Origin of the sequence: Franconibacter daqui (assembly GCF_014644275.1) — a bacterium.
Taxonomy (GTDB): Bacteria; Pseudomonadota; Gammaproteobacteria; order Enterobacterales; family Enterobacteriaceae; genus Franconibacter; species Franconibacter pulveris.
The window spans coordinates 228,029-343,371 of sequence record NZ_BMKJ01000002.1; the positions used below are offsets into that span (position 1 = coordinate 228,029).

The window sequence follows — 115,343 nt, forward strand, 5'->3', positions numbered from 1 at the left end:
ATTTTCCAGTAGTTAACCAACGAACAATAAAAACGAAATCAGCTGTAGCAGAGGCTCGCAGCCCATCAATCACCCGCTCCCTTGCTTCAGGCGTATGGGGATTATTTTTGCGTACTGGCAGTCGATCACTTTTATTATAAGTTGGTTTTTTCATATCACTATCTCAAATTAGCCCATGCTAGATGTTTCCGCCTACCCCTTTGAATTTATCTATAAAGGCACCAATTTTTTGGAATACTGTCTGCTTTTTCGTTTTGTACTGAGGATTCAGCGGACTGAGCTTTGGTAGCGTCTCATTTAGCTCAGTGCCATTTTCGGTAGCATACTCCCGTTTGAGTGATGTGCGGATGTAACGCCTTGCAGCCTCTTCATTGAGGTTTTCTTCCTTAATCAACGCTTCCGCTTCCCGCTGCTGTTCACGCTGAGCATAGGTAAAGAATGCATCAATGATACTGGCCTTGTCCGGCATGTCATCAAGGTTAGTTTGCTGAATAAAGTCAACAATCAGACCTTCTTTGGCACGGTTGCCCAGACTTGACCGGATTAAGCGTCTGACCTCTTCAGTCAGGGCTTCTTTACCTTTTTTCTGACGATTGTGGTCGAAAATCAGACCAAGGATGTAATCCAGGTTAATCTCCTGCGACTTAAGCAGGTCAATTTCAAACACCACGTCATCCCAGTCTGTGGTTGATTTATCCCTGTCGTTTGCTGCTTTTTCGCGTCGCTGCCAGTCCCGGATATCATTGTATGCTGAGCGATAGTCCTGAACTTTACGTTCTGCCGGGAGACGAATGGTTTGTAATTCAGCAAATTTTTCATCATCCACATAGTGCTCTGCTTTAAAGGTTTCTACCGCTTCCGGGTCACCAATATCAACCTTCTGCAGGGCTTTCAGCGTGGCAAATTCATCATAGTTTTGCAGGATGTTTTCTGCCCGCAGATATTCACCAAACAGTTTGACGAAGGCTTTTTTCTCTTTTTCACTGTCGATACTGGCAGGGTCAGGGAAGCGCTGCTCCAGCTCCGAAACAACAGCCATAAAACCTCGTTTAGCCTCGCCGGTTGCCGCATCGGTAAAGCCCTGCATGTACTCTTCGTAGCTTTTTTCCAGTACCACATTCTTGGTGTTTTTGTCGCCAAAAAGTGTGATGGCATCAATGGTCGGACGCTCCAGGTCCCTGAACGTCACGATATTGCCGAAGGTTTTGGTTGCATCATAGATACGGTTGGTGCGGGAAAATGCCTGCATCAGGCCGTGATAACGCAGGTTTTTGTCAACAAACAGAGTGTTCAGCGTCGGGGCATCAAAGCCGGTTAAGAACATTCCCACCACGATGAGAAGGTCAATATCCTGATTTTTCACTCGCTGAGCTAAATCGCGGTAGTAGTTCTGGAAACCGTTACTGTCGGTGCTGAAATTGGTTTTAAAGTGGTTGTTATAGTCATCAATGGCTGAATCCAGGAATTCCTTCGCGCTGCTGTTCATTGCACTGGTATCAAAGCTTTCGTCAGTAATATCACCAATGGCGCTTTGCTCTTCATTTGCAGCAAAGGAGAAGATGGTTGCAACCCGAAGACGTTTATAGCTGCCAGATTTCTTCTCAGCTTCTTCCTGTAGCATTTTAAATGTCGTGTAATAAGCTTTTGCCGCGTCCACGCTGCTCACTGCTAACATGGCATTGAAGCCTTTTGCTCCCGGGAAGGTACGATGCGTTTTCTGGCGGAAGTTATTGAGAATGTATTGCGTTATTTCCTGGATACGCAGTGGGTGCAGAAAGGCCTGCTGGTTTTCAGCCGCGCTGAGTTTTTTCTCGTCTGTTTCCGTTTCAAGGGACTTAAACTGTGGGCGGACATCGTTATAGTCCACCTTAAACTTCAGTACTTTTTCATCACGAATCGCATCAGTAATTACGTAAGAATGTAATTCACGCCCGAAGACGCTGGCGGTGGTTTCTGCCCCCAGTGCATTTTCCGGGAAAATAGGCGTACCGGTAAAACCAAACTGATAAAAGCGTCTGAATTTCTTTTTGAGGTTTTTCTGGGCCTCACCAAACTGGCTGCGGTGACACTCATCAAAGATAAACACCACCTGCTGCTGATAGACGGGCAGTTCAGCTTCGGCTTTCATCAGGTTATTGAGTTTCTGAATGGTTGTGACGATGATTTTGTTATCGTTCTTATCCAGGTTTCTTCTGAGGCCTGCTGTATTATCCGAACCATTGACACTGTCCGGAGAGAAGCGCTGATACTCCTTCATGGTCTGGTAATCGAGGTCTTTCCTGTCGACCACAAAGAAGACTTTATCAATAAAGTCCAGCTCCGTAGCCAGACGTGCGGCCTTAAAACTGGTCAGTGTTTTACCACTACCTGTGGTATGCCAGATAAATCCGCCGCTTTCTGGTTTTGACCAGTTCTTCGCTTTAAATGAGCTGTTAATTTTCCAGAGGATTCGCTCAGTGGCGGCAATCTGATAGGGGCGCATGACGAGCAGAGTCTGGCTGCTGTCAAACACGCTGTAATTAAAAAGAACATTCAGCAGGGTATGCTTCTGGAAGAAGGTGGCGGTAAAGTCCTTCAGGTCCTTAATCAGAGTGTTATCCGACTTCGCCCAGTTCATGGTGAAATCAAAGCTGTTTTTATCCCGCTTAGTGGTACTGGCAAAGTACCGGGTATCAGTCCCGTTGGAAATCACGAAGAGTTGCAGGTATTTAAACAGGGAGTTATCGCTGTTAAAGCTTTCCTTGCTGTAACGGTGTATCTGGTTAAAGGCTTCACGAATAGCCACGCCGCGCTTTTTGAGTTCGATTTGCACCAGCGGCAGGCCGTTGACCAGAATTGTGACGTCATAACGGTTAGCGTGTGAGCCGGTCTGTTCAAACTGCTGAATGACCTGCACCTTATTGCGCAGCAGGTTCTTTTTATCTACCAGATAGATGTTTTCCAGACGACCGTCATCAAACGTGAAATCACAGATATAGTCGATATGGATTTTACGGGTTTTGTCCAGGCTACTGTCACTGGGGCTGTCGAGATACTGCTCTGCGAAACGCCGCCATTCACTTTCGTTAAACTCCACACCATTAAGACGCTGAAGCTGGTCCCGCACATTCGCCAGCATCGCAGTCGGTGATTTAACGGATATAAACTCATAGCCCTGATTAAGAAGGTCCTGAATCAGTTCCCGCTCAAGATCCGATTCGCTCTGGTAACTCTCACCAGTTTCCTGCGCTTTAGTGTACTTATCAAGGACGATAAAGTTATTGGATTCAGCAATGGTGTGTGTTTGTTGTGTCATGGTGCATCCTGTGCGTCATCTGGCAAAGTCCGGAAGGGTATCAGAAGCATCTTCCGGAATTCGTAAGGCCTGACACTGGCAGGGGAAAACATACCCTACCGGTATCAATGGTCTGTCAGTTGCTGGCGGTTTCTGTTTTCGGGAAGCTGAACAGCAAGTCACGATAATACTCGTACTGTTTCTGGCGCAGCTCGATTTCGCGCGGGAGGCCTTCTGTGATTGAACCCGTCAATGTGTCAAATTTGTCCAGCATTTTAGCAATATATTTCTGACGCTCTATGGAAGGCACTAATAATTTCAATTCCTGCAATTTCCCCACAGCAAGACCCGGCTGTGCAGATTTCGACGCATATTGATTTAGATTCATTGTTGTTAACATATGAAATGCCCAGTCAATATCAATCCCCTGCATGGCTGAGACTACAACTGCATGTTCTGTAGCGTAGAACTGACCTTTCATTCTTTGGACATTGCCACACAGAGCACCTTGTCGCCCTATTAATAGATGTTCCCCATCATGACTTTTTTCTTTAACGTAACCACGAATACCGTTTCCGCCAAAACAAGGATATACAAAATCTCCTTCTTTCCCATCTACTATATTTCTCGCCGAAATATGCTGCCCTGCACGCATCTTCACAATCTCACCCAATGTCTTCCACTCAACCCCACCCTCTTCAAAACTCAGCAATTTATCACGATAGTAGTTGTACTGTTTTTTACGCATGTTAAGCTCAGCGGTAAGCTCAGCGGTAAGTGCAGTAAATTTATCCAGAATCCGGACGATTTCAGACTGGATGGCAAGAGACTTTTCTGGGTTGGAAGAGCTAGGTATGGGAATAAGTAATTTTGACATCAATGCGTTTGAGCTGAGATTCGGCTGTGCTCCGCCCCCAGCAAGGATATAGATGGCCTCAGTATTCAATAACAGAAAATGGTATAAATACTTATTGTTTAAAAGGTTACGTTTAGGTACGAATTTACCAACTCGTTGGTTGAGATAACATCTTGTTTCGTTTTTATAGAAACCTACCTTACCTGTGGTGGCACCTGACATTGCAATTACTATATCCCCCATTGACACCTCAAAGGAGGATATATCTTCCTTGTAATCATTTGGTGAAAAGTATTTCACTTCATCAAGATTCACGTTAAAACCATCTATATTTGTGATTCTAACTATCGGTAATCCAGTTTCTTTAAATAAGTTGCTTTTAAATGCAAATCCATTTTTAAAATCACAAACTTCCCTCAAAGGTTTCCATTCAACCTCAGCCCCATCCAGCAATTTTTCCAGATAACTCATCTCGCTCATTTCTGCACCTCGCAGCCTTCAATTTCAGCCACAATCGCATCAATATCTTTGCGCAACTGGTCGATTTTGCTGACCGTGGTTTTCAGCTCTGCATTCAACTCAGCGATATCGATAATTTCGCGAGTATCTTTCGCTTCCACATAGCTGCTCACCGACAGGTTATAGTCATTCGCGACAACAGTCTCAAACGCAACAGATTTCGCCAGATGAGCAACATCTTCCTTGCTGGCAAATACCTGCATAATTTGTTCGATATGGGCATCGGTCAGGATATTGTTGTTGGTCTCTTTTTTGAATAGTTCACTGGCGTCAATAAACTGAACTTTGGTATCGGTTTTATGTTTAGACAACACCAGAATATTGACGGCAATAGTGGTGCCAAAGAACAGGTTCGGTGCCAGTGAAATCACGGTTTCGACATAGTTATTGTCAACCAGGTACTGTCGGATTTTCTGCTCTGCACCGCCACGGTAAAAAATACCGGGGAAGCAAACTATTGCTGCACGCCCTTTAGCAGACAGATAGTTCAGCGCATGTAGGACAAACGCAAAGTCAGCTTTTGATTTCGGGGCCAGTACGCCAGCAGGAGCAAAACGCTCATCGTTAATCAGGGTCGGGTCATCACTACCAATCCACTTAACCGAGTACGGTGGGTTAGAGACAATAGCATCAAACGGTTTTTCATCGCCAAAGTGAGGCTCAGTCAGGGTATTCCCCAGTCTGATATCAAATTTGTCGTAGTTGATGTTGTGCAGGAACATGTTCATACGCGCCAGGTTATAGGTCGTATGGTTGATTTCCTGACCAAAAAAACCTTCTTCGATGATATGGTCATCAAACTGTTTTTTAGCCTGCAACAACAGCGAACCGGAACCCGCTGCCGGGTCGTAGATTTTGTTAACGTGGGTCTGACCGTGCATTGCCAGTTGTGCAATCAGCTTAGAGACGTGCTGCGGTGTAAAGAACTCGCCGCCTGACTTACCAGCATTCGCCGCATAGTTAGAAATCAGGAACTCATAGGCATCGCCGAATAGGTCAATCTGGTGCTCGTTAAAATTCCCCAGGTTAAGCCCTTCAACGCCTTTCAGAACCGCGGCAAGACGGCTGTTTTTGTCTTTAACTGTGTTACCCAGTCGATTGCTGGTCGTATCGAAATCGGCAAAGAGACCTTTGATGTCGGCCTCAGACGGATAGCCGTAGGCAGAGCTTTCAATAGCGACGAAGATACTGTTTAAATCAGCATTCAGCCTGTCGTTGGTGTTAGCTTTAGCTGCAACGTTGCAGAACAGCTGGCTCGGGTAGATGAAATAGCCTTTAGTCCTGATGGCATCATCTTTGATGTCATCGGTAATGATGCTGTCATCAAGTGCTGCATAATGTATGCTCTCATCCCCTGCTTCCATGTAGCTGGAAAAATTCTCACTGATGAAGCGGTAGAAAAGGGCACCGAGTACATACTGTTTAAAATCCCATCCATCTACTGAGCCCCTGACATCATTGGCAATGGCCCAGATTTGACGGTGTAGCTCTGCACGCTGCTGAAGGCTTGTCATCTTGTATCCTGTTGTATGATTCTTAAGTACTGTTATTGGCCCGATTTTATCGCAATTTCATATGGATGACAGGCTTTGTTGACCACTACAGTTTGTCCGATTGTGTAAGCAGCGCTCTTTCAGTCAGGCCAGTAGAAACGTTGTGCTGACGATAAATACTGAAGCCCCAATACTATCGGGGCTGAACGTTCAGTCGGTGAGAATTTCTTCATCCGTATCCATTGTGGATGGTGATGAATCTATTTTTGATGTAAGAAATACCCGATTCAGCAGTCTTTGCTTCAGGGCGTTTCTTCGCTCATTGTAGAATTCCGGGAAGCGACTGAACTCAATATTGTCATCTGAAACTAACAGCATTGATGGCGAATAGTTGTTTGATGGCTGAGATAGCCATTGTTTCAGGGAAGTATCCTGTTTACTTATATTCTGAGAGTGATTCAGTAAATGAAGATTCGGTATGGTGTCCCAGTATTCCGGATTTTCATAAAAGCTGAGCTTCTCAGGTGAATTCGCAATATAATCTAGTTTTTCAAGATATTTCTTTGAAAAATGATTTCTTGGGTGAAGGTGATCAATATGAAACACCTCGGTTGGATTCATTTCAGGGAACAGAAGATGCAATAGTGCACGGCAACGACCTTCGCCATATCTGATATTGAGAAGGCTTTCGATGTATTCATCGTCAAATCTGAGGTCTTTATTCGAGCCTTTATATCTGTCAATAATCTTCTCAAGAGGAAAATGAATATCTGAAAGACTATTTTTCATTACATCTCTGATGCTCGTGAGTAGCGCATCGGCCTGGCTTCCAAAGATCCCTTTCAGAAGTACCATGTAAAACCACTGGCTAATTACTGAGCGCTCATTGTGGTTTTTATTCAGGAGATTAATCGTTGTATATAATGCATGTCCACTGGTTTGCTTTTTGTAAAGCCAGTAGACCACAGGAATGACTGCATTTTTAGATATCATAGACTGTGGATTGATGCCGAATCGCCTGATAAGAATAAAGGTCTCCTTGATACAGGATTTTATTTCAGACCATTGTTGTTGTATCTTACCGACCTCCTCTGAAGTGAAGTTTTTTACTTTGAACCGGACGTCAGAGTCAATAAGCATCAGGCTGGTTTTTAAGAACCAGTCTCTTTCAATATAAAAACCCATTTCATTATTCTGATAAATATTTTTTGTCAGTTCATCCAGTTCTCTTCTGAAATCACCCTGCCAGTGCGCTACCGCTATTGACATCAGTAAGTCAGAGAACTCAAGTTTTGTCCCCCCGCTGTTCGTGCGGATGAAAACATCCAGCACATGATCAATGTCCTGACTGCTCTCATTGAAGTAGTGGATAAGATTTTCAGTTCTTATTTTTGTATAAAGTCTCAGCAGAGTTTTTCTGGAAAAATCACTGAAAATGAGATCTCTTTTTTCAAGTTCTGGTACGACAACGTTAAATAAAATATCATCAGGGGAATCATACTGCTCGTATTTGAATATTTCGTGCAGGCAGAACCAGTGATGTTTGTTGTCTGTAAGTGAATCAGTGTATTGCTTGTCGGTCAGGAACCTGAAGTTATACTTCATCATGAGCTCATCGTCTGAATTAAGTGGCGCTGTTAAATCGACGTAAAGCTTTCTTGGCGGCAGGATGCGATCATCCTGTGCCGAGGGCCACCACACCCGGGGCTGTTTATACGCATACGTTCCACACAATCCAATATATAATGATGTGAGACGTTGCTGACCATCAATCACAGCCTTGAAATCATGAAATCCAGCATTTGTTGCTACGCAGGGATTTTCTTCATTAAATCGCTGACAGTATTCTTTCAGAAATTCATAGAATTTGTAATCGTTTTTAATACTGGCACTACGGATATCCCACATCATGAAAGAGTTTATCGGATAGTCTCGCATGATGGAATCAAACAGCAAACATATTTGGCTGCTGCTCCAGACGAACTTCCTCTGAATTGCAGGCAGAAGATAGTGGCGTAAATTAATCGAATCTATCGCTTGTTTTATCGTTATTGCTTTTTCATACTGGCCAGCCATCATAAACCTCATATGTTATATTAGCTGGCCTATTTTAATTTAAAGCGTATCGGTAGTACAGTCTTTGCACAAACTAATTTATGCAATGGAAAAGCTGACGGCTCGGTTTGTGTTTTTCATTCGGGTAGACTCGCATTGCGGATGCACAAAGTGATGAAACCTGTCTTGCTATATTTTTACCGAAGTTAACAAGAAGGCCGTGCTTTATTTTTTCACCCTCTGCCCTGATGCTGATGATAAAGCTGAACTGATATACGATTACCTCAATGAGGTCATTGCCAAATGTTATAATGGCGGCGTTGTTTATTTCATGTTCATAATCCCTCAGGTCAGTGTTAAGTCTTGCTGTTGCATCCACAAGTGCGTATTCTTTATCGATAATCATAACTTTCTCACTTACCATGTTAATGTGATTTAATCATCACTAATAATATGTTGTGATTTTAATTACGATTATTCGTCTGTTTACTCCCGTAATCAATTATCTGATGAATAATGTTCATGTGGGGTAACGCTTCCATAAAGCCAGACTGTTCAATCAGCGAAATGAGCGCATTATCGATTTCAAACGTTGTATCCGGTAATACCTCAACCAGCCTGATTCGGGACAGGGATATAACGAACACGCCCGATAAAGCACACCCGGCAAGAAACCACTCCGCATGGCTACAAAGCAGACGGTAGGGATGAACGGTATGGCTGACGTTTTCGTCGGTTCTGATACGCACCTGCGTCTGGTTAAGTATGGCGAGGGTCAGTCTGCTGAAATCACCGAACAGCGTGGGTTTCTGGCGCGGCTCCGGTAGCATAATCCTGTAGGGTGAAGGGTGCTCCCCGTCAAGCAGAAGGCTCAGCAGTTTGGCGTCCATCGCGGGTAACAGACGGTCAAGATGCAGCAACCTCGCCAGTATCTTCATATCCCGTTCCGTGCGGCGACGAAAGTAATGCGAAGCGAGCTGATATACGCCGTTGTTCTGTTCAATATCAAGATAGGTGAGGCGGACGTTAAAATCCCGCCGCAGCGTGCGCGTCGTCACCCCAAATTCTTCTGCCAGCGTCCCGATATGCAGCTTTTCACCCTGAAACAAACGGCTCAGGATGATGGAAAGGCGGGTTGCCAGTCTGTCATGTTCGTTTTCTTGTGTTATCAGTGTCATACATCGTTCCCGAATTTTGCCGGGAAATGATGCCAGCAGTAGCGGACAGGATTTGTCCGCCCTCTGAAGTTTTTTAAAGCCTGAAAATTTGAAATGTAAGTGCTAAACGTCAGTATTCTCAGGTGAATAAAGATGCTTCTGGCGCATGTAGGCAATAAAAATGCAGGATGGTAGCGTCACCCGGTATGCGGGACCGGCTAAATCAATCAGCAGCCAGAGAGAACTGAGCACCCAGCCCACGGGACCGGCAAAAGCGCCCATGGTACGCGTCAGCATGGCATTTCCTGCAACGGTCAGCCCTCTGCCTAACAGGGCTTTCGCCACACCATTTGTGACAACAAGTGCCATCTGATAGGCCGCAAACCCGGATGTTTTAATCCCCGCCTGGATTGCCATGGTCAGCAGCTCCGGCGTGGGATTGCTGTAGCCTGTCTGCAATTCTTCCGCCACGGTCTTTAGCTGAGCGGGTGTCATCTTCTCAAGGCTTTTCTCCAGGATCTTCATCAGCAGATTCATTTCAATGGTTTCAACACTGGATTTGCTGTTGTAGTTCACCTTCATTTTATCGCAGGCATCGGTAAGAATTTCCCGGTACAGCACCCCTTTGCCCCAGCGGAGCAGCGTGGCAAAGCTGTTCGCCCCAAACGTCTGAACCTCGGCGGCAATGGCATCCCAGTAGCGCGGGTGGTTGGGTTTGTGTTTTTTATACTGAGGATCGTAAGTCAGCGTTTCCGTGATGCGTGCCAGTCCGTCTTTCGGATCGCAGATAAGCACAGAAACCAGTAAATCCAGATCGTCACGATGACAGTGGCGCAGAAACTCAAGGTCGGGGTCGTGTCGGTAGGTAGCCATATTTCACCTCATTACAGATATTGGACCTGACAGTTTAAGGAAGCCCCCGGACAGGGTTTGTCCGCCTGAAAAATAAAAAAGTAAAAAAAACCTGCCCGAAAGCAGGTTTCTGTTCACCGGATGGAGGTATAACGCGTCGGGATTACTTTCCGCGCCATTCCTTTTCCACTTTATCCGCAAAGGCATCGCACTGCCGGGCATATTCCGGGTTATAGAGCAGCTCCGACTGCGAAAGCTGCATGGCGGTCATGCTGCCGTTACGTGCATTTGATTCGAGCCAGGTTCTGCCATAGGTTTTGTTCATCACCTGAAGTACCCTGTTGAATACCGGTCCGTTGATGCGGGCATTGAGATTGACGCCTTTTACCTGAAGGCCGCTGTCACTGGTCTGGGTCAGGCGGGTGGAGTACATCGCACAGAAGGTCGAGTTGGTTATCATCTGAGCGTCAGCCTGCTCGTCGGCAAATGCGCTGTGGCTGAAGGCTGAAAGCAGAAGTGTGGCGGTTAACAGTTTAGAAATTTTCATCATGTTCCCTTATGGATTGAAAAGCGGAGACAGCCTGCCATACGGGGTGGTCAGGATATGTCCGGCAGATAAAAAAGTCAGGGTTTCAGCGAGGGAGCCAGTCGCCAGCGGTGAGGGCCAGCGGATTCCAGCACAAAGGCCAGATGGGTGAGATCCCGTCTTGCCGTACGGGGAGAGACGTCAAATCGTCGGGTGATATAGCGAACAGATATTGTCTGACCGTAAAACAGCACCATGGTCAGCCGGATAAGCCGTTCTCCCTGTCCGGTGACACGTTGCCTGCAACTGCTGGCTTTCATCGTTGCCATACGCGCCATCGGTCCCCTTTCTGAAAAGAATCGAGGTGTCTGGCAAGCCAGATATCAGGGCACGAATCGCCGGTAACGCAGCGGGCAGTAAACCGGTGGCAGTTAAAGTCGAGCAGGCTATAAGGATAGCGCTGACCCACTGCCGCCTTTGCCCGTTCAGCGGCCCGCGCACAACCCTGAGGCGTCAAATCCATACAGTCGGTATACACCGAGATAGCGGAGTTCCAGCCATCGAGCCGGTCAAGAAACCATTTAGCCTTACTTTTGATAACGGTTCCATCGCCATCAAGATGAACAATATCGCCGTTACCCACATAGATACCGCTGTGTGCGGCAAGGCCAAAAAGCAGTTCGCACTGCACGATACCACCGTAAGCCGGTTCATCGACGCAGGAGAGAATGCAGTTATCGATAAATGAATCCACGAAGTTCAGCAGCAGAAGCCGGTACATAACAATCAATTCCTTACTACGGGGGAGAGGGGGGATGCGGGGGAAACGTAGTGAACACTCAGCTTTCCCACAACGTACGGACCGTGAAAACCCCCATATCGTGGTAAGCCATAAAGTTACTTTCCCATAGCGACCAGAACTCACGGGCGTCGACATGAGAGATATCGCCACAACGGGAAAGCCACGTGTATTGTTGCGTCCAGCTCACATCGACATCTTTTTCAAGCTCAGGCCACGGATGCCCTGCATAGTGAAAATCGGTGACGTAATCGAGCTGCCAGTCTTCTCCGGCAGGGATGAGGCGTATTTCGACCGGATGCCAGCCGCCCTTTTCCGGTGAGTATTCAGGGTCACGGAAGTTAATGGTTAATCCGGTGATGGGGTGACGATGAGGCGGTTTTTGCGCGAGGATATCCAGAAGCAGTTGGGTAAACGACCGGGAGAGAGGCAGCACATAGCCGCCCTGCAATATTACGGGTGATGACATAGTGAATTTCCTGATTTTTGGTTAACAGAACACAGAAAAAGCGGGGTTAGTCCTGGCTGAGCGCAGCAAGCTGCGTCATACGATGCTGCCAGTCGGCATAGCAGCGGTGCATAAAGAGTCTGCTGCTGTCCGCTTCGATAAGGCAGATATCCGGACTTCTGAGCACAGCAGCAAGAAACCCGGCGTTATTGGTGCTGCCCTGACCAAACAGTGGGCGAAATACACGGGACGGAAAGCTGTCTGGCTGCTGTTCCAGAATGGCGTGAATCGCATCAAGCGCTATCCATTCACGGGAGAACAGGCCCCCTTCGCCATTGGCGGTTAAACGCAGGGCAAGGCTTCCGGTTTCACCCTCTTTACCCAGCTCATACGTCAGCAGACCCTTACTGTGGGGACTGATTTTCTCGGCGTCCCCACTGTAGAACACGTTATAGCTTTCGATGGCGGCGGCTTCGGTAGCGATTTTTTTCTTACTCATGGTTCAGCGCCTCAATCAGGTTCTGGAGTTGAGTGATAACAGTCGAGTCCGGGAACACCAGATAGATACCCTGTCCGTTATCACAGACGATACCGAGAAGCAGATACCAGCCATCATCAAGCGCGGTGACGTATTCCGGGTTAGCCAGTGCCACTGCCAGCAGCGGGTCTTCGGGGAGTGTGTCATCGTGGTTGAGATGCCAGAGCAGGGTTTCCGTTTCGTTCCAGAAGGCGGTAAACAGGTCGATATCATCGACAGGGCCAAGGATTTCATTGCTGAGGGCCACCAGTGCGGAGGCGGGCAGGTTGAGAAGGGGAAGACTGGTGGGGGTCGTGAGTTTAAACATGATTATCTCCATAAATGATTGATTCATATTGATAATATGTTTTCAAATGACTTTTAGTTACATTTTGTTTACGTTGTTTGCTTTTTCTGGATTATGCCCTTAAATTTAGTTCTAGGCTGGCATTAAATCCCGTTTTTTTTTAGATTTTAAGCGTTTTATAAAGAAATTAGCATGTGCTGTTTTAACTGAAAATGAGAGAAGGCTTGCGCACAATTGCTATTGATTTTCTTACTTATTTTCTCAATCACAAAACGCCTTAAATAGTTCAAAAAACAATCAACACCCCATAATCGATATTATTTATGGGGAGAAACGACGTTTAAGCCTGAAAGTGGGGGAGTGGCACTTTCAGGAGATTAAGGAGGCAAACAGGCCTCTTTAACGCGTGTTTTTCTCACCAAAATGTCAGAGTCGGTGATTTGCACTTCAGTATTTCTGCCAATACTATTCGCTTCATGTGCTGGCCAGCATCTAACTCAATACCCTTAATCTGTATTAATTGAGCGAGATGTATGCATTATGAAACCCGATAGTTCTTTAAACCTAATAACGCTGACAATGAAACAGAATGATGTTGATTCTGTGGATGGTCGCTTTTGTAAGTCAGCGCAAAACATGAAAACCAGCGTTGACGTTGAAGATTGCTGCGTTGAAGTGATGGTTCGACATCACAGCCCAAAGAATCAAAGAGAGGCATTCACTAAAGCTTTTTTTGATGAGTGTAAAATCCGTGCAGTACAAACTGGCCGGACTATCGAAGCCAGCGATACAAAATGTACCGGGCTTAAGGCTATATTCCACTCATCCGGACGCATTAAGTTTATTGTCCGCAAAAGTATTCGCGGAAAGAATGTTTACGTTGCAGTAGGAAGTTACCCTGAATTTTCCATTAATAACGCAAGGGAACATGCCTTTAAAATAATTCAGGAGCTTAAGGCTTCCGTTGAGACTTATGGTGAGCGTTTTCTTACGCACAGCAAAATAACGTTTAATGAGCTTGTGGATGAGTATGAGAAAAGCGTACTCAGCACGGGCGTTAAGCGTTCAGCTAACACCGATCTTTCTAAGATCCGTAAATACCTGCGCCCTCTTCTCGGTGCCAAAAAGCTGGCAGGTATGACGGAGGCAGATATTCTGAGCTATCTGCATAATCTCGATCTCAAGCCAGCCACCCGCAATCGCCATCTGGCGCTCATTAAAGCGGTGTTTACCAGGGCAATACGCATGGGATACATCAGCCGCTCTCCGGCGCTTTATATCAAAGCGCTGCCTGAAGTAACGTCAGATCGCCGCGCCATGGATGACTCCCAGCTTCAGCGCTGGATGGAAGTCTGTGAGTGCTGGCGTAATGGTAAACCCGATCATGAAGGCCTTGCTCTGCTCATGTTCCTTGCCCTGACGGGGCTGCGTCTGGGGGAAACCCGTCACCTTCGTCTTGAAGATGTGGACTGGAGCCGCAAAGTTATCACGCTTCGCCACACCAAAAACGGCAAACTCCGCCGCGTACCGGTATGTGATAAGGCTTTCGTTCTTCTGACAGAACAGCGTCAGCATCTGGGTGATGAAGGCTGGGTATTTCCGGGCAAGGGGACCGACAATCCGGTTTCTGAGCCGCGTCGCCTGCAAAAACGGCTTTGTGAGGCTGCGGGTATTCCACCGTTCACCATCCATGAGATGCGCCATACCTTTGCGACAAAACTCATTGAGAGCGGGGCCGACATTCACACCGTCAAAGACTTACTGGGTCACAGCACTATCAAAGTGACGGAGCTTTACTTGCACGCTTCCCCGGCGCGTTACCACGAAGCTGTTAACCGGGCGATGAATGTTTTTCCGGCCTAAACAGAATTCCTCCTCAGGCAAGTGAGTTCTGCGCTTTACTGCCTGTGGTTCACATTCAAAAAGGACCCTGTAAATGAATAATAAATCAACACCATCACCCTTGACTACAACGGCCCCCGCTCGTTTTGTCTGCACGAAATTAAATGCATTTCTGGCTCGTCGTGCTCTTCATCTGAAGGTGGTAAGAAAAAACCTGAACAAGGCTGCTGCAATCGACATCGATCTCGATGACATTTCTAAGCGCGGATGCCGTGATGGTCTGCCTGAAGGTTTTGTCAATACTGCAAAAGGGCTTTTCTATTATGAAGGAAAAAAATGGTACCAGTTAAGCTCGACCCCCATTCTCCCTGTCTACAGGCATTATTCGGATTGTAAAACGCGCAATATGGGCGTCGAGTTGATGACTATCAACCATGCTGGAGAGTTCGCCTGTGCGGATATCTCATTAAGTGATGCGATGGTAAAACCTGATCACGTCATGGCCTCTCTGGCGGGCAAAGGTTTTGGTATCTCCCTGACGATAAAGTCTAAAGAGCTGCTGGTGCAATTCTTACAGGTGTGTATGAAGAAATCGCTGGAATTGCCTACTTATCTTGTCGCAGATTCGATGGGTTTTGTGCCTGGCAACAAAGCATTTCTACACGGCAGTATGCCTATCGCGCAGCAGCTTTTGGGATTTGACTATTTGATTCCAGCTTCCCGTGTTCCACGAGGGATTGTCGAGTCGGGAACGCTGGATGACTGGAAAACTATGGTAGCTGAGCTGGTTCATGGCTGGCCTCAGGTCTTTGCATTATCCACCGCTTTTGCTTCGATGCTGCTGTCGTTGTGCAAAATGGATGTCGCATTGTTTCATTTTTACGGGGGGTCAACGACCGGAAAAACAATTCTTCTCCAGCTTCCCATGTCAGTTCACGGGCATGGTGGAGAACCCGGCAGTGCGCCAGATGTGAACATTTTACGCTGGAATACTACAGCGAATGCGCTTGAGAAAAACCTGAGTCGGTATTCAGGGATATTAGCCTGTATTGATGAGTTGGGTGCTTACAAACAGAAGGACTTTGCTTCCTTGCTGTACAATATTACTGCTTCGAAGGGTAAGGATAGAATGAATCAGCATCTGGAGATAGATGAGGCCTTTACCTGGAAAATGTTTATTCTTTCGTCAGGGGAAATGTCTATCCCTGAGAAGCTTGCCACGCAGAAAGAGCAAATTCAGGGAGGGCAGGAGCATCGTGCCATCAGTCTTAACATCCGCCCCGAAGATGCCCGTAAAGACGGTGAGACCTCTGAAGACGTACGTGATCGTGCTGAGAGACTGAAACATGGGTTGTGTGAGACTTACGGCACTGCGGGTAAGGAATTTATTGCCTGCCTTCTAACGTTGAAGGGGGAAAATGATGAGGCCTTATCTTATCAGGAGATGTGTAAATTCATCCAGGGTGCATCAAAAGATTGCTATGGCATTCTGATCGGTGAATTGCAGAAAGAAGGCTATTCTCTCAGTGATATTCAGAAGCGTGCATTAGAACGTTTTGCTCTGTGCTGGTGCGCTGGGATTCTCGCAACTGAATGGAATATTCTTCCCTTTGATGAGGATGTTATTGCAGATGCGGTAATGAGTGCCGCTCGACGCTGGCTTGATGATAAACCTAACCAGTATAACCCCGTATTACTGGCTCTTATTGATATTCAGCGTGACCTTGTAAAGCGAGAAAGTGCGCATTTTATCGGTCTTAAAGAACCGGACAACCGTAAACCCGCAAATCACTGGGGGTATATTCATCATGCTAGTGAAGATTTTTTAGTCTTCGCACCTGTATTTGAAGAGTGGTGTCAGAAACATTCATTAAGCGCCAGTGACGTCGCTAAGGAGCTGGTACGTCGAAAACTGCTGCGGGTAGAAAGTAAAGGGCATTACAAAAAGCGTCCTCTTACTGGTATGGACAGGTGTTACTACCACATTAAGCGAGGGTTTATCAGTGCTGATTTGAATTGTGCTTAGAGCATTATCTGAATGTAGTTAACTAACTTATATTTAAACTTATTATTCTGAATAAATTAACAGAAGGGGAACCCCATGGCTGAATTCTACGAATTAAATGAAACTCACACTTTCCCTGGTGCTATTACAGGCTGTGAAACTATTCGCCCACCATTTACGCCTCATGGTCTTATCATGACGCAGGCTAAATGCAATTTCTATGATATCTGTAGGGAAGTGACAGACAGTGAGTATCCTGAATTAAAAGCAATGATTAACCGAAATGAAAAGATTCGTTTCTTTACCAGTTATATTTTCAAAGGTAACGTTCGTTATGATTATCTTGGCGAATTTCCAACACTATCAATCGATCAGGCTCGCAATAAAGCCCGATATATTGCCAGAAGTAATGAGGATGAGACCGCTTATGAATATATCCCATTCTGATTGATTGCTGAACAATAAAAAAGCAGGGGCATATGCCTCTGCTTTTCTGTTATAGCAAGGAAGGTAACTGAGCTGTGATTCGCTCAGCCAGAAGCTGACTGGTGTTCTGTAAACGCTGAGGATGAAGATGCGCATACCGCTGCGATGACTGACTGCTGCGGTGTCCCAGTTGGGCCTGAACGTCATACAAGGTACCGCCGTAGGACACGATGAGGGCGGCAACCGAATGGCGGCAGGTATGAATACACACATCTTTGTCGAAAATTCCCGCCCGACGCACAATACGCTGAAAGGCTTTAACCGGGTTACTCAGCGGCATTCCTTGTTTTTTACCTATAAACAACCACGGATTTCCCCGCTGTGTTGGCAGTGTTCTGATTACGTCCATCGCCAGTGAATTAAGATGAACAATCCGTCCATAGCCATTCTTGGTTTCAGGAAGCCATAGGGTGCGTTTAACCGGGTCAACATGCTCCCACTTAGCCAGACGCAGTTCATCACGACGAAGGCCGGTCAGTAACAGCAGTTTGACATAGCGGGCAGCTACGGGGCTGGTATCGTTATCGGCGGAGAGAAAAATACGACGAATTTCGTCCTCGGTGAAATAGCGCTGTCGGGCGTTGTTCTCCCTGAGAAGCTGTACCACTCTTGCCGGATGGACAGAGGTGATGCTTTGCCTTCCGGCCCAGGTAAACACCGCTTTAATCAGTACGATGACACGATTACAGGTTGCTGCTGATAATGAAGTGCTTAACGTCTGCTGGAGGCGGAGAATGCTGGCAGGTGTGATATCGCTAAGCAGCATCTGACCAATGGCGGGACGGATATGATCCCGGTAGCGCTGGAAATCCTTACCCCAGCTACGTTTAGCAGACTTTGCCCAAACCAGATAATGCTGGTTAAAGAGTTCATCAAATGTCATCTCTTGTCTCTTGTTTTCGCGTTCCTGCTTAGGGTCAGTTCCGGTGGCAAGTGAGCGTTTATGCTCCATGGAAATCTTACGGGCTAAGGTGACATCCACCTCAGGCCAGTGACCAATAGCTATGGCGCGTTTTCGTCCATGATAGAGGTAGCGGAGCAAAAATTTTTTACGTCCTTCGCCTTTGCTGACCAGACATTTCAGGCCAGAAATCTCGGTATCGCTGTATTCGGCATCGGTGCTGCGTGAATCTGATGTGTTAGGGGGCAGGGATTTAATTAGCTGATTCGTAAAACGGAAGCGTTTCGGGCTGGACATATTACCTCCTGTGACTGGTGTAAAGAACGTTAGGGTTGACCCATCCCCGGCACGGCGTTGCTAATGGCTGAGTTGATTTTCTGGCGTGGCGAAGGGAATGCTGGTGCCACATGGTATGAATGAAGACGGGAAATGCAGAAAGAGCAGGCTTTACGGTCTGATTCTGGTCTTAAAGGAGAAAGATTGCCGTCGGGGAAGATTTCACAGAAATAATATGTGCTTAAGTCGGGTACCATTACATACCATAAGTACCAATAGCGTGGTCTGTATGTGGCTGGTCTTAGAGTCGGCTACCCGGCCTACGAAATCGCATCTATAGGCCGGGTAAACGTATTACCATCTGTAGATCTGCTAATGTTTTAATAAGCAGACTCATGCTTGAATTAGCAACAGCAACAAGCAGAGCAGTAATCACAAATGTCGCAGAGGTTATAAGATGATTCTTCACACATATTGCAATGACCAACAGCCATTGAGTAGATCTTTTTCTTGATAGAGATAATTTTCATTTCATCTTTCCTGTGTTTGTTTAGTCGAAAGTGTGTTCGCAATCTCTACAGATATATTTATCAAAAACGATACCATCCAGAGCTGACCCCGTCACTGCTCCCGCAGCAGCTCCGGCGGAAGCGGCAGCAAATCTACCAAGCAATCCCCCAACTACTGCTCCAACAGCAGTTCCTATTCCCGGAACTATTGAGCCAACGGCAGCTCCTGCTGATGCACCGCCAAGTGCACCGCCAACACCGCCAATAACGCCGCCAGTTTTTTTCCCAACATTTCGCTCTCTAACGTTGGTCGATTTACAATTTGGGCATGATGCCATCTTGCCTCCCATCACTTTTGAAGATTTATTTGCAGTTGGAATGACACCTATAAATGGCGTATTCCTTGTTTTTGGTACAAAAATTCATAGTAGTTATCGGCATTCAGATGCTTGCCTTTAGAGGGAATTGGACCAAATATGTTTTAAAAACCTGTGGGAGTAATTGTCAACTTTCGCTTATCGCTCACAGCGGACCTTCACCTCAGTTAACTTATCCGCTTTGTGCCAATTGCGGGCATTGCTAATAGTTAGAGGTTTTGACCTGCCCTCCGTTGATTAAGGGCAGCGTTGAATTTGCTTGTTGAACTCACAGTTCAGGTCCGACACTTAGGTTTAGTAGCCCAATATGTTTAATTACTACGGATAAACCATTTTATGATGGCGTGGAGGACGGGGGATTCTAGTAACGGTAAGAAGTGAAAGGGCAAGAAGAGCTTGTTCCAGGTGGACGGACTGGTGAAGATCCCCATGTGGAGAGGGTTGCCGCCAGGTATCCCCGCTTGCTATTGGGGATTTTCCCATCTTATTCCCCGCGACAAAATCACGTTAAGACCAGCGGATTAAGGCGAAATGATAATTCCCCCGTTTCCCCCGTGTTTTCTACTTCACTATGAATGATTTGAGAGAAAGGAACCGTAGAGGACCGTAGAAAGACCGTAGCTGTGTGGTTAGAAAAAGGTATATCAGAGGATGTTGAGGTGTCTAAATGTAACGAACATCTGCAAAAATGGTGAAAAATCCAGCAAGAAAATAACGTGTTGCAACGACCAGAAATCTACCGTAGCTAAGAAAGGAAAAAGCCCCGCTTTTCAGCGAGGCCTTATGAATATTGGTGCCCGGACTCGGAATCGAACCAAGGACACGGGGATTTTCAATCCCCTGCTCTACCGACTGAGCTATCCGGGCAACGGGGCGCATTAAACCTGAATCGTCCATGCGCGTCAAATATTTTCACCTGAATCCGCGCCGTCCGCACATTCCGGCAGCAGTTTGCTGCGTTTATGAACGCTTATGCGAAGAAATGGGTCCAGAGCGCTGAAACCGGCATCGAAAGCAGCAGGGCGGGGAGCATATTCACCACCGCAAACATCTTAATGCCGCAAATGCGCAGCCCCGTAGCGAGCAGCAGCAGGCCGCCAGTGGCGGTAAAATCCGCCATCATCGCGGGCGTGGTGAGCGGCAGGATAAACACCGCGCAGTATGCAAGCGTGAGCTGAATCAGCAACATCGGCGCGGCGATAGACGCCACCGCAATGCCAAGCGACGTCGCAAAAATCGTGGCGGTGAAGAAATCGAGAAACGCCTTGGCGATAAGCACGCTGTTATCGCCCGTCATTCCCTCGCGCATGGCGCCGAAAATCCCGGTGCCGCTGGCGCAAAACAGAATAATAATGGCGACGAAATTCTGCACGTAGCTCTCCTGCGCCGGGTTCGCCTTCTTGCCGGGCCGCAACCGCTGCGCAATATGGCTTGCGTTCTTCACCGCCTTGCTGATGCCGCCTTCCAGGTAACAGAGCTCGCCAATCAGCGCGCCGAGCAGGGTAGAGAGCACCATCACCGGCAGGTTGGCGCACTTCACCACCAGCAAAATGCCAATGCCCATTGATGCCAGCCCAAAGACAGAGGGCATGGAGGTGCGCAGCCGCTCCGGCAGCCGTTGGCTCAGCGCCGCACCGAGCACGCCGCCCAGCAGCACGGCGGCGGCGTTGATAAAAGGCCCTGTTACCATAGCCCTCTCCCACTAACTGTGTAAGCTTTAAGCATAAACCGCATCTGTTTTTCCTTGCGTGTCGCCCGCCCGAAACTCCTTGTTACGCATTTTTATGCGAAAAAATGATGAGTTTATTCGAGCGGCTAAAAATAGTTATTTGAATTTTAAAGGATTACGTTTGCGAGGCAAAATCGCGCTGCGTAAACCTCTTCTTACGGGTTGCCCGTCCCGGCAGAAGGTGCCATTATTGCGCGACTTTTCTTCACAACACGGGGTGCTTTTATGCTGATTATCGCCACAGCTCCTGCTCTGCGAAGCCTTTCGCAGCCGCACGCCCGTTGTTTCTCCCGGTCGTTCTCCACGCTCGCCATGCGGTGAGGTTAACGCACGCTCACTGCAGGACAACAGTAAGACCAGAAACGCTCTGTTTTTACTGATGTCTGGCGGTCGGAGCTGGAACCCAGTCGGACCACGCAAGCCATCTTCGCCGGGATATTCCCGATGCTGTGCCTGAAGGCGCTCACCCCCTTTGTGACGGGTTTTTGTGCTTATGAATTCATTAAAAATTGCTGCCAGCCACACTCTGGCGACGGCACTCTCCACACACCGTGAAGTGGTGACGCTGGATAACACCGATTTCACGGACGTAGCGGCCGTGGTGCTCACCGTTGCCGATACGCGTAGCGGCATTCTGGCCCTGCTCAAACGCACCGGGTTTAACCTGCCGGTTTTCGTGCTGACGGAAGAGGGAACGGCAAGCGCGGAAGTGACGGGCGTTATCACCGGCAACGCGCAGGGTTTTCTGGAGCTGGAAGCGGCGGCGGTCGCTTATGAAGAGAACCTGCTACCGCCGTTTTTCGACACGCTCTACCAGTACGTGGAGATGAAAAACAGCACCTTCGCCTGTCCGGGCCACCAGCACGGCGAATTTTTTAAAAAGCACCCGGCGGGGCGGCAGTTTTATGATTTCTTCGGCGAGAACCTCTTTCGCGCCGACATGTGCAACGCAGACGTGAAGCTTGGCGACCTGCTCATCCACGAAGGCTCGGCGAAGCACGCGCAGAAGTTCGCAGCGAAAGTCTTTAACGCCGATAAAACCTACTTCGTGCTGAACGGCACGTCGGCGGCGAACAAAGTGGTGACGAATGCGCTGCTGACGCGCGGCGACCTGGTGCTGTTCGACCGCAACAACCATAAGTCGAATCACCACGGCGCGCTGATCCAGGCGGGCGCCACGCCGGTTTATCTGGAGGCGGCGCGCAACCCGTTCGGTTTTATCGGCGGTATCGACGCCCACTGTTTTGATGAAGATTACCTGCGAGAGCGGATCCGCGACGTAGCGCCCGATCGCGCCGATCAACCGCGTCCGTTCCGCCTCGCGGTGATCCAGCTCGGCACCTACGACGGCACCGTCTATAACGCCCGTCAGGTGGTGGATAAGCTGGGGCCGCTGTGCGACTACATCCTGTTCGACTCGGCGTGGGTCGGCTACGAGCAGTTCATTCCAATGATGGCCGACTGCTCGCCGCTGCTGCTCACGCTCAATGAGAACGACCCGGGGATCTTCGTCACCCAGTCGGTGCACAAGCAGCAGGCGGGCTTCTCGCAGACGTCGCAAATCCACAAAAAGGATAACCACCTGCGCGGCCAGGCGCGTTTCTGTCCGCACAAGCGGCTGAACAATGCGTTTATGCTGCACGCTTCCACCAGCCCTTTTTATCCGCTGTTCGCCGCACTCGACGTGAACGCCAAAATCCACGAAGGGGAGAGCGGGCGCCGCCTGTGGGCGGAATGCGTGGAGAAAGGCATTGAGGCGCGCAAGGCGATTATCGCCAACTGCAAGATGATCAAACCGTTTGTGCCGGAAGAGGTGGCGGGGCGGCCGTGGCAGGATCACCCAACGGAGGTGATAGCCCGCGAGCGCCGCTTCTTCACCTTCGAGCCGAACGCCTCGTGGCACGGCTTTCACGGCTACGCGCGCGAGCAGTATATGGTCGACCCGTGCAAGCTGCTGCTGACCACGCCGGGCATCGACGCGGCGACGGGCGAGTACAGCGATTTCGGCGTGCCGGCGGCGATACTTGCCAACTATCTGCGTGAAAACGGCATTGTGCCGGAGAAGGCGGATCTTAACTCGATTCTGTTCCTGCTGACGCCTGCCGAAAGCACCGAAAAGATGGCGCAGCTGGTGGCGATGCTTGCGCAGTTCGAGCGCCACATTGAAGACGACACGCCGCTTGCCGACGTGCTGCCGACCATTTACCAGAAATACCCGGTGCGCTACAAAGGCTACACCCTGCGCCAGCTCTGTCAGGAGATGCACGACCTCTACGTGAGCTTTAACGTGAAGGATCTGCAAAAAGCGATGTTCCGCCGAGAAAGCCTGCCGCCAGTGGTGGTGAACCCGCAGGACGCGAACATCGAGTTTATTCGCGGCAACGTAGAGCTGGTGCGCCTGGCTGAGGCCGAAGGGCGAGTGGCGGCGGAAGGCGCGCTGCCGTATCCGCCGGGCGTGCTCTGCGTGGTGCCGGGCGAAGTGTGGGGCGGCGCGGCGCTGCGCTATTTCCTCGCGCTGGAAGAGGGCGTCAACCTGCTGCCGGGTTTCTCGCCGGAGCTGCAAGGGGTGTACAGCGAAACGGACGCCGACGGCATTAAGCGGTTATATGGGTATATGCTGCGCCAGTGAGTGGGCGCCTTCATGCTAACGGCCTGGCGCTAATTTTTCGTATGACGCTGCGTGGGGCGCCAGAGCTGGCTTGTTGCCCCTCACCCTCTCCCCGGCAGGGAGAGGGCCGGGGTGAGGGTGAAAGCGCATCGACGAAACCGCGGATGGCGCTGGCCGAACCGCACTACGCCCTCATCACCCTCTGCCGCGCCGGTAAGATTTCTGCGCGGTATCCACTTTGTAGAGATAACGGCGCGACTCAGCGGACGGATGCCGCGTCGTCAGCATCTGGTAAACCTCGCCCGGGTCCATGTTGTTGATGATCGCCGCCGCCTCAATCTTGTCGCTCGCAAAGGTGCGCAGCACGCTGCCCGCGCCGCCGTTGTAAGCGGTGATAACCGCATAGCGGCGCGATGTCGGGTTGCTGATGTCAGAGAGGTAAACGTTGTTCAGCATCGCCAGATACGCGGTGCCGGTGTCAATATTGCTCTCCGGGTCGAACAAGTAGTTGCGGCTTGGCATGCCCCAGCGGCCCTGGGCGCGGAACACATCTTTACCGGCGCTGTGCTGCACCACCTGCATCAGCCCCAGCGCGTCGGAACGGCTGACAGCGTACGGGTTGAAGGACGATTCGGTCTGCATGATAGCGAGGATAAGCGACTCATCCACGCCATATTTGCGCGCCGCCTTGCGCACCATGCCGATATATTTATGCGCACGCTTATCAAGGTGGTTCGGCACCAGGTTAATCGTCACGCTGTAGATAATATGCAGGCCGTTGCTGCGGCTTTTCAGGCGGTTTTGCAGCAGGTAGTCAGCGAAGCTGTTCGCGCGCCCCTGCCAGCGGATCGGCTGACCGGTCTGGTCCACCACCTGGCCATAGAGGAACGGCTGCTTTGAGATCTGAATGTCGTTAACGTCGGAATAGAGATCGATAGAGCCAGGATCGTCGCCCATCAGCAGGGTGGTGACGATCGCCTTGCGCAGACGATCCGCCGGATCGGTGCCGGCGATGGTTTCAACGGTGATCGTCCCTTCGTCGAAGTTAATGTGGCTGCGGGTCTGATATTGATCCGTGTATTTCACGTAATCTTTCGGCCCCGCAATCAGAACCTCGTTAAATCCCCAGATGTTTTCAATGTTATGGGCGAACTGGCCCATCAGAATGTCAAAACCGTTGGTATCCTTAATCCAGGCCTCGTTATAGGCGTTTTCAGCTTTTTTATTACTGGAACAGGAAACTAATAACGGCGCGACCAGAGCAAGCGCGAGTAATTTTTTATTCATTCCTGAAGTGCGTCCTGGCTTAGGCAAAAGGGCCGAAGCCCTTACTGTTTTTCTGGCGGCGTGTAGCCTTCGATATGTACGTCTTTCCCTTCGAACAGGAAGTTCACCATCTCCTGCTCCAGCAGTTTGCGGTGCTCCGGGTTCATCATGTTGAGCTTTTTCTCGTTGATGAGCATGGTCTGCTTCGCCTGCCACTGCGCCCAGGCCTCTTTCGAGATTTCGTTATAGATGCGCTTGCCGAGCTCGCCCGGGTACAGCTGAAAATCCTGGCCTTCGGCCTCGCGTTGCAGGTAAGTGCAAAAAATCGTTCTGCTCATAATGTCCTCTGTTGCGGCGTGGCGCGGCTTAAGCCAGCGCCCCGGCGCGTAATTGTTGTAACAGGCGCTCTACAGGCGTCGCCAGCCCGACGGCGGGCGGCTGGGCTAAGTTATACCAGAGACCCGTTCCCTCATCCATGCATGCGCCGCTGCCGGACACGGAAAGCCACATCGGCACGATGTCCAGGTGGAAGTGGCTGAATGTATGACGAAAAGCGGTAAGCTGCGTCAGCCCGTGCGCTTCAAGGCCGCGCTCGTGCAGCCAGTCGCGCAGCGCCGCTTCGTCGCCAAACTGCGGAAAGCAGAAAAGACCGCCCCACAGCCCGCTTGGCGGACGCTGATTCAGGTAGACCTCATTCTCGTGCTGCATCAGCAGGAAGTAGCCTACCTTCTCCGGCAGCTGCTGTTTGGGTTTTTTTCCGGGATATTTCGCCCATGTGCCTTGGGCATACGCCACACAGCCGTTATTCAGCGGGCAAATCTCGCATTTCGGCTTTGAGCGGGTGCAGACCAGCGCGCCGAGATCCATCATCGCCTGGTTAAAGCGCTCCACCCCCTGGGCCGGGGTCACCGCGTCGCTTATCTCCCACAGGCGCTTTTCCACCTCTTTCCTGCCCGGCCAGCCCTCTACAGCGTAGCAGCGCGCCAGCACGCGTTTGACGTTGCCGTCAAGAATCGGAAAACGCTGACCAAGTGAGAGCGATAAAATCGCGCCCGCCGTGGAGCGGCCCACGCCCGGCAGCGCTGAAACGTCGTCGAAGTTTTCCGGAAACCTGCCGCCGTGCTGTGAAGCCACCTGCTGCGCCGCTTTATGCAGGTTGCGGGCGCGGGCGTAGTAGCCAAGCCCGGTCCACAGATGCAACACCTCGTCGAGCGGCGCGTTGGCTAAATCGGTCACCGTCGGAAAGCGCGCCATAAAGCGCTCAAAGTAAGGTATTACCGTCGTCACCTGGGTTTGTTGCAGCATCACCTCGGAAAGCCATACTTTGTAAGGCGTTTTTTCCTGCTGCCAGGGAAGGGTTTTGCGCCCGTATTTATCGTACCAGTCGAGCACCTGGCGGGAGAATTGCTGTGGCTGCATCATTAAAGCGTGGGGTCCGGCTTAAAAAAGAAGAGAGGCAGATTGCAGCACAGCGCCTGAGGGCTGTAAACAGGAACTTTCCGGCGCTTGCATCGAACCCCTATCTTTGGATAATGCCCGTTTTCCGAACACTAACTCAAACAGATGAATCGCCATGAATAACGACGTCATTTCACCGGAATTTGATGAAAACGGCCGCCCGCTGCGCCGGATTCGCAGCTTTGTCCGCCGCCAGGGACGCCTGACCAAAGGGCAGCAGCACGCGCTGGACCACTACTGGCCGGTGATGGGCGTTGAGTTCAGCGATGAACCGCTCGACTTCGCCGCGCTGTTCGGCCGCGAAGCGCCGGTAACGCTGGAGATTGGCTTCGGCATGGGCGCCTCGCTTGTGGAGATGGCGAAAAGCAATCCGCAACAAAATTTCCTCGGCATTGAAGTGCATTCGCCGGGCGTTGGCGCCTGCCTGAGCTCCGCCCACGAAGAGGGCGTGGAGAACCTGCGCGTGATGTGTCACGACGCGGTGGAAGTGCTGCACAAAATGATTCCTGACAATTCTCTCGCCATGGTGCAGCTCTTTTTCCCTGACCCATGGCACAAAGCGCGCCATAATAAACGCCGTATCGTTCAGGCGCCGTTTGCGGAGCTGGTGAAAAGCAAGCTCAAGCTCGGCGGCGTCTTCCACATGGCGACCGACTGGGAACCTTATGCGGAACATATGCTCGAAGTGATGTCTTCTCTGGAGGGTTACAAAAACCTTTCCGGGAGCAACGACTACGTACCGCGCCCGGCTTCGCGCCCGGTGACCAAATTTGAACAGCGTGGCCATCGTCTTGGCCACGGCGTATGGGACTTAATGTTCGAGAGGGTGAAATAATGGCAAAGCACCGCAGCCGCCGCTTGCGTAAAAAGATGCACATCGACGAATTCCAGGAGCTGGGATTTTCGGTCGCCTGGCGTTTCCCGCAAGGCACCACGGAAGAGCAGATTGATAAAACCGTTGATGATTTCATCAACGAAGTGATTGCGCCCAACGGCCTTGCCTTCGACGGCAGCGGTTACCTCTCCTGGGAAGGGCTGGTCTGCAAAGAGCAGATTGGCAAATGCACCGAAGAAGATCAGGCTATCGTGCGTAACTGGCTTGAAGAGAAAAAGCTTGAAGAGATCCGCTTAAGCGACCTCTTCGACGTGTGGTGGGATTAATGCCGTGTAACGGGTCGGTTTAACCGGCCCGTTTTGTCTTACAGGAGTCACTATGATGCGTAAAGCCCTGCTGGGGGCGTTGCTGATTACCGCAGCGCAGGCCCACGCGGACTACCAGTGCAGCGTCACGCCGCGCGACGACGTGGTGCTAAAACCCCAGACCGTCCAGGTGGTGGGAGAAAATGGCGACCTGCTTATCGGCCCCGACGGCAGCGTAACCTTCAACGGCAAAACGCAAAGCCTGAATGTCGCCCAGCGCCAGCAGGCGCTCGACTACCAGAAACAGCTGCGCGCCACGCTGCCGTGGATTGATGACGGCGCGCGCTCGCGAGTGGAAAAAGGGCGCGTGGCGCTCGATAAAATCATCACCGAGCAGGTGGGCGAGAGCAGCAACATGCGCAACCGCCTGACGCAGCTTGATAAGCAGCTTAAAACGCAGATGAACCGTATCATTGAGCATCGCGCCGACGGTCTGACCTTCCACTATAAAGCCATCGATCAGGTGCGCGCCGACGGCCAGCAACTGGTGAACCAGGCGATGGGCGGCATTCTGCAGGACAGCATCAACGAGATGGGCGCTAAAGCGGTCATCAAGGGCGGCGGCAACCCGCTGCAAGGGGTGCTGGGAAGCCTGGGCGGTCTGCAAACCGCCATTCAAAACGAATGGAAAAATCAGGAAGCGGATTTCCAGCAGTTCGGCCGCGATGTCTGCAACCGTACTATCCAGCTTGAAGAGCAGCGCCAGGCGCTGGTCGGCAGCCTGAAATAATCTTCAGGGGGCGTTTCGCCCCCGCGTTTCCCCGTTACGAAACAGCCTGTTACACAGCCCCTTACTCTCTCCCACTTTGCCTGACATTTCTTCACCAGCATGAAGGCATAACGTCATTCTCATAAGGGAAGGGATATGAAGGGTTTTCTCACCGCCGGTCGCGCCCTGTGCCTGTTTTTAGCGCTTCTCGTTCTGATTAATGTTGTGGTGCTGTGGGCGCAGACGTTCGGGGAGTAGCGACGTTTACGGGAGCGTAAATCCGCCTCGCCAATCCTCAACGTTATCCCGCGCCGTGTTATTGCCTCACGCCTGTGTAAGCCTTCATCATCGCCCCTTCGCGCTTTTTTGCTACGCCTGTTACATAACGTCAACAATATGATTGCCAGACAATGATTCACAAGCATCATGACGTCATCTTTTTTCACGAGTGACGACGATGATTGGTGTGGTACTGGTCGATGACCATGTGGTGGTGCGCTCGGGATTTGCCCAGCTGTTAAGTCTGGAAACGGATATCCAGGTGCAGGGGCAGTACAGCAGCGCCGCAGAAGCCTGGCCGATGCTGTCGCGCCAGCCGGTGGATGTCGCCGTGCTGGACGTGGCGATGCCGGATGAAAACGGTCTTAGCCTGCTTAAGCGCCTGCGCGCCCGGCGGCCTGGCTTTCGCGCTATTATTCTCAGCATCTACGATACCCCCGCTTTTGTGCAAAGCGCGCTGGACGCGGGCGCAAGCGGCTATCTCACCAAAAGCTGCGGGCCAGAGGAGCTGGTGCAGGCGGTGCGCTCCGTAGGCATGGGCGGGCACTACCTGTGCGCTGACGCCCTGCGCGCCCTGCGGGGCGGGGCGCAGCCAGCTAAGGTCCTTGAGGTGTTAACCCCCCGCGAGCGCGAGATTTTTGACCTGTTGGTGAAGGGCGAAAGCGTGAAAGCCATCGCCGCGCAGCTCGACTTAAGCCATAAAACCGTGCACGTGCACCGCGCCAACGTACTGGGCAAGCTGCAATGCGCCACGACCATTGAGCTGGTGCACTTCGCGCTGGAAAATCAACTGCTGACGGGACACGGATGACAAGCTCGCTGCGCTACGGGGTGCTGTCGCTGTTTATCCTCTTCGCCTGGGGACCGGGCTGGCTGATGCTCTGGACCATCAGCCACTACCTGACCCATAACGGCGAACAGGCGGCGCTGCTGCTGCCGCAGGGAGTGCTGCTGGCGCTGCTGATTTTGCTGGCCCGGCGCTACTGGCTCACGCTGCTTTTGCCGCAATGCGCCATAACGCTCTGGCTGTGGCATGCCGGGCTGCTCTCAGGTTGGCCGGTACTCTTCGCGCCTTTTATCAGCCTGTTGCCTGCGCTGGGCGCGCAGCGTTACTGGCACCGTTTCCCGCTCTACTGGCAGCGCCTTTCGCTGCTGCTCGCCGCCGTGATAGTCAATTCGCTGTTAACGACGCTGGCGTTGACGTGGCTGGTGGAGAGCAGGGCCAGCTATATTCTGCTCGCTTCGTTTACCGGCGGCGTGTTGCTGACCCCTTTCGTTTACCTGATTTATGACTATCTGCGCCAGCAGCACCGCTATCATCTGCTGGGGCTGGATGCCAGCAACCCGCCGCTGCGCACTTCGCTTATTCTCTGGTGCAGCCTCTTTTTTATCATCGGCATCGGCACGCAAATGGTGCTGTCGCCGGAAATCGAAAGGCTGCTGCTGATTGTGGTGTTTTTGCCAAACGTGGTAATGGCGTGGAAATTCGGCTGGCAGGGCGGGGTGCTGGCGGCGCTGCTCGGCAGCATGATGATTGCCGCCGCGCGCCAGTTCGGCAGCGGTTTTAGCAACGTGCTGGAGCTGGAGATTTTTCTCTCTACCCAGGCGCTGCTCGGCATCGGGCTTGGCATCGCCATCAGCCGCCAGCAACATCTCGCCAGCAACCTGCACCGTTACCGCCAGCGCCTCGAAGTGGAGCTGCAGGCGCGCCGCCAGCTCACCGAACAGCTTATCCACGCCGAAGAGGACACGCGTAAAAACCTCGCCCGTGAGCTGCATGACGAAATCGGCCAGAACATTACCGCCATTCAGATCCAGTCGCAGCTGGTAAAGCGGGCAAGCGATCGGCCCGTGGCGCTGCAGGCGGCGGAGGAGATAACCGCGCTTTCGCGCCGTATTCACCACTCTACCCGCCAGCTTTTACGCCAGCTGCGCCCGCCGGTGCTCGATGAGATGGGGCTGGACGAGGCGCTGCGCCATCTGGTTAACGAGTTCGCCTTCGAAGCGCGCGGCATCGCCTGCCGTTTTGATTACCGTCTCAGCGCGCCGCCCGGCAACGAAACGGTGGTTTTCACCCTCTACCGGCTGGTGCAGGAGCTGCTCAACAACGTGTGCAAGCATGCCAACGCCAGCGAAGTCGTGATTACGCTTAGCGAGCAGGGCGGCTGGCTGCGCCTTGAAGTACACGACAACGGCGACGGCATCAGTCTCGCTCACCGGCCAGGCTTCGGCATTCAGGGCATGAGCGAGCGGGTGCAGGCGCTCGGCGGCGAGCTGCTGCTGGAAAACCGACGTGGTACGCGCGTTATTGTTAACCTGCCCACACTTTTGTCACAAAACCGCCCCTGACCAGGAAAAAGTCTTAGTGCTCCTGGAACGAGTCTCATCCCCTTTGCCGTCCCCTTTTTTATAGTCAGCTCAAGCCGGAGGAAATCATGAGCCAGCAAGGTCTGTCCCGCGCCGATATCGACTGTCGCTACCGCGCGCTGCGCCCGCGCCTGCTGTTCTCAATGGTGATGGGTTATGCCGCGTTTTACCTGACGCGCAAAAGCGTCAATTTTGTTCTGCCCGCGTTGCAGCTCGACCTCGGCTTAAGCAAGAGCGATATCGGCCTGCTCGGCTCGCTGTTCTATTTAAGCTACGGCGCCTCGAAGTTCGCCGCCGGGCTCTGGCACGACAGCCATGGCAGCCGCGCCTTTATGGGCGTTGGGCTGCTGATGACCGGCGTGCTGAACATGCTGTTTGCGCTGGGCGACAGCCTGTCGCTGCTGCTGGTTATCTGGACGTTGAATGGCTTTTTCCAGGGCTGGGGCTGGCCGCCCTGCGCCCGGCTGCTGACCCACTGGTATTCGCGCAACGAACGCGGTTTCTGGTGGGGCTGCTGGAACACCTCTATCAATATCGGCGGGGCGATAATCCCGCTGATTTGCGCCCTGGCCGCCCACGCGTGGGGCTGGCAGGCGGCGATGCTGACACCAGGGATAATCAGCGCGCTGCTTGGGCTGTGGCTGTGCGGGCGGTTGCGCGGCACGCCGCAGGAGGAGGGGCTGCCCACGGTGGGCGAATGGCGGCACGACCCGCTGGAGCTGCGACAAGAACAACAAAGCCCACCGATGACGCTCTGGCAGATGCTGCGCAGCACCGTGCTGCAAAACCCGATGATCTGGCTGCTCGGCGGGTCGTATGTGCTGGTTTATCTGATTCGCATCGCCCTGAACGACTGGGGCAACCTGTGGCTTGCGGAGAGCCACGGCGTGAATCTGCTGAACGCCAACGCCACGGTAATGCTGTTTGAAGTGGGCGGGCTGCTCGGCGCGCTGTTCGCCGGTTGGGGTTCAGACCTGCTCTTCAGCGGCCAGCGGGCGCCGATGATTTTGCTCTTCACGCTCGGCCTTATTGTGGCGGTGGCGGCGCTGTGGCTTTCGCCCGTGCACCACTACGCGCTGCTGGCGGTCTCGTTTTTCGCCATCGGCTTTTTTGTCTTCGGTCCGCAGATGCTGATTGGCCTCGCGGCCGTTGAGTGCGGTCACAAAGGCGCGGCGGGGTCGATAACCGGCTTTCTTGGGCTCTTTGCCTACCTGGGCGCCGCGCTCGCCGGCTGGCCGCTCTCAAAACTGATTGAGCATTACGGCTGGCCGGGGATGTTCGCGACGCTGTTTATCGCCGCCATGCTGATGGGTTTATTGCTGATGCCGCTCTTTATGGCGGGCGTCAGCGCACAGGAGCGGGCCGATGCCGGTCCTGCTCCGCCACCTCACCTCTGATAAGGATAACAACATGAAAATGACAGCCCTCTCCGCTCTGGTCGCCGCCGGGGTTGCCCTTGCGTCCTTCAGCGGCGCGGCGCAGGCGAAAGGCCGCCTGGTGGTGTACTGCAGCGCCACAAACGAAATGTGCGAAGCGGAAACCAAAGCGTTCGGCGACAAGTATGATGTGAAAACCTCGTTTATCCGCAACGGCTCCGGCAGCACGCTCGCCAAAGTGGACGCCGAGAAGAAAAACCCGCAGGCGGACGTTTGGTACGGCGGCACGCTCGACCCGCAGTCGCAGGCGGGCGAGATGGGCCTGCTGGCGCCTTATCAGTCCGCCAATCTTAGCCAGATCATGGAGAAATTCCGCGACCCGGCGAAGGTAAAGGGCAACTACTCCTCGGCGGTCTATGTCGGCATTCTTGGCTTTGGCGTTAACACTCAGCGGCTGAAAGAGAAAAACCTGCCGGTGCCGAAATGCTGGAAAGACCTGACGAAGCCGGAATACAAAGGCGAAATCCAGATTGCGGACCCGCAAAGCTCCGGCACCGCCTACACCGCGCTCGCGACCTTCGTACAGCTCTGGGGCGAAGACCAGGCGTTTGAGTACTTAAAGCAGCTTAACGGCAACGTTTCCCAGTACACCAAGTCCGGCATCGCCCCGGCGCGTAACGCGGCGCGCGGCGAAACCGCCATCGGCATCGGCTTTTTGCATGATTACTCGCTGGAAAAAGAGCAGGGCGCGCCGCTGGAGCTTATCTCCCCGTGCGAAGGCACCGGCTATGAAATCGGCGGCGTCAGCGTGCTGAAGGGCGCACGCAACATGGATAACGCGAAGCTGTTTGTGGACTGGGTGCTCTCTAAAGAGGCGCAGGAGCTCGCCTGGAAGAAGGGCAAATCGTACCAGATCCTGACCAACACCACGGCGGAAACCTCGCCGCTGTCGCTCAAGCTCGACGACCTCAAGCTCATTAATTACGACATGGATAAATACGGCTCCACTGACGTGCGCAAAGCGCTCATCAACAAGTGGGTCAACGACGTGAAAATGGGTAAATAACCGCCTGCGGGTGACGCCGTTCACCCGCCGTTTTTCCCCCTTTGCCCCATGAGGCGCTTATGTCTGAAACACTGCTTCTGCGTCCCGCCCACAAGCGGGAGGCGATTTTCGTCTGGGTGGCGATCGGCTGGCTGGCGTTCGCGCTGCTGCCGAGCTGGAGCCTGGATTACGGGCTGTTTGAAGCCACGAGTGAGGAGATCCTCGACGCCTACGGCTGGTCGCAGCTCAATATCAGCCTGCTCTGGTATTTACTGCCGTCGCTGCTGTTGCTGCGCCCCTTTCACGCGCCCGCCCGCGAGCAGCGCCAGCGCCACGCCTTCGACGCCGGATGGGCGCTCTTCTGCATGGCTTTTGTCGTGGTAAGCGCAACGCTTGCCGGGCGCGGCATGGGCTATGCCGCCATCGTGCTGTTTATCGCGCTCGGCGCCATCATGACGCTTGCGCTCTCGCGCCTGGAGTGGCTTGGCGGCGACCGGTTTGTGATTGGCTCGCTTATCGCCATCGTCGCGCTTATCGGCGTCTTTATCGTCTGGCCGAGCGTGGCGATGTTTATCCCTATGTTCACCAACGACGCGGGCGAATTCGCGCCGCTCGCCTTCACGGCGGTGCTGGGGCAGGCGCATATCGTGCAGGTGATTATTAACTCTATTGCGCTTTCCGTGGCGGTGGGCGTGGGCTGCACCTTTTTTGGCCTTGTGCTGGCGATTTACACCACCCGCATCGCTAAGCGCAGCGCCGTTATCGGGCGCATCTTCTCCATTTTGCCAATCGTAACGCCGCCTTTTGTGGTGGGGCTTGGCGTAACGCTGATGATGGGGCGCTCCGGCTACGTTACCGAGTTTATGGTGGAGTGGTTTGGGCTGACCAACACGAACTGGCTCTATGGCTTTACCGGCATCTGGCTGGCGCAGGTGCTCGCCTTCACGCCGATGGCCTTTATGATTCTGGACGGGGCGATCAAAACCATTCATCCGTCGCTGGAAGAGGCCTCTTATACCTTGCGCGCCAGCCGCTGGCAGACCTTCAACGGCGTCTTTGTGCCGCTGCTGAAACCCGCGCTCGCCAACGCCTTCCTGATTGTGGTGGTGCAGTCGCTGGCGGACTTCAGCAACCCATTAGTGCTCGGCGGCAACTTTGATGTGCTGGCGACGCAGATTTACTTCTACATCACCGGTTCACAGCTTGATTACCAGGCGGCGAGCACGCTGGGCGTCTTTTTACTGCTTTTCTCGCTGCTGGTGTTCTGCGTGCAGTACATGTGGATCGGCAAACGCTCCTATGTGACCGTTTCCGGCAAGTCTTATCGCGGCGACGTGCAGCCGCTGCCGGCGACGCTGGTGTGGAGCGTGGTGGCGCTGCTGGCAGTATGGGTCGCCTTCAACGCGCTGCTTTACGGCAGCATTTTCTACGGCAGCTTTACGGTGAACTGGGGCGTGGATTACACCCTGACGCTTGATAACTTCATCAAGCTGTTCGGCCAGGGAATGGACGACGGGGCGTGGCCTTCGCTGCTCGACACGCTGCTTTACGCAGGCATCGCCGCGCCGATCACCGCCGTGTTCGGCCTGCTTATCGCCTGGGTGGTGGTGCGCCAGCAGTTCCGGGGCAAAAAGACCATTGAGTTCACCACCATGCTCTGCTTCGCCGTGCCGGGCACCGTGGCCGGGGTCTCTTATATCCTCGCCTTTAACAGCGCGCCGGTTTATCTCACGGGCACCGCCGCCATCGTCATTATTTCCATGGTGATGCGCAACGTGCCGGTGGGCATTCGCGCGGGCATTGCGGGCCTCGGGCAGATAGACAAATCGCTGGATGAAGCGTCGCTCAGCCTGCGCGCCGGCTCGTACCGCACCATTGTGAATATTCTGCTGCCGCTGCTGCGCCCGGCCATTCTTTCGGCGCTGATCTACAGCTTTGTGCGCGCCATCACCACGGTGAGCGCCATTGTTTTCCTCGTCACGCCGGATACCCGGGTGGCGACCGCCTACATCTTAAACCGCGTGGAGGATGGCGAGTACGGCGTGGCGATTGCCTACGGCTCAATCCTTATCGTGGTGATGCTGGCCATTATCTTCCTTTTTGACTGGCTTATCGGCGAGGCGCGCATCTCGCGTTCGAAAGCCAAAAACCAGGCGTAATCACGGAGCTTAACCATGACACAACAACATTTTGTGGAACTGCGTAACGTCACGAAACGGTTTGGCGCCAATACCGTGATTGAGAACATTAACCTCGCTATCCCGAAAGGGCAGATGGTGACGCTGCTCGGCCCCTCCGGCTGCGGCAAAACCACCGTGCTGCGGCTGGTGGCGGGGCTTGAGAAGCCGAGCGACGGGCAAATATTTATTGATGGCGAAGACGTGACTCACCGCTCTATTCAGCAGCGCGATATCTGCATGGTCTTTCAGTCCTATGCGCTCTTTCCCCATATGTCGCTTGGCGAAAACATTGGCTACGGCCTGAAGATGCTCGGCACGCCGAAGGCGGAGATCAAAGCGCGGGTGAATGAGGCGCTTTCGCTTGTCGATCTCGATGGCTTTGCCGACCGCTATGTCGACCAAATCTCCGGCGGCCAGCAGCAGCGCGTGGCGCTGGCGCGGGCGCTTATCTTAAAGCCCAAAGTGCTGCTGTTCGACGAGCCGCTCAGCAATCTCGACGCCAACCTCAGGCGCAGCATGCGCGATAAAATCCGCGAGCTGCAAAAGCAGTTCAACATCACCTCGCTTTACGTCACTCACGACCAGAGCGAAGCGTTCGCCGTCTCCGACACGGTGCTGGTGATGAACAAGGGCCACATTATGCAGATGGGCTCGCCGCAGGATCTCTACCGTCAGCCCGCCTCGCGCTTTATGGCGAGCTTTATGGGCGACGCGAACCTCTTTCCGGCGCGCTTTACGCCGGAGTTTGTGGAGATTCACGGCTACCGTTTGCCGCGCCCGGCGCATTTCGCCGCCTCCGGTGACGGCACCATTGGCGTGCGGCCGGAGGCGATTACGCTTAGCGAACAAGGCAGCGAGAGCCAGCGCTGCGTGATTCGCCACGTCGCCTATATGGGGCCGCAGTATGAAGTGGTGGTGGAATGGCAGGGCAAGCCGATCCTGCTGCAGGTGAACGCCACGCGCCTGCAGCCGGACGTCGGGGACACGTACTTTCTGGAAATTCACCCCTACGGCATGTTTATGCTGGCGGATGCCGCATAAAGAAAGCCGCCCTCAGGGGCGGCTTTTTTAGCTCAGCGTATCGATCCACTCGCTCTGGCGCGGGTTCTGGCGGCGGTAGCAGTGCACCGACACCGAAAGCTGCACGAGGTCGGTGAAGACCATCGGGTCGAGCTGGATCTGCTTTTTAATCTGCGCCAGGCGATAGGCCAGCGTGTTGCGGTGAATGCCGAGCTGCTGGGAGGTTTTCCCCACTTCGGCGTTGTTATTGATAAAGCAGTCGAGGGTATCAAGCAGCGCCTCGCCGGAGTCGTGCTCCAGCAGCTGGCGCACGTTGTTATTAAAGAAGTTGAACATGTAGCTGTTTTCCAGCACCCGGAACAGGCAGAGCATCGCCATCTCGCGGAAATAATAAACCTGCCGCTGCGGCTGCACCTTGCTGCCCACCTCAATCACCGAACGGGCGAACTGGATAGCCTCGCGGATATCCGGCGCACTGTCGGCCCGCACGCCCACGCCGATGTGGTAGTGGCTTATCTGGTTACTGAGGATAAAGCCGATCCGGTCGAGCAGCGCCTCCTGATCCTCTTTCACCGATCCTAAAATCAGGATCTCGTTGCTGCCGAGCAGGATCACCTCTTTCACGCCCGCAAGCTGCGAAAACTCGCTCAGCAGCGTGCCCAGCACGTCGCTTAAGTGCTGCTGCGCCACTTCCACCATCACCACCACCGGCACCACCGGCGTGGCGAGGGTGAAGCCCAGCTCGGCGAGCCGCCGGAGCGCTTCCTGGCCCTGCGGCGCCTCGCCGTGCTCCAGATATTGCGCAAACAGCGTGTCGCGCAGGCGCTGGCGCCAGTTCACTTCGCGCATCTCCAGCGACTGGCGCACCAGCAGCTCGGCGGTGAGGATAGCCAGCTCCGCATAACGGCTGATGACCGCCGGGTCGCCGCTCACGCCCACCACCATCACCACCTGGTCGTCCACCAGGATCGGGTGATTAATGCCCGGATGCACATTCTCAAAACGCGCCGCTTCCGCGGCGTTGTGGATGCTGATGCGCTTGCCGGTGCGGATCACCTCGCGGGCGATCTCATGCTGTTCACCGAGGCGGTGGCGCTCGCCGGAGGCGATGACCTGCCCGCGGTGGTCAATCACGTTGACGTTATGATGAATAATCGCCATCGCCCGGGAGACAATCTCATTGGCCAGCGCTGTAGTAATAATCATGCTGATGTCCGCCCGTTATCGTCAGGTTCGCCCCGTCAGGCGGACGGGGCGAGGGGTCAGTTCTTCTGCGCCTGTGCAAAGCAGGCGTTATGCTTGTTTAATGGCTGTGGCGCGGCGTTTTATCCACCGTCATCAGTTGCAGCAGCACGCCCAGCAGCGCGCAGCCCGCCATGGTGAAGAAGGTGTAGACGTAGCCGGTCGCGCTCTCCCAGCCGCCGCCAAGCTGAATCAGCCAGCCCATCAGCAGCGGCGAAATCCCGCCGCCGATAAACATGGCGGTAGTGATAATGCCGTTGGCGGTGGAGGTGGCGCTCTCTTCGGCGGAGTCGGACGCCATCGCGTAGTAAATCGGCCACACGGCGTTCGCCACCAGCCCGAAAAAGAGCTGGATGGCGACGAGGCGCGGCATGTTGGTGGCGAAGTAAAAGAGCGCGATGCCGACGCTCATCCACAGGCCGCACAAAATCAGCGTTCGCTTGCGCCCCAGACTGTCCGACAGCCACGGCCAGATAACCTGGCCAAGCGTGCCGGTGAGCGTAAAGATAATGCTAAGCCCGGCGGAAGCGGCCAGGGAAAGTCCGGAAACGTGATACAGGTACGGCGGCAGCACCACATTGATGCCCATATAGACGATTTGGGTAAGCAGCGTGTTGCCGGCGGTCAGCGAGATATTGCGGTTGCGCAGCGTCTTGACGAAGGTCTTCATGCCGTCGCCTTTCTGCACGCGGTTACTCTCCTGCGTCGCTGGCCGGGTAAAGCCCTGCTCATCCATGTGGTTATAAAGTGTGTTGATGCGCGCGGCGGTGGAGTACTTCGCCCAGAAGATCATCAGCGGAATGGCGACAATCAGCGCCACCAGGAAGCAGTAGCGCCAACTGCCTTCGCCAAAGGTGGTGAGCACGATACTCGCCACCACGCCGCTTAGCAGCGCGCCAATCGGGTAGCCGGTGTGGTGCACGCCAAGGGCGAAGCCGCGCTTCTCTTTCGGCCACCATTCGGCGGTGTTGCTCACGCCGACCGGCTCGCCCCAGCCCGCGCCGAGGTTTACCCCCACGCGCAGCAGCACGAAGCTCGTCAGCCCGTGGCTGATGGCTTTAATACCGGAGATAAACGAGAGCGCGGTGTAGCCTAACACCAGCGGCACCTGGAAGCGGGCGCGCTTCCAGCCGGAGCCGTAGCGGTCGCTCCAGACAGAGCCGGGAATATCCAGCACCGCCAGCGCCACCATAATCAGCGCCACAATGTTGCCCCACTGCTCGGGTGAAAGCGAAAACTCGCGAGAGATAACCGGGCCTAAGCGCAGGATCATCTCGCGATCGTAGGCGTTGAGTACCCAAATCAGCCAGCAGACCAGCAGGGATACCCAGGAAAAACGATGTATAGCTTGCCGTTTCCCGCGCTTTGCCGCCGCGGGAGAAGAGTTAATAAAGCTCATGTTGTTATCTCCACGGCCACGCCTTCGCGGGCCGCTGATGGTCAGGGTCAGAGAAACGCCGCGTGTTAGGTTTGTTTTTCGCGGCGAGGGCAATTAACCGGCGAAGCGGCGCTCAGGCACGCCGGTGATGCCTAAGCCGTAAATCGCAAACAGGCTGCCGCGCAGCTGGTTATCTTCCGGGAAGCGCGGCAGGGGCGGCTGCGCCATGGAGGTGACGTAGAGCACGTCGAGGTTTTCGCCGCCGAACATGACGCTGGTCACTTTCTTCACCGGCATGTCGATGATGCGGTCTACCTCGCCGTCCGGCGTATAGCGCACCAGCTTGCCGGCGTAGACCAGCGCGTTCCACAGGCAGCCTTCGCTGTCCACCGTCGCGCCGTCCGCCGCGCCGCCTTCGCTGCGGTCTACCTTGCAGAAAACGCGCTCGCGGGAGAGGTTGCCCGTGGCGGTGTCGTAATCCCAGGCGCGGATCTCGCCCGTCCAGGTGTCGGCGAAGTAAAACGTCTCGCCGGACGGGCTCCAGCACGGCGCGTTGGAGCAGATGATGTTGCGCTCAAGCGTGTACAGGGTAAGGTCGGTGTCCAGCCGGTAGAGCGCGCCGCTCGGCTCCTCTTCGCGCATGTCCATGGAGCCGAACAGAAAGCGCCCCTGGCGGTCCACCTTGCCGTCGTTTAAGCGGTTGTGCGGTTTATCCGCCTCCGGGTTATGCAGCAACTCCAGCTCGCCGCTGGCGAAATCAAGCAGATGCACGCCGTGCGCAAGCGCCACCACCGCCCCTTCGCCGTTCTGGCGTAAGGCCATGGAGCCGATTTTCTGCCGCACGTCCCAGCTTTTTATCGCCGTGCCCTGCGCGTTGCAGGAGAAAACGCGCCCGTCCTGGCTGTCCACCCAGTAGAGCCTTTGCTGTTCCACGTCCCAGAGCGGGCTTTCGCCAAGCCGGGTTTTCAAATCGACTAACACTTCAATACGCATGACGTTCTCCTGCTCAGACTTTTTCGCCGCGCGCCACCGGGCCTGCGGCAAGGGAAGGGGAAACCTGGCTGCGGATAAGCGTGGCGACCAGCGCGCCGACTACCAGCAGCCCCACGGCGAACCACAGGCCGGAGGTGGCGGAGCCGGTGCGGTCTTCAAACGCGCCGAGGATAAACGGCCCGAGGAAGCCGCCGCACAGGCCGAGGCAGTTAAGCAGGCCGAAGCTGCCCGCCAGCAGGCTGCCGCTCATGATGGAAGGCAGCCAGCTAAAGATGATGGATTGCACGGCGAAGAACATAAACGCGGTGATGGAGAAGCCGAGCATCGCAAGCGTCGGGCCGCCCGTCGCGCCAATCACCATGCCTACCGCCATCACCAGGTAGCCCACCATCAGCATGCGCCGCGAGCGGTTCTCCGTGCGGGCGAAGCGCGGCAGCAGCACGCCGCCGCAGGCCGCCGCAATCCACGGAATGGCGGTCAGCAGGCCCACCTGCAGCGGGGAGAGGCTGCCCCAGCTGCCGATAATGCCCGGCAGGAAGTAGCTCAGCCCGTACACCGAGAACTGGTGGGTGAAGTAAATCAGCACCAGCAGCAGGAAAACGCGGGTGGAAAGGGCTTTTTTCAGCGAGAACGCGGAGGGCGCATGGCTCGCCTCGCGCGCTTCGCGGGCAAGGGTGGTTTCAATAAACGCCACGTCCTGCTTATCAAGCCACTTCGCGTCGGCGGGTTTATCGGGCAGCACTCGCCAGACCACGAACGCCAGCGCCACCGCCGGTAAGCCTTCGATAAAGAACATCCACTGCCAGCCCGCCCAGCCCGCGATGCCGTCCATGTTCAGCAGCAGGCCGCCGAGCGGCGCGCCGATAATATTGGCGAAGCAGACGCCGAGCAGAAACAGGCCGGTGGCTTTGGCGCGCTCTTCACGGCCAAACCAGAGCGTTAAATAGTAAATAATGCCGGGATAAAGCCCCGCTTCGGCGGCGCCCAGCAGCAGGCGCATGGCGTAGAACGACCACGGGCCGGTGACGAAGGCCATCGCGCAGGAGATGACCCCCCAGGTAATCATGATGCGGGCTATCCAGCGCCGCGCGCCGATCTTCGCCAGAAAGAGGTTGCTTGGGATCTCCAGCACCGAATAGGTCAGGAAGAACAGCCCGGCGCCCAGGCCAAACGCCGTGGCGGAGAGGCCGAGATCCACCGACATGCTGGCTTTCGCCATGCCGATGTTGGTGCGATCGATAAAGCTGATGATGTAAGCCACGATCAGTAACGGCAGCAGGTGGCGGTAGATCTTTTTATGGGTGATGCGCGCCTGCGCGCTCCCCGTCGCCTTTTCATTTATTGCGGACATGGTTACTATTCTCCCGTTGTAACGGTCAAAGACCTTTGCCGGGATCGGCGAGATCCCGCTGTGTCAGCTCACGTTGTCGCAGGGGCGATGACCCGCACGACGTCCCGGCCCGATGCCCCACATCGGGCCGTTCTTCTTAAGCGCCTTCGCGCTCAAACAGCATTGAAATCCCTTGTCCGCCGCCGATGCACATCGTCACAAGCCCGGTGCGCGCGCCGCGGCGTTCCATCTCATACATCAGTTTTACCGGCAGGATAGCCCCGCTCGCCCCCACCGGGTGGCCGAGCGCGATAGCGCCGCCGTTGACGTTAACACGCGCCGGATCGAGCTTCAGATCGTTCATCACCGCCAGCGCCTGAGCGGCAAAGGCTTCGTTCAGTTCGATCAGATCGACGGACTGAATATCCAGGCCGAGCTTGTCCATTAAACGGCGGGTGGACGGCGCCGGGCCAAAGCCCATGATCTCCGCGCCGCAGCCCGCCACCGCCCAGCCTTTGATGCGCATGCGCGGCGTTAAGCCCCGTTTTTCCGCCTGATCGCGGGTCATTAGCACCAGCGCCGCCGCGCCGTCGTTAATGCCGGAGGAATTCGCCGCCGTCACCACGCCCTCTTTTTTAAAGGCCGGGCGCAGGCTGGCGAGCTTCTCGCGCGGGGTGTTGCGCGGGTGTTCGTCGGTATCGAACAGGCGAGTCGCTTTTTTGCCGTCCGGCACCTCAATGCCCAGAATCTGCTCGCGGAAGTAGCCTTCGGCGATAGCCTTCAGCGCTTTCTGCTGGCTCGACCAGGCGAAGTCGTCCATCGCGTCGCGGCTGATGTTGAAGCGTTCAGCGACGTTTTCCGCCGTCATGCCGTTGTGGTACGGTCCTTCCGGCCAGGTGAGGATGGAGATAAGGCCATCTTCCAGCACGCCGTTGCCCATGCGATAGCCGTCGCGGGCCTGGCGCAGGTAGTAGGGGAGCTGGGTCATGTTCTCGGTGCCGCAGGCAACCACCACGTTCGCCTGGCCGGTCTGGATAGCCATCATGCCGTCGGCGATTGCCTGTAAACCGGAGCCGCACTGACGGTTGACGGAATAGGCGGTGGTCTCTTTTGGCAACCCGGCGCGAAGCTGGCAGACGCGGGCGATAAAGCCGCTTTCCGCCACCTGACCTACGTTGCCCACCACCACTTCGTCCACCTCTTCGGGCGCGATGCCCGCACGCGCGACCGCTTCGCGAATCACCGCCGCGCCCAGGTCGTGCTGGTGGGTGTGGGCGAAGCTGCCGTTAAACGCGCCGATAGCGGTGCGAACGCCGCTGACAATCACAATATCGTTTGGGTTTTTCATCTTTGCTCCTTACAGCACCATGCCGCCGCCGACGTTAATCACTTCGCCGTTGATGTACCGCGCGCCGTCGGAGGCGAGAAACGCCACGCATTCGCCCACGTCTTTCGCTTCGCCCGCAAAGCCCGCCGGAATTTTGTTAATCATCATCTCCCACACCTTTTCCGGCACGCCGCGGGTCATGTCGGTGTCGATAAAGCCCGGGCAGATGGCGTTCACCGTTACCCCTTTTTTCGCCAGCTCCCGGCAGGCGGTTTTGGTCATCCCCACCACGCCCGCTTTCGAGGCGGCGTAGTTGGTCTGGCCGACGTTGCCAAGCCAGCTTGCCGACGCGATGTTGATGATGCGGCCAACGCCGCGCTCGCGCATGCGAATGGCCGCCTGCTGCATGCAGAAGAAGGTGCCCTTGAGGTTAACGTCGATGACCGTGTCCCAGTCCGCTTCCGTCAGCTTGTGCAGCATGGCGTCGCGGTTAATGCCCGCGTTGTTCACCAGGATATCGACCTGGCCGAAGGCCGCTTCGGCCTGTTCGAACAGCGCTTCCACCTGCGTTTTGTCGCTGATATTGCAGGTAATGAACAGCGCCTCGTTGCCCCACTGACGCAGGGCGGCGGCGGACTCTTCGCCGCGCGGGTCCATATCGGCGATAACAACCCGCGCGCCTTCGCGCGCGAGCACCTGAGCGATGCCGAAGCCGATGCCGCGGGCGGCGCCGGTCACAATGGCGGTTTTACCGGTGAGTTTCATTTGTCGTTTCCTTGCTGGTCTGAAGAGGCGTGGCGGGCGAGCGCGGCGGCGAGGCCACAGGGGGCTTCTTCAAACAGCGCGCTGTCCATCACAGTTAAATCCGACGCGATAAGCGGGCGGAACGCCATCTGCGCGAGCACGTCGCGCTCAAGATCGATGCCGGGCGCAATCTCTACCAGCACCGGCCCTTCGGGGCGCAGCTCGAACACCGCGCGCTCGGTAACGTAGTGCATCGTCTGGCCTTTTTGACGGGCCAGCTCGCCGTTATAAGAGATCTGATCGACAGCGTTGACGAACTTGCAGACTTCGCCTTCCTGCACGATGCGTAGCTCGCCGTTTTCACAGGCGATCTCCAGCCCTTTGGCGGTGAAAGAAGAGCAGAAGACCACGTGACGGGCGTTCTGGGTGATATCGATAAACCCGCCTGCGCCGGGGCAGGATGCGCCCAGGCGGGTGGCGTTGACGTGGCCGTTGGGGTCCATTTCGCCTGCGCCCATAAAGGTGATATCCACCCCGGCGCCGTTGTAATAAAGCATCTGGTCCTGGTGGCTTATCATGGCGGTGAGGTTGCGCCCGATGCCGAAATCGGTGCCGCCTGCCTGCAAGCCGCCGTAAATGCCCGATTCCACGGTAATGGTGACAGCATCGCCGACGCCTTCTTCGTGAATAACGGCGCCAATGACGTCGTTGGGAATGCCGGTGCCGAGGTTAATCACGCAGCCCGGCGTCAGGTAGCGGCAGGCGATGCGGCCAATCAGCTTGCGCAGGCTGAGCGGCAGCGGCGCGCTTTCGCTCACCGGCAGGCGGATATCGCCACACAGCGACGGGTCGAAGGCCCAGCCAGAGGTCTGGCGATGGTCGGTTTCCGGCTCGTCGCACACCACGATGGCGTCAATTAATGTGCCGGGCACGGTGACGCTTTTCGGGTGCAGCGAACCGCGCGCCACGCGGTATTTCACCTGCGCCAGCACTGTTGCGCCGTAGCGCTTCGCCGCCAGCACGGCGGGCAGCACCTCGAGCTTCATCGCCTCTTCGTCGGTGGTCAGGTTGCCGTCTTCGTCAGCGTGCGTGCCGCGCACAATCACGACATCCAGCGGGATAGCGGGGTAGAAGAGAAACTCTTCGCCGCGAAAGGTATGGTGCTCAACGCGGTTCGGCTGCTCGCGGGTGCGGCGGTTCATGCGCCCGCCTTCAATGCGTGGGTCAACAAAGGTGCCTAAGCCCACCTGCGAAAGCCGTCCCGGCAGCCCTGCCGCCATCGCGCTGTAAAGGTGCACCATCTGGCCCTGCGGCAGGCACCAGGCTTCCACCTCGTCGTTATTGATCATCGCCATCCAGCGCGGGGCAAGGCCCCAGTGGGATCCGATAATGCGCGTCACCAGCCCCGGATGGGCGAAGTGCTGGTTGCCGCGCTGGCGGTCGCTCTGGCCTGCGGCGTGTACAAGCGTCAGGTCGCGCGGCGTATTCTCCGCCAGAAAGCGCGCTTCGATGGCTTTGAGGATCGATTCCGCCGCGCTGATGAGCGTCATGCCGACGGTGCACACCGTGTCGCCGTTCTTAACCAGGCGCGCGGCGGCGTCGGCGCTGATAAATGTCGCTTTCACTTTCTCTCCTCCGTGGCGAAATAAGGGATGTATTCAGCAAGCCGCGCGCGCAGCTGGCGCTTGCTGATTTTGCCGTTGTGGGTGCGCGGCAGAGTGCGGGTGAAAATAATGCGCGCCGGCAGCTTAAAGCGGGCCACCTTCGCCTTCAGCCAGCCCAGGATCTCCTCGCTGGTCAGGCTCTGCTGGCTATCGGCGACGATAAACGCCACCGGCTCTTCGCCATAAACCGGGCTGGGGGCGGGGATGACGGCCACCTCTTTCACGCCGCGGTAGGTAGAAAGAATGTTTTCCAGCTCAATGGAGTAAATTTTCTCGCCGCCGCGGTTAATCATGTCTTTGCTGCGATCTTTAATGAACAGGTAGCCATCGACATCGAGATAGCCAATATCGCCGGTATTAAACCAGCCCGCGGGATTGCAGGCGGGGCGGCGCTCGCTGCGCTGCCAGTATTCATTCACCACCACTTCGCCCTTAAGCCAGATGTGGCCGATTTGCTCTACGCCGAGCGGCTGCTGGTTATCGTCGCACACCGCGATTTCCAGCCCCGGGATCGCCTGCCCGGAGCTGCCGCTTTTGGCGCTGCCCCAGACATCCTGCCGAAAAATGGTGGCGGGGGAGGTGGTCTCCGTCAGGCCATAGATGGGGTGAATGGTGGTGCGGGGAAAGCGCTCTTTAAGCTCGCGCACCAGCCCTTCGTTAAGGTGTCCTGCGCCGCAGGCGACGGCGCGCAGCGTCGGCCAGGTTTGCGGCACGCCTTCGCTCTGCGCCTTCGCCGCCTGGCAGAGCAGAATAAAGACCGTGGGCGAACCGTGCAGAAAGGTGATGCCCTGGTCGCGCACGGTGTTCATCACCTCTGTCGCATTAAAACGCAGCTGGAGCCAGATGGCGGCGCCCAGATAGACGAACAGCGCCAGCAGGGCGGAAAGGCCGGTGATGTGATAAATGGGCACCGCCAGCACGGTGCTGTCATTTTCGCCAAGCGAAAGCCCGTGAGCGTAAGCGTCTACGGCGCACAACAGATTGCCGTGGGTGATCACCGCGCCTTTCGGCTCGCCGGTGGTGCCGGAAGTAAACATTATCACGGCGGTATCGTTGCGGCTTACGCGCGCTCCTGGCGCCGAAGCCCCGGCGGGCAGCGCGAGCGCATGCCACTGCGAGAGAGAAACGCAGCGCGCCCCTTCGGTGCGGGAAAGCCAGTCCTGGCCGTTAGCGTCATAAAAAACCGCCTGCGGCGCGATATGCGCCACCAGCCCTTCGCCCTCTTCCTGTTTGAGCTTGGTGCTGAAGGGCACCACCTCAATGCCAAGGCCCATCGCGGCGAAGAAAATTTCGCAGAAGGCGGGACGGTTGCCAAAGGCGAGCACGATGCGGTCTCCTTTGTGCAATGACCAGACGTGGGCAAGTTGCGCCATGGTCTGCTGAACACGCTGATAAAAATCGCGGTAGCGGTAACGCTCGTTTTCAAACGCCAGCGCCAGCGCGTCCGGGCGGCGCTCCGCGCTGCGGCGCAGGGCCTCATACAAATTCTGAAAGTCGGCGGAGGTGCTGCTCATGGGTCTCTCCTGACAAAGCTCAATGGCGATGACAGCAGTCTAGAGGAGGGACGCCCGGGCAAGTTGCGGGCTTATTCACAACAAAAAATCAACAAAACAACATCATCGTTGTAACTTCGCACAATGCGGCGCGAGCAGGGTCATGATTTTTAGCAAGGAGCAACGCGCGGCGCCGGCAAATGTTGCAAAAGCCGGTTATTTAATTGCGGCATGACTCGCAGGCCGTGATAATTTATTTTGCGCCGCCAAATTGGTTTACGTAATATTATCGGGAAGCGGTCACTCTCTCATTATTTAAGGAGGTCATATGAAAAAGGCATTTGATGAATTTGATGGTTTCTGACTGGCTTTAACGACTTCAGGGCGGGTTCTTCCCGCCTTTTTTATGGATGAATAGAATGATTATGGAAACCGGTAATTTACACTTAATCAATACTGCTCTCGTATTTATTGGCGTTATCGTTGCCACGATAGCTATTGTCTATAACGTCCGGACGGCAAAGAAAACGCAAACGGCCGCTTTTCTTTTCGAAAGCAGAAAAGATCAGGAATATCTTGAAGCGCTTCATGTTCTGAAAAAGGTTCACTCTTCTGAAAAATCCCTCCGGTCGTATGTCTTTCCGTCGCCTGACTCCCCTGTGACGCCGGAAGAACTGAACGACCGGCGTAAACTGCAATACATTCTGAATTTTTATGAGCGGGTCGCCGTCAGCATTCGGGAAGGTATTTATAACGAAAATATGATTAAGCGAACCTCTTACGCCACCGTCATGGAGACGTGGAATAATGCGGAACCATTAATTAAAGCCGTAAGGGAATATATTCATTCTGAAACCACCTGGCAGGAGTTTGAATGGCTGGTAAGCCGGTGGCGTAAGTCGCCGTTAAAAAGAACCCGTTAAACGCACTGCTAAAAATTCGTCGTTATTCTCTTCTTCCGCGTTGCGCTTTTTATTAACAGAATTAAACGCGGTGCAACGAATATTATTTAAACGCGTAATAAAAAAAGGCGGCCCGCAAGCCGCCGCGATTATATTATTTCGCCGTTAACCTTTCGGCTCCAGCGCCGCGAAGGCTGCGCGAATTTGCTCTTCCGGCAGTTGCAGCCCGATAAAAACAATCGTGCTCTGGCGGGGTTCATCCTGCGCCCATTCGCGGTCCCAGTCGGCGCTGTAGAGGCGCTGCACGCCCTGAAACAGCAGGCGGCGCGGCTCGCCTTCAATAAACAGCATGCCCTTGTATCGCAGCAGGCGGTCGGCGAAATCGAGCAGCAACCCTTCCATGGTGCGCGAGACCGCATCCAGCGCCAGCGGATAGTCCAGATTCACCACAATCGATTCGACCTCGTTCTGCGCCGGGGCGATAAAGCGAAAGCGCGGCGTTTTCTCCACGATGCGCTCTTCCAGCATAAAGCCCTGCACGTTAAAGAGCAGGCTGAGGTCGATGTCGCCATGAATCACGGTATAAATGGGCGCCCGGGCGTTGATGCGCGCAAGCCGGGCGAGCAGGGCGTCGTTTTCCCCCGCCACGTCGGTTTTGGTGAGCAGAATGCGGTCGGCGTAGCCAATCTGCGACTGCGCCAGGGTGAACTGGTCCATCTGCTGCTCTGCGTGCGCCGCGTCAACCAGCGTGAGCACGCCGTCTAACAGATAGCGTTCGCACAGCGTTTCATGGGCGAAAAAAGTCTGAATGATGGGGCCGGGGTCCGCCATGCCGGTGCACTCAATGACCAGCCGGTCGAAGTCGATTTCGCCGCTGTCGCGCTTGTCGAGCAGGTCGAGCAGCGCGTCTTCCAGCTCGTTGGAACGGCTACAGCAGATGCAGCCGTTGCTCAGGGTTGTAATCTGCGTGGCGCGGTCGCCGATGATGGCGTTATCAATCGGCACCTCGCCGAATTCGTTTTCGATAACTGCGATTTTCTGGCCGTGATCGGCCTCAAGAATATGGCGCAGCAGCGTGGTTTTTCCCGCGCCGAGGAAGCCGGTCAACAGCGTTACCGCTACAGGTTGCATCATCTTTCTCCCGTTAATTTCAGCAGCAGCGCATGCCGCCTTTGCCACTCCCGCCGTAACGCGCCTGCTGACGCTCCTGGAAAAACTCATCGTACGTCATGCAAGGCTTATCGGGGTGGTTTTGTTTCATGTGTTGCACATAGGTATCGTAGTCGGGAATGCCGATCAACATGCGGGCCGCCTGGCCCAGATACTTTGCCGCTTCGCCTAATTGACCAAACATAGCGTTATCCTGATAAAGCACGCGCCCCGCAGGAGGCGGGGCGCGTTACGGTCGCGATTAATGACCTGAGGAGATTTTTACCCCTTCGGCAGGCACTGGCACATAGGGCGTTTCATTCGCCACAGGCCTGTCGGCGCGCAGCGCTTGCAGCGCGGTGCGAATGCCATAGAAAAGGATGCTGTAAACCACGATCAGGAAGAGAATGCTCAGCCCGGCGTTGGTGTAGTTGTTAACGATAATATGGTTCATTTTGGCGATCTGCTCCGCGGTCAACTCCGCGCCACCCGCCAGGATTTTCGCTTTGTAATCGCTGGCCATGAAGAAGAAGCCTTCCATCTTCGGATTGGTGCTAAAGAGCTTCTGGCCAAGCGCCCAGGTGGTGCAGATAAGCAGCCAGATAGCCGGCAGCATAGTCACCCAGACGTACTTCGTACGCTTCATCTTCACCAGCACCACGGTGCCGAGCATCAGCGCTACGGAGGCGAGCATCTGGTTGGAGATGCCAAACAGCGGCCACAGGCTCTTCACGCCGCCCAGCGGATCCACCACGCCCTGGTAGAGCAGGTAGCCCCACAAGCCCACGCAGCCCGCCGTGCCCACAATGCCCGCCACCAGCGAGTCAGTCTTCTTCAGGAACGGCACGAAGTTGCCCACCAGATCCTGGAACATAAAGCGCCCGGAGCGGGTGCCTGCGTCCAGCGCGGTGAGGATAAACAGCGCTTCGAACAGAATGCCGAAGTGATACCAGAAGCCCATGTCGGCTGCCGGAATGATTTTGTGGAACACATGCGCGATGCCTACCGCCAGCGTCGGCGCGCCGCCTGCGCGGTTCAGCACGGAAGGCTCGCCGATGTCTTTCGCGGTTTGCAGGATCTGTTCCGGAGAAATCACAAAGCCCCAGGAGCTGACGGTCGCCGCCGCGTGGGCCGTGACGTCCTGCAATTGCGCCATGATCGCCGGACCGTTGGCGCTGCCCAGTTCATGCAGGTTCGGCATGGTGAAGCCGAGGCCCGCAGGCGGGGTGTTCATGGCGAAGTAGAGACCCGGTTCGATGATAGATGCCGCTACCAGCGCCATCACCGCCACGAACGATTCCATCAGCATCGCGCCGTAGCCGATAAAGCGCGCATCGGTTTCGTTGGCGAGCAGCTTCGGCGTGGTGCCGGAGGCGATCAGCGCATGGAAGCCGGAAACCGCGCCGCAGGCGATGGTGATAAACAGGAACGGGAACAGCGCGCCTTTCCACAGCGGGCCAGTGCCGTCAATAAACGGCGTCATCGCCGGCATTTTCAACTGCGGGTTCAGAATGACGATGCCAATCGCGAGGCCGACAATAACGCCGATTTTCAGGAACGTCGCGAGATAGTCGCGAGGCGCGAGGATAAGCCATACCGGCAGCAGCGCGGAGATAAACGCGTAGCCTATCAGCGCATAGGTGATGGTGGTGTCTTTAAAGGTCAGCGCCGGGCCCCAGTACGGGTCATGGGCAATCACGCCGCCAAACCAGATGGAGGCGACCAGCAGCACGATGCCGATAACGGAAACTTCGCCCACGCGACCCGGACGCAGGAAGCGCATGTAGATACCCATAAACAGCGCGATCGGCACCGTTGAGCAGACGGTAAAGACGCCCCACGGGCTTTCCGCCAGCGCTTTCACCACGATCAGCGCCAGCACCGCCAGGATAATAATCATGATGAGGAAGCAGCCGAACAGCGCGATGGTGCCGGGCACCGGACCCATCTCTTCTTTAATCATCTCGCCAAGTGAAGCGCCGTTGCGGCGGGAGGAGATGAACAGCACCATGAAGTCCTGCACCGCGCCCGCCAGCACCACGCCCGCCAGCAGCCAGAGCGTGCCGGGCAGATAGCCCATCTGCGCCGCCAGCACCGGGCCTACCAGCGGGCCCGCGCCTGCGATAGCGGCGAAGTGGTGGCCGAACAGCACGTAACGGTTGGTCGGCACGTAGTTCAGACCGTCGTTATTAATAACCGCAGGGGTGGAGCGCGTCGGGTCGAGCTTCATCACCTTGCTGGCGATATAGAGGCTGTAGTAGCGGTAAGCCACCAGGTAGACGGAGACCGAAGCCACCACAATCCACAGCGCGCTCACGCTCTCGCCGCGTCGCAGGGCGACGATAGCGAGGCAGAACGCACCAATTATTCCCAGGACAAGCCAGGGCAAGTGCTTAAAAAGTGTTTTTGCGTTCATGGAAGAACCTGTTTGTCAGACGTAAGTACATTCACGGCAGAAATCCGTTGCCGCACCGGAGGTAAGAAAAAAAGCGAGGCTTTTGCCATGCTGTCTATGATGACAAAACGACCGGAATGGCGGGGTAAGAAATCCTTAAGCGGCAATATAGCCAGACTGAATGGTCGTATAGCCGGACAAGCGGTTAACCAGCCGCAGAACGGGGGTAAGTAATGTGATTCATATCACGCGAAAAAGCGTCAAAATGCGCCGTTAAGGGCCGGAAGCAGCCGTTACGGCCGCGTTTTAGGAAATTGACGGGGGCGAAGCTTTCATCTGATCGACAGGAAAAGGCGGCGCGTGCGGCGCGAAGGCTTCGCTCACCGCGTTGACGACACTGCGGATTTTCACCGTTTGCCGCCTGCCAGTCGAACCTCTTCATTTTGCCCGCGTTCTGAAACCGCCAGCGGCAGGGCCGGGCCAAAGGCCAGACGCCGTAAGCCAGGCCGGCAGGCGCGCCCGTCGATTCCGCCGCGCGAGCGTTCATCACCTTTTGTTGTTTTTTCTGAAAAAAGATTGGTATACCGGCCCGTTGCTGAGGCAAGATTTTTGCTTCTCATCCTGGCGGCGAAAGTTGTCTTTTTGCGGCTGACGCCCCGCCAATAAGGAAGGCCGATGTTGTCAGCAGTATACCGCCTCTGTTTTTTTCCGTTATCAGGTGCGCGCCAGTGACGCTGCTTGCCTGGTTTATCGCGTTTGCTCTCGATCTGCTGCTTGGCGACCCGCCGCGCTGGCCTCACCCGGTACGCTGGATGGGCACGCTCATCTCCTTTACGCAAAACCGCATTCGCGCCCGTTGCCATTCGCCGCGAGAGCTTCGGGCAGGCGGCGCGCTGCTGTGGCTGGTGGTGGTGGGCGTAACTTTCGCCGCGGCGTTCGGCGCGGTAAAAGCGGCGCAGGCCGTCCACCCGTGGCTCGGCTGGCTGCTGGAGGTCTGGATGATTTACACCTCCCTTGCCGCACGCTGCCTTGCCGATGAAGCGCGCGGCGTGGAACGGGCGCTGCGTTCAGGCTCGCTTGCGCGCAGCCGCCAGCAGCTTTCACGCATCGTCGGGCGCGACACCTCGCAACTCGACGCGCCGCACATCACCCGCGCCGTGGTGGAGACGGTGGCGGAAAACAGCGTCGACGGCGTTATCGCGCCGCTCTTTTTCCTGCTGCTCGGCGGCGCGCCGCTGATGATGGCCTACAAAGCGGTAAACACGCTCGATTCGATGGTGGGTTATAAGAATGAAAAATATCGGCATATCGGCATGGTCTCCGCCCGCATGGACGACGCGGCGAACTTTTTCCCGGCGCGGATAAGCTGGTTATTGCTCACCTGCGCCGCCGCCCTTTGCCGCCTTAACCCGGCCGCCGCGCTGCGCATCGGCTGGCGCGACCGTTACCAGCACAGCAGCCCTAACTGCGCCTGGCCCGAAGCCACGGTCGCGGGGGCGCTCGGCATTCGCCTCGGCGGGCCGAACCGCTACTTTGGCGAATGGGTGGAAAAACCGTGGATAGGTGACGCCCGGCGCGAGGTTGCGGTGGAGGATATTCCCCGCTCGGTGTGGTTAATGCTTATCGCCTCGACGCTGGCGCTGCTGCTGTTCGCCCTGCTGCGCCTGACCTTCAGCGGCGCGTAACGTCATTAAGGAGCGCAAGCATGCGTAATGTTACCCGGGAGGCGCGATGAGCCTCGCCATCATGTTGCAGGGCACCGCCTCAGACGTCGGCAAAAGCGTGCTGGCCGCCGGGCTGTGCCGGATTTTTTACCAGGACGGCCTGAAGGTGGCGCCCTTTAAAGCGCAGAATATGTCGCTCAATTCCGGCATCACGCCGGACGGCAAAGAGATGGGCCGCGCGCAGATTTTCCAGGCGGAAGCGGCGAACATCGCGCCGGACGTGCGTATGAACCCGGTGCTGCTCAAGCCCACCAGCGACCGCCAGGCGCAGGTGGTGCTGATGGGACGAGTGGCGAAAAACATGGACGCCGTGAGCTATCACCATTTTAAAACCGAGCTGCGCGCCCGGGTGCGCGAGGTCTATCAGTCGCTGGCGGCGGACTATGAGGCGATAGTGCTGGAAGGGGCGGGCAGCCCGGCGGAGATCAACCTGCGCGACCGGGATATCGTCAATATGGGCATGGCGGAGATGGCCTGCTGCCCGGTGCTGCTGGTGGCGGATATCGACCGCGGCGGCGTGTTCGCCGCCATCTACGGCACGCTGGCGCTCTTGCAGGAGCATGAGCGCTGGCGAGTGAAAGGCGTCATCATCAATAAGTTTCGCGGCGACGTGGCGTTATTAACGTCCGGAATCGAACAAATCGAAGCATTGACCGGCGTGCCGGTGGTGGGCGTGATGCCCTGGCTGGATATCGACCTTGAAGATGAAGATGGCGTGGCGCTCCAGCGCGGCAAATATGCGCATAGCGACAAGCGCGAGCTGAATATTGTCGTCGTGCAGTTGCCGCACATCGCCAACTTTACCGATTTCAACGCGCTGGCGGCGCAGCCGGATGCGCGGGTGCGCTATGTCTCCCGCGCTCATGACCTGGCGGGCGCGGATTTGCTCATCCTTCCCGGCAGCAAAAATACCCTTGGCGACCTGCAATGGCTGCGCGAAAGCGGTCTTGCCGACGCGCTGATCGCGCAACATGAAAAGCGTGTGCCGGTCATCGGCATCTGCGGTGGCTACCAGATGTTGGGCGGGGAGATTATCGATGAGGTGGAGTCAGGCCTCGGCGCGGCGCAGGGGCTTGGGCTGCTGGATGTCGCCACCCGTTTCGCCCAGGAAAAAACCACCCTGCGGGTGTATGGCGAGAGCCTGACGCTGCCGGGGATGTTGGCTTGCGTCAGCGGCCTCGCGCTGCAGGGCTACGAAATCCATATGGGCGAAACCACCCTCGGTAAAACGACGCAGCCCTTCGCCCGGCTGGGAGAAGACAAACTCGACGGCGCGGTAAGCGCAGACGGCCTGGTGATGGGCAGCTACCTGCACGGCCTTTTCGATAGCGGTGCTTTCACCCGCGCCCTGCTTGACGGCCTGCGGCGGCGTAAAGGGCTTGCGCCTTTTGACGGCGACGCGCCGGACTACGCCGCCTGGAAGTCGCAGCAGTTCGACCGGCTGGCGAGCGCCATGCGCGAGCATATTGATATCACGAAAATTTATCAGATCATGCGCGAGCATCAGGAGCCAGAATGATGAAGCTGATTACCGGCGGCGCGCGAAGCGGCAAAAGCCGCCACGCCGAAACGCTCGCCGCCCAGGCGGGCGAGCGGGTGCTTTACATCGCCACCTCGCAGGTGATGGATGAGGAGATGGCGGCGCGGGTGCGCCATCACCAGCAAAGCCGCCCGGCTCACTGGCGCACGCTGGAGGCCTGGCGCGAGCTGGACCGCGTCATCACGCCGCGCAACGACCCGCAGGAAGTGGTGCTGCTGGAGTGCATTACCACGCTTATCAGCAACGTGTTGTTCGCGTTTGTCGGCGATACGGCAGAAGAAACGTGGGATTACGCAGCCATTGAGGCGGAAATCGAGCGTGAGATAACGGCGCTTATTCACGCCTGCGAGCGGTGTCCCGCGCCGGTCATTCTGGTGACGAATGAGGTGGGGATGGGCATCGTGCCGGAAAACCGGCTGGCGCGCCATTTCCGTGATATTGCAGGCAGGGTAAACCAGCGGCTGGCGCAGGCGGCGCACGAGGTCTGGCTGGTGGTTTCCGGGATTGGAGTCAAAATCAAATGATGCGTCTATTTTTTGCCACTCTCGCCTTTATGAGTCGTTTGCCGGTGCCCGTGCGCTGGTCGCAGGGGCTGGAGGCGGAGCAGTATGTACGCGGCGTCTTTTTCTTTCCGCTGGTGGGATTGCTGCTCGGCGCCATCGGCGGCCTGGTGTTCCTGATGCTGGAGCACCTGTGCGGCACGCCGCTGGCGGCGCTCTTCAGCGTGCTGGCGCTTGCTTTGCTCACAGGCGGGTTCCATCTCGACGGGCTGGCGGATACCTGCGACGGCGTCTTTTCCGCCCGCAACCGCGAACGGATGCTGGAGATCATGCGCGACAGCCGTCTCGGCACGCATGGCGGCTTGGGGCTGATTTTCGTGCTGCTCGGCAAAGTGCTGGTGGTGAATGAACTGGCGCTGCGCGGCGGCGCGATGCTGCCTGCGCTGGCCTGCGCCTGCGCGGCGGGCAGAAGCGCCTGCGTGCTGCTGATGTATCGCCAGCGCTACGCCCGGGAGCAGGGGCTCGGCAATCTGTTTATCGGCAAGATAACGGGCAGGCAGTGCGGGGTTACGCTTGCGCTCGGCGTGCTGCTCTGCGCGCTGCTGTTGCAGGGGCCCGGGCTTATCGCCTTTGCGCTGACGCTTGTCATTGTTTATCTGCTCGGTCTTGCGCTTAACCGCACGCTGGGCGGACAGACGGGCGACACCCTCGGCGCGGCCATTGAGCTGGGCGAACTTTTCTTTTTACTGGCGCTGCTGTGAGCCGGCGCGACGGGCAGACTTATGCAAACTCTCGATTCACTGATTAACGCCATTCCCGCTCCCGACCACGAGGCCGCCCTGCGCGCCCGGCGGCATATCGACGGCCTGCTGAAGCCCACCGGCAGCCTTGGGCGGCTTGAGGATTTGGCGGTGCAGCTGGCGGCGATGCCAGGCTTTGGGGGGCGTCCCGATGTGTCACAAAAAGCGATTGTGGTGATGTGCGCCGACCACGGCGTTTACGAAGAGCAGATAACCGTGTCGCCGCAGGCGATCACCGCCATTCAGGCGCTGAACATGATGCAAAACCACACTGGCGTCTGCGTACTGGCAGCGAATGTCGGCGCGAAAGTGCACGTGGTGGATATTGGCATCGACTGCGAGCCGCTGGCGGGCATCGCCTCGCTTAAGGTGGCGCGCGGCACCGGCAATATTGCCCGCGGCCCGGCGATGCGGCGTGAGGTGGCGGAACAGTTGCTGCTGGCGAGCGCAAACCACGCTCGCGAACTGGCGGCGCAGGGCGTGCGGCTGTTCGGCGTGGGGGAGCTCGGCATGGGCAACACCACGCCCGCCGCCGCTATCATCAGCGTACTGGCGAACCGCGACCCGGAGACCGTAGTGGGCATTGGCGCTAACTACCCGCAGGAGAGGCTGCATCATAAAGTCGAGGTGGTGCGCCGGGCGATTGCAGTCAACCAGCCGGACGCGCGCGACGGCGTGGAGGTGTTGGCGAAAGTGGGTGGGTTTGACCTGCTCGGCATGGCGGGCGTCATGCTCGGCGCGGCCTCGTGCGGGCTGCCGGTGGTGCTGGACGGTTTTCTCTCGTATGCCTCGGCGCTCGCCGCCTGCCGCATTGCGCCCGCGCTGCATGACTACTTAATTCCCTCCCATCTGTCGGCGGAAAAAGGGGCGCAAATCGCGCTTGATGAGCTTAAGCTCACGCCTTATCTCAATATGGATATGCGCCTTGGCGAAGGCAGCGGCGCGGCGCTGGCGATGCACCTGGTGGACGCCGCCTGCGCGGTATACGACAACATGGGCACGCTCGCCGGCAGCAACATTGTGTTGCCGGGTTAGCCTGCCAACACTTGCTTAAGCGCCGCAATCAGCGCCGCGTTGGCCTCACGGGATTTCACGGCGACGCGATAGTAGCGGGCGTCGAGCCCCGGGTAGTTGGCGCAGCTGCGGATTAAAATGCGCTTTGCCAGCAGCGCGGCCTGTAAGTCCAGCCCGGGCGCGTCGCAGCGTAAAAAGAGGTAGTTGGCCGCGCCCGGCCAGACCGTTATTCCTGCAAGCTTCGCCAGTTCTGCATAAAGCCAGGGACGCTCGCGGTTGAGCCATGCAAAAGTGGCGGCGAGGTATTCGCTATCTGCAAACAGCACTTCGCCCGCCAGCGCGGCGAAAGCGTTGATGCTCCAGGGTTCGCGGCGGGCGCGAAGGGCGGCGACCGCCTGCTCGTCGGCGCAGGCCAGATAACCGAGCCGCAGGCCGGGAATGGCGAAGAACTTAGTCAGCGAGCGCAGCACCCAGACGTGAGGACATTCCGCCAGCACGGGGATAAGCCCCGGCGCCTGCGGTACGAAATCCAGAAACGCTTCATCGACAATCAGCGTGATGCCGCGCTCACCGCAACGCTTCACAATCGCCTTGATCAGCGCGTCATCGGGCAACAGGCCGGTGGGGTTATTGGGCGTGCAGAGAAACAGGCAGTCGAGGTCGGGCGTCAGCGCTTCAAAAAACGCTTCGTCAATTTGCCAGCCGTTCGCTTCCGTCAGCGGATAATCGATAATATCGCAGCCCACTTTTTGCAGGGCGCGGCGATATTCAGCAAACCCGGGCGTCACCAGCAGCGCCCGGCGAGGCGCAAGCCATGCCGCGAGCGCGAATATCAGCTCCGTCTCGCCGTTGCCCGCCAGCACCCACGAGAGAGGAATGCGGTGGTGAGCCGCCAGCCGCGCATGCAGCGCCTGGTACTCCACGTCCGGGTAGCGCTCCGCCAGCGCAAGGTTATCGACAATCGCCTGTCGCAGCGAGCCGGGCATGCCGAGCGGGTTGATATTGGCGCTGAAGTCGAGCAGCTCCGCTTCATCAACGCCGTAAAGCGCCGCCGCCTCGCGGGTGTTGCCGCCGTGCTGGCTGGAAAGTAAGCCCATAATGCGTTCCGGTAAGGGGTTTTCGCCAGTGTAGCCTTAAGGAAGCCGCGCGGAAAAGTGGCTTAATTAGCGGGATGAACTACCCTCCATGCAGGGACTGCCTCTGGCGCACTGAACGGGAGAACGTATGCTTGTGCTGTGGAATACGCTTATCGTCATCACGACATTTTGCCTGATGGAGATAGTGGCGACGCTTGCCCATAAATACATCATGCACGGCTGGGGATGGGGCTGGCACCGTTCGCACCACGAGCCGCGCCACGGCTGGTTTGAGGTCAACGATCTCTACGCGGTGGTGTTCGCGCTGCTCGCCATCGTGCTGATCGCGTTGGGAACGGCGGGCTGGTGGCCGCTGCAATGGCTTGGCGCAGGCATGACGCTCTACGGGTTATTCTATTTCCTCGTGCACGACGGGCTGGTGCACCGCCGCTGGCCGTTTAACTACATTCCGCGCCGCGGCTACCTTAAGCGGCTTTACCAGGCGCACCGGCTGCACCATGCGGTGAATGGCAAAGAGGGGTGCGTCTCCTTCGGTTTTCTCTACGCGGCGAAGCCGGAAGCGTTGCAGGCGGAGCTGCGCCGCCGTCACGGACGCAAACCTAAAGCGGGCGCCGCCAGAGCCCGGCGGGACGGGAAACCTGTCGCGCAGAGCGAGAGCCGAGCGCAAGACCTGCCGCCGAAATCAGCAGAGTGAGTTTTCTGGCTTTGCTGGTGCCCTGCCGCCGGTCCCAGGCCCGCGGCCCCGCTTTTACCACGTTCACGCCAATTTCCCGGTACACGCTGCGGGCGGTGGCGATGGCCCACGCCGAGCGCAGCGGCAGCGCGCCCAGGCCCGCTTTCGCCGAGCGGTAATAAGGCTCCGCTTCTTCCACCAGACGGCGGGCAATCAAGGCAAGCCGTTGCCGGTTCTCCGGCGCGGCGAAATTCTGCTGCGTCAGCCCCGCGTCGTGCAGCCAGCGGGCGGGCAGGTAGCAGCGCCCGTTCCGGGCGTCCTCCACAATATCGCGCGCAATGTTGGTAAGCTGGAACGCCAGCCCCAGGTCGCAGGCCTGGTCCAGCGCCGCCTCGTCGCGCACGCCCATCACCCGCGCCATCATCAGCCCCACGACGCCCGCCACGTGGTAGCAGTAGCGCAGCGTGTCTTCAATCGTTTCGTAACGCTCGCCGCGCACGTCCATGGCGAAGCCTTCGATGTGGTCCAGCGCCTGCCGCTCGGGAATGGCGTGGGCAAGCGCCACCTCCTGAAAGGCGGCGAAGGCCGGGTCGCTCATCCGCTCGCCCCGGTAAGCGCGACGGGTCAGGCGCTGGAGTTCCGCCAGGCGCTGTTCAATGCTCGCCTCTGCGACGGCGCCTGAGGCGAACCCCAGCGTCTGGTCATCTATCACGTCATCGCAGTGGCGGCACCAGGTATAGAGCATCAGCACGCTGCGGCGGGTTTCAGCGTCGAACAGTTTCGCCGCCGTGTTAAAGCTTTTTGAGCCCGCCGCCATGGTCTGGGTGGCGTGGTTTAACAGCGGTTGATTCATTTCGCCAGCGCCTCCAGCATGAGCCCCGCCGTGGCTTTCGCCGAGCCGATCACGCCGGGCACGCCAGCGCCTGGATGGGTGCCTGCGCCAACGAGGTAAAGGTTAGCGAAGTGCGCGTCGCGGTTGTGCGGGCGAAACCAGGCGCTCTGGGTCAGCAGCGGCTCGATGGAAAAGGCGGAGCCTACATGGGCGTCGAGCTGGTCACGAAAATCAAACGGCGTAAAGATGCGGTGCGTCACCAGCTGGTCGCGCAGGCCTGGCATGTAGCGCTGCTCCAGGTAATCGAAAATACGCTCGCGCAGGCGCGGGCCTTCCACCGCCCAGTCGATGTCGGCGCGGCCCAGGTGCGGCACCGGCGCCAGCACGTAATAGCTGCCGCAGCCGGGCGGCGCGAGAGAAGGGTCAGTTACGCAAGGGGCGTGCAGATAAAGCGAGAAATCATCGGCCAGCCGGTCGCTGTTAAAAATTTCATGAATCAGCGCCTTATAACGCGGGCCGAAACAGACGGTGTGGTGCGCAAGCTGGGTATGCTGTTTATTGAGGCCGAAATAGAGCACGAACAGCGAGTTGCTCATTCGCTTGCGCTTAAGCTTGTTGGCGCGCTGCGCCCCGGCGGGGTGGTGGCCGAGCAGCTTCTGGTAGGTATTGATAACGTCAGCGTTAGACGCGACGGCTGAGGCCGGAAAGGTGCGGCCATCCTCCAGCGTCACGCCAGTCACCCGCGAACCGGCAGCCTCGATGCGTTTTACCTTCGCGTTCAGCACCAGCTCGCCGCCGAGATCTTCAAACAGGCGCACCAGCCCCTGCACCAGCGCGCCGGTGCCGCCGCGGGCGAACCAGACGCCCCATTCCCGCTCCAGCGCGTGGATAAGCGTGTAGATAGAGGAGGTAGCGAAGGGGTTGCCGCCTACCAGCAGCGAATGAAACGAGAACGCCTGGCGTAAATAGTCATCTTCGATAAACTTCGATACCACGCCATACACGCTGCGCCAGGCCTGAAGCCGCGCCAGCTGCGGGCCCGCTTTCATCATGTCGCGAAACGAGAGAAACGGCACCGTGCCAAGCTTCAGGTAGCCCTCTTTAAACACCGCCTGCGAATAGGCGAGAAACTGACGGTAACCTTCCACATCCTTTGGGTTAAAGCGCGTAATTTGCGCCTCAAGCTTCTGCTGGTCGTTGTCGTAATCCAGCACCTTGCCCGACTCCCAGCAGAGGCGATAAAAGGGCGTGACCGGCAGCAACTCAACATAATCGGCCATCTTTTTGCCCGCCAGCGTGAAGAGCTCTTCTATCGCGCTCGGGTCGGTGATGACCGTCGGGCCGGCGTCGAATTTAAATCCCTGGTCTTCGTAGACGTAGGCGCGTCCGCCGGGCTTGTCGCGCTGCTCCAGCAACAGCGTGGGGATGCCCGCTGCCTGTAGCCGGATGGCTAACGCCAGGCCGCCAAAACCGGCGCCTATCACAATTGTCTTTTCCATTATCGTCCTCATCGTCCTCGTTGCCGCAGCGGTTGTTTAAGTATCGCCAGCATCGCCTCGCCGACGGGCACCGGCGGTTTGCCGCTGAGAAGTCGCGCCATATCGGCGGGCGTGAGCCGCCCGGCGTAGAAGCGGGCGATAAGCCCGTCGCTCAGGCCATAAAAACGCGCCATCACCCGCCAGCGTTGCTCAGGCCGCCCGGCGAGAAACAGCATGCGGTTAAGCAGGCGAAAGAAGCGTTGCCGCCGCCACTGCTTCTGCGCGTGGCTGGCGATAAGCGCGTAAAGCGAGGGGTGCGAAAAATCGGTTTGCCAGGCGAGCAGGTCGGCAAGCTGCGCCGACTGCGGCAATGAATAGCCCGTCGTGGCGTGAAACAGCCCGGCGCGCAGGCCACTGCAGGGCTGGCCCGCTTTGCTGCGCCAGAAAGCGCGAGGGTTGCCGGCAAGCGTAATGGGCAGGCAGCCGCGCTCCTCCCGTTGCAGGCTCTCCAGCCGCCAGCCCTGGGCGGCGGCATAGGCGTGAATATTGGCCCGCGCCTGCGCCTGGTTTATCTCCGGGTGGTCGGTGTAGTACGTGTCTTCAATCAACAGCGTGTCAGGCGAAAGCGGCAGGGTATAGACGAAGCGATAACCCTGCTGCTGGTCGACCGTGGCGTCCATCAGGATGGGGTGCTCAAGGCCGTGGGGGGCTGAGAGCCGCCACTGCTGGCCGATAAACGCCTGGTAACCGCAAGCGATATGGTCATCCAGCAGCGGGCCGCGGCCGTCGATAACCGCGCGGGCGGTGAGCCGCTCGCCGTTATCCAGCGCCACTTCGTCGGGCGCCACGCGAATAACCGATACGTTGCAGCGCAGCGCCGCGTGAAGCTTCTGGCGAAGCTGATGGGCGAAATGGTCGGAAGTGATAGTCAGGTAGCCGCCCGGCAGCGTGCGCTCACGGTCAGGAAAGCGCACGTCGTAACCCTGCCAGCGGTGCGCCACCAGCGGCGAGATCCAGGCGAGTTGCTCCGGCGTGAGGTCCTGTTCGTGGAAAGACCAGGTGTGGTTGCCGCCCGCCTGCGGCCCGGCTTCGAGAAGCAAGACCTTAAGGTGCGGCTGGCGCTGGTGAAGACGCCAGGCGATAAGCCCGTTCGCCAGTCCCGCGCCCACCAGAATCACATCCCATTGTGGCTTCATAGCGTCTCCTTCGTACCGCCCAGCGCCGCTTCGGTAAGCGTGGCGGCAAGCGTCACGCCGCCTGCGCGCTTCAGATCCTCGCGAACCTCGGCGAGCCGCTGACGGTAGCGCGGCTCCGTCAGCACCTTTTGCAGCTGGCGGGCAAGCGTGTCGCGGGTGGCGAAGCGGGAAACGCGCTCGCCAATGCCGCTGTAGACGACCCGCGCCGCCACGCCGGGTTGATCGAAGGCTATCGGCAGCGCGAGGATCGGCGTATTGCCCGTCACCGCATCCAGCACGGTATTAAAGCCGCCGTGGGTGATAACGGCCTGCGCTTCGCGAATGATGGCGGGCTGATCGGCGAAATCGACCACCTGGCTTGCGCCGAGCGCGCGCAGCTTCTCCTCCTGCGCGGCGGTCAGCCCGCCGCAATGGGCTATCACCAGTTCTGCGCCAAGCCGCCGACAGGCGCGGGTTATCTTTTTAAACAGCCCGAAACGGTGGCCCTGAAGCGTACCCAGCGAGGCGAAAACTAGCGGCGCGGCGGCGCGGCGCGCCTCTGACGGTTCGCTCGCGGCGGGCGGGCGCAGCGGCCCAACGGCGTGAAAACAGGCCGGCAACCGCTGTCGGGGAAAATCGAGCGACGGCAGCGTCTGGCTGATTTGCGCCCGGGGCGAAAGCCACTCATGCAGCCCGCGCCGCGGCGCAAGGCCCAGCTCTTCGGCATGGCGCGCCAGCACCGCATTCTGGCGGCGCATCATCCAGTCGTGGATGCGTTCGCTCGCCTGATAGGTGCGGCGCGCCCGCTCGCTGGCGGCATAATCAAAAGGCATTACCGGTAGCGGCAGCCCCGGCTCGCGATTTACCGGCAGGGCGCAGGCGACCGAGACAAACGGCAGCCCGGCGGCCTCCGCCGCCAGCGCGCCCGCCGGCTCCATCTGGTCGACAATCAGTCCGTCCACCTCCAGCGTTTTTAGCGCGTCGGGCAGCTCCCGGCAGAGCATATCGGTAATGCCCGCCAGGTTGTTGATAAGGCGAAAGAGCGAGAGGCCGTTCGGGCGCGCCAGCAGGCGCAGCGATCGCGGCAGGCTGCCGGGGCCGTGCGTATGTTCGCCCACGGCGTAAAAGGCGAGACGCGGGTCGCCCAGCAGGGGGCGCGCTTCGCTCTGATGAATAAAGGTGATGCGATGGCCACGCTCCACAAGCGCGACGGCCAGCGCCTCCAGCGCCTTCACGTGGCTGTAAAAGGGCGGGGCGATAACGGCGTAATGGCTCATGCGTCCCGCGATACCGCAATCAGCGGCGCGGCGCGCAGCGCCACCAGGTCCGCGCTGCCGGTACAAAAGCAGGTTACCCGCAGCTGTTCAATCAGCACCTCGAAATGGTCGATAACGGCTTGCGCCGAAGTGTTGGCGCTGCCGAGCACCGCCGCCGCCTGGCCCACCAGATGGGCGCCGAGACGCAGCGCCTTAGCGGCCTCGATGCCGTTGGTAATACCGCCGGAGGCGATAAGCGGGGTATCGGGCAGCGCGTCGTGCAGGTCGCGCAGCGCCTGCGCAGTGGGAATACCCCAGTCGGCAAACGCCATGGCGATGGCCCGCTGGCGCGGGGTGGCGGCGCGTTCGCCCTCCACCGCAGCCCAGCTGGTGCCGCCTGCGCCCGCAACGTCCAGCATCGCGACGCCCGCATCGACCAGCTGTTTGGCGACCGGCAGCGAAAGCCCGGCGCCGACCTCTTTCACCACCACCGGCACGCCAAGCGCGTCGACCGTCTGGCGAATGGCCGCCAGCACCCCGCGCCAGTCGCGGTCGCCGCCGTTTTGCAGGGCTTCCTGAAGCGGGTTGAGGTGAATAATCAGCGCGTCCGCTTCAATCATCTCCACCGCCCGGCGCGCGTAAGCCACGCCGCCGGGGCCTGCGATTTGCGCTGCCCCGAGGTTCGCCAGCAGCGGGATATCCGGCGCGACGCGGCGCAGCTCGCCCGTCAGGCCAAAATCGTTCTGCGCTTCCAGCGCCACGCGCTGCGAGCCGACGCCCATCGCCAGCCCCAGCGTTTGCGCCGCCTGGGCCAGATGCTGGTTGATATGCTGCGCCCGCTGCGCGCCGCCGGTCATGGAGCTAATCAGCACCGGCGCCTTCAGCGTTTTGCCAAACAGCATGGTTTCAAGGTTAACGCTGTCGAGATCGAGTTCCGGCAGGGCGCAGTGTTCAAAACGCCAGCGTTCCAGGCCGGTAGTCGCTTTGTTGGTCGCCCGCAAGGGGTCAAGAACGATATCCAGATGATCGTTCTTGCGTTGGATGAGTTCTTCCTTCATGACTGCTCCGGTAGGGTTACGTCGTTATTATCATGACTGAGCGGCATAGTTTACCGCTGGCAGAGCGGAGGAGCCGTCATAAAGGCAGGGTGAACCGCCAGCTGCTGGTTGAACCAGCTGTGCATAAACTGCTGGGTCGCCGCGCCATGGCTGCAAACAAACGCCAGATGCTCGTCGGCGCGGCGCAGGTGTTCGCGCAGGCGCTGGTGCACGCGGTCGTTGCCAAGCACGGAGACCAGCGTGGATTTCCCTGCATCTTTGTTCATGTCCTTACCGGTGGTGGCGAGGCCGTCGATAAGGTCGTCAAGCAACTGAAACGCCTGGCCGAAATCAAGCGCGAAGCTGCGAAGGCGGTTGCGCGCCGCGACGGAGGCGTTGGCGGCGATGGCCGCTAACTGCAACGAGGCGCTGAACAGCACGCCGGTTTTGAGATCGTTAGTGGTGTGAATCGCCTCGGTGCTGCGCGGCTCACAGCCTTCACGCAGGTCCTGATACTGCCCTTTCACCAGCCCCTGAGTGCCGACGGCTGCGGAAAGTTCGCTCACCGCCTGGGCGCGTCCGGCGTCTGACAATCCTTCTGCCGACGAGACCACGCCGAACGCCTTGCTGAGCAGCGCGACTGCGGCGAGGATTGCCACGTTCTCGCCAAATTTGCGGTGGATGGTCGGGCGACCGCGGCGCATCGCGGCGTTATCCATACAGGGGATATCGTCAAGCGTCAGCGAGGCGGCGTGGATCATCTCTACGGCGCAGGCGAGGTCGAGCAGGCCGGGATGGGCGGGTGCGCAGCCTAAGTCGCGCGCCGCCAGCAGCATCAGAAGAGGGCGGATGCGTTTGCCTGGCGCAAGCGTCGCGTCGCGCATCGCTTGCGTCACCAGATCGTTTTCTTCCGTCTGCGGCAGCAGCGAATCCAGACGGTTTTCAATAGTTTTGCGCATACTCTGCAGTTCGCAGTCATGGCGTAAGGCTTCGTCGGGGGTGCCTGTCATCGTCGCGGCTCCTGAACTGAGGCATGGCTGTGGTTATGTCCATAAACGTAGTCGCAAGCTTGTACAATTTCCATTTTCCTGGATAACTTTACAGCCCGAAGCCGCTGAACTTTAATGAGAAAGTGCCAGCTAATGTGGAGGTATCAGTCTCTGTCCGTTTGCGCAAAAGCTTTTTCTGGCAGGTGAGAACGTTACAACGCCGGGCGGCGCGGCCGTAGCGAGGACTGGCGGACAATTAATTCGCCTTCCACTTTCATGATTTTATCCAGCAGCGGTTGCCGTCGGGTCAGGGTTAACAGGGTGGTGAGCGCCATTTTTCCCATCTCCCGATAAGATAAATCCACCGTGCTGAGTTCCGGAATTAATTCTGGCGACAGGCTCTGGTTATTGTAGCCAATCACGGCAATATCATGCGGAATGCGCAATCCCTTTGAGAGGATCGCCTGATAACAGCCCAGGGCAATATAATCGCTGCTGCAGAAAATGGCTTCCGGCGGCGGTGAAAAAGCGAGTAAATCCAGCGTCTTTTGATAAGCGGATTTTGGCGAAGGGCCGGTCGCCTGAATATAGCGATCGTCCGGGAAAATATCGTGGTTAATTAACGCCTGACGGTAGCCGTAAATACGATCGTTAGCCGTTTGATCTTCCCCGGTAAGAATAGCGATGCGTTGATAACCCTGCTGGAGCAAATGGCGGGTGGCTTTATAGGCGCCGATTTTATCGGCGGGTAAAATACAGGGAAGATCGGGACGCTCCGGGCAATAGCCGTTCAGCAACACCACGGGAATAGAGAGATTGGCGAACAAGGGCGGCAGCAGCGCGGTGAAGCAGGAGGCGAATATCAGCCCCTGATAGCCGCCGCGGCGGATTTCCTCTTCCAGCGCCGCACAGTGCGCCGGCTCGTTTTTCATATCAAAAATAGCCAGTAGCTTGTTGTGCTGCCACGCCGCCTGCTGGGCGGAGTAGATGGCTTCGCTGAACGGTTCGCTGTTAATTAATCCGTTAAAGATAAACGCGATTTTGTCTATGGCGCTGACGCGGGCCAACGCTTTATGCACGTAACCCATTTCCCGGGCGATGCGCGCAACTTTCTCCCGCGTCGCTTCCGAAAGCTTTACGCTCTGCGAACCGTTTAAAATAAGGGAAACGGTAGATTGCGACACGCCGGAGCGGGCCGCAATATGGCGCATAGTGACTTTAGTTTTTTGACTCATAGTTTACGGGCGGCGACAAAAATGCATCTTTTTAATAGTAGCACCCGCTTATTACGCCTGTTTTTAAAATAACTTCGCTATTAACCGCTTACGGTTATTTTACTGCGCCCCGGTGAAGCAGTTTCGGGACGCTTAATTTATTGAAATAACGTGCTTTAATTCAGCGCAAAAATAATGTGCTGTGGATCTGGTTTATTTACAGGAGTGCTGGTAATTTATCCAGTAGCTAATATATTAGCTAATAAGGTCTTTCTTGAGGAGGCCTGCATCATGCGTAAGTGGTCTGTAGAAAAAGCGTGGAACTGGCATGCGCAACAGGGATGGCTGCGCGGGTTCAACTACCTGCCGCGCACGGCGGTGAACTGGACAGAAATGTGGCAGCGGGAGACGTTCGACCCGGCCTGCATCGCCCAGGAGCTGCAGTGGGCCAAAGCCATCGGCTTTAACAGTCTGCGCACCAACCTGCCTTTTATTGTCTGGGAGCACGATCGCGACGGGCTTATCGACCGCATCGGCCAATTCCTTGAAATTTGTCACCAGAACGACATCCGCGTGATGCTGACGCTGATGGACGACTGCGGTTTTTCCGGCGAACATCCGTTCCTCGGCCAGCAAAAGCTGCCGGTGCCCGGCGTGCACAACAGCCAGGCGGCGGCAAGCCCGGGGCGCAACATCGTGATGCAGCCTGCGCTGTGGGGGCTGGTTGAGCGCTATATCAAAGATATCGTCGGCCATTTCGGCCAGCACAAGACGCTTATCGTCTGGGACCTTTATAACGAGCCCACCAACCGCATGATCTTCACGCCGTCCGGGCAGACCACCTTCGACCCGGCGCTGGAGCGGCGCAGCCATCGCCTGATGGTGCTGGCGTTCCGCTGGGCGCGGGAGATGAAGCCGCAGCAGCCGTTAACCGTCGGCGCCTGGCATATCGCCGCAGGCCAGGACCCGGCGCTGCCGGTCTATTCGCACCCGACGGACCAGCGCGCGCTGGCGCTCTCGGACATTATTTCATTCCACGCCTACGTGCCGCTGGCGCAGCTTCACCAGGCCATTGCTTACCTGCGACAGTTTAAGCGCCCCTTGCTGTGCACCGAATGGATGGCGCGCCATGCGGCCTCGGTAATGCACGAACAGCTGCCGCTGTTTAAAGCGCAGGGCATCGGCTGCTGGCAGTGGGGGCTGGTAAAAGGGCGCACCCAGACCTGGCTGCCGTGGCCTGGCCTTGCCACCATCGACGCCGGCGCGCCGCCCCGCTGGTTTCACGACCTGCTGGACGAAACCGGCGCGGCCTTTGATGAAACGGAAACGGCGCTGATTAAACAGCTGGCGGCTGAAGGCGGCTAAGCGGGCGCTTCGCCGCGATTCCTCACGCCGTTCAGAAAATAAAAAAGCGTTGCTGCAGGTGAAGGTGGAAAGGTGCGAAGGGAAATAATGACGGCGCGAGATTAATAAGATAATGAACAGACACGGCGGTTTTTTTAGCGCTGAAGGCTCCTGCGGACAAATATAAAAAGGCGGCGAGGTTATATTTCCTTGCATGCTTTTCTGTTACAGGAGTTTTTAATGCGCTTCATGCATATGCGTATTGCGAGACCGGTCGCCAACCCGGAAGCCGCCTTTCAGTGTTATTCCCGCGGCCTGGGCTTTGAGCGCCTTGGGGATTTTACCGACCATGATGGCTTTAGCGGCATTATGATGGGGCATGCCGCGTTGCCATGGCATATTGAATTAACCACCTGCCTGCGCCACCCCGTTAAACCTGCGCCCACAGAAGAAGATTTACTGGTGTTCTATTACCCGGAGAGGGCCGCGTGGCAGCGCGTATGCGAAGAACTCGAAGAGACCGGTTTTACGCCCGTCGCCTCTTTCAATCCGTACTGGGATAAAAACGGGAAAACTTTTGTCGACCCTGACGGTTACCGCCTCGTGATTCAGAACCAGTGCTGGCCGCAGAAATAGCCTGGTTTTTATTTCCTTATTCCATCACCTCAGGTAGAAAATGAGCAGAAGGGCGTTATTGTGTTGATGCCTGAAAAAGCCCCCCTTCAGGGAAAAATGAAAAGGACTGCAATGAATAAAGATAACCTAATCACCTTGTTCCGGTACAAACGTTGGGCGGACGCTGAAACGCTGGCAGCGATTAGCCGGGTTGAAGAAAATTACAAAGAAAAACGCCATTTAATGCTCAGGCTGATGAACCATATCTACGTGGTCGACAGAATTTTTATCGCCAACCTTTCTGGTCAGGCTCATGGTTATACTGCGCTGAACACGCCGGAAACGCCTGACTGCGCTACGCTGAAAGCGGCTATGGCGGACGCAACGGAGGGGTTTATTGATTACATTACAGCCCTGCCCGAAACAACATTGATGGATACCGTCCGCTTTCGTTTTGTTGATGGCGGGGCGGGCGAAATGAAAATAATCGACATGCTTAATCATGTGCTTTTTCACGGCACTTATCACCGCGGCGCCGTGGGCTGGCTGCTTTCAGAAGCGAAGCAAACGCCGCCAAAAGATGTAATGACGGTTTTCCTGAGAGATCACAACTAAACTTTTCCGCCTCTGCGGCGGCTTAAAAGTAAATAAACGGCATGGCTGCGCTTTTCAAAACGCGGCCCGGCCTGCAGGATAAATAGTGCTGAATAAGATAATAAACGGGTCAGCTACGCCATGAGCAAAACGCAACTTCGGTTACTCTACTTTATCACCGTGATTATTTATGTTGTTCTTATTCCCTGGCTGATGTTTCATTTCATCCCGCCGGTTTATCTGGTGCTGCTGGGCTTTCTGGTTAGCTTTGGGCAGACGTTTGATCTGATGCTTTCGCTGCTGGTTTTTATGGCGCTCTTTTCCGCGGGGCTCGCTTGCCTGACGGTTTATATGTTTAAGCAATGGTATGCCTCTTCGCGCCCTGAGAAATAGGCGCTGGCGAATGGAGATGGTGCGCCTGCCATCTCCCGTATGTTTGTTATTGCGTTTTCCTTTCGCTGTTAAAGTAGCCTTACAAACTTCTGGGGTAGGAATTTGAGTTACTACTTGCTGTTAAAAGAATAAATAACCTCAATCATTATCAACACCCTGAAATTACCTGCCTCGTCAACATTGTAATAAAAACCGTTTAGGGGAAATGAAGGGCCTGCTTGTATTTGTATATTCATGCGGATTATAAGTTAAGGTTAATCATAAGAGAAAATTAAATTGTTCCTGTTTTACGTGGTGAAAATAGGGGCTTTTGCGTCTTCTCCACGCTCGTGGAGGTGTTTCTTTGTTGGGCAGCCTGGTGCTGTGTTGGAAGATAGTTCAAACGTAAGACATGAAAAATTCAACGCAATAAGCATGGGGGTGTCTGCGTTATAGAAACAGTTGGAGTTATACCTGGGTCACGGAATAGATACCATAGATAAAATATTTGGGGTTTATTTTGATGATAACAAACCGGAGTATAAAGCCGTTGTATCTAAAGCTTTAGGAACAGCCTTGCATGATAAATTTGATAGTGGAAATAAAGAACAGGTTACTCGCTTAATGAGAGGTATCATCACTATGGAAAATGCGCCTCATGGAAAATTAATCTCTGATGAAGAGGCAAGACCAGCTGGAGATGCTAGCCATCTAGCTGTGACAGCCATAAGACGTGGAGCAAATTCTGACTACTTCGCCAATAACACTTCCGCACAAGCTGTTACGAAAGTTGATGTCAATGTGAGTATTAATAGTGATACCGCAAAAGCAAATATTGCGATAAATAATAAAGCTATTAAATAGAAAGATGTGAGATTAGTTGTGGTAGTAACACACATAACACTGTCTCATAGTAGGGAGAATGCAATGAAGCATTGGCTATTGATTTTAACAAGTTGTGCCTTTTTGTCTGGATGTTCTACTTGCACTTCATATGATTTTGTTAATTCACTGTGCTCAAAGAGTAGTAGTGATTTTGCAGTTGGCAGTAATCAAAAAACTCTACCCAGTAAAACTGTTAGTAAGCCAGTAGATAAAGCAAACGAAGAAACAGTGTCAGACTTGAAGTTGACTCAAGCTTATATAGCTCAACAAACTGAAGGTACACAAAAGGCAAAGTCAAGGTGTACATTTTATCTTAGAGATATTAAGAGAAAATATAATGTCTCAACCATTAGGATTCGCTCCGCAAATGGTTCTAACAAAGTAGTAGTATGTTTGTTCGAAACACAATATCCGACGCAGTATGGATCTAATACAATAGGTTTTATCAGAATTGTTGGGAATTACGAAAATAATTTTTACCAATTAACTCAATTATAAAAGGAGAACTCAAATGGATTGAAGGGATGTAGAGAAAAAAGCAGCAATTTGAAAAAAAACTCATAAAGAGTTATGGGCGGAAAATAATGTAAAATGTCCTGCGAGAAGATTTTCTGAAAGCCTGTTGTTCTGGAGCTTTGTATATGTGTATAAATGTCTATGTTTGTTTTTGCCATAATCACTATAGAATTTTTTGGCAGATAATTTTAGATTGGTTCAGAACTAGGACTTGATCTAGAACAGACAAATAACTGTTGAAGTAAAATCTGAAGATGGCTCTGTAGGTATTACGTTCGGGTATGTTGGTCAACCAGGGACAACATACCAAATAGACTTTGAATAAAACTCTTTAATGGGGTGGGCAGGGGGCTACAGTACTATCACGTGTCTTCTCCACGTCCGTGGAGGTGGTTCTATATCAAACTCGCGGATTAAAAATATGTGGTTTGCATGAGGTTGTTTTCGTAAAGCCTGATTCGCATACCCGACCAACAAAAAGGGCCGGATTTTCCCGGCCCTTTCGGTAAGTCTGGATCAGCCTTTCGGCGTCTCCTGCTTTTTTTGGCGCTGGCGGCGCTTTATCTCGCCTTTTATGGACGTGACGACAAAACCCGCAGTGCTTTCACCGGGTTCTTTTACTTTTTCAAGCTCAGCAATCACTTCTAGCGGGACGCGGGAAACGATTTGTTGCGATTTGTTATTACGTGAACCTGTTGCCATTACTACATCTCCTTGCAATAGGTGGCATCCAGTATACGCACAAAAAGTTCTCAAACAACTATTGAAGTGGCATTCACTCAGTAATAGTATGGTGAATGCCACCAGCAAGTTTTTAGCTCGTGAAAATAGCGAAGCCCGGCAGTGTTCGCAGCACTAACCGGGCCTCTCACCACAACTTGTTAATCGGAGTAACAGCTATGGCTAACGTCAATAGTACCACACCCGCACGCCCTGAATTTATCCATCCCGCCTTTCAGGATATTTTCCCGCCCGAACTGGGCGACATTACGATTGAAGTTCTGCTCACCCGACCCTTGCATCAGGGGATGGACTTCCTGGCGCTGGCGCCGGTGTGCTCTGAACTGGCGGCGGAACTGCTCGAGACGCGCAACACCACCGCTCGCCTGGCGCTGGCCGGGCGGCTGGCGCTGGCGCTCCGTCTGCTGCGCGATAACCTGGAAGAGGATCTCACCGGGGCGCAGCGGCAAGCGCTGACTTCTACTGAACCTCCGAAAGAGCAGGCCTGCGACTTTTCACCTGACGCGGATAGCCTGGCGGATTACTGCCACACATTAACGCAGATCCTGCTAAGCAGAACCCTTGCGCCGCAGCAAGAGAAAATTATGGCGGGTCTGTTGTTTGAACTGGTGAACTACCAGACTGACACGCTGACCGCGCCGCAGTTCTGGCACGCGGAAGGGCAGGCAAACTGAAGCGGTTTATAAAAAGCAGACAGCCCGCCAGAGGCGGGCTTAATCGTTCAGATGCGCCGACCACGCTTCGGCGCGCTTTATGGCCGCGTTATTGAAAATGGGCTGTTCATAGTTATCGGTAATATCCCGCACCCGATAAATCTTCCAGACGTTATCCTCAAGGCGCAGATAAACACGCAGCTGCATGCGCTGGTTATTTTCAGTGCCGAGCCAGACATCCATTACTTTGCCGCCCATAAAATCGGTCGCCGCGCCGGTTTTCAGGCGCGATATCCACTCAGGTGCATAGTCCTGCGTATACGAGAAATAATCGGCGCTGAGAATTTCCTGCTCGTGAAGCGCGCTTATTTTATCCAGCCGCGACAGCGTTTCGGCTGAGGCATAGTTCCTGTAAAACGCCTCTTCGCTGCGGGGCTTATCATTATCTGACGCAGAAATATGCGAAAGATGTTGCTGATAAAAAGCAGCAACCCGGCTCTGCACGTCGTTTTTGCCTGAACTACACGCCGCCAGCATAAAAGCCAGCGCCAGCATCATTATTCTCATCATGGCATCCTGTAAATTACATGAGACGGTTTTGCCTGCCGGTAACCGGGGCCGCCCCACATGTCGCGCTGGCGGAAATCGGAGTGCCACGTTGAGCCGTCGAACAGGGCGATATGCCCTGCGGGGTTGCCGCCAGGCCTGGGCTGTATCACCACGATATCACCCGTCTGCGGCGTCTCGCCAGGCTTAAGGGGACGAAAGCCCGCGTGAATAAGTACCGGCCCATAATCTTTAGCAAAGTGGGTTATCGGCAATTCAATGCCGCCTGCCCGAATCGCCAGCCGCACATAGGTTGCACAAATGCCGTGAGACGACGCCCTGGCATTGTGACGGGCATAAGCTGCCGCAGCAAATTTATTCCAGCCCATTTCTCATTCCTTTTTAATAAATGAGGGCGTGTTGAAGAGAGTGAATAATAATTGCGGGATGAGGCGGTCTGGTTAGGCTAAAAATGTCATTAATAATATGTATTACGAGGCTTGAACATATTCGTTTTTAAAATTGTAGGTTGCTGTAGCGGTAAGGCGTTATGACGAGCAGTATTATTGTAATGTCGTGTAACGGGTTAGCTTTATAGGGATTCTGAAAGTTGTGGTGGATGGTGTTTCTCAGCGGTGATTTGTATTATAAAAGTTTGGATTTAATTATTTGGCATATGATAAAGGTTCCATAATCTCATCCTGGAGAGCAGATGAAAAATAAATTCAGGCTGTTACTGTGGCTCATATACCTTTTGGGATTGTTGTTTTTATTTTTGTTTTCCGGGAATAAATACGCATGGATGGCTGAAATCGATCCGTCTGTATCCCTCGATTCGATACAAAACAACTCCGATAATAACATGTTTGCCTTTTTAATCTTATGCGCTTTAATCGGTGTTCAGGTTTTAGTCTTTGTCCTTGAAAAAGGAATGCGCAAGGTAATCCCGGCACTGATAGCCCTTATTACTGTCCTTGTTTACGCGTTGCTGAATTGATGCGGTTCAAATAATGAAAGGGATGAGATTTTCAGTTAAAAGCAAATATTGAGCTATCACATTAGTCTCACGGTATTCATGCCATGCTTCAGCTACGCTTTTTGGCTTTTTAAAGCGCTCAGCACAGTAATATGCAAAGTGCCGTTACCTACCCATATGGCAGTGGCCAACAACAACTTGTATTTGGCTGGGTTATCCTTGCTAACGATGTTGCTCAAGTTAGTTTCAGGACTGTTCACCAGTATAATCTGCGCGTATGTCCGGAGGATAAAATATGGTAAACAATGAAGAGGTTTTATCTTTCTTTCGTAAAGAGTTACCTGTTCTTGCAACCTTACGACTGAAACCTATCCTCCTGGAAATGAATGATGTATTGCAAGAGTATGCTCCAGCAGATGATTTAGTAAGAGTAATTAATAAATACAGCGAGCACTTTAATGTTGATATTTCTGCTCTTAACTTTGATAACTATTATCCATGGGTGATCCCCTGGTATTACCGCAAGTGGTTTACAAAAAAAACAGTTAATCAGGTAAGTCTGCCTCTGACGGTAAAGATGTTTGCTGACTCTGCCCGCGCCGGGAAATGGTTGTTTGATTAGTTCAACCTGCGAAACTAAGCGACATCCACCCCCGCCAGATGGTTATGGCATAAGTGAGCGCTGCATCACCTTTTTCCTCTCGCGTGACTTTTACGTGGTACGCGCTGCGTTGCTGAAATCCCACCGCCACCGTATTTTAGAGAGAGATAAAGTTTGTGTTTATGGCGAAGTAACGGTGAGCGGTAATACCTCAGGGAGCTGGGATGTCACGTCCGGCTAAGTGGTCGTTACGCCTCTTGATGTTTTTAGAAATCATGTTTGTACTGATGCTTTCAGGGATATTCGACCCGCTGGCCGAAAGCTTGAAATATACCGTTACGAACCTGATGAATTACTTCCCGACTCCGGGACTGCCGTGCTGCTGACAACCCCATAATAATAAGAGTGTTTGCTGATAAAATGCATTCCTTGAGGTATCACAGCAGTACTGTATGTATTTGGTGCGTTATTAGTTTATCGCCAGCGCACCCACATTTAATACGTCAGTTCGCGCAATCAACGGGTTTTCAAAGAACCGCTTATTAATAATTAGCTGCGGGAACAGATATTGATGCCATCTCGTTTAATAATTTTATTTACTTTAATTAATAAAATTTATTCGCCTTGTCAATACATGTCTATCAAATGATTTATTGTGCTTATTGATAATGATGTGCTGAAGTGGAGTATAGAAAATTATTAGCATCTTATGTACTTGCAGTAATAAAAAATATTGAGATATTAAACGCTGGCATAATCATTTTGTGATTGCTTGTTTTTTAATCATACCTTTGTATTTTAAATGGATATCAATAATGGATGTTATGAGCTTCAACCACACGGCGTCTTTTATTTGGTCTGTTGCAGATTTGCTGCGTGGCGATTTTAAACAGTCTCAATATGGTCGCATTATTCTCCCGTTTACACTGCTTCGTCGTCTGGAGTGTGTGCTGGAGGAGACCAAAGATGCCGTTGTTGTCGAGGCTAAAAAAGTCCGCGTCTCCTCACTGCCTGAAGAAGCCAAAGAGAAATTAATCCTTCGCGCCACTAACGGCCTGACGTTTTTTAACGCCTCGCCGCTGGACCTGAGCAAAATGGGGCAAAACGATATTCAGGCCAACCTGGAAAACTACATCCAATGCTTTTCCAGAGACGCACGGGAAATTTTCGAGCATTTTAAATTCAGCGAGTTCATAGGATTGCTGGTTGATGCCAATCTTCTCTACAAGATTGTGCAAAAATTTGCCGCCACCGATCTCAGCCCGCAGGTGATCTCCAACCATGAAATGGGCCTGGTCTTTGAAGAGCTGATCCGCCGTTTTGCCGAGAGCTCCAACGAGACCGCCGGTGAACACTTCACCCCACGCGATATTGTGCGTTTAACCACCTCGCTGGTGTTTATGGAAGATGACGAGGCCCTGACCAAAGAGGGCGTTATCCGCACCATTTACGACCCGACGGCAGGGACGGGCGGCTTCCTCTCTTCCGGCATGGAATACGTGCACGAGCTGAACCCGAAAGCGGTGATGCGCGCCTTCGGCCAGGAACTGAACCCGGAGTCCTACGCCATTTGTAAAGCGGATATGCTGATCAAAGGGCAGGATGTCAGCCGCATCAAGCTTGGCAACACGCTCTCTAACGACCAGCTTCCCGCCGATCGCTTCGATTACATGCTGTCGAACCCGCCGTTTGGCGTGGACTGGAAAAAGATCGAGGGTGAGATTAACAACGAGCACACGCAGAAAGGCTTTAACGGTCGATTTGGCCCGGGCCTGCCGCGTGTTTCCGACGGCTCGCTGCTGTTCCTGATGCACCTCATCAGCAAAATGCGGGACGTACAAAATACGGATGGTTCGCAGATTCAGGGCGGGCGAATCGGCATTATCCTTAACGGCTCTCCGCTGTTTACCGGTGGCGCTGGCAGCGGCGAAAGCGAAATCCGTCGCTACATTCTGGAAGCCGATTTGCTGGAAGGCATCGTCGCGCTGCCAACCGATATGTTCTACAACACCGGCATCGCCACCTACGTCTGGATCCTCTCCAACAAGAAAGCGTTTGAGCGTAAAGGCAAAGTACAGCTGATTGATGGCACCAACCTGTGCGGCAAAATGCGTAAATCGCTTGGCTCCAAGCGCAACATCATGGGCGAAGAAGATATCCGGCTGATTACGCAGACCTTCGGGGATTTTGAAGTGGTGGATGTTACTTCGCTGGAGGCGCTTGGGCTTGAGAAAACGCCTGAGCAGAAATCAAACCGCGGCCGGCAGTCCGCGACGGCTAAAACCGAAGCCGTAAAAACCTACGCCAGCAAAATTTTCAACACTACCGATTTTGGTTATCGCCGTCTGACCATTGAGCGCCCGCTGCGTTTATCCGCTCAGGTCACGGATGAGGCGATTGCGACTCTGCGTTTTGCACCAAAACCGTTTAACGTTCCGATGGAACGTTTGTATGACGAGTTCGCATCCCAATGGCAGGAGGAGACCTACGGTGATTTCTCCGAACTGGAAGCCGAAGCGCGCGCCATCATCAAAGCTGAGTTTGCTGAGCTGAAAGAAAAGCAGATTAAAGAACTGCTCGACAGCAAACTGTGGCTGGCGCAGCGTGAGTTAATGGAAAAAGCACAACAGATTCAGACGGCATTGGGTGCGCAGGCGGGGGGCAAAACGCTTGTGAGCAATGACTTCAACAAGTTCCAGCTGACCCTGAAAGGTGCCCTCAAAACGGCTGGCGTGAAACTGGATGCGAAAGAAAATAAGCAGTTTATTGACGCCATCACCACTAAAAACCCGGATGCCGAACCGGTGGTGAAGAAGGTGCTGAAAGAAGCCGCGCAGCCGCTGTACGGCGCGTTTGAGTACAAAGGCAAGGTGGTGGAGTTTGAGCAGGATGGTGACCTACGCGATAACGAAAACGTGCCGCTGAACCCGGCCATATCTACCAGCGACCTGATTGAAAACTACTTTAAAGCCGAAGTGCTGCCGCACGTGAATGACGCGTGGATCAACGCTGATAAGCGTGATGCGAAAGATGGCGAAGTGGGTGTTGTCGGTTACGAGATCCCGTTTAACCGCCATTTCTACGTCTATCAGCCACCGCGCCCACTATCCGAGATTGATGCCGACCTGGATGCCGTCAGTGCCGAGATTATGAAACTGCTGCAGGAGGTACATTCCTGATGGCTAAGTATAAGACGTATCCGGAGTATAAGGATTCTGGGGTTGAATGGCTGGGGGAAATTCCAAACCATTGGGAAATGTTACGGCATAAATATGTGGCATTTTTTATAAAGGGTAAAAACCCAACGATTTTACTTGAGCAGCCGTTAAAGAATACTCTTCCTTATCTTTCAATGGAATGTTTAAGAAACAACATCAATGATAAGTACGCACTAATATCGAATGATGTCCGTATTGTATTGAAAGGACAACCTTTAATTATATGGGATGGTTCAAATGCTGGGGAGTTTGTTAAAGGAAAATTAGGAATCCTGTCTTCAACGATGGCTGCTGCGATATTAACTTATCCTTTATATCCACAATACTACTGGTATTTGTGCATTTCTATCGAACCTGAAATACGTAAGAATGCTACAGGTATGGGTATTCCGCATATAAATGGTGAGGAATTAAAACGCATTAATTTCGGCATCCCCTCTCTCCATGAACAAATGAAAATTGCTACTTTCCTCGATCACGAAACCGCAAAAATCGATAACCTGATCGAGAAACAACAACAACTTATTGAACTGTTGAAAGAAAAACGTCAGGCAGTGATTAGCCATGCCGTCACCAAAGGGCTAAACCCTGATGTGCCGATGAAAGATTCTGGTGTTGAGTGGCTTGGAGATGTACCGAAGCATTGGGATGTATGTGCTATAAAACATATAGTGTCGACTCCAATTACTGATGGTCCTCATGAAACCCCAGATTTTATTGATGATGGAATACCATTTATATCAGCTGAAGCAATATCGTCTGGAGTCATAGACTTTGATAAAAAACGAGCATGTATTTCAATAAAAGATCACAAAAGATTTAGCAAGAAGTATTCACCACAATTCAATGATATTTATATGGTTAAGTCGGGTGCCACGACCGGGATCACTGCAATTGTTGAAACTTATGACGATTTCAATATTTGGTCACCTCTGGCAGTTATTAGGTGCAATGACTATTCAAATCCGTATTTTGTTATTAACTTTATGCGTTCGAAGCCATTTCAAACGGCTATTGAATTGAATTGGAGTTATGGTACACAGCAGAATATTGGTATGGGTGTAATAGGTAATTTACATATAGCTCGCCCTCCAGTTAGTGAGGCTATTGAAATTGCAACCCATTTAAGGGCTAAATGTTCTAAGTTTGATGAATTAATTGATATTGCAATGATGCAAATATCAATTATGCAAGAACGTCGCACTGCCCTTATCTCCGCCGCCGTCACCGGGAAAATCGACGTCCGCGATTGGGTTGCCCCTGAGACGCAGGACGTTGAGGAACCACAGGAGGCCACCGCATGAGCATGGACAGCACCAAAGAGCTGATTTTCCAGGATGAAATGATCGCGCAAATGATCGATCGAGGCTGGATTCGTGGCAAAACCGATGGCTACGATCGCGAACGTGCGCTGTACTCGCAGGATGCATTAACCTTTGTGCAAACCACTCAGCCCCAGGAGTGGGAGAAGTTTTCCAGAGTTTATCCTGGCGACACCGAGCGGCATTTTCTTGATGCGCTGGTGACACAGCTGAAAAAAGCGGATATCAACGCCACCGATGTGTTGTCTCGTACTTACGGCACGCTGGGCGTGCTGCGCCACGGTATCAAAAGCCATAATGCGCGTTTTTCCCTGTGCCAGTTTAAGCCGGAACATAACCTCAACCCGGAAACCCTGGCGCGCTATAAACAGAATATCTGCCGCATCGTGCCGGAGCTGGTTTACAGCCCACATGCATCGAACGCCGCGTTTGAAGAAACCGGCGTTAAGGCGAAGAAATGGCGTATCGACCTGGTGCTGTTCGTCAATGGCCTGCCGATAGCGACGCTGGAACTGAAGTCTGAATTTAAGCAGACGGTCAACAGCGCCATCAATCAATACAAGAAAACACGCCTGCCGAAAGACCCTGCGACTAACAAGCCGGAGCCGCTGCTGACCTTCAAGCGCGGCGCGCTGGTGCACTTTGCCGTGAGCCAGTACGAAGTTTTTATGGCAACCAGACTCGACGGCGAGAAAACCTTATTTCTGCCGTTCAACAAAGGCACCAAAGAGGGGGGCGCGGGCAACGATGCTCCGGAAAACCCCAGTGAATACGCCAGCGGCTATTTGTGGAATGAGGTGCTGCTGCCCGAGAACCTGCTGAAAATCATTGCAAGCTTTATGCATCTGCAGATTGAAGAAAAAGAGGACTGGAACGGACTGAAGTACAAAAAAGAGAGCCTGATTTTCCCGCGATATCATCAGTGGGATGTGGTGAACAAGCTTATCGCTGCGGCAAACGAAGAAGGCACCGGCAATAAATATTTAATTCAGCACAGTGCCGGCTCCGGTAAATCGAACTCTATTGCCTGGACGGCGCATCAGCTTTCCCGGCTTTATGATGCGAAGGGCGAAAGACTTTTTCATTCCGTTATTGTGGTGACCGACCGCACCGTGCTTGATGATCAGCTGCAGGACACTATCTATCAGTTTGAACATGCCGATGGTGTGGTTGGCCGCATTAATAACAAAGAGGGTGAGGGGTCGAAATCAGACAAGCTCGCCAGCGCGCTGGAAAACTCGCAGCCGATTATTATCGTTACCATCCAGACTTTTTCGCATGTGCTTAAGGCAATTGAAAACAGCGTCAGCCTCAAGCAGCGTAAATACGCGGTAATTGCCGATGAAGCGCACTCCTCGCAGAGCGGTTCCACAGCGCGCCAGCTCAAAGAAGTGTTGATGAGTGAAGAGGCGGATGACGACGTGGTGCTGACATCAGAAGATATTCTGGATGCCACCATCGCCGCCCGCAAAGGCAGCTGCAACCTTAACTACTACGCCTTTACCGCCACGCCGAAGGCGAAAACGCTGGAGCTGTTTGGCCGCAGGCCGAATCCCCACGAGCCCGCGTCTAAAACCAATAAGCCCGCCGCGTTTCACGTTTACTCTATGCGTCAGGCCATTGAAGAGGGTTTTATTCTCGATGTGCTGAAGAATTACACCAACTACAAAGTCGCTTATAAGCTGCTGCAAAAGCTTGAAGACAAAGATCGGGAAGTTGACAGTAAGAAGGCGAAGGTAAAGCTGAGCCAGTGGGTTACGTTGCACGACCATAACATTTCGCAAAAGGTGAAGGTGATTGTGGAGCATTTTCGCAAGCACATCATGCACCTTTTGGGCGGGCAGGCGAAAGCGATGGTGGTAACCAGTTCGCGTAAAGCAGCGGTGCGCTACAAGCTGGCTTTTGATAAATACATCGCCGAAAACCACTACCACAAAATTAACGCGATGGTAGCATTTTCAGGCGAAGTTGAGTTTCAGGAAAATGATTACAACAGCCTGGCGTTGTTACACCAGAAATTCACCGAAATGAATATGAACCCGGCGCTAAAAGGTCGGGACATGCGTAAAGCGTTTGATAGTGATGATTATCAGGTCATGCTGGTGGCGAACAAATTCCAGACCGGCTTCGACCAGCCCAAGCTGTGTGCTATGTACGTCGACAAGGCGCTGGGCGGCGTGGAATGCGTGCAAACGCTGTCTCGTCTAAACCGTACTTACCCCGGGAAAGCGGAGTCCGGCACTTTTGTTCTCGATTTCTATAACGACCCTGAAGATATTCTCGAGGCGTTCCAACCTTATTATCAGACGGCTGAATTAACCGATGTTACTGACCCAAGCCTGGTATTCGATCTCTATGAGAAGCTACGCAGCAGCGGTATTTTTCTGTGGAATGAAGTGGAGCAGTTTTGCGAAGCTTTCTACAGTAAAAATAAATCCAATGCCGCTATCAGTAATATCTGTAAGCCTGCCGTTGAGCGCTGGAAGCTTCGCTACTCCTCTGCGGTTGATACCTATTTAAAAGCCAAAGAGATATTTGAATTAACCAAAAAAGATACGCAGAGCCCGGTATTGATTGCTAACGCGGAAAACAGCTTTAAAGCCTGTAAGCAGGAAAAAGACCGTCTGGAAATCTTCAAAAAAGATCTTGGTAGCTTTGTTCGTTTCTATGAGTTTATGTCGCAGATTGTTGAGTATGATGACAAGTCGCTGGAAAAGCTTAGCCTGTTTGCTCGTCATCTTCGCCCGTTGCTGCATGAACAGCGACTGGAAGAGGACGAGATTGATTTAAGCAACGTGGAGATGAGTCACTATCGCTTATCAAAAATTCATGAACAGCATATTAAGCTGCAAGAGGAAGCTCCAGAGTACAAACTAAAGCCGGGCAACGATATCGGCACCGCCAAAGCGAAGGATAAGAAAGAAGAGTTTATGTCACATATTCTGGCGCGGCTGAACGAACTTTTTATTACCGACAATCTCACTGATAAGGACATGATTAATTATGCTTTTATGGTGCGCGATAAGCTTTCTGAAAACGAGGCAGTGATGACCCAGATCGCGAACAATACACGTGAGCAGGCGATGCTGGGCGATTTCCCGAAAGCTATTGATGATGCCGTTATGGACAGCAACGACGCCCAGCAAGAGATGATGATGCAATACCTTTCTAACCCTGAATTGGCGAAAGGCTTTGCCCGCGTGGTGTTTGATATGCTGAAAGGGGCATAACAAGCTATAAAGGTGCCATGAGGTTACTAACGTCATGGCTTTTTTATCTGTATTGTTACGTTTAACTTTACCAGGAGAAACTGATTGGTACAGTGGAAGAGATAAACGGTACCTATTATTTTGATGGTCTTTCAAACTAGTTTCAGGACTGTTCACCAGTATAATCTGCTCGTATGTCCGGTGGATAAAATAGGGTGAACAACCTCATGGATAATGAGGTCAGGCAGTTCATTAAGGATGAATTGCCTTTAGTCACGACGCTGTTCAGAAAGGTTGAGATTGATGATAGTGCTACGCTGCAAGAATTTTTGAGGCTGACGATGTAGCTGAAATGGCAGAAAAATTCTTCAGCCATTTTGATGTTGAGCCAGCCCGTTTTTCTTTAAGCAATTACTATCCCTGGAAAACGAGATCTTTCTTCTCACGTAAGCCGCAAAGTAAAGATCAAAAACCGTTGACCATAGCGATGTATATCGACTCTGCACGCGCCGGAAAATGGTTGTTTGATGAGTCCAGCCTGCGAAACTAAGCGAACATCCACCCAATGGCTAATGGCATCTCTGAGCCTCTGGCGCCATTTTGCTGCCACTCAAATCTGAAAAACAAAAAAGCCACCCTTGCGGGGTGGCTTAATTATATGATTTTACAGCTAAAATTTGGTGGCCCCTGTTGGGTTTGAACCAACGACCAAGCGATTATGAGTCATGAAGGTATTGCTATCATACATCTTCTCATTTGTTCTGGTTTGTATATTAAATTCATAAAAATCATTAGCTTATTAATTGATGTTTGTTTTTGTTTGTCTCTGGATGTTCTGGGCAGTAAGATCGTTACCTGACCCATTACCTGACCCAAACTTTTACTGGGTCAGGTAACAGAAAACTAACAGGTGATGGTGTGGCAACTCAGTTAACTGATACAGCAATCCGCGGACTTAAACCGAAAAGCACTTCGGTAATGGTCGGCCTCGCGGAGGATACTGATGATCTGTTCGTCGGAAAATGGCTTCTTCATGGGGATATCCTCATGTGACTTATGAAGACATCACTAACATCAACATCACGGTGTATTAATAACGGGGAGCAGGTCAGTTGTAGTCGCGGGTGATTAATTTTTTACAGCGATGGCCTTTCTTATGGATGGAAAAGCCTTATTTTTTGTATTCAGTGTGCCACTACAATACAGTTAGAAAACTATATTCAGGTATGTCTCAGATAACGGAGTAGTGGACGGTAAGCTCTGGCATTCTTTTGGACAAAAACATGTTAAACGGGGGACTCGCAGTTTGGACATTTGATATTAATCGATGACATGGGCATCAAGGACAAGTAAGTCCAGTACTCTCCATTTTTGATAAGCCTCGTATTGCAAGAGCCACAATGGGTATAAACCGTAAATTGTGTGCACTCATTGCACCGATACCAACGCTTTTCTTTGTTGGAGCGTATTGGATTAGAAACGTCTTCAACGTCTGATGAGCCACAAGAAACACAGAAATTCACGGCATGAGTATCATCCGATGCTCCTCGTAAAGGAGAGTTATCTTCAATGCCGTACTGTAGAAACATGCCAAGCATACGCTGAATTTCGTCAAGATAGCGTTGCGAGTTCATTGGATTGGCACATACCGCCCCATAGCTTGTTGCCTGGCGTCCGTGATACGCATGTTCCCAATCGAACATGGAAAGCTCGCCGAGATAACTGTTTTTCGCCCATTCTTGCGGGGATACAATTTTCTCCACTGCCTCTAACACGGGATGAAGAACAAATACGCTGTTCTCTTGGCCTTCGCTATAATCTTTGTCACTGTAAAGTTCATGGATAACTCCACCGACTCCACCTCTTTGCTTGAGATATGCAGCTGAATAGTACTTTGCATCAACGACTAGCCGCTTTGAAATCTGCTCACCACTTTTTGTGGTCGCTTTCACATCCAGAACAAAATCTGGGCGCTTACCATTGGCTAGAAACGGCTCGTATTGCAAAGTAATCGCTCTGGAAACACTTGGGTTGAAAAGCTGAATGCTGAATTTTTCTTCATTGCCTTGAATATTCGAAATTAATTTACGTTTCCAGTTATCCTCCAGCTGATATCGCAAAGCATGAGTTAACACCTTAATGATTTGAAGCAAACACCAGCGTTCATAGAGTAGTGGCATGTTGATCAGGCCTATTGCCTCGATCTTCTCCAGCGAAATCAAAATGTCTTCATCTGGCAGACCAATCTGTTCTTTCAACTTTTTAAAACCTGAGTGGACCGCTTGGTAGGCAGGGTTCTGTACAAATGTCATGGAGTTAGGAAAGGTACTTTTACTTTTGACTTTGCATTGACGCCATTCTTTCTCTAGTTGTTGGAAAGGTTTTATTTTTGGCTCCAGAACTTTGCGTACTATTTCCACTTTTTCACGTTCAGTGACAAAGTAACTCAAACGTTTATTGATGGTCGAACGCTCTTTTTCCTGTTCAGAAAGCTCTTCCGGTGTTAGCTTCATTTTCCAGTTATTTTGATTTAGAACAATACCTCGCTTGCGCAATTTGGAAAAATTGTCTTTAAATCTCTGAAGTGATGGCGAATCTGCCAAAAAATTTAGTCGGAATATGTGATTTGGGCGCAAGATCGAAGCTGTTCCTCTCTTAGAGGGCGCAGGCATTATCGCTTCCATCTCATAGTCGCTGTAAGGCTTAAACAAGCTTGCGTACGGGCTTCCAGAGCTAAAAATAGTATATCTATCTTGCTCAAACTGTTGCCAATCATCACTTAGTTGGGGCTTGATTTTAGCCCACCATTCATTCTCAGAACCTGTAGATTTTTCTAACCTGAGGTAAACTTTGGTGGCAATATTTTGTGAAAAGTACATATTGGCATTAATTTCATCTAATTTATTCGCTAGGTCTTTATTAATTTCTTTTGTATCAAAGAGCTTTTTCAGCCGCTCTAAGTCTTTAACCACTAGATCACGGTTGATAGAGCGATAGTTTTTTAAACTTTCTAAACGCTCATTAAGCTTGTCGACGGCATCAGAGAAACGACTTGTTTTGCTCTCAGCCACCCTAACCAATTGCTTTACAATGTTCAGCGTGCTCGAAACAACATACAAGACATATTGATTTTCAGGCACGTTGTAGCTCGGCTCAGATGCGCGACTGGTTAAATGGTTACGCGAACCCTTAGTGCAAATCTCCATAAACGTGCGTGGAACAGGGCGTACTTCTTTGGTCGGCTTCAATTGTTGAATTTCTTTCAGCTCAACTTTGGGCTTTTTGAGGATTGTTTGTACATTAATCAGAATAGATGCGACCAGTGACAAAGCCTTTTGATCGATGGCCGCCACCAGAGAATTTTTAGCGTCGCCCGTAATATGGCTGTTCTCATCGAGAATCAACTCCCACAGGTCTGCTTTGAAATCTAATAGGTAGCGAGAAAGGTCTGATTTGGTCTGTTCGGAAATATCAATATCGAGCTTTAGCGTTGAGTTACCAACAACGAATGTAATCTGGCCAGCAGTTCGCCGCGCCTCACTACGCCAAACCCGTTGTTTTGTATCCCAATGAGCAGGCTCAACCCACCACACAGAATTAGAAGCAGGATCGATAACCGACTCTAACGGCTTCTTCTCGCCATTGGGCATTGCAATATAAGGCGGTGATTTGTCGCCGTGTTTAGCTTTAATTGCTAGTTGAGCAAATCGTAGCTCGTCGACCCTAGGGTAGATGATCGTATGCGCAGAGAATGTGTTGTTTCCCAGATGCTCAAGCTTCAGCGAGTACTCTGACTCGTTAACACTTACTAAGGTTTGCTTATCATGCCATTTGGTTTCGATAAACTTGATAATGAATGGAACGTCCATGATTATGCCCAGTAGTTCACAACGCCATCATTTGCTTCGGCTGTCTTTACCAAACGCTCTACCGATTTGGTGCATGAAAACTCCGCCGCAATCTCTGTCTGATTATCCAAAAGGTATTCAAGGCGAGGTAAGAATACACGGCTAACAAGCTCAACTTTACTATAATCGCCCACTTGCTTATCGCCATCAAACGTGAATTTAGGCAACACCTTATGAACGATAAAGTTGTTAATAGCCAGAGGTTTATTGTCGTTTACATCGCTAAACAAACTTATGTAGTTAAGTCCCTGACGAATGGTACGCATGCCAAACTCCACTCCAAGCGGGTCGAAAACTTCTCGATTTAGGGTGGTGAACAGCTCACAGAATTCATCCGAACGTTCAAATTTCGGATAAGGCCTACGTTCGCCAAGCTCTGCAATATCGAACACAAGTGGCAAATTGACGTCATCAAGTCCGTAAGACTCGATCTCATCAAAAATTGCATTCCAGTCTGTCAATAAAGGACTCTTAAATTTCATCACATGTGCACGATCGAGAATTTTTGGTGATAGGTAATGGGTAGTCTCGTCGATGTTAATTGCACCAATGATCCTAACGTTTGCTGGAATCGTGATAGACGAAGGCGTGCCAAGAACACCTGCCAACATGCGTCTGATGTCACCATGGTATTTAATCAACGAATCTTTGTCGCTAAAGCCAAACGAGCGCTTCATTTCAGCGTTAATCTCTTCATCCTGCAGGAGCGCAACGAAGTCCACGATGCCATTTTTACTGAATTTTTCTTGTGCGTTAGAAATGACCGAAACAACCCCTTTTAGCTCTGCAAGAACATGGGCTGCTTCATCATCCGAATAAAGCTGAATCGTCGGTTGCTCGCTGCGCTCCTCTAGCTTGGACAGAAAATCGGCAAAGTAATATTCCACACGGGCAAGGTTCATTTCGTCTAAGCAGATAAAGTATGGGATATCTGGGTTTTGCTTAGCCTCGATTAATGCCTCAAGAAATGGCGTCGCCAGGTATTTCTTCTCTAGTGGGTTGTAATAGCCCAGCAAGTCCTCTGAACTGGTCCAGTTCGGTTTAACGGGGATGATTTTCGATACTCCACCAATCGCTTTAGCAAATGACTGAACTAGGTTCGTTTTGCCTGAACCCGAATCGCCCGCCAAAATGATAAGGTCATTGGTGCGAATTAGAGTAAGGAAATTCTCGATGATATGGCGCGGGTACAGAATGTCCCGTTCTTTCAAGTGTGCTTGAATGTAAGAAACTGCATTACTGTATTTAGAGTCAAGGGTTTGTGAAAAGGAGATATGTTTACCTTGCTGTGCTGCAGATGAACGATTGCCTACAAAAAAATCGAAATCTTCATCATCCAGAAACTCAAAGCTCTTAAGGAATAGAGCCTTACTCTCGACATAGGCTTTCAAGCGTTCAATTTTTTTTGACATCGTCTCTTCTACCTTCTTTTGCAACGCGATTTTGCGTAGCCATTCTGTATTTTTTTCTTCCAACTCTTGAGCTTTAACTCTTGCTTGGGAAAGAACATTATTATTTTTATTTAGGTCTTCTTGGATTTGCTGAAGCAGATCTTCATATGATGATATCTGCGCCTTTAATGAAGATTCTTCGCGCTCGAATTCTGCCTTTAGCGCACTGACTTCGCCGTCAATTCTTGATTGAACGTTCTGTAAATGCAGCTTATAAACAGCATCATCCAGTAAGATACTTTCATCGCCTTTGATGATGTCATTCGTCCTATATTCAGGAAGTTTGACAAGTCGACGAACTGAACTCACCACCACATTGCATTCGAATGGGTTTTCATGTTTTTTACGCTCGGATTGAGGCGCTAAAGCAAGCTCGCATGAGATAAAACTCTCATCTTCTATACCAAACAACTCTTCGACGCTTTTGAAAGAAACAAAAACACCTTTGACCATGGCCAAACGGACATTAATGGGGTATTCAATGTCCAGTCCCGTTTGGAGGGATTTTATATCTAGAAGAAGTGTTGGGAGCTTTCGGGCACCAGAGTTTGTTCGATTTTGAATCTTGCCCCAAACTGCCAGTTTTCCGCTAGTGGAACCCCAGCTCTCGCAAAGTCGTCGATAAAGCCCTTCATCAGAGAGTCCTTTAACTTCTTCAGGGTCATAAATAACTTGTTCTAAAGCCATGATTGAATCGCCACTGATAACCTAGATATATCTGATTCATTGATGATATTGGTTTTAATATTCCGTCGGTGACATCTTATCGCTCGAAGCATGCCGACGCTTACTGTTACATAGCATTTTGATGTAATCGAAAAGATCGCAGCGGCCTCCGGTAAGTGTCAAGGTAGTTGTCACCCCTTAGTTAATTTAAGCTGTCTGTTTTTCCCGCTCCGGATTCAAAGTCACAGGACCTTCCGGTTGCCAGTTTCTTGTCCTCCCTGACTCGCGTTCAGGATGCGATTTCTGCGCCCGACTGTACAGTTCATGACGTCGTTTCAGTAAGCCATAGTCTTCCACATGGCGCCGCTCTTACCAACCCGTAAATTTATCCGCAGGTATCTTCCAGCGTTCTGAACCCCCATGACGGCTACCGAGGCACATATTTCAGTGTCCGGAACAGCGACTCCGCATACTACCAGCAGCCGTGTGTTCACCGATTCAGTTATGCCTGAACTTAATCAGTGGCAGCAGCACTCGCGGGAGAGGGTTTGCTCCTTCGTCAGGCTGGATGCGATTCATAGTAAAATCCACGAAGATGGCCGGTATCAGAGTAAGGTTGCTTATACCCTACAGGTGCTGAATCTAGAAGGCAAAAAGAAGTTCCAAGCCTGTATCTATATAAAAGCGAAGGGGCGAACTTCTGGCTGTCGGTACTGAGCGATCTGCAAAATCGCGTAGTGGAGGATATTCTGATTGCATGAGTAGATGATGTATCTTGAGGATTACATCACCTGAAAAACAAAAAAGACCTAGCCAGTTTCCTGTCTAGGTCCTTGATAAATTGGTGTGTAGTGGGACGCTAAATTTGGCTATCTGAGTTTAGGTGATATGCTCACCTCAAAATTTCACAGGTGAACCAATGAGCAACGCATTTACTGCTGAATTTAAACGTGATGCTGTGGTCCATGCAAATCGGATTCGTTCCTACCTGATGGCAGCATTTAACTACGGCCTGAAAGCTGATAACGATCCGATGAATACCAGCGTCGGTTAGCATTTAGCGGTATTTAAATGGAAGATTTTCTGGCAACAACAGCCTCAAAATCAGCACCACTCAAATCAGGAGCTGCACACAGCATATCTCTGGCCAATGCACGTCGACGCTGCAGAAGGTCATCCAGAGTTTCTTCAAAAGTAATGATTTCAGAGTCCCTTACCGTCGGGTAATAGACATACACATCTTTAGTTTGCCCAATTCGGTACGCCCGGTCCGTTGCCTGATCTTCTTTGGCTGGATTCCAGCAGCGAGTGAAATGAATAACATGGTTGGCTTTCTGGACGTTAACGCCGAACCCGACAGCAACCGTAGAGAGAATAATCACCCCAAACCCAGGTTGAGATTGAAAATCATCAATCAGGCGCTGGCGGCTGTTTTGGTTTTGACTTTTAGTACTGGTATCACCGTTGATAATGACAGGGCGGAAACCAAACTTTTGATGGATAGCATGTTGAAGTTCGCGCTGTAAATCTCGAAGCTCCGTAAAAATAATGACCTTATCTTTCGTGGTGTGTTTTATTTCTGCGAGTATTTTCAGCAGCCAGTTAAGTTTGGGGGAGTTATCACGAAAACGTGGCTCCGGATTAACTACTGCAGGGTGTGCACAGATGAGTTTCAGTCGGTGTAACAAACCTAACATACCGGTTCCGGCCTGCTGCATCCCTTCGCTCAGTGCTTGCTGCTGTTGCCAGTTTGCAACAGACGAAAGGTAGAGCTGTTTTTGCACGCCAGACAACGTCAATTGCTTGCAGCTTTCCACTTCAATTTTCTGGGGTAAATCACGCGCAACTTCTTCTTTAGTGCGGCGTAAAGTCTGAGGTTCTATCAGCGCCCGCAGGCTTTCCAGCCGTTCCGTATCGCGGTCATTTTCGTTCTCAATGGGACGAACATAGTGTTTACCAAATTCATTTAGTGCCCCTAACAATCCTGGCTGGGCAAAGTCAAATAAGCTCCACAGGTCAACAAGTGTATTTTCGACTGGCGTTCCTGTGCATGCCACTTTAAACCGGGCATGTACCGCGTTGGCCGCATGTGTGATTAACGCAGCTGGGTTTTTTATTTTTTGTGCCTCGTCGCACACCATAATGGACCACGGCTGGCGTGCCAGAGAAAACTCCTGGTCGCGAAGCGTTTCGTAGGTCGTCAGGATGATTTTCGCCTCACCTTGCCAGCCGGGTTTAAGCAGGTTTTTGATCCCCTGAGATTGCAGATGAGCAGGTATAGCCTGTTTGGGATATTTTACCGCTTTAATGGTCTCACCATACAATTTCAATACCGGTATTCCTGCGGTATAGAAAAAATTGTCCAGTTCACGTTCCCAATTATCTAGAAGAGAGACAGGAGCAACAATGAGACTCGGTGGTTCTTGCGGGAATTTTTCAATGAACCATACCAGGAAGCTCAGAATTTGCAGCGTTTTCCCAAGCCCCATATCATCCGCCAGCAGGCAACCTGCTGTTTCCTCAGGTGAACGAAGGAAGAGTTGCTGGAGCCAGGCTACGCCTTCACTTTGATGGTCTTTGAGCCGGATATGATCTTTAAGGCTTAGAGGAATTTCAGGCTCGGCATGACGCGCATTGAGGAGTGAATTGCGGCGCTGTTTGATGTAGGCCGCTTCTTCAATATTCTGCTCAATTTTAAGTACAGCTCGGGCAGTTTTATCTGCAATATTAGCTTGAGATTCATTTGCAGTGCTTTGCTGTTTTTCCCAGTTCTTACTGAAGGTTTTAGCAGCATCTAACGGTAATTGGCTGTCATTCCATGGTGCGGTGATATGCGTTTCACCAGCGGCTTCTGCCTGATTAATTCTCTCCTGCAGTTCATCAAAATGGTGAAGATTTTCAGGTTGCCAGCCAGACAGTGTTTCGACTGAAAACGCGGAGAAATCGATGTCATCAGGAAGCCAGTTTTCGCTTTGCGCTTTGGTCAGCCAGGGAGAGGATATTTTTTCAAATTCACCAATGCCAATCACGCGATCACCATACTTCGCAATATCCAGCACATCGCTAAATTCTTTTCCTTCAATTTCTTGCTGCCAGCGAGTTAGCAGTCCCTGGCAATCGTGCCACTGCTGTTCAGTGAACTGACTTAATTCCAGCTCGTAACCTTGCCATGAACCGGCAGGCATCTGTGCAGCGACGCTAATACCGAGTTGCTGTATGAATTTATCCAGCTCCCAGGGTGCTGAGAACACAAAAGTGATTTCTGGCTGCGGAACAGGTGAAACAGGCTCAAGTACCAGCGTAACTTCTGCGATCTTACTTTCCGCATTTAGTTGCGGTATCAACCTAAAATGATGAAAGAAAATCCTGGCATCAAACAGTGCTTGTTCATGTTCTTCAGGGGCGATAACACTGGCGGCATCTTCACCCAGGAAGGTATAAGGATTGCGAACAAAGGAAAGCGCTTCACTTCCAGCCACTCGACGGCCTGGGATCGAGTGTATTGAATTTAAGACATCTTTCACTTCGGGAGGGATAATGACATGGCTGAGTTCGCCATTCTCGCCGGGGATACGATAGCTATCGTGAACCTGCGAGTTCTTGTCAAAACTGGCCAGCCAGTTAGCAGGCTGATCCTCGAAATGGGGCTCAATTTCGATAACCGCAGTATCGGCAATCGTTGCTTTACGCAATCGTAATGACAATGAAGTTGGTTTAACGACATGCGTTTTTTCTAAATAATCATCAAATTTTGCGGCAGCTTGTTTCGCACATTTGCGAATAGCGGCCCATCCCAGCTGGTTAGCGGTTTCGCCAGGAGTCTGATTTTGCTGTGCACTGAGTTGTTCTATTGCTTGTAAGAGTGCCCAGTTTTCCCGCGATAACAGGTGTTGCTGATTTTCATGGGTTAAAATGGCACCGATACGACTGAAACGGATTGGCTTGCGGGCTGGAAACGTAGCCCATTCAGCAATCCAGACGCGAAAATCGCTATCGCTTAACGCACCTCGTGAACTCAGGCTTGCGCGTAAAGGCAGTACGTCAGGTACACCGATGAGAGGCAGGCTGCTGGCATGTTCCTCATCCTCCAGCAGGCGATACAGTGCGTCCCAACTCAACAACCACCGGTCTGTAAGTGATATCAGATAGTCTTCTTCAGCCAGTTGTTCAAGCCAGGATGCCAGTGCCCAAAGCTGCGAATCATCAACCAGCGATAGCGGAAAGTTGAGTCCGTTTTCCTCAACTTGGTACTGATTCTTTAGGTGGCGTTCTATCTGCTGACGGTTTCCCGCCAGTTTACTTAACAGACGTTTCAGCATTATTTGATCCAGTAACGATGCGGTTCTTTAGCCACGGGCGCAAAGCCTAGCCGTAACAACTCTCTTTCTATGGTGTTGTCAGGTTCACTGAGTTGTACGGACAGTACGCCACCTTTTTGTCGATTATCGCTAACGATACATGACCTACCCTCAACGAGGTGCTGTATAGCCGTATCACGCAATGGGTTGATGATTTTGATGTCGGACATAGAGGTGGGAGAGGACGCTTTTGTATCGACAAACTTGACGGGTTCTTCTGCCATCCACCGAATGCCCAACTTGCGTAGCTCATCGTCGTATTTCAACATCCAGCCGGTTATCCGAACTTTGTTATATCCCTCAGCACGAGGTGCATGGGACAGCCTGAGCGCGCAGCGCCCCTGATCTTTTAGATGAATATTGATATCAAGCGTGCGTGTTTCAGGGTTAAATGGCGCGTGACCTATTCGATAGGCATACATCGCATTTCCTGTCCCAGAAAATTCGACGAACAGATAATCATTGATCTGCATAATCATGGCGTTATCAAAGCTACGTCCGCCTCGTAAATAGCTCAATCGTCCCTTATTCTCTTCGCGGAATTTCACAAAGTCACTACCATGATCTTGCCAGGCATCAGTTCCCATGACGATACGGGTAAATCCCATCTGATTGGCGAAACGTAGCCAATAAAAGAGTCTGGCTTGGTCAACATCGCCGTTTCCGCGTAACAGCTCGAAGAAATGCATCAGGTCTTGTTTAGCCAGCCAGCCGCGTACCATAGCTGCTACGGGTTCAGAAACGTACTGATGCCATTTATTCTGCTGGCTTTTCAGTTGCGGGTTATCCCAATACTCCAGCGCGGCCTGCTTCAAAGCTGAATGAGCCTGATCGCGATAGATAGAATGATAATAGCGAGTCAGAATTGCAGTGATGATGTCATCACGAAAACGTACCCACTGCGCAGCCAGACCTAACAACCAGCTAATTTTGTCCAGAAACTGGGGATCGTCGAGCGTGTCCAGTTGCGCTAAAAGCACCGTGAAAATACGTTTCCACAACCAACTGCTATCAGGGATTTGCGCGATTTTTTCTAATGATGAGAGTGAATTGCTCTCCCCCGCAAGTAACTGTCTGGAGATCACGCCTCCCGCCTGAGGAGTAAAAATATCGTAATAAAACTCAATGGTTTTCATCCACGATTTTTCTCGTCGTATAGCCGCTTTCACCACCAGGTAACCCTGAGCTATATGACTACGCAGTACGCACCAGTGTGGATTTGTCTCAGGTGATGGATTCTGGTAAGCAAAATAGCTTGAACAGAGTGCGGCCCAGTCTCGGCGTTTCAGGGTTTTAGTTTCAAGCCGCTTTTTAATTGCATTGTTTACTTCAGGGAAAAACGCATCATCCTCAAGCAGTATTGGCCGATCGGGATATGACGGATCATTATCGGCGAGTCCATAAAACACCATCCGCCACTCTCGCTCTGTTAGTTCTTGTGCAAGGCGAAGGCAACGCAGGGCCGCCAGCCGCATTTCTTGCGGCGGTGAAGGGATTTTGTCTGCCTTATCAAAACGCTTTTCCATATCGAGAGCAGCGGACGCCAGCGCGTAGAAATCATTATGCAGATAATGGTCATCCCGTTGTCCGGAAGAGAGTCTTGAGGCAATGCGTTGAGAAAGAGAACTTAGTGCAGGCGTCATAGTGGCATTACCAGCTGGCAAACTTCTTTATTAACCACCGAAGGGAAATCTAACTCATTGAGTCCATCGTGTTTATCCTTAAGCCCAAAGAACTGCATGCGCAACTCAACACGGCGGCTGGCTTCCTTGCTCTCTTTCGCGTTATTAAACGAAACGCCACCTGCCAGAAAAAGCTTACGAATCTGGATTTGCTGCTCTGTAGAAATGCTGTTCTGAAGAGGACTGCGACTATCGAGCAAACTGCACATAACCCACTCAGAGCGCTGAAGGGAAAGATGTAAGTTGTAAAGATACGAACCATCGGTATCGGTAAACCCTTCAATGACGATCTGCTTAAACCACTTCTTGCCTTCTTCACTTTCGGCTGCATCAAGCACCAGGGGGACGACATCCTGCAACGCTTTTTGTCCTTCAGCGTTAAGGAAAAACCGGTTGTGGTCGAAACGACCTGCCTCGCCGAAGCTGATACGGTTATCGTGGCAGTCAACCACGATGGTTTTGTTCACATTTCGGGCATGAAGCTCCAGGCGTTCACATAATCTGGCGATATCCTGTCCCCTGACTTTTTCCCCTTCCTCCGCACGCTGAATACGCTGTGTGACAGAACTCAATGACGCTACCATAACCACCAAAAATAATACCATCATGGCCGTCATCAAATCGGCATAGGAGATCCAGAAGGGTTTCTCAGCTTCATCGCTGCGGCGTTTTTTAACGCCAAATGCATGTCCAAACATCAGCTGTCACCCCTTAGGCACGAACGCGTGACAGAACATCATCAAGCTCGCTGACGCTCTCTCCAATCTGTTCAACAGAACCCGCGAGCAGAGTAGAGGCCTTCGCCATTTCCACGTCCAGTTTGCCAAGCGTTTTATCAAGGCTGCGTAAAACACCTTCAGAGAAGTCTTCGAACCCTTTTCCGAGCACGCCACTGACATTTTCCATAAAAGCTTGTGCTTCACGGTTGTAGCCCTGAAGACGCTCACCATGTAGCTGAAGATCGGCGATGAATTTGTTGCGGGTGGTTTGTTCAGACTGCGTATTTGCGGCGAGCAGCTCCAGCATGGCAATGGATTTGCTAATGGCTTCCCGGTTGTTACGATAATCAGCCACAACGGAAGTAAGTTCGCTGGTGGCAAGGGAGAGTGATGAACCTGCTGATTGCGCTTTATTCAGCACGTCAGCGGTAAGGTGGTTTGCTTCCGACACGCGATCACCTGCATGTTCAAAGCGTTCGGCAGCCAGACGCATTTTGTCTGCGCCGTTTTGCATATCCTGAATTTGTCGGTTGGTTTGTTCTGCGAGTAAGCGAAGTGTTTCTGTCGTTCCCTGATGCTGGCTGGCAACAGTGTCGATCAGTTGTTTGATCTGATCGTCTACCTCACTCATCACACGCTGTGTCTGTTCATGCAGTGACTGCTGATTGGCTTGCTGAGTCGCTGAAATCTGTTGCTGACCCTTATCAATCTGCCCAAACAGGCTACCCAGTTGTCCACTAAGCGACTCGACAGAGGCTGCCATTTTTTCCATTGTGGCGCTTTGCCCCTGCTGCACTGAATTCTGAATGGCTTCAATAAAGGCGGTCATATGTTCTGCCTGGGCTTTTTCTCGCGCCTCGCTATCAGCGAACATTTTTTCCAGTTGGCGAGCCATTCGCTCACCGGCACCTTCACCTTCCGCGCCAATTTTAGCCACCGAGGCCTGAAGGCTAGTGAGCATGTCATTCAGGCCAGCCTGCATAGCTTGCTGGCCAGATTTCATCTCTGATAACAGTTGCTCGATGAGCTGCGCGCTGCCCTGGCGGGAATCATCGCTCACCTGACGCATGTCCTGTAATAACGTGGCGAAACCGGTTTGCATTGTTTGAATAGCGCCAACAGTCTGCCCCATCATGTCATTCAGATTTGTAAACTGCTGTCCAAAGGTGGTATCAAGTTTCGCCATAAATGCGGTCAGCACATCCTGCAGCATATTCTGCACCATGCCGCTTTGATCGCCGCTGGCGGTCTGAACTGCACCCGCGATTTTTTCCAGCGGTGACTTCAGACTATTTTCAATTGCACCACTCACCTGGTCGGCAAACTGTGCACCCGATTCGCGATAGGTGTTACTTAATGTATTCGCCAGTCGTTCATTTTCAATTTTCTGGCTTTCGGCCAGACCCAGCAACATATCGCGTAAATCGGTAACCAGACTCTCTTTCAATTGGCGTGCCTGAGTTGCGCTTTCACTACTGGATTTCACCAGCGAGGCAAGGTACTCCTCGCCAACACCGCTGTCATAGAGAGAATCCAGGGCCGCAGTGAATTTTTCCAGATACTTGTAGCATTTAGCGATGGATAGCTTTTCCAGCCAGGTGACCAGAATGGAAGCAAAAATAGCAAATGCCGAACCCAGAAAGGCATATAGCACATCGTGCAGCAGATTATTGACGCTGCTGGTGACCTGCTCAGGTGTAGTGGGATCGAAATGGTTGAGCCCAATCATTAGTCCGTAAAAGGTGCCGATAATTCCCACACCTGTCAGAATACCGGGCAGATGTTTAAAGAACTCAGTGTTTAGCGGAATATCAACCAGTTGTTGTTCTGAGAAAAAACTTGCGCTTGGTGCTGTAGCGCGAACTCGAACAATTTTTTCTTCTCCGTTCTCAAGTTCACGCTGTGGGTGCAATGATTCTTCGAACTCGTTCCACGCATGCCTGAGTTCAGGCCGCTGAAACAGGCTTTGCAGATGAGCTATCTGAACCTCTGGCTCGCTTTTTTCAATGCTGTTGATTAATCGTGTGTATTTTTTCAGGCCACTAACAATTCTGATAGCTCTGACTAAATAAAAGAAAATAAAACATATGACGGCAAAGGTAACGAGGCCGATGACTGTGACAGGTACCTTATGGGGTTCCACAGATGTAAGTGTCACTAAAAGGGAATTAAGCCAGGACATTGTTTTACCCGTTAAAATATTATCCATAATAAGAATAACTATCAGCAATTAAATCAATAATTAGTTGATTTATATGCAGTAGTTTTTAGTGTGTCTCTAGGCTAACCCTGAACAGCTCCCGTCGTTCAAAAGATGAACGGTATAAGAGGAATAAGCAGGCGAGACGATGAGCTAGTTTCCTATTTTTTACCCTGCAAAAGCAAACTTCTTCATGCTGTGTCGTTTGTAATCGCTCACGTTCCGGGTATCATTTTGCGAACTGCATTCCACATCTGTATTTGTAATAAGCGTGACTGCTTTTCGCTACGATCTACCCCGAGGATTTCATGAACAACCCTGAACGACAGTTTCTTACTGAGCTGGATAACAAATTCTGGAAGGCGGCCGACAAGCTGCGCGCCAACATGGATGCCGCCAACTACAAGCATGTGGTAAACCAGGCGGTTTGGTGGTGGATTACATCGGTATCGCCAATGAACTAAAACAGGCATTGAAAACCTATACCGATTCCAAAGGCAAGGGACAGACGACTGTCGATGCCCGTGAAGCTTTCGCTATTCTGCTGGAAAAGCTGGATGTAATTCATGGGATGTTTGCTAAAACACCCACCGCTGCCGGGTTTGATTACACCGGTTTTGCAGAGATGCCCCAACGATTTTTACTCAAAGCCGCTGATTATGTGCTGGGTCTCGATGACGGTAAAAAGCGCTTCTTTGATGTTGTGCTGGCAATGAACAAAGCATGGTCACTATGCAGCACACTGGATGAAGCTCAATCTCTACAGAAAGAGATAGCATTTTTGTCTGCGGTGAAAGTGGCAATAATCAAGCTGACAACAACCGATAAGAAATTCAGTCAGTCAGAGAAAAATACGCTACTCGGTAAAATCCTCGATAACGCTATTGTTGCGAACGGGGTGGATGATGTTTTTGCACTGGCAGGTCTGGAAAAACCAAATATCGGATTGTTGTCAGACGAGTTTCTGGAAGAAGTGCGCGAAATGCCGCAGCGCAATCTGGCAGTGGAACTGTTGGAGAAACTGCTAAATGACGGCATTCATGCCCGTACCAAAAACAACGTGGTGCAGGAAAAGAAATACTCAGATCGCCTGAAAGCCGTGCTGCTCAAATACAATAACCGCGCCATTGAAACTGCCCAGGTCATTGAAGAACTGATCCAGATGGCAAAAGAGTTTCAGGAAGCAATGGCGCGTGATGAGTCGCTGGGGCTAAACCCGGACGAAATCGCCTTCTACGATGCACTGGCGGAAAACGAGAGCGCAGTGCGAGAACTGGGTGATGATGTTCTTAAGAAACTGGCTATCGAGGTCACGTTGAAACTTCGTAAATCAACGACCGTTGACTGGCAGGTTCGGGAAAGCGTACGGGCGAGATTACGGATTCTGGTACGTCAGACGCTGCGTAAGTACAAGTATCCGCCTGACAAAACACCCTATGCCGTTGAACTGATACTGAAACAGGCTGAAATGGTATCCAACAGTTGGACTGTTTGATGTGCAGTCCTTTTATTTTTAACGGTCACTGTTTTCACAAAAGGCGAAAAGTGAAAAAAATAGCATATACAATGACTTAGTGGTGATGATCACTTTTTAACTCAATCTAAAAGTGATCATACGAAAATGTCTTGGCTATATGATCACTTTCGGAGTGCTTGATGCGTATTCGGCCGCATATGTATACATTTGGCAGGGCGATTAGATCGCATTAAAGTTTAAGCTTCATGGCATCCTGTGGCTGGTCATTGGATCAGCCATTTTTTTGTCTGAAGTTTGTGCCGCTTCAGCTGCGTAAGCAATTCTATAAACGTGCTGGCCCATTAGCTCTAAGCTAATCGATATTTCCATCCTCAATTTCTTTATCGTCTCTATACCTAAGGTTCCAGTGTTGAGGTTCATCAAATTTGCAGTTAACCCGTGTTAGCGTTTCTGGATTAAAAACCAATCGAGATAGTTCATATTCATGCTGTAAGCGAATCCAATTTCCAGGTGTGCCACCGAGCACATAGCTTAACCGGAACGCCAGCTCTGTTGTGATACGTGTATATCCAGTTACTATATAATGGCACGTAGACAAGGGCATTTGCATCGCTTTTGCAAACTTTGTCAAACTAACACTCCTGAAAGCAAGAATGGCCTGAATTCTTTCTGCAGGAATCAAACTATCAAGATTTTCATAAGTCAGTATTGTTTTATTTATGGAGCGCAGAGCTTTCCGCCTGGCTTGCCTTGCTCTTTCATAACTGTGATTGTATGGCATTAATCTAACCTTATCGCTTTTCAGATTGCGGGAGTGCGCTCTAAGTAAAAGTGTTTTTATGAGATTATCAGTGGCCTGTGATTTTATTCTGATCGAGTATACTTTGCTGAGGGTAAATCAATATCTTTTATTTATGCCTGTATCACTTAATCAATAATTGGTAGTAGTTGAGTTAATGACTTTTTTTGCTTTTTTTGATCTCCTGAAATTCGTCGATTTCCATGCCTTTTGGTATAAATGTTAAAACGCTTTTTGGTCGTATTCTTAGCCAGGTAGCTCAACCGATAGATAATCTGTCCGAACAGTTTGTTATTACCAAGCTGCCAAAGATAATAGCAGTTTGCTGGCAGACTGAATGTTCCCCCTGAAACTTCATGCCAGCACATTGCCATTAATTTATTTAGCTTTCCAGGATGATTAACTTTTTGCCCATTCGCTAGCAATACGCAATGATAGTGCTGGCATGGACTGTGGCCATGCTCACGTACCCATATCAGATGAAACCAGGTTTTGGCGTAATTGTTATACAAGATTTTAGTTAGCATCTTACTAAAATTGCTCAGGATAACGTTTGTTTCGCTATGCTCTTTGACATGCAGGTCGAAACGAACCACCAGCACTTTAGTTGAAAGACTAAACATTTCCAGCACTGTATCCAGAATACTTCGCATAATTTTTGGCTCAGGACGGATCATGCATTGTGACCATTCATATACCGGCAATGCATAATTCTGATACAAAAAATAACCGAGCTTTTTCCGTGATACCTGAAAGGTTTCTACTGAGTTGCTACTAGCCATATATTATAAATAATCCTGAGTGCAGGTTAGCTTTGGCTTCTGACGTTACACGGTCTGACGACTTATTGTCTTGTCGAAAATAATGAAATATTGGTTCATCGTCAGGGTGAGCGAAATCGACAGGATATATACCTGCCGAGTTACCTTAATTTATTCGCCCTCTTACTAATACTTAATACATATCATTAATTCTGGAGGCCATCCCACAACCTTTTTCCCTACTTTAAGCGGTGGGGGGAAATCACCCTTTCGGATCCAGCGATCAAGTGTTGAGCGGCTAATTCTAAGGTGGTGGCATACATCACATTTACCATGATATCGAATGAGCGATACTGGTGTTAGATCTGTGCGGGTAGGAATAGGCATCTTTCACTATCCCTTAACGCTGGTTGCACCAGAGCAATAAATCCGATAGTAACCAAGCGCAACTACTGTTGCCTAGCTTTTTACGTGGGGGAAATTGGCCATCTCTTTCCAGCTTCCATGCCTGAGAGCGAGAGATTGCTGTAATTTTATAGCGTTCACTTTCCCTGACTAAGCGATCAGTTTCAATACCGTAAAAAGAGAGAATTTCTTGTTTCGTATGATTGTTGATGTTCATGCCCATCCTCCGTAGGATTTAGTTGGTGATGAGCATTTTGAAGTGCTTCTGATTATGCCGGTACGTACCCAGGGGCTGGGTAAAACTTTTCTGCTTTAGATTTAATCAGCTCATATCCTTTTTTGACTTGTTTCCGAATTTCCCGCGTTATGAGTTCTAAAAAAGGCATATGTATTTTTTTATCACGAGCACCGAAAGTGTTTTCGTTGCCATAGATTTCCACGTGCGCTCTCACTTCGGAGGCAAAATCGTCATGTATCTCATATGCAACCTCTGAAGCAGATAGCTTAAATTCTAATGGTTGTCGATATAGAACTTCGCGAACCAGACGACAGATTAAGCTTAAGCGAAATCTTGCACGATTTTTCGAGGCAAGCCCGCCGGTTCTCCCTGCATCAACAAAAGATTGAAAAAAGTCGTTCTCGTTTTTGTAGGATTTGTGGCGACTATTCTTAACCGAAGAACGATGATGCTCATCAGGGCCTAGACCAGCCCCAATGCGAAAATTACGATCGCAATGAGTTGGTCCCAGAAGGGAAGAGCCGTCAACCATGAACATTGAGTTTATATCCATTCGATTTTCTCGTTTTTTAGCTAAAAGAAACAAAAAGAATTTGGCTCAGAAGCAGGCAGAGTCTGATTGGTACAGATAATGATGCTGAAACGTTACCTGACCCATTACCTGACCCAATTTGCGCCCAAAGAAAAAGGAGTCAGACGATTTTTCATCTAACTCCTTGTTTTGTCTGGTGGCCCCTGCTGGACTTGAACCAGCGACCAAGCGATTATGAGTCGCCTGCTCTAACCACTGAGCTAAGGGGCCGTGGCGCTGGATTATAAAGGAAGTGGCGGTGCCAATCCAGCCTAAGCGGTAACGGGTGCTGTTTTTCTAAGCAACCTGTTTGCCAGGCCTTATACTTTAGGAATCCGTAAGTTATCAGGGCAAGAATATGATTACCGATATTATCGCGCCGGGGCTGCGCGTGGTTTTTTGTGGAATTAACCCCGGCAAGTCGTCGGCGCACACCGGGTATCACTTCGCCCATCCGGGCAACCGCTTCTGGAAGGTTATCCATCAGGCCGGGTTTACCGAACGGCAACTCAAGCCTGAAGAAGAGCACGAGCTGCTGGATACCCGCTGTGGCATCACCATGCTGGTTGAGCGCCCCACGGTGCAGGCGAGCGAGGTGGAAAAGCAGGAGTTGCACGAAGGCGGGCGTTTGCTTGTAAAAAAGATTGAGCAGTACCAGCCGCAGGCGCTGGCGGTGCTGGGCAAGAAAGCGTTTGAGCAGGCGTTCAGCCAGCGCGGCGTGAAGTGGGGAAAGCAGAATATAACGATTGGTGAAACGCAAGTATGGGTGCTGCCGAATCCTAGCGGGTTAAACCGCGCTTCGCTGGAAAAACTGGTGGAGTCTTATCGCGAGCTGGACGAAGCGCTGGCCATGCGCGGACGGTAGGAGAGGGCGCAGGCGCTACGCTTTTTGTTCTGCTAAACCCTATCCCCTCGCCCCGACCTTCTCCCCAAAGGGAAGAGAGGGAAAAGCCTCAGGAAAGGTTGTGTTGTGACGGCAGGCGTCGCTTCGCTGCCCCCTGCGACGTGAACACCGTATGAAGCAGGCGTCGCGGGTAGCGCTTCGCTGACTGGTTCTGCAGAGGTGAGCGATAACCGCCGCGCATTCCTTAAAAAAACCGCCTGCTGAGAGGCGGTTTTTTATGTTAGTCAGCGAGGCTGGCTGTGGCCTGGTCGACCAGCATCTGGCCGAGTGACGCTTCAATCTTGTAGCACAGCGTCTGCATGCGAGACTGGTAAGCGCTCATCACGATGTCGTTGATGCGCGGGTTCAAATCTTCTTTTACTGAGAGAAACTTGCTGGTTTTCGCAGTCAGTGTCGCCATCTCGCTCGCGTAGCGGTTGTAGGTGCGCGGCCCGTAGGCCCGCAGGGCTTCAAGCTCCTTGCGGCAGGTCTCCTGCGCCATCAGGCCATTATTATCCGGCTCGGTGCGGGCAGGCGGCGCTGGCGGCTGCGGCGCGATAGCGGCAGGCTGAGCAGGCGCGGGCGTAACCAGAGAAGTGGGTTTCTGAGATTTATTTACGCAGCCTGCCAGAACGACGCATAGCGTCACAAGCATCATTTTTTTCATTCGTATGGGGTCCCTTGCTGTGTCAAAAAACACACGAAGCCGGTTCGATTGGCTCAAACAGAGGGAAGTTACATGATGAAAGATAATTCTGACAAATGAATTTTGCTTAACTAACCGGCGCGCTCACAAAAACAAAGCGGCCCGGTAAAGCGTGATTTTACAGCGGGATATCGGTCGCGCAGAAAAACGGCAATAAAAAAGCCCTCGCGAGGAGGGCTTAGTCAGAAAGCGACGATTAATCGTCAAGGAAGCTGCGCAGCACTTCAGAGCGGCTCGGGTGACGCAGCTTACGCAGCGCCTTCGCTTCGATCTGACGGATACGTTCGCGGGTAACGTCGAACTGTTTACCCACTTCTTCCAGCGTATGGTCGGTGTTCATGTCGATACCGAAACGCATACGCAGCACCTTCGCTTCGCGCGCGGTCAGGCCTGCCAGCACGTCGTGCGTGGCGGCGCGCAGGCTTTCCGTGGTCGCGGAGTCCAGCGGCAGCTCGAGGGTGGTATCCTCGATAAAATCGCCCAGATGCGAATCTTCATCGTCGCCAATCGGCGTTTCCATGGAGATTGGCTCTTTGGCGATTTTCAGCACCTTGCGGATTTTATCTTCCGGCATCAGCATGCGCTCGGCCAGCTCTTCCGGCGTCGGCTCGCGGCCCATCTCCTGCAGCATCTGGCGCGAAATACGGTTGAGCTTGTTGATGGTCTCAATCATATGCACCGGAATACGGATGGTACGTGCCTGGTCGGCGATAGAACGGGTGATAGCCTGACGGATCCACCAGGTGGCGTAAGTGGAGAACTTATAGCCACGGCGATATTCAAACTTATCCACCGCTTTCATCAGGCCGATGTTGCCTTCCTGAATCAGGTCGAGGAACTGCAGACCGCGGTTGGTGTATTTCTTGGCGATAGAAATCACCAGACGCAGGTTCGCTTCCACCATCTCTTTCTTCGCACGGCGGGCTTTCGCTTCGCCGATAGACATGCGACGGTTGATGTCTTTCACCTGCTCGATGGTCAGGCCGGTCTCTTCTTCAATCTGCTGCAGCTTTTGCAGGCTGCGATGCACATCTTCCGTTACTTCATGGAGCTTCTCAGACCATGGTTTGTTCATGGCGATAGCGGCGTTGAACCAGGTTTCGCTGGTCTCGTTGCCGGTGAAGAGCGTGATGAAGTTCTTCTTCGGCATTTTGCACTGCTCAACGCACAGCTTCATGATGATGCGTTCCTGGGTACGCACGCGGTCCATCATGGCGCGCATATTATTCACCAGGTAATCGAACTGCTTCGGCACCAGACGGAACTGCTTGAACACTTCAGACAGCTTCAGGATCTCTTCCTGAGCGGCGGCATTGCTGCGGCCCTTGGCTTTAATGGTGTCGCGGGTGACCTCGTACTGGGTGCGCAGCTCTACAAACTTCTCGCGCGCCAGTTCCGGGTCGATGCTGTTGTCGTCATCACTGCTGTCGTCGTCAGACTCTTCGTCTTCATCCTCGTCGTCGTCCATCTCTTCCTGAGAGAGTTCAGAGCCAACGTGGGTGGCGGTCGGCGCCATGTCTTCTTCCGCGTTCGGATCGACAAAGCCGGTGATGAGGTCGGACAGGCGCGCTTCGCCTGCTTCTACGCGATCGTACTGCTCCAGCAGATAGGTGATCGCTTCCGGGTATTCTGCAACAGAGCACTGTACCTGGTTGATACCGTCTTCGATGCGTTTAGCGATGTCGATTTCGCCTTCACGCGTCAAAAGTTCAACGGTACCCATTTCGCGCATGTACATGCGCACCGGGTCGGTGGTACGCCCGATTTCAGATTCCACGCTGGAAAGCACCTGCGCGGCGGCTTCGGCAGCATCTTCGTCCGCTGTGTTTTCCGCCAGCATCAGATCGTCGGCGTCCGGGGCCTCTTCCATTACCTGGATGCCCATGTCGTTGATCATCTGAATGATGTCTTCGATCTGGTCGGAGTCGACAATATCTTCCGGCAGATGGTCATTGACCTCAGCATAGGTCAGATAGCCTTGCTCCTTACCACGAGTGACAAGAAGCTTCAGCTGTGACTGCGGGTTTTGCTCCATAAGACGGTATCCACACTTATTTCATGAGGGTTGGTGTCGGTAGGCGTTGCCGCCAACAATAGCATTGCGGGCTAATTTCTTTTGTTGCCGCTGCCCGGCATGCGGCTTTCGGGGGTGTCCCGATATATAATCGGCAATTAAGCCGCAGAAAATTATTTTTTAGCGCGTGCTTCAGTTATCACGCGAACTTCTTCACGCTCCGCCGGCGTTAACCCATGGGTACGCGAGCGGGCGATCAATTCCGTTAATCGCAACTCCAGCGCTGAATCGAAAAGATGGTCCAGCGAGTCCGTGAACGTTTTTTCTGCAATGTCCTTATCTGCTATATCGTCCCATGTTGCGAGTTTTTCAAGGGTAGCGGCCTCTTTTGTGCCGCGATAATGCTCAAGCAACTGTCCGGTGGTCAGACCAGGTTGAGAAAGACACGTATTTACCAGCTCGGCGAAAAGCGCGAGGCCGGGTAATTTGCTCTCATCAAGCCCGGCGAGCGACGGCACCAGCGGCGCCAGCTCGGGGTTCTGCACCAGTAACCCTATCAGTATACGCATGGTTGTGCGTTTTAGCGTTGGCGCCGGGCGCGATTGGGCATTATCCGATTGTTTGGGCATCAGCCGCTCAAGCTGGCTGTCATCCAGAATGCCGAGCTTGTTGCCAAGCTCCTGGCGCAGATAAATACGCAACGTTTCGCCTGGCACCTGGCTGATTAACGGCAGCGCCAGCGTGCTGAGCTGCGCGCGGCCGTCCGGCGAGCTTAAGTCTACCTGCGGCAGCAGGCTGTTGAACAGGAAAGTGGAAAGCGGCTGCGCCTGTTCCATTCGTTGTTCAAACGCCGCTTTGCCCTCTTTGCGCACCAGCGTATCCGGGTCTTCGCCCTCGGGCAGAAACATAAAGCGTAGCTGACGGCCGTCGGTCATGTACGGCAGGGCGGTTTCCAGCGCGCGCCAGGCTGCGCTGCGGCCCGCGCGGTCGCCGTCGTAACAGCAGATGACGGTATTGGTCACCCGGAAGAGCATCTGGATATGCTCCGCGGTCGTCGACGTGCCGAGCGAAGCTACCGCATAGTTAATGCCATACTGGCCCAGCGCGACAACGTCCATATACCCTTCCACCACCAGCAGGCGGGGCGGGTTCTGATTGCTTTGCTGCGCTTCATAAAGGCCATACAGCTGGCGGCCTTTGTGGAAAATCTCGGTTTCCGGAGAGTTCAGATACTTCGGCAGGGCATCGCCCATTACGCGGCCGCCAAAGCCAATCACGCGGCCTCGTTTGTCGCGAATGGGGAACATCACCCGCTCGCGGAAACGGTCGTAGCTGCGGCCCTGGTCGTTGGTCACCAGCATGCCCGCATCGATTAACGATTTGCGGTTTTCGCTGTTGCCGCCGAAGCGCTTAAGCACGTTATCCCAGCCCGGCGGCGCGTAGCCGATGGCGAAATGGCGGATCACCTCTTCGCTCAACCCACGCTTTTGCAGATACTGCCTTGCCGGTTCGGCGCCCGGTTGCGCCAGCGCTTGCTGATAAAACGCGTTCAGGCCGTCGAGCAGCTCGTACAGCGTCTGACGCTGATGGCGTTCGATCTGGCTTGGGCCGTTGCCTGCTTCGTAAGGCACTTCGAGGTTGTGCATGGCCGCCAGTTCTTCGACGGTTTCCACGAACTCGAGCTTGTCGTAGTTCATCAGAAAGTCGATGGCGTTGCCGTGCGCGCCACAGCCGAAGCAGTGATAAAACTGTTTTTCACCGTTTACGGTGAAAGAGGGGGTTTTCTCGTTATGGAAAGGACAGCACGCATGGTAGTTCTTGCCCTGTTTTTTGAGCTTCACGCGCGCATCAATCAGGTCGACAATATCGGTGCGAGCCAACAGGTCATTGATAAAGACACGTGGGATTCGTCCAGCCATAAGCCCCGTTTTTTATCAGTCCATAAACGAAAATAAGCCGCGCATTCCTTTCGGAAGCACGGCCTCTACAACTACTACTCGGTCTGTCGCTGAGGGGAGCGCCCCCTCAGGGAATTAGTACAGACGAGTACGGCGTGCGTTTTCGCGAGCCAGTTTCTTCGCGTGACGTTTCACTGCGGAAGCTTTGGCGCGTTTACGTTCGGTAGTCGGTTTTTCATAGAACTCACGACGACGAACTTCCGCCAGAACACCTGCTTTCTCGCAGGAACGCTTGAAGCGACGCAGTGCTACGTCGAACGGCTCGTTTTCACGTACTTTAATTACCGGCATGTGCCTCTCACCTTTGATTAATTCGGTTTGCTGCTGGCATCAAAACGCCAGCTTATTTCAAAATGGTGCGGAATTTTACTGCAATTGCTGCTGCTTTGTAAAGCATCAGCAGCGGCAAAACCTGCTTTTTGTGCAGACGCTTCCAGGGGGCAAGATTATACATGAAGCGCCCGCCTGGGTTGAGCAAAGTTTTACATCGCAGGCGTACCGTCATACACTGCGCGCCATGCGAAAGAGGTAAAAAAAGCCATGCGTGTACTGGGTATTGAGACATCCTGTGATGAAACCGGCATCGCCATTTATGACGATGAGAAAGGGCTGTTAGCCAACCAATTGTATAGTCAGGTGAAACTGCACGCTGACTACGGCGGCGTGGTGCCGGAGCTCGCCTCGCGCGACCACGTGCGCAAAACCGTGCCGTTGATTCAGGCGGCGCTGAAAGAGGCGAATCTCGCCGCGCAGGAGATAGACGCGGTGGCCTATACCGCAGGCCCGGGGCTTGTCGGCGCGTTGCTGGTCGGCGCCACCGTCGGCCGCGCGCTGGCGTTCGCCTGGGATGTGCCGGCGATTCCGGTGCACCATATGGAAGGGCACCTGCTGGCCCCGATGCTGGAAGATAACCCGCCGGAATTCCCCTTTGTGGCGCTGCTGGTTTCCGGCGGCCATACCCAGTTGATTAGCGTAACCGGCATTGGCGAATATGAACTGCTCGGCGAATCTATTGATGACGCCGCAGGCGAAGCATTCGACAAAACCGCCAAGCTGCTGGGGCTGGATTACCCTGGCGGCCCGATGCTGTCAAAACTGGCGGCGCAGGGCGTGGCGGGGCGTTTTACCTTCCCGCGTCCGATGACCGACCGCCCGGGGCTTGATTTTAGTTTCTCCGGCCTGAAAACCTTTGCCGCCAATACCATTCGCGATAACGGCAATGACGACCAGACCCGTGCTGATATCTCCCGCGCTTTCGAAGACGCCGTGGTAGACACGCTGATGATCAAATGCCGTCGCGCGCTCGATCAAACCGGCTTTAAACGTCTGGTCATGGCAGGCGGCGTAAGCGCTAACCGCACGCTGCGCGCACGCCTGGCTGAGATGATGGAGAAGCGTAAAGGCGAAGTCTTCTATGCGCGTCCTGAATTCTGCACCGACAACGGCGCGATGATAGCCTACGCCGGTATGGTGCGTCTGAAGGCGGGCGGGGCGGCGGGCCTGGGCGTGACCGTGCGCCCGCGCTGGCCGCTGGCTGAGCTGCCGCCAGCGCAGTAAACCGCTGCGAGCCAATAAAAAAGGAGTGAATCATCACTCCTTTTTTTGTGCCTTCAGCGCGCGCTTTTTGCGAAGCTTTTCCCAGATGCGGGTTTCCTGACCGCGCCAGAGACGCTGGATATTATCGTGATGGCGCAGAAGAATCAGGCAGGAGAGCATGGAAACCGGGAAGGTGAACTGCGGCTTGAACCACCAGACGTAAAAAGGCGCCACCAGCGCGCTGATTATCGCGCCGAGCGACGAATAGCCGCTTAAAAGCACTGTCAGCAGCCAGGTGCCCGCCATCACGCCGGTTAAGTCCCAGCCAATCGGCGCAATAGCGCCAAAGGCGGTGGCGACCCCTTTGCCGCCGCGAAAATGAAAGAAAACCGGCCAGATGTGGCCAAGGCAGGCGGCAATGGCGATTAGCCCTAGCCAGAACGGCGTTACGCCCAGCGCATAAGCGCCCCAGACTGGCAGCATCCCTTTCAGGACGTCGAAAATCAGTACCGCTGCGGCTGCTCCCTTACCACCAATTCGCAAAACGTTGGTCGCTCCGGGATTGCCGGATCCACTGTCGCGAGGGTCCGGCAGACCCGCGATGCGGCAGACCAGAATGGCGCTGGAAATTGAGCCGCAAAGATACGCGAGGAGGATCATTCCAGGCGCGATTGCACTCATGACGCTGTTCCGTTGTGAAAATGTCGTTTTATTTGCTGCATCTGTGGATAATACGCATATTTCGCCGGAAGTGGTATCCGGCTGACCCAAAAACAGGCAGGGCGTGATGGATATTGTATTTATAGAGCAGCTTTCGGTAATTACCACTATTGGCGTGTATGACTGGGAACAGACTATTCAACAAAAGCTGGTGTTCGATATCGAAATCGCCTGGGATAACCGGGCGGCGGCGGGCAGCGACGATGTTAACGACTGCCTGAGCTATGCCGACGTGACGGAAGCAATTTTGAATCACGTGGAAAATGGCCGCTTTGCGCTGGTCGAGCGCGTGGCTGAAGAGGTGGCGCAGCTTATCCTTACGCGCTTCGGCGCGCCCTGGGTACGTCTTAAAGTCAGCAAGCCCGGCGCGGTGGCGCAGGCGGTTAACGTCGGCGTAATTATTGAGCGTGGCAATAATCCGAAATAAATCATTTAGTTTAATAATGATTAAACCAAACGCGGGCATACCGGTCTTACAGCAGGACCTTTCGCGGTTGTCGTGATACGCCAGCCGTTTTTTTATGTCATTTTTTTGGGGTACGAGGGTAAGTTAATGAGTGATATGCATTCGCTGCTCGTGGCGGCGATACTGGGCGTGGTAGAGGGATTAACGGAGTTTCTGCCGGTCTCCAGCACCGGTCATATGATTATTGTCGGCCACCTGTTGGGCTTTGAAGGCGAAACGGCGAAAACCTTTGAGGTGGTTATCCAGCTCGGTTCCATTCTGGCTGTGGTGGTGATGTTCTGGCGCCGCCTGTTTGGGCTCATCGGCATTCATTTCGGCCACCCTGTGCACGAAGGCGCTGGCAAAGGCCGTCTCTCTTTGATTCACATTCTGCTCGGCATGGTGCCCGCCGTCGTGCTGGGGCTGGTGTTCCACGACGCCATTAAGTCGCTGTTTAACCCGATAAACGTTATGTATGCGCTGGTCGTGGGCGGTCTGCTGCTGATTGCCGCCGAATGCCTGAAGCCAAAAGAGCCGCGCGCGCTCGGCATCGACGACATGACTTACCGTCAGGCGTTTATGATTGGCTGCTTCCAGTGTCTGGCGTTGTGGCCGGGCTTCTCCCGTTCGGGGGCGACCATTTCCGGCGGCATGCTGATGGGCGTGAGCCGTTATGCGGCTTCCGAGTTCTCGTTCCTGCTGGCGGTGCCGATGATGATGGGCGCCACCGCGCTTGACCTCTACAAGAGCATCGGCTTTCTGACGATGCACGATCTGCCGATGTTCGCGGTGGGCTTCATTACTGCGTTTATCGTGGCGCTGATAGCGATCAAAACTTTCCTGCATATCATCAAGCGCATCTCGTTTATTCCGTTCGCCATCTACCGTTTTATCGTGGCGGGCGCGGTTTACCTCGTCTTTATGTAAGGCGTCAGCCCTCAGCCTGCGGCTGGGGGCAACGTTCCGCTTTCCAGTTCGCCACGGCGCGAATGCGCCGTTTGGTTAATTCTTCGCGAATCTCCGCGCCAGTAAAGCCTGCGGCCACTACCTCTTTTGACGAAACGCTTTTCGCCACTTCCCAGGCTTCGCGCAGCAAACGCCCCTGCGGGTAATCGTTCGCTTCAAAGCCGGTGCGCCCGCGCACGTCCGCTTCGCTGGTAATGGCGATTTGCTCCACGCGCTGCGGCTTGCGCCAGGCGTCGATGGCGTCGAAAAGGTTTACGATGGTGCGCGGCTTAAGCATAGGGAAGGTATGGATAAGGTCATGGAACTCTGCCACCAGCTTTGCGAGATCGCGAATTTCATTCGGCACGCGCAGTCGCTGGCAGACCCGCTCCACAAGCCGTACGCCCGCCGGGCCGTGGCCGTGATGGCGCGGCCAGAGGTGTTTCGGCGTCAGCCCTTTGCCGAGATCATGCAAAAGCGCGGCGAAACGCACGTCTACCGCCGGGCTTAGCATCGCCGCCATCGAGAGCGTCATCAAGGTGTGAATGCCGGTGTCGATCTCCGGGTGCCATTTCTCTGGCGCAGGGACGCCAAACAGCGCGTCCAGCTCCGGGAACAGCACTTTCAGCGCGTCGCATTCGCGAAGCACCATGAAGAAGACCTGCGGGTTGCGGCTGGTGAGCGCGTTTTCTGTCTCTTTCCATACGCGCTCCGGCGTCAGGTGCTCCAGCTCGCCGTTGCGCGCCATTTCGCGCATGAGCTCCAGCGTTTGCGGCGCGATGCGGAAATTAAGATGCGCGTAGCGGGCGGCGAAACGGGCGACGCGCAGCACGCGCAGCGGATCTTCCCCAAAAGCGGGGGAGACGTGGCGCAGCTGCCGTTTTTCAATGTCGGCGCGGCCATGGTAAGGGTCAATGTAATCGCCGTTTTCATCCTGGGCGATAGCGTTGATGGTGAGATCGCGGCGCAGCAAATCCTGCTCCAGCGTGACATCCGGCGCCGCGTAGCAGGTGAAGCCGGTATAGCCCTGGCCCGATTTACGCTCGGTGCGCGCCAGCGCGTACTCTTCGTGGCTTTGTGGATGCAAAAAGACCGGGAAATCCCGTCCCACCTGTTGATAGCCGTTATCGAGCATCTCCTGCGGCGTGGCGCCGACAACCACCCAATCTCTGTCCTTCACCGGTAAGCCCAACAGGGCGTCCCGTACCGCACCACCCACCAGATAACTCTTCACCCAACATTCTCCAGCTTTACAATTTGCCGACAGATAATACGTAAGTGTAGAGGAGATGGCGAAAGAAAAGGGCAGCGTAGCGCTGCCCGTGAGGGATCAACTCATCCAGCGGTCTTTGCGCTTGCGGCTTGGGATCATGTGCGGCAGCAACAGACCCAGCAGCAGCCCTACGCCCAGTACGCCGCCGCCATACATAAACCACTGCATAATAATGGTGCGCTGTTTGTCATCCAGCTGAATATTGGCGGCGTTCACTTTCTTCTGCGCCACAATAAGCTCGTTTTTCAGCTTCTGATTTTCTTCTTTCAGGCCGTTAATCACGCCGTCGCTCGCCGCCACCTTTTTCTGCATGTCGGCGGTGCGTTGGTTCCACGTCGCGTCGATATTATTGAGCTTTTCGGTCAACGTATTGACCTGGTTTTCCAGGTCCGGCACCCGGGTGCGCAGGCTGGGTTCCGCTTTTAACTGCGCGAGCGGGATCCACGCGGTGCGGCCGTTGCTGTCGCGCACCTGGCCGTAATTGGTATTGTCATTGCTTTGCAGCAGAGTGACTTCCTCGCCGGCGTTCAGGGTGCCGACCAGGCGATAGTTATCTCCCGGGCCGCTGCGCACCCAGGTATTCAGCTCGTCTGAGACATAACGTTTTTCATCCGCATGGGCCGCGGCGGTAATGCCAAGAGCGAACAAAGAGAAGCAAATGAGGCGTAATTTCTGCATTATCGGGTCATTATTGTCATAAATGTGGAACGATGGTAGTGGCAACAGTCTGACGATGCAAAGCGCAAACCTGAATGAGAATCATCCTGGTCATCCTTCGCGCGCTGCCCCCGTGGCTCAAGGGTTTTGCGACGGCTTATCTACCTGAAACATGGCAATTTGCCGCAAAATACTATCTACTGACAAATACCAGGCTATTAAGTTCGCTGGAATTTCTTCCGGTGTGACGCAACCAGAAATCAGAGACTATGGCTCAGGAAATCGAACTCAAATTTATCGTCCATCCCGCCCATGTTGATGCGCTGCGCGCGACGCTGGGCGGCCTTAGCGCCGAACACAGCGCGCCTCGCCAGCTTCTTAACATCTATTATGAAACGCCGGATAAGCAACTGCGTCAGCACGGCATGGGCCTGCGCATTCGCGGCGATAATGGCCGCTATGAGATGACGATTAAAGTGGCGGGTCGTACGGTTGGCGGCCTTCATCAGCGGCCCGAGTACAATATTGAGCTGGAAAAGCCCGAGCTCGATCTGGCCCGTTTCCCGGCGGAAATCTGGCCGGAAGGGCTAACCCCGCAGGCGATGCAGGCGGCTGCACAGCCGCTGTTCAGCACCGATTTTCATCGCGAAAAGTGGGTGGTTACTCACGGTGAAAGCCGTATTGAGCTTGCGCTCGACCTGGGAGAGGTCAAGGCCGATGAGCACCGCGAGCCCATCTGCGAGCTGGAGCTGGAACTGCTTTCCGGCAACCCGGCGGATGTGCTGAAGCTGGCGCGCCAGCTGGTTTCACAGCCCGGCCTGCGTCAGGGCAACCTCAGCAAAGCGGCGCGTGGCTATCACCTGGCCCAGGGCAATCCGGCGCGTGAAATTAAGCCGCTGACGCTGCTTAAGGTGCCGCCGAAAGCCACGGTCGAGCAGGGAATGGAAGCGGCGCTGGAACTGGCGCTGGACCACTGGCTCTGGCATGAAGAGCTGTGGCTGCGCGGCAATGGAAAAGCGAAATATCAGGTGCAGGAGGCCATTGGCCTGGTGCGCCATACGCTGGCGCTCTTCGGCGCTATCGTGCCAAGAAAAGCGAGCACTCGCTTACGTGACCTGCTGACCCAGTGCGAGGCCTCGCTTGCTTCGGAAGCGTCGGCGGAGACCGTGGCTTACGGCGCTGAACAAAGCACCGCCCGGCTGGCGCTCACCGACTGGCTGGTTTCGCGCGGCTGGCAGCCGTTTCTTGATGAGAAAGCGCGCCAGAAAATGGCGGACTCGTTCAAACGCTTTGCCGACATAAACCTCTCTCGCCACGCCTCAGAGCTGAAAAGCGCCTTTGCGCAACCGCTCGGCGACCGCTATGGCGACCAGCTGCCGCGTCTCGCCCGCGAGCTTCACGCGCTGCGTCTGCTGGCGGGCGTTTATGACGATACCGTCGCGCTTTTCTGGCTGGATAACTGGCAGGGGCTGCGCCACGCCATCGAAACCCGCCAGCGTATTGAAATTGAACATTTCCGCAACGAGGCTATCTCGCAGGCGCCGTTCTGGCTGCACAGCGGGAAAAAATAACCGCAGGGATAATCACCATGACGCCGCTCTCTTCTGTTTTGCAACAGCACTGGCAAACCGTAACGGAGCGGCTTCCCGCCGCCCTCGACGGCGCCGCTTTTAACGACGACATCCGCGCGGTGTTGACCTTCAGCGACTTTGTTCGCGAGGCAGTCAGCGCGCATCCGGAGTGGTTAAGCGAACTTCAGCAGTCGCCGCCGCAGGCGCAGGAGTGGCGGCACTATCCCGCCTGGCTGCAGGACGCTTTACAGGATGTGAGCGATGAAGCGGCGCTGATGCGCGCGCTGCGTCTGTTTCGTCGTCGCATCATGGTGCGCATCGCCTGGGCGCAGACGCTTTCAACCCTTTCTACCGAAGAGACGCTGCAGCAGCTCAGCCAGCTTGCCGAAACGCTGATCGTCGCGGCGCGGGACTGGCTGTACGCCGCCTGTTGCAAAGAGTGGGGAACGCCGTGCAACGCGCAGGGCGTGCCGCAGCCGCTGATGATTCTGGGCATGGGCAAGCTTGGCGGCGGCGAACTCAACTTCTCATCCGATATCGATTTGATCTTCGCCTGGCCGGAAAACGGCGTGACGCAGGGCGGGCGACGCGAGCTGGATAACGCGCAGTTCTTCACGCGTCTCGGCCAGCGGCTTATCAAGGTGCTTGACCAGCCCACCCAGGACGGCTTTGTCTACCGGGTGGATATGCGCCTGCGCCCCTTCGGCGACAGCGGTCCGCTGGTGCTGAGCTTCGCCGCGCTGGAAGATTACTACCAGGAGCAGGGGCGCGACTGGGAGCGCTACGCGATGGTGAAAGCCCGTATCATGGGCGATAACGACGACGCCTGGAGCCAGGAGCTGCGCGCGATGCTGCGCCCGTTCGTGTTCCGTCGCTATATCGACTTCAGCGTGATCCAGTCGCTGCGCAACATGAAGAGCATGATCGCCCGGGAGGTGCGTCGCCGTGGACTGACCGATAATATCAAGCTCGGTGCGGGCGGCATTCGCGAAACCGAGTTTATCGTGCAGGTGTTTCAGTTGATTCGCGGCGGACGGGAGCCTGCTTTGCAGTCGCGTTCGTTGCTGCCGACGCTTGCGGCCATCGAACAGCTTCACCTGCTGCCGGAAGGGGATGCCGCGCGACTGCGCGAATCCTACCTCTTTTTACGCCGGCTCGAGAACCTGCTGCAAAGCATCAACGACGAGCAAACCCAGACGCTGCCCGTTGATGAACTCAACCGCGCCCGGCTCGCCTGGGCGATGGGAGTGGCGGAGTGGCAGAGCATGCACGCGGTGCTGGATGAGCATATGGCGGCGGTGCGGCGCGTCTTTAACGAGCTTATCGGCGACGATGAGCCGGAGGCGGAAGAGGACAAGCTAAACGAAGGCTGGCGCGAGCTGTGGCACGACGCGATCGACGCCGACGACGCCACCCCGGTGCTCGG

Annotated in this window: 102 protein-coding genes, 2 tRNA genes and 2 pseudogenes (2 of these 106 running past the window's edge); 44 read left to right on the forward strand and 62 right to left on the reverse strand. The window is 53.6% G+C overall.

Going from position 1 to position 115,343, the window contains the following annotated elements; translation table 11 throughout:
- The 14 genes from IEX01_RS10410 to IEX01_RS10475 form a co-directional block, all read right to left on the reverse strand.
- A protein-coding gene (locus IEX01_RS10410) for a hypothetical protein (RefSeq protein WP_105535845.1) crosses the window boundary here: on the reverse strand, positions 1-154 show its start. Its footprint begins 1,013 nt before the window's first position; 154 of the gene's 1,167 nt are visible here — the first part of the coding sequence; its start codon is at positions 152-154; its stop codon lies beyond the left edge, outside the window.
- A 24-nt stretch (positions 155-178) separates the two neighbouring features.
- Positions 179-3,295 carry an HsdR family type I site-specific deoxyribonuclease gene (locus IEX01_RS10415; protein WP_105535846.1) on the reverse strand — a complete coding sequence of 1,039 codons (3,117 nt, stop codon included), beginning with the start codon at positions 3,293-3,295 and terminating at the stop codon, positions 179-181.
- A gap of 115 nt (positions 3,296-3,410) precedes the next feature.
- Positions 3,411-4,610: a restriction endonuclease subunit S gene (locus tag IEX01_RS10420; RefSeq protein ID WP_188723804.1), complete on the reverse strand. Its 1,200-nt coding sequence runs from the start codon at positions 4,608-4,610 to the stop codon at positions 3,411-3,413.
- Positions 4,607-6,163 (reverse strand): type I restriction-modification system subunit M, encoded by a 1,557-nt coding sequence (locus IEX01_RS10425; RefSeq protein ID WP_105535848.1) that lies wholly within the window; start codon positions 6,161-6,163, stop codon positions 4,607-4,609. Before IEX01_RS10425 ends, IEX01_RS10420 begins: the two co-directional genes overlap by 4 nt.
- 189 nt (positions 6,164-6,352) lie before the next feature.
- On the reverse strand, positions 6,353-8,221 hold the full coding sequence (locus IEX01_RS10430) for a DUF262 domain-containing protein (RefSeq protein WP_229701838.1): 1,869 nt from the start codon (positions 8,219-8,221) through the stop codon (positions 6,353-6,355).
- 70 nt (positions 8,222-8,291) lie between these two features.
- A complete protein-coding gene (locus IEX01_RS10435; protein ID WP_000582609.1) occupies positions 8,292-8,603 on the reverse strand; it encodes a hypothetical protein in 312 nt (103 codons plus the stop codon).
- A gap of 58 nt (positions 8,604-8,661) precedes the next feature.
- The gene (locus IEX01_RS10440; RefSeq protein WP_188723805.1) at positions 8,662-9,375 is read right to left on the reverse strand and encodes a helix-turn-helix transcriptional regulator; all 714 of its coding nucleotides are present in this window, start codon (positions 9,373-9,375) and stop codon (positions 8,662-8,664) included.
- Between the two features lie 102 nt (positions 9,376-9,477).
- Positions 9,478-10,227, reverse strand: coding sequence for a YaaW family protein (locus tag IEX01_RS10445; protein WP_032610118.1), 750 nt, complete (start codon positions 10,225-10,227; stop codon positions 9,478-9,480).
- Between the two features lie 142 nt (positions 10,228-10,369).
- Positions 10,370-10,753 (reverse strand): hypothetical protein, encoded by a 384-nt coding sequence (locus IEX01_RS10450; RefSeq protein WP_048227221.1) that lies wholly within the window; start codon positions 10,751-10,753, stop codon positions 10,370-10,372.
- Positions 10,754-10,830: 77 nt separating this feature from the next.
- Positions 10,831-11,070, reverse strand: coding sequence for a DeoR family transcriptional regulator (locus IEX01_RS10455; protein ID WP_105535852.1), 240 nt, complete (start codon positions 11,068-11,070; stop codon positions 10,831-10,833).
- Positions 11,049-11,513, reverse strand: a complete 465-nt coding sequence (locus tag IEX01_RS10460) for a lecithin retinol acyltransferase family protein (RefSeq protein ID WP_188723806.1) — start codon at positions 11,511-11,513, stop codon at positions 11,049-11,051. The genes IEX01_RS10455 and IEX01_RS10460 overlap by 22 nt, the downstream gene beginning before the upstream one ends.
- Positions 11,514-11,571: 58 nt before the next feature.
- A complete protein-coding gene (locus IEX01_RS10465; protein WP_049012548.1) occupies positions 11,572-12,000 on the reverse strand; it encodes a DUF2787 family protein in 429 nt (142 codons plus the stop codon).
- Positions 12,001-12,046: 46 nt separating this feature from the next.
- On the reverse strand, positions 12,047-12,478 hold the full coding sequence (locus IEX01_RS10470; RefSeq protein ID WP_188723807.1) for a hypothetical protein: 432 nt from the start codon (positions 12,476-12,478) through the stop codon (positions 12,047-12,049).
- Positions 12,471-12,824, reverse strand: coding sequence for a hypothetical protein (locus IEX01_RS10475; protein ID WP_105535854.1), 354 nt, complete (start codon positions 12,822-12,824; stop codon positions 12,471-12,473). The genes IEX01_RS10470 and IEX01_RS10475 overlap by 8 nt, the downstream gene beginning before the upstream one ends.
- Before the next feature lie 519 nt (positions 12,825-13,343).
- On the opposite strand from IEX01_RS10475, the gene IEX01_RS10480 reads away from it, so the two are divergent.
- The 3 genes from IEX01_RS10480 to IEX01_RS10490 all read left to right on the forward strand — a co-directional run bounded on the left by IEX01_RS10480 (position 13,344) and on the right by IEX01_RS10490 (position 17,097).
- A complete protein-coding gene (locus IEX01_RS10480) occupies positions 13,344-14,666 on the forward strand; it encodes a site-specific integrase (RefSeq protein ID WP_105535855.1) in 1,323 nt (440 codons plus the stop codon).
- A gap of 73 nt (positions 14,667-14,739) precedes the next feature.
- Positions 14,740-16,671 carry a DUF927 domain-containing protein gene (locus IEX01_RS10485; RefSeq protein ID WP_105535856.1) on the forward strand — a complete coding sequence of 644 codons (1,932 nt, stop codon included), beginning with the start codon at positions 14,740-14,742 and terminating at the stop codon, positions 16,669-16,671.
- Positions 16,672-16,746: 75 nt separating this feature from the next.
- Positions 16,747-17,097, forward strand: a complete 351-nt coding sequence (locus IEX01_RS10490) for a DUF4102 domain-containing protein (protein ID WP_105535857.1) — start codon at positions 16,747-16,749, stop codon at positions 17,095-17,097.
- 49 nt (positions 17,098-17,146) lie between these two features.
- Here IEX01_RS10490 and IEX01_RS10495 read toward each other — a convergent pair whose 3' ends face one another.
- The 3 genes from IEX01_RS10495 to IEX01_RS10505 form a co-directional block, all read right to left on the reverse strand.
- Entirely contained in the window at positions 17,147-18,334 is a 1,188-nt protein-coding gene (locus IEX01_RS10495; RefSeq protein ID WP_105535858.1) for a tyrosine-type recombinase/integrase, read from the reverse strand.
- A 1,656-nt stretch (positions 18,335-19,990) separates the two neighbouring features.
- Positions 19,991-20,066 (reverse strand) — tRNA-Phe (locus tag IEX01_RS10500).
- Between the two features lie 103 nt (positions 20,067-20,169).
- Positions 20,170-20,889, reverse strand: a complete 720-nt coding sequence (locus tag IEX01_RS10505) for a DUF554 domain-containing protein (protein ID WP_028019981.1) — start codon at positions 20,887-20,889, stop codon at positions 20,170-20,172.
- 532 nt (positions 20,890-21,421) lie between these two features.
- Here IEX01_RS10505 and IEX01_RS10510 point away from each other — a divergent pair.
- Entirely contained in the window at positions 21,422-23,557 is a 2,136-nt protein-coding gene (locus IEX01_RS10510) for an ornithine decarboxylase (RefSeq protein ID WP_024556916.1), read from the forward strand.
- Between the two features lie 174 nt (positions 23,558-23,731).
- On the opposite strand, the gene mltC is transcribed toward IEX01_RS10510, so the two are convergent.
- The 3 genes from mltC to mutY are packed head-to-tail and all read right to left on the reverse strand — an operon-like array spanning position 23,732 to position 26,221.
- Entirely contained in the window at positions 23,732-24,823 is a 1,092-nt protein-coding gene (mltC, locus tag IEX01_RS10515; protein ID WP_024561223.1) for a membrane-bound lytic murein transglycosylase MltC, read from the reverse strand.
- Between the two features lie 41 nt (positions 24,824-24,864).
- On the reverse strand, positions 24,865-25,140 hold the full coding sequence (locus tag IEX01_RS10520) for an oxidative damage protection protein (RefSeq protein ID WP_024553650.1): 276 nt from the start codon (positions 25,138-25,140) through the stop codon (positions 24,865-24,867).
- 28 nt (positions 25,141-25,168) lie between these two features.
- Entirely contained in the window at positions 25,169-26,221 is a 1,053-nt protein-coding gene (gene mutY / locus IEX01_RS10525) for an A/G-specific adenine glycosylase (RefSeq protein ID WP_373289686.1), read from the reverse strand.
- Positions 26,222-26,375: 154 nt separating this feature from the next.
- Between mutY and trmB the strand changes: the two genes are divergently transcribed.
- From trmB to fbpC, 9 genes are all read left to right on the forward strand, one after another.
- Positions 26,376-27,095, forward strand: a complete 720-nt coding sequence (gene trmB / locus IEX01_RS10530) for a tRNA (guanosine(46)-N7)-methyltransferase TrmB (RefSeq protein WP_024556919.1) — start codon at positions 26,376-26,378, stop codon at positions 27,093-27,095.
- Positions 27,095-27,421 (forward strand): YggL family protein, encoded by a 327-nt coding sequence (locus tag IEX01_RS10535; protein WP_024561221.1) that lies wholly within the window; start codon positions 27,095-27,097, stop codon positions 27,419-27,421. Before trmB ends, IEX01_RS10535 begins: the two co-directional genes overlap by 1 nt.
- Before the next feature lie 52 nt (positions 27,422-27,473).
- Positions 27,474-28,190, forward strand: a complete 717-nt coding sequence (locus IEX01_RS10540) for a YggN family protein (RefSeq protein ID WP_024556921.1) — start codon at positions 27,474-27,476, stop codon at positions 28,188-28,190.
- A 436-nt stretch (positions 28,191-28,626) separates the two neighbouring features.
- The gene (locus tag IEX01_RS10545) at positions 28,627-29,259 is read left to right on the forward strand and encodes a response regulator transcription factor (RefSeq protein WP_024561827.1); all 633 of its coding nucleotides are present in this window, start codon (positions 28,627-28,629) and stop codon (positions 29,257-29,259) included.
- Complete coding sequence (locus IEX01_RS10550; RefSeq protein ID WP_048887963.1) at positions 29,256-30,797, forward strand: MASE1 domain-containing sensor histidine kinase; 1,542 nt, start codon at positions 29,256-29,258, stop codon at positions 30,795-30,797. The genes IEX01_RS10545 and IEX01_RS10550 overlap by 4 nt, the downstream gene beginning before the upstream one ends.
- Before the next feature lie 86 nt (positions 30,798-30,883).
- Positions 30,884-32,212 (forward strand): MFS transporter family glucose-6-phosphate receptor UhpC, encoded by a 1,329-nt coding sequence (gene uhpC, locus IEX01_RS10555; protein WP_188723809.1) that lies wholly within the window; start codon positions 30,884-30,886, stop codon positions 32,210-32,212.
- A 13-nt stretch (positions 32,213-32,225) separates the two neighbouring features.
- Positions 32,226-33,257 (forward strand): ABC transporter substrate-binding protein, encoded by a 1,032-nt coding sequence (locus IEX01_RS10560; protein ID WP_024558980.1) that lies wholly within the window; start codon positions 32,226-32,228, stop codon positions 33,255-33,257.
- Positions 33,258-33,316: 59 nt separating this feature from the next.
- Positions 33,317-35,395, forward strand: a complete 2,079-nt coding sequence (locus IEX01_RS10565) for an ABC transporter permease (RefSeq protein ID WP_024558981.1) — start codon at positions 33,317-33,319, stop codon at positions 35,393-35,395.
- Between the two features lie 15 nt (positions 35,396-35,410).
- The gene (gene fbpC / locus IEX01_RS10570; RefSeq protein WP_024558982.1) at positions 35,411-36,457 is read left to right on the forward strand and encodes a ferric ABC transporter ATP-binding protein; all 1,047 of its coding nucleotides are present in this window, start codon (positions 35,411-35,413) and stop codon (positions 36,455-36,457) included.
- 27 nt (positions 36,458-36,484) lie between these two features.
- Here the strand turns inward: fbpC and IEX01_RS10575 are convergent, their stop codons facing one another.
- The 8 genes from IEX01_RS10575 to IEX01_RS10610 all read right to left on the reverse strand — a co-directional run bounded on the left by IEX01_RS10575 (position 36,485) and on the right by IEX01_RS10610 (position 46,628).
- Positions 36,485-37,642, reverse strand: a complete 1,158-nt coding sequence (locus IEX01_RS10575; RefSeq protein WP_024558983.1) for a CdaR family transcriptional regulator — start codon at positions 37,640-37,642, stop codon at positions 36,485-36,487.
- Positions 37,643-37,739: 97 nt separating this feature from the next.
- Entirely contained in the window at positions 37,740-39,077 is a 1,338-nt protein-coding gene (locus tag IEX01_RS10580) for an MFS transporter (RefSeq protein WP_188723810.1), read from the reverse strand.
- Positions 39,078-39,170: 93 nt separating this feature from the next.
- On the reverse strand, positions 39,171-40,049 hold the full coding sequence (locus tag IEX01_RS10585) for an SMP-30/gluconolactonase/LRE family protein (protein WP_188723811.1): 879 nt from the start codon (positions 40,047-40,049) through the stop codon (positions 39,171-39,173).
- A gap of 13 nt (positions 40,050-40,062) precedes the next feature.
- Positions 40,063-41,400: an MFS transporter gene (locus tag IEX01_RS10590; protein WP_048887961.1), complete on the reverse strand. Its 1,338-nt coding sequence runs from the start codon at positions 41,398-41,400 to the stop codon at positions 40,063-40,065.
- 136 nt (positions 41,401-41,536) lie between these two features.
- Positions 41,537-42,727 carry a thiolase family protein gene (locus IEX01_RS10595; RefSeq protein WP_029590441.1) on the reverse strand — a complete coding sequence of 397 codons (1,191 nt, stop codon included), beginning with the start codon at positions 42,725-42,727 and terminating at the stop codon, positions 41,537-41,539.
- 9 nt (positions 42,728-42,736) lie between these two features.
- A complete protein-coding gene (gene fabG, locus IEX01_RS10600; RefSeq protein ID WP_024558988.1) occupies positions 42,737-43,471 on the reverse strand; it encodes a 3-oxoacyl-ACP reductase FabG in 735 nt (244 codons plus the stop codon).
- Complete coding sequence (locus IEX01_RS10605; protein ID WP_028019983.1) at positions 43,468-45,075, reverse strand: acyl CoA:acetate/3-ketoacid CoA transferase; 1,608 nt, start codon at positions 45,073-45,075, stop codon at positions 43,468-43,470. The genes fabG and IEX01_RS10605 overlap by 4 nt, the downstream gene beginning before the upstream one ends.
- Positions 45,072-46,628, reverse strand: coding sequence for a class I adenylate-forming enzyme family protein (locus IEX01_RS10610; protein WP_188723812.1), 1,557 nt, complete (start codon positions 46,626-46,628; stop codon positions 45,072-45,074). Before IEX01_RS10610 ends, IEX01_RS10605 begins: the two co-directional genes overlap by 4 nt.
- Before the next feature lie 404 nt (positions 46,629-47,032).
- Here IEX01_RS10610 and IEX01_RS10615 point away from each other — a divergent pair, with 404 nt between their 5' ends.
- Positions 47,033-47,530, forward strand: coding sequence for a DUF4760 domain-containing protein (locus IEX01_RS10615; protein WP_125454240.1), 498 nt, complete (start codon positions 47,033-47,035; stop codon positions 47,528-47,530).
- Between the two features lie 144 nt (positions 47,531-47,674).
- Here the strand turns inward: IEX01_RS10615 and yjiA are convergent, their stop codons facing one another.
- From yjiA to IEX01_RS10630, 3 genes are read right to left on the reverse strand one after another with little or no spacing between them, the layout of a single operon-like run.
- Positions 47,675-48,640 carry a GTPase gene (gene yjiA / locus IEX01_RS10620; protein WP_188723939.1) on the reverse strand — a complete coding sequence of 322 codons (966 nt, stop codon included), beginning with the start codon at positions 48,638-48,640 and terminating at the stop codon, positions 47,675-47,677.
- Positions 48,641-48,659: 19 nt separating this feature from the next.
- A complete protein-coding gene (locus IEX01_RS10625) occupies positions 48,660-48,863 on the reverse strand; it encodes a YbdD/YjiX family protein (RefSeq protein WP_024558993.1) in 204 nt (67 codons plus the stop codon).
- Between the two features lie 57 nt (positions 48,864-48,920).
- The gene (locus IEX01_RS10630; RefSeq protein WP_024558994.1) at positions 48,921-51,074 is read right to left on the reverse strand and encodes a carbon starvation CstA family protein; all 2,154 of its coding nucleotides are present in this window, start codon (positions 51,072-51,074) and stop codon (positions 48,921-48,923) included.
- 707 nt (positions 51,075-51,781) lie between these two features.
- On the opposite strand from IEX01_RS10630, the gene cbiB reads away from it, so the two are divergent.
- From cbiB to cobT, 5 genes are read left to right on the forward strand one after another with little or no spacing between them, the layout of a single operon-like run.
- Positions 51,782-52,738, forward strand: coding sequence for an adenosylcobinamide-phosphate synthase CbiB (gene cbiB, locus IEX01_RS10635; RefSeq protein WP_188723813.1), 957 nt, complete (start codon positions 51,782-51,784; stop codon positions 52,736-52,738).
- A 46-nt stretch (positions 52,739-52,784) separates the two neighbouring features.
- Positions 52,785-54,296 (forward strand): cobyric acid synthase, encoded by a 1,512-nt coding sequence (locus IEX01_RS10640; RefSeq protein ID WP_188723814.1) that lies wholly within the window; start codon positions 52,785-52,787, stop codon positions 54,294-54,296.
- Positions 54,293-54,841: a bifunctional adenosylcobinamide kinase/adenosylcobinamide-phosphate guanylyltransferase gene (gene cobU, locus IEX01_RS10645; RefSeq protein ID WP_188723815.1), complete on the forward strand. Its 549-nt coding sequence runs from the start codon at positions 54,293-54,295 to the stop codon at positions 54,839-54,841. Before IEX01_RS10640 ends, cobU begins: the two co-directional genes overlap by 4 nt.
- The gene (cobS, locus tag IEX01_RS10650) at positions 54,838-55,578 is read left to right on the forward strand and encodes an adenosylcobinamide-GDP ribazoletransferase (protein ID WP_024558999.1); all 741 of its coding nucleotides are present in this window, start codon (positions 54,838-54,840) and stop codon (positions 55,576-55,578) included. The genes cobU and cobS overlap by 4 nt, the downstream gene beginning before the upstream one ends.
- Positions 55,579-55,599: 21 nt before the next feature.
- The gene (gene cobT, locus IEX01_RS10655) at positions 55,600-56,652 is read left to right on the forward strand and encodes a nicotinate-nucleotide--dimethylbenzimidazole phosphoribosyltransferase (RefSeq protein ID WP_024560752.1); all 1,053 of its coding nucleotides are present in this window, start codon (positions 55,600-55,602) and stop codon (positions 56,650-56,652) included.
- Here the strand turns inward: cobT and cobD are convergent.
- Positions 56,649-57,728 (reverse strand): threonine-phosphate decarboxylase CobD, encoded by a 1,080-nt coding sequence (cobD, locus tag IEX01_RS10660; protein ID WP_188723816.1) that lies wholly within the window; start codon positions 57,726-57,728, stop codon positions 56,649-56,651. The two genes, cobT and cobD, sit on opposite strands and share 4 nt — an antisense overlap.
- Positions 57,729-57,855: 127 nt before the next feature.
- On the opposite strand from cobD, the gene IEX01_RS10665 reads away from it, so the two are divergent.
- Positions 57,856-58,422, forward strand: a complete 567-nt coding sequence (locus IEX01_RS10665; RefSeq protein ID WP_188723817.1) for a sterol desaturase family protein — start codon at positions 57,856-57,858, stop codon at positions 58,420-58,422.
- Here IEX01_RS10665 and crtB read toward each other — a convergent pair.
- The 7 genes from crtB to IEX01_RS10700 all read right to left on the reverse strand — a co-directional run bounded on the left by crtB (position 58,328) and on the right by IEX01_RS10700 (position 66,403).
- Entirely contained in the window at positions 58,328-59,254 is a 927-nt protein-coding gene (crtB, locus tag IEX01_RS10670; RefSeq protein WP_024559003.1) for a 15-cis-phytoene synthase CrtB, read from the reverse strand. The genes IEX01_RS10665 and crtB overlap by 95 nt on opposite strands.
- A complete protein-coding gene (locus tag IEX01_RS10675; RefSeq protein WP_024559004.1) occupies positions 59,251-60,732 on the reverse strand; it encodes a phytoene desaturase in 1,482 nt (493 codons plus the stop codon). Before IEX01_RS10675 ends, crtB begins: the two co-directional genes overlap by 4 nt.
- An 8-nt stretch (positions 60,733-60,740) precedes the next feature.
- Positions 60,741-61,907 carry a lycopene beta-cyclase CrtY gene (gene crtY, locus IEX01_RS10680; RefSeq protein ID WP_188723818.1) on the reverse strand — a complete coding sequence of 389 codons (1,167 nt, stop codon included), beginning with the start codon at positions 61,905-61,907 and terminating at the stop codon, positions 60,741-60,743.
- On the reverse strand, positions 61,904-63,163 hold the full coding sequence (locus tag IEX01_RS10685; protein WP_024559006.1) for a glycosyltransferase: 1,260 nt from the start codon (positions 63,161-63,163) through the stop codon (positions 61,904-61,906). The genes crtY and IEX01_RS10685 overlap by 4 nt, the downstream gene beginning before the upstream one ends.
- A complete protein-coding gene (fni, locus tag IEX01_RS10690) occupies positions 63,160-64,200 on the reverse strand; it encodes a type 2 isopentenyl-diphosphate Delta-isomerase (RefSeq protein ID WP_188723819.1) in 1,041 nt (346 codons plus the stop codon). The genes IEX01_RS10685 and fni overlap by 4 nt, the downstream gene beginning before the upstream one ends.
- Before the next feature lie 50 nt (positions 64,201-64,250).
- On the reverse strand, positions 64,251-65,189 hold the full coding sequence (locus IEX01_RS10695; RefSeq protein WP_024558884.1) for a polyprenyl synthetase family protein: 939 nt from the start codon (positions 65,187-65,189) through the stop codon (positions 64,251-64,253).
- A gap of 191 nt (positions 65,190-65,380) precedes the next feature.
- Positions 65,381-66,403 carry a LacI family DNA-binding transcriptional regulator gene (locus IEX01_RS10700; RefSeq protein WP_024558885.1) on the reverse strand — a complete coding sequence of 341 codons (1,023 nt, stop codon included), beginning with the start codon at positions 66,401-66,403 and terminating at the stop codon, positions 65,381-65,383.
- 270 nt (positions 66,404-66,673) lie between these two features.
- Here IEX01_RS10700 and IEX01_RS10705 point away from each other — a divergent pair, with 270 nt between their 5' ends.
- The 6 genes from IEX01_RS10705 to IEX01_RS10730 all read left to right on the forward strand — a co-directional run bounded on the left by IEX01_RS10705 (position 66,674) and on the right by IEX01_RS10730 (position 70,690).
- The gene (locus IEX01_RS10705; RefSeq protein ID WP_188723820.1) at positions 66,674-67,747 is read left to right on the forward strand and encodes a cellulase family glycosylhydrolase; all 1,074 of its coding nucleotides are present in this window, start codon (positions 66,674-66,676) and stop codon (positions 67,745-67,747) included.
- Positions 67,748-67,966: 219 nt separating this feature from the next.
- Entirely contained in the window at positions 67,967-68,362 is a 396-nt protein-coding gene (locus tag IEX01_RS10710) for a VOC family protein (RefSeq protein ID WP_188723821.1), read from the forward strand.
- Between the two features lie 111 nt (positions 68,363-68,473).
- Positions 68,474-68,956 carry a DinB family protein gene (locus IEX01_RS10715; protein WP_024560540.1) on the forward strand — a complete coding sequence of 161 codons (483 nt, stop codon included), beginning with the start codon at positions 68,474-68,476 and terminating at the stop codon, positions 68,954-68,956.
- A gap of 120 nt (positions 68,957-69,076) precedes the next feature.
- On the forward strand, positions 69,077-69,328 hold the full coding sequence (locus tag IEX01_RS10720) for a hypothetical protein (protein ID WP_024558890.1): 252 nt from the start codon (positions 69,077-69,079) through the stop codon (positions 69,326-69,328).
- A 441-nt stretch (positions 69,329-69,769) separates the two neighbouring features.
- On the forward strand, positions 69,770-70,171 hold the full coding sequence (locus tag IEX01_RS10725; RefSeq protein ID WP_188723822.1) for a hypothetical protein: 402 nt from the start codon (positions 69,770-69,772) through the stop codon (positions 70,169-70,171).
- A 63-nt stretch (positions 70,172-70,234) separates the two neighbouring features.
- Complete coding sequence (locus tag IEX01_RS10730; RefSeq protein WP_188723823.1) at positions 70,235-70,690, forward strand: hypothetical protein; 456 nt, start codon at positions 70,235-70,237, stop codon at positions 70,688-70,690.
- A gap of 534 nt (positions 70,691-71,224) precedes the next feature.
- Here IEX01_RS10730 and IEX01_RS10735 read toward each other — a convergent pair.
- Positions 71,225-71,410 carry a YlcI/YnfO family protein gene (locus tag IEX01_RS10735; RefSeq protein ID WP_024558899.1) on the reverse strand — a complete coding sequence of 62 codons (186 nt, stop codon included), beginning with the start codon at positions 71,408-71,410 and terminating at the stop codon, positions 71,225-71,227.
- A gap of 197 nt (positions 71,411-71,607) precedes the next feature.
- On the opposite strand from IEX01_RS10735, the gene IEX01_RS10740 reads away from it, so the two are divergent.
- On the forward strand, positions 71,608-72,123 hold the full coding sequence (locus IEX01_RS10740; RefSeq protein ID WP_152526317.1) for a hypothetical protein: 516 nt from the start codon (positions 71,608-71,610) through the stop codon (positions 72,121-72,123).
- A gap of 39 nt (positions 72,124-72,162) precedes the next feature.
- Here IEX01_RS10740 and IEX01_RS10745 read toward each other — a convergent pair whose 3' ends face one another.
- Together IEX01_RS10745 and IEX01_RS10750 are read right to left on the reverse strand one after the other, a co-directional pair.
- Positions 72,163-72,672, reverse strand: coding sequence for a YqhG/Tai3 family protein (locus IEX01_RS10745; RefSeq protein WP_188723824.1), 510 nt, complete (start codon positions 72,670-72,672; stop codon positions 72,163-72,165).
- Positions 72,669-73,037: a hypothetical protein gene (locus IEX01_RS10750; RefSeq protein ID WP_188723825.1), complete on the reverse strand. Its 369-nt coding sequence runs from the start codon at positions 73,035-73,037 to the stop codon at positions 72,669-72,671. The genes IEX01_RS10745 and IEX01_RS10750 overlap by 4 nt, the downstream gene beginning before the upstream one ends.
- A gap of 323 nt (positions 73,038-73,360) precedes the next feature.
- Between IEX01_RS10750 and IEX01_RS10755 the strand changes: the two genes are divergently transcribed.
- The 7 genes from IEX01_RS10755 (at position 73,361) to IEX01_RS21740 (ending at position 82,524) form a co-directional block, all read left to right on the forward strand.
- Positions 73,361-73,645, forward strand: a complete 285-nt coding sequence (locus tag IEX01_RS10755) for a hypothetical protein (protein WP_188723826.1) — start codon at positions 73,361-73,363, stop codon at positions 73,643-73,645.
- 131 nt (positions 73,646-73,776) lie between these two features.
- A complete protein-coding gene (locus IEX01_RS21950; RefSeq protein ID WP_505675205.1) occupies positions 73,777-73,926 on the forward strand; it encodes an STM2901 family protein in 150 nt (49 codons plus the stop codon).
- Positions 73,920-74,246 (forward strand): DUF1493 family protein, encoded by a 327-nt coding sequence (locus IEX01_RS10760; RefSeq protein ID WP_188723827.1) that lies wholly within the window; start codon positions 73,920-73,922, stop codon positions 74,244-74,246. The genes IEX01_RS21950 and IEX01_RS10760 overlap by 7 nt, the downstream gene beginning before the upstream one ends.
- Before the next feature lie 794 nt (positions 74,247-75,040).
- Positions 75,041-77,404, forward strand: a complete 2,364-nt coding sequence (locus tag IEX01_RS10765) for a type I restriction-modification system subunit M (protein ID WP_188723828.1) — start codon at positions 75,041-75,043, stop codon at positions 77,402-77,404.
- Positions 77,404-78,747, forward strand: a complete 1,344-nt coding sequence (locus tag IEX01_RS10770; RefSeq protein ID WP_188723829.1) for a restriction endonuclease subunit S — start codon at positions 77,404-77,406, stop codon at positions 78,745-78,747. The genes IEX01_RS10765 and IEX01_RS10770 overlap by 1 nt, the downstream gene beginning before the upstream one ends.
- Positions 78,744-81,995, forward strand: a complete 3,252-nt coding sequence (locus IEX01_RS10775; protein ID WP_188723830.1) for a type I restriction endonuclease subunit R — start codon at positions 78,744-78,746, stop codon at positions 81,993-81,995. The genes IEX01_RS10770 and IEX01_RS10775 overlap by 4 nt, the downstream gene beginning before the upstream one ends.
- Positions 81,996-82,326: 331 nt before the next feature.
- On the forward strand, positions 82,327-82,524 hold the full coding sequence (locus tag IEX01_RS21740) for a DUF1493 family protein (protein WP_308423942.1): 198 nt from the start codon (positions 82,327-82,329) through the stop codon (positions 82,522-82,524).
- 736 nt (positions 82,525-83,260) lie between these two features.
- Here IEX01_RS21740 and IEX01_RS10785 read toward each other — a convergent pair.
- Positions 83,261-85,843 carry a nuclease domain-containing protein gene (locus IEX01_RS10785; protein WP_188723831.1) on the reverse strand — a complete coding sequence of 861 codons (2,583 nt, stop codon included), beginning with the start codon at positions 85,841-85,843 and terminating at the stop codon, positions 83,261-83,263.
- A 2-nt stretch (positions 85,844-85,845) separates the two neighbouring features.
- Entirely contained in the window at positions 85,846-88,020 is a 2,175-nt protein-coding gene (locus tag IEX01_RS10790) for an McrB family protein (protein ID WP_188723832.1), read from the reverse strand.
- Between the two features lie 471 nt (positions 88,021-88,491).
- Here IEX01_RS10790 and IEX01_RS21745 point away from each other — a divergent pair.
- Both IEX01_RS21745 and IEX01_RS21705 read left to right on the forward strand, forming a co-directional pair.
- Positions 88,492-88,757: pseudogene (locus tag IEX01_RS21745) on the forward strand (transposase); the annotation flags it as partial.
- A 161-nt stretch (positions 88,758-88,918) separates the two neighbouring features.
- Positions 88,919-89,053, forward strand: a complete 135-nt coding sequence (locus IEX01_RS21705; protein WP_268237269.1) for a hypothetical protein — start codon at positions 88,919-88,921, stop codon at positions 89,051-89,053.
- A gap of 13 nt (positions 89,054-89,066) precedes the next feature.
- Here the strand turns inward: IEX01_RS21705 and zorD are convergent, their stop codons facing one another.
- The 4 genes from zorD to zorA1 are packed head-to-tail and all read right to left on the reverse strand — an operon-like array spanning position 89,067 to position 96,940.
- Positions 89,067-92,318 carry a type I Zorya anti-phage system protein ZorD gene (gene zorD / locus IEX01_RS10795; protein WP_188723833.1) on the reverse strand — a complete coding sequence of 1,084 codons (3,252 nt, stop codon included), beginning with the start codon at positions 92,316-92,318 and terminating at the stop codon, positions 89,067-89,069.
- Positions 92,318-94,000 (reverse strand): type I Zorya anti-phage system protein ZorC, encoded by a 1,683-nt coding sequence (zorC, locus tag IEX01_RS10800; RefSeq protein WP_188723834.1) that lies wholly within the window; start codon positions 93,998-94,000, stop codon positions 92,318-92,320. Before zorC ends, zorD begins: the two co-directional genes overlap by 1 nt.
- Positions 93,997-94,737, reverse strand: coding sequence for a type I Zorya anti-phage system protein ZorB1 (gene zorB1, locus IEX01_RS10805; protein WP_188723835.1), 741 nt, complete (start codon positions 94,735-94,737; stop codon positions 93,997-93,999). The genes zorC and zorB1 overlap by 4 nt, the downstream gene beginning before the upstream one ends.
- A gap of 13 nt (positions 94,738-94,750) precedes the next feature.
- Positions 94,751-96,940: a type I Zorya anti-phage system protein ZorA1 gene (gene zorA1 / locus IEX01_RS10810; protein ID WP_188723940.1), complete on the reverse strand. Its 2,190-nt coding sequence runs from the start codon at positions 96,938-96,940 to the stop codon at positions 94,751-94,753.
- 326 nt (positions 96,941-97,266) lie between these two features.
- On the opposite strand from zorA1, the gene IEX01_RS10815 reads away from it, so the two are divergent.
- Both IEX01_RS10815 and IEX01_RS10820 read left to right on the forward strand, forming a co-directional pair.
- The gene (locus IEX01_RS10815) at positions 97,267-97,422 is read left to right on the forward strand and encodes a DNA methyltransferase family protein (protein ID WP_229701839.1); all 156 of its coding nucleotides are present in this window, start codon (positions 97,267-97,269) and stop codon (positions 97,420-97,422) included.
- Positions 97,374-98,453: pseudogene (locus IEX01_RS10820) on the forward strand (DUF3387 domain-containing protein); the annotation flags it as partial. The gene IEX01_RS10815 and the pseudogene IEX01_RS10820, both read left to right, overlap by 49 nt.
- A 334-nt stretch (positions 98,454-98,787) precedes the next feature.
- On the opposite strand, the gene IEX01_RS10825 reads toward IEX01_RS10820, so the two are convergent.
- The 6 genes from IEX01_RS10825 to IEX01_RS10850 all read right to left on the reverse strand — a co-directional run bounded on the left by IEX01_RS10825 (position 98,788) and on the right by IEX01_RS10850 (position 101,440).
- Positions 98,788-99,216 carry a HigA family addiction module antitoxin gene (locus IEX01_RS10825; RefSeq protein ID WP_188723836.1) on the reverse strand — a complete coding sequence of 143 codons (429 nt, stop codon included), beginning with the start codon at positions 99,214-99,216 and terminating at the stop codon, positions 98,788-98,790.
- Positions 99,217-99,362: 146 nt separating this feature from the next.
- On the reverse strand, positions 99,363-100,016 hold the full coding sequence (locus IEX01_RS10830) for a YagK/YfjJ domain-containing protein (RefSeq protein WP_188723837.1): 654 nt from the start codon (positions 100,014-100,016) through the stop codon (positions 99,363-99,365).
- Between the two features lie 165 nt (positions 100,017-100,181).
- Positions 100,182-100,382 (reverse strand): helix-turn-helix transcriptional regulator, encoded by a 201-nt coding sequence (locus IEX01_RS21835; RefSeq protein WP_188723838.1) that lies wholly within the window; start codon positions 100,380-100,382, stop codon positions 100,182-100,184.
- A 13-nt stretch (positions 100,383-100,395) separates the two neighbouring features.
- On the reverse strand, positions 100,396-100,617 hold the full coding sequence (locus IEX01_RS10840; RefSeq protein ID WP_229701840.1) for a helix-turn-helix transcriptional regulator: 222 nt from the start codon (positions 100,615-100,617) through the stop codon (positions 100,396-100,398).
- 52 nt (positions 100,618-100,669) lie between these two features.
- The gene (locus tag IEX01_RS10845; RefSeq protein WP_188723840.1) at positions 100,670-101,191 is read right to left on the reverse strand and encodes a hypothetical protein; all 522 of its coding nucleotides are present in this window, start codon (positions 101,189-101,191) and stop codon (positions 100,670-100,672) included.
- A 173-nt stretch (positions 101,192-101,364) separates the two neighbouring features.
- A tRNA-Ile gene (locus IEX01_RS10850) sits at positions 101,365-101,440 on the reverse strand.
- A gap of 127 nt (positions 101,441-101,567) precedes the next feature.
- On the opposite strand from IEX01_RS10850, the gene mug reads away from it, so the two are divergent.
- Positions 101,568-102,074: a G/U mismatch-specific DNA glycosylase gene (mug, locus tag IEX01_RS10855; protein WP_024558905.1), complete on the forward strand. Its 507-nt coding sequence runs from the start codon at positions 101,568-101,570 to the stop codon at positions 102,072-102,074.
- Between the two features lie 259 nt (positions 102,075-102,333).
- On the opposite strand, the gene IEX01_RS10860 is transcribed toward mug, so the two are convergent.
- The 5 genes from IEX01_RS10860 to IEX01_RS10880 all read right to left on the reverse strand — a co-directional run bounded on the left by IEX01_RS10860 (position 102,334) and on the right by IEX01_RS10880 (position 107,275).
- Positions 102,334-102,759: a YuaE family lipoprotein gene (locus IEX01_RS10860; RefSeq protein WP_024558906.1), complete on the reverse strand. Its 426-nt coding sequence runs from the start codon at positions 102,757-102,759 to the stop codon at positions 102,334-102,336.
- A 235-nt stretch (positions 102,760-102,994) separates the two neighbouring features.
- A complete protein-coding gene (gene rpoD / locus IEX01_RS10865) occupies positions 102,995-104,833 on the reverse strand; it encodes an RNA polymerase sigma factor RpoD (protein WP_024558907.1) in 1,839 nt (612 codons plus the stop codon).
- Positions 104,834-104,985: 152 nt separating this feature from the next.
- On the reverse strand, positions 104,986-106,731 hold the full coding sequence (gene dnaG / locus IEX01_RS10870) for a DNA primase (RefSeq protein WP_024558908.1): 1,746 nt from the start codon (positions 106,729-106,731) through the stop codon (positions 104,986-104,988).
- Positions 106,732-106,845: 114 nt separating this feature from the next.
- Positions 106,846-107,061, reverse strand: a complete 216-nt coding sequence (rpsU, locus tag IEX01_RS10875; protein WP_001144069.1) for a 30S ribosomal protein S21 — start codon at positions 107,059-107,061, stop codon at positions 106,846-106,848.
- Positions 107,062-107,113: 52 nt separating this feature from the next.
- On the reverse strand, positions 107,114-107,275 hold the full coding sequence (locus tag IEX01_RS10880) for a hypothetical protein (RefSeq protein WP_154663432.1): 162 nt from the start codon (positions 107,273-107,275) through the stop codon (positions 107,114-107,116).
- 35 nt (positions 107,276-107,310) lie between these two features.
- Here IEX01_RS10880 and tsaD point away from each other — a divergent pair, with 35 nt between their 5' ends.
- Positions 107,311-108,327 carry a tRNA (adenosine(37)-N6)-threonylcarbamoyltransferase complex transferase subunit TsaD gene (tsaD, locus tag IEX01_RS10885; RefSeq protein ID WP_028019989.1) on the forward strand — a complete coding sequence of 339 codons (1,017 nt, stop codon included), beginning with the start codon at positions 107,311-107,313 and terminating at the stop codon, positions 108,325-108,327.
- A gap of 33 nt (positions 108,328-108,360) precedes the next feature.
- Here the strand turns inward: tsaD and plsY are convergent, their stop codons facing one another.
- Complete coding sequence (gene plsY / locus IEX01_RS10890) at positions 108,361-108,987, reverse strand: glycerol-3-phosphate 1-O-acyltransferase PlsY (protein WP_024558909.1); 627 nt, start codon at positions 108,985-108,987, stop codon at positions 108,361-108,363.
- Positions 108,988-109,093: 106 nt separating this feature from the next.
- Here plsY and folB point away from each other — a divergent pair, with 106 nt between their 5' ends.
- Complete coding sequence (folB, locus tag IEX01_RS10895) at positions 109,094-109,453, forward strand: bifunctional dihydroneopterin aldolase/7,8-dihydroneopterin epimerase (protein ID WP_024558910.1); 360 nt, start codon at positions 109,094-109,096, stop codon at positions 109,451-109,453.
- Between the two features lie 126 nt (positions 109,454-109,579).
- Positions 109,580-110,398: an undecaprenyl-diphosphate phosphatase gene (bacA, locus tag IEX01_RS10900; RefSeq protein WP_024558911.1), complete on the forward strand. Its 819-nt coding sequence runs from the start codon at positions 109,580-109,582 to the stop codon at positions 110,396-110,398.
- A gap of 4 nt (positions 110,399-110,402) precedes the next feature.
- Here bacA and IEX01_RS10905 read toward each other — a convergent pair whose 3' ends face one another.
- Both IEX01_RS10905 and IEX01_RS10910 read right to left on the reverse strand, forming a co-directional pair.
- The gene (locus IEX01_RS10905) at positions 110,403-111,650 is read right to left on the reverse strand and encodes a multifunctional CCA addition/repair protein (RefSeq protein ID WP_024558912.1); all 1,248 of its coding nucleotides are present in this window, start codon (positions 111,648-111,650) and stop codon (positions 110,403-110,405) included.
- Positions 111,651-111,746: 96 nt separating this feature from the next.
- Complete coding sequence (locus IEX01_RS10910) at positions 111,747-112,367, reverse strand: TIGR04211 family SH3 domain-containing protein (RefSeq protein WP_024558913.1); 621 nt, start codon at positions 112,365-112,367, stop codon at positions 111,747-111,749.
- 248 nt (positions 112,368-112,615) lie between these two features.
- Between IEX01_RS10910 and IEX01_RS10915 the strand changes: the two genes are divergently transcribed.
- The gene (locus tag IEX01_RS10915) at positions 112,616-113,917 is read left to right on the forward strand and encodes a CYTH domain-containing protein (RefSeq protein WP_048887942.1); all 1,302 of its coding nucleotides are present in this window, start codon (positions 112,616-112,618) and stop codon (positions 113,915-113,917) included.
- Positions 113,918-113,934: 17 nt separating this feature from the next.
- Positions 113,935-115,343 carry the 5' end (the start) of a bifunctional [glutamate--ammonia ligase]-adenylyl-L-tyrosine phosphorylase/[glutamate--ammonia-ligase] adenylyltransferase gene (glnE, locus tag IEX01_RS10920; protein ID WP_188723841.1) on the forward strand. 1,429 nt of this gene lie beyond the right edge of the window, so the window shows 1,409 of its 2,838 coding nt (coding positions 1-1,409); the start codon lies at positions 113,935-113,937; the stop codon falls past the right edge of the window.

Bases quoted from the DNA above. Each gene is read 5' to 3' on its own strand.
- IEX01_RS10415 (WP_105535846.1), bottom strand. From the start codon at position 3,295: ATGACACAACAAACACACACCATTGCTGAATCCAATAACTTTATCGTC.
- IEX01_RS10420 (WP_188723804.1), bottom strand. From the start codon at position 4,610: ATGAGCGAGATGAGTTATCTGGAAAAATTGCTGGATGGGGCTGAGGTT.
- IEX01_RS10425 (WP_105535848.1), bottom strand. From the start codon at position 6,163: ATGACAAGCCTTCAGCAGCGTGCAGAGCTACACCGTCAAATCTGGGCC.
- IEX01_RS10430 (WP_229701838.1), bottom strand. From the start codon at position 8,221: ATGATGGCTGGCCAGTATGAAAAAGCAATAACGATAAAACAAGCGATA.
- IEX01_RS10435 (WP_000582609.1), bottom strand. From the start codon at position 8,603: ATGATTATCGATAAAGAATACGCACTTGTGGATGCAACAGCAAGACTT.
- IEX01_RS10440 (WP_188723805.1), bottom strand. From the start codon at position 9,375: ATGACACTGATAACACAAGAAAACGAACATGACAGACTGGCAACCCGC.
- IEX01_RS10445 (WP_032610118.1), bottom strand. From the start codon at position 10,227: ATGGCTACCTACCGACACGACCCCGACCTTGAGTTTCTGCGCCACTGT.
- IEX01_RS10450 (WP_048227221.1), bottom strand. From the start codon at position 10,753: ATGAAAATTTCTAAACTGTTAACCGCCACACTTCTGCTTTCAGCCTTC.
- IEX01_RS10455 (WP_105535852.1), bottom strand. From the start codon at position 11,070: ATGGCGCGTATGGCAACGATGAAAGCCAGCAGTTGCAGGCAACGTGTC.
- IEX01_RS10460 (WP_188723806.1), bottom strand. From the start codon at position 11,513: ATGTACCGGCTTCTGCTGCTGAACTTCGTGGATTCATTTATCGATAAC.
- IEX01_RS10465 (WP_049012548.1), bottom strand. From the start codon at position 12,000: ATGTCATCACCCGTAATATTGCAGGGCGGCTATGTGCTGCCTCTCTCC.
- IEX01_RS10470 (WP_188723807.1), bottom strand. From the start codon at position 12,478: ATGAGTAAGAAAAAAATCGCTACCGAAGCCGCCGCCATCGAAAGCTAT.
- IEX01_RS10475 (WP_105535854.1), bottom strand. From the start codon at position 12,824: ATGTTTAAACTCACGACCCCCACCAGTCTTCCCCTTCTCAACCTGCCC.
- IEX01_RS10480 (WP_105535855.1), top strand. From the start codon at position 13,344: ATGAAACCCGATAGTTCTTTAAACCTAATAACGCTGACAATGAAACAG.
- IEX01_RS10485 (WP_105535856.1), top strand. From the start codon at position 14,740: ATGAATAATAAATCAACACCATCACCCTTGACTACAACGGCCCCCGCT.
- IEX01_RS10490 (WP_105535857.1), top strand. From the start codon at position 16,747: ATGGCTGAATTCTACGAATTAAATGAAACTCACACTTTCCCTGGTGCT.
- IEX01_RS10495 (WP_105535858.1), bottom strand. From the start codon at position 18,334: ATGTCCAGCCCGAAACGCTTCCGTTTTACGAATCAGCTAATTAAATCC.
- IEX01_RS10505 (WP_028019981.1), bottom strand. From the start codon at position 20,889: ATGGTAACAGGGCCTTTTATCAACGCCGCCGCCGTGCTGCTGGGCGGC.
- IEX01_RS10510 (WP_024556916.1), top strand. From the start codon at position 21,422: ATGAATTCATTAAAAATTGCTGCCAGCCACACTCTGGCGACGGCACTC.
- mltC (WP_024561223.1), bottom strand. From the start codon at position 24,823: ATGAATAAAAAATTACTCGCGCTTGCTCTGGTCGCGCCGTTATTAGTT.
- IEX01_RS10520 (WP_024553650.1), bottom strand. From the start codon at position 25,140: ATGAGCAGAACGATTTTTTGCACTTACCTGCAACGCGAGGCCGAAGGC.
- mutY (WP_373289686.1), bottom strand. From the start codon at position 26,221: ATGCAGCCACAGCAATTCTCCCGCCAGGTGCTCGACTGGTACGATAAA.
- trmB (WP_024556919.1), top strand. From the start codon at position 26,376: ATGAATAACGACGTCATTTCACCGGAATTTGATGAAAACGGCCGCCCG.
- IEX01_RS10535 (WP_024561221.1), top strand. From the start codon at position 27,095: ATGGCAAAGCACCGCAGCCGCCGCTTGCGTAAAAAGATGCACATCGAC.
- IEX01_RS10540 (WP_024556921.1), top strand. From the start codon at position 27,474: ATGATGCGTAAAGCCCTGCTGGGGGCGTTGCTGATTACCGCAGCGCAG.
- IEX01_RS10545 (WP_024561827.1), top strand. From the start codon at position 28,627: ATGATTGGTGTGGTACTGGTCGATGACCATGTGGTGGTGCGCTCGGGA.
- IEX01_RS10550 (WP_048887963.1), top strand. From the start codon at position 29,256: ATGACAAGCTCGCTGCGCTACGGGGTGCTGTCGCTGTTTATCCTCTTC.
- uhpC (WP_188723809.1), top strand. From the start codon at position 30,884: ATGAGCCAGCAAGGTCTGTCCCGCGCCGATATCGACTGTCGCTACCGC.
- IEX01_RS10560 (WP_024558980.1), top strand. From the start codon at position 32,226: ATGAAAATGACAGCCCTCTCCGCTCTGGTCGCCGCCGGGGTTGCCCTT.
- IEX01_RS10565 (WP_024558981.1), top strand. From the start codon at position 33,317: ATGTCTGAAACACTGCTTCTGCGTCCCGCCCACAAGCGGGAGGCGATT.
- fbpC (WP_024558982.1), top strand. From the start codon at position 35,411: ATGACACAACAACATTTTGTGGAACTGCGTAACGTCACGAAACGGTTT.
- IEX01_RS10575 (WP_024558983.1), bottom strand. From the start codon at position 37,642: ATGATTATTACTACAGCGCTGGCCAATGAGATTGTCTCCCGGGCGATG.
- IEX01_RS10580 (WP_188723810.1), bottom strand. From the start codon at position 39,077: ATGAGCTTTATTAACTCTTCTCCCGCGGCGGCAAAGCGCGGGAAACGG.
- IEX01_RS10585 (WP_188723811.1), bottom strand. From the start codon at position 40,049: ATGCGTATTGAAGTGTTAGTCGATTTGAAAACCCGGCTTGGCGAAAGC.
- IEX01_RS10590 (WP_048887961.1), bottom strand. From the start codon at position 41,400: ATGTCCGCAATAAATGAAAAGGCGACGGGGAGCGCGCAGGCGCGCATC.
- IEX01_RS10595 (WP_029590441.1), bottom strand. From the start codon at position 42,727: ATGAAAAACCCAAACGATATTGTGATTGTCAGCGGCGTTCGCACCGCT.
- fabG (WP_024558988.1), bottom strand. From the start codon at position 43,471: ATGAAACTCACCGGTAAAACCGCCATTGTGACCGGCGCCGCCCGCGGC.
- IEX01_RS10610 (WP_188723812.1), bottom strand. From the start codon at position 46,628: ATGAGCAGCACCTCCGCCGACTTTCAGAATTTGTATGAGGCCCTGCGC.
- IEX01_RS10615 (WP_125454240.1), top strand. From the start codon at position 47,033: ATGGAAACCGGTAATTTACACTTAATCAATACTGCTCTCGTATTTATT.
- yjiA (WP_188723939.1), bottom strand. From the start codon at position 48,640: ATGCAACCTGTAGCGGTAACGCTGTTGACCGGCTTCCTCGGCGCGGGA.
- IEX01_RS10625 (WP_024558993.1), bottom strand. From the start codon at position 48,863: ATGTTTGGTCAATTAGGCGAAGCGGCAAAGTATCTGGGCCAGGCGGCC.
- IEX01_RS10630 (WP_024558994.1), bottom strand. From the start codon at position 51,074: ATGAACGCAAAAACACTTTTTAAGCACTTGCCCTGGCTTGTCCTGGGA.
- IEX01_RS10640 (WP_188723814.1), top strand. From the start codon at position 52,785: ATGAGCCTCGCCATCATGTTGCAGGGCACCGCCTCAGACGTCGGCAAA.
- cobU (WP_188723815.1), top strand. From the start codon at position 54,293: ATGATGAAGCTGATTACCGGCGGCGCGCGAAGCGGCAAAAGCCGCCAC.
- cobS (WP_024558999.1), top strand. From the start codon at position 54,838: ATGATGCGTCTATTTTTTGCCACTCTCGCCTTTATGAGTCGTTTGCCG.
- cobT (WP_024560752.1), top strand. From the start codon at position 55,600: ATGCAAACTCTCGATTCACTGATTAACGCCATTCCCGCTCCCGACCAC.
- cobD (WP_188723816.1), bottom strand. From the start codon at position 57,728: ATGGGCTTACTTTCCAGCCAGCACGGCGGCAACACCCGCGAGGCGGCG.
- IEX01_RS10665 (WP_188723817.1), top strand. From the start codon at position 57,856: ATGCTTGTGCTGTGGAATACGCTTATCGTCATCACGACATTTTGCCTG.
- crtB (WP_024559003.1), bottom strand. From the start codon at position 59,254: ATGAATCAACCGCTGTTAAACCACGCCACCCAGACCATGGCGGCGGGC.
- IEX01_RS10675 (WP_024559004.1), bottom strand. From the start codon at position 60,732: ATGGAAAAGACAATTGTGATAGGCGCCGGTTTTGGCGGCCTGGCGTTA.
- crtY (WP_188723818.1), bottom strand. From the start codon at position 61,907: ATGAAGCCACAATGGGATGTGATTCTGGTGGGCGCGGGACTGGCGAAC.
- IEX01_RS10685 (WP_024559006.1), bottom strand. From the start codon at position 63,163: ATGAGCCATTACGCCGTTATCGCCCCGCCCTTTTACAGCCACGTGAAG.
- fni (WP_188723819.1), bottom strand. From the start codon at position 64,200: ATGAAGGAAGAACTCATCCAACGCAAGAACGATCATCTGGATATCGTT.
- IEX01_RS10695 (WP_024558884.1), bottom strand. From the start codon at position 65,189: ATGACAGGCACCCCCGACGAAGCCTTACGCCATGACTGCGAACTGCAG.
- IEX01_RS10700 (WP_024558885.1), bottom strand. From the start codon at position 66,403: ATGAGTCAAAAAACTAAAGTCACTATGCGCCATATTGCGGCCCGCTCC.
- IEX01_RS10705 (WP_188723820.1), top strand. From the start codon at position 66,674: ATGCGTAAGTGGTCTGTAGAAAAAGCGTGGAACTGGCATGCGCAACAG.
- IEX01_RS10710 (WP_188723821.1), top strand. From the start codon at position 67,967: ATGCGCTTCATGCATATGCGTATTGCGAGACCGGTCGCCAACCCGGAA.
- IEX01_RS10715 (WP_024560540.1), top strand. From the start codon at position 68,474: ATGAATAAAGATAACCTAATCACCTTGTTCCGGTACAAACGTTGGGCG.
- IEX01_RS10720 (WP_024558890.1), top strand. From the start codon at position 69,077: ATGAGCAAAACGCAACTTCGGTTACTCTACTTTATCACCGTGATTATT.
- IEX01_RS10730 (WP_188723823.1), top strand. From the start codon at position 70,235: ATGAAGCATTGGCTATTGATTTTAACAAGTTGTGCCTTTTTGTCTGGA.
- IEX01_RS10735 (WP_024558899.1), bottom strand. From the start codon at position 71,410: ATGGCAACAGGTTCACGTAATAACAAATCGCAACAAATCGTTTCCCGC.
- IEX01_RS10740 (WP_152526317.1), top strand. From the start codon at position 71,608: ATGGCTAACGTCAATAGTACCACACCCGCACGCCCTGAATTTATCCAT.
- IEX01_RS10745 (WP_188723824.1), bottom strand. From the start codon at position 72,672: ATGATGAGAATAATGATGCTGGCGCTGGCTTTTATGCTGGCGGCGTGT.
- IEX01_RS10750 (WP_188723825.1), bottom strand. From the start codon at position 73,037: ATGGGCTGGAATAAATTTGCTGCGGCAGCTTATGCCCGTCACAATGCC.
- IEX01_RS10755 (WP_188723826.1), top strand. From the start codon at position 73,361: ATGAAAAATAAATTCAGGCTGTTACTGTGGCTCATATACCTTTTGGGA.
- IEX01_RS21950 (WP_505675205.1), top strand. From the start codon at position 73,777: ATGCAAAGTGCCGTTACCTACCCATATGGCAGTGGCCAACAACAACTT.
- IEX01_RS10760 (WP_188723827.1), top strand. From the start codon at position 73,920: ATGGTAAACAATGAAGAGGTTTTATCTTTCTTTCGTAAAGAGTTACCT.
- IEX01_RS10765 (WP_188723828.1), top strand. From the start codon at position 75,041: ATGGATGTTATGAGCTTCAACCACACGGCGTCTTTTATTTGGTCTGTT.
- IEX01_RS10770 (WP_188723829.1), top strand. From the start codon at position 77,404: ATGGCTAAGTATAAGACGTATCCGGAGTATAAGGATTCTGGGGTTGAA.
- IEX01_RS10775 (WP_188723830.1), top strand. From the start codon at position 78,744: ATGAGCATGGACAGCACCAAAGAGCTGATTTTCCAGGATGAAATGATC.
- IEX01_RS21740 (WP_308423942.1), top strand. From the start codon at position 82,327: ATGGCAGAAAAATTCTTCAGCCATTTTGATGTTGAGCCAGCCCGTTTT.
- IEX01_RS10785 (WP_188723831.1), bottom strand. From the start codon at position 85,843: ATGGACGTTCCATTCATTATCAAGTTTATCGAAACCAAATGGCATGAT.
- IEX01_RS10790 (WP_188723832.1), bottom strand. From the start codon at position 88,020: ATGGCTTTAGAACAAGTTATTTATGACCCTGAAGAAGTTAAAGGACTC.
- IEX01_RS21705 (WP_268237269.1), top strand. From the start codon at position 88,919: ATGAGCAACGCATTTACTGCTGAATTTAAACGTGATGCTGTGGTCCAT.
- zorD (WP_188723833.1), bottom strand. From the start codon at position 92,318: ATGCTGAAACGTCTGTTAAGTAAACTGGCGGGAAACCGTCAGCAGATA.
- zorC (WP_188723834.1), bottom strand. From the start codon at position 94,000: ATGACGCCTGCACTAAGTTCTCTTTCTCAACGCATTGCCTCAAGACTC.
- zorB1 (WP_188723835.1), bottom strand. From the start codon at position 94,737: ATGTTTGGACATGCATTTGGCGTTAAAAAACGCCGCAGCGATGAAGCT.
- zorA1 (WP_188723940.1), bottom strand. From the start codon at position 96,940: ATGTCCTGGCTTAATTCCCTTTTAGTGACACTTACATCTGTGGAACCC.
- IEX01_RS10815 (WP_229701839.1), top strand. From the start codon at position 97,267: ATGAACAACCCTGAACGACAGTTTCTTACTGAGCTGGATAACAAATTC.
- IEX01_RS10825 (WP_188723836.1), bottom strand. From the start codon at position 99,216: ATGCCATACAATCACAGTTATGAAAGAGCAAGGCAAGCCAGGCGGAAA.
- IEX01_RS10830 (WP_188723837.1), bottom strand. From the start codon at position 100,016: ATGGCTAGTAGCAACTCAGTAGAAACCTTTCAGGTATCACGGAAAAAG.
- IEX01_RS21835 (WP_188723838.1), bottom strand. From the start codon at position 100,382: ATGCCTATTCCTACCCGCACAGATCTAACACCAGTATCGCTCATTCGA.
- IEX01_RS10840 (WP_229701840.1), bottom strand. From the start codon at position 100,617: ATGAACATCAACAATCATACGAAACAAGAAATTCTCTCTTTTTACGGT.
- IEX01_RS10845 (WP_188723840.1), bottom strand. From the start codon at position 101,191: ATGGATATAAACTCAATGTTCATGGTTGACGGCTCTTCCCTTCTGGGA.
- mug (WP_024558905.1), top strand. From the start codon at position 101,568: ATGATTACCGATATTATCGCGCCGGGGCTGCGCGTGGTTTTTTGTGGA.
- IEX01_RS10860 (WP_024558906.1), bottom strand. From the start codon at position 102,759: ATGAAAAAAATGATGCTTGTGACGCTATGCGTCGTTCTGGCAGGCTGC.
- rpoD (WP_024558907.1), bottom strand. From the start codon at position 104,833: ATGGAGCAAAACCCGCAGTCACAGCTGAAGCTTCTTGTCACTCGTGGT.
- dnaG (WP_024558908.1), bottom strand. From the start codon at position 106,731: ATGGCTGGACGAATCCCACGTGTCTTTATCAATGACCTGTTGGCTCGC.
- rpsU (WP_001144069.1), bottom strand. From the start codon at position 107,061: ATGCCGGTAATTAAAGTACGTGAAAACGAGCCGTTCGACGTAGCACTG.
- IEX01_RS10880 (WP_154663432.1), bottom strand. From the start codon at position 107,275: ATGACGGTACGCCTGCGATGTAAAACTTTGCTCAACCCAGGCGGGCGC.
- tsaD (WP_028019989.1), top strand. From the start codon at position 107,311: ATGCGTGTACTGGGTATTGAGACATCCTGTGATGAAACCGGCATCGCC.
- plsY (WP_024558909.1), bottom strand. From the start codon at position 108,987: ATGAGTGCAATCGCGCCTGGAATGATCCTCCTCGCGTATCTTTGCGGC.
- folB (WP_024558910.1), top strand. From the start codon at position 109,094: ATGGATATTGTATTTATAGAGCAGCTTTCGGTAATTACCACTATTGGC.
- bacA (WP_024558911.1), top strand. From the start codon at position 109,580: ATGAGTGATATGCATTCGCTGCTCGTGGCGGCGATACTGGGCGTGGTA.
- IEX01_RS10910 (WP_024558913.1), bottom strand. From the start codon at position 112,367: ATGCAGAAATTACGCCTCATTTGCTTCTCTTTGTTCGCTCTTGGCATT.
- IEX01_RS10915 (WP_048887942.1), top strand. From the start codon at position 112,616: ATGGCTCAGGAAATCGAACTCAAATTTATCGTCCATCCCGCCCATGTT.